Here is an 88919-nt window from a genome sequence, read left to right as displayed (position 1 = left end):
TGCTGCCCGCCTCAGCCGTGCCGGACACGGTCAGGCCACCGTCGGCATTCGCCGTGACGTTGACGCTTGGTGCATCCGGCGCGGTGGTATCGGCGTAGTTCTCGGTCACCGAGGCACCGGTRTTRCCGGCTTCGTCGGTGGCGTTGACGCTGACTTCGCCGGTGGGTTGATCTTCCGGCGAGGTGATCGACCAGGAACCGTCTTCACCGACRACTACGCTGCCGGTGGAGCCATCCGGATAGGTCACGGTGACGGTGCTGCCCGGCTCGGCGCTGCCGCCGACGGTGATGCTGCCGTCCTCGTTGGTGACGATGGGATCGAGTACCGGTGCTTSCGGCGCGGTGCYRTCGRTGTAGCCCTGGGTGGTGGCATCGCCGGTATTGCCGGCGGCGTCGGTCGCGCTGGCGCTCACCTCACCCGTGGTTTGCGGGACCGTGGTGGTGATGCTGTAGCTGCCATCGCCACCCGCCGTAGCGGAGCCGGTGGTGCCATCCGGGAAGGTGACGGTTACGGTGCTACCGGCTTCCGCCGTGCCAGTCACGGTCAGGCCGCCATCGGCATTGGCGGTAACGTTGACGCTCGGCGCACCCGGCGCGGTGGTGTCGGCAAACTCGCCAGTAGCAGACGGGCCAGTATTGCCGGCCTCGTCAGTAGCCTTGGCGCTCACGTCACCGCTGGGCTGGTTGCCCGGCGAAGTGATGCTGAAGCTGCCGTCCTCGCCCGCTACCACAGAGCCAGTGCTGCCATCCGGATAAGTGACGGTGACAGTGCTGCCCGGCTCGGCGCTGCCGCCGACGGTGACGCTGCCATCGTCGTTGGTAACGATCGGGTCGAGGGCCGGTGCTTGCGGCGCGGTGCTGTCGGTATAGGTGACCGTGCTCGAGTCGCCGGTATTGCCGGCAGCATCGCTCGCACTGGCACTGACCTCGCCACTGGTTTGCGGGACGTGAGTGGTGATTTCGTAGCTGCCGTCGCCGCCGGCTGTTGCGGTGGCGGTACTACCGTCAGGGAAGGTGACGGTGACAGTCGTGCCCGGCTCGGCGCTGCCAGCCACGGTCAGGCCGCCATCGGGATTGGCCGTGACGGTGACGCTTGGCGCATCCGGCGCGGTGGTGTCGGCGTAGTTCTCGGTCACCGAGGCGCCAGTATTGCCGGCTTCGTCGGTGGCGTTGACGCTGATTTCGCCAGTGGGCTGGTTTTCCGGCGAGGTGAGGCTGAAGCTGCCGTCTTCGCCAACCACCACGGAGCCAGTGCTGCCATCCGGGTAAGTGACGGTGACGGTGCTGCCCGGCTCCGCGCTGCCGCCGACGGTGATACTGCCGTCTTCGTTGGTGACGACCGGATCGAGGACAGGCGCCTCAGGACCGGTCGTATCGGCATAGGACTGGGTGGTGGCGTCGCCCGTGTTGCCGGCCGCGTCGGTCGCCGTCGCGCTGACGTCGCCGCTGGTCTGCGGCACGTTCGTGGTGACGCTGTAGCTGCCGTCGGAACCGGCGGTTGCGGTGCCGGTGCTGCCATCCGGGTAGGTCACGGTGACGGTGCTGCCCGCCTCTGCCGTGCCGCTGACGGTCAGGCCGCCGTCCGCATTGGCCGTGACGGTAATGCTCGGTGCCTCCGGGGCGGTGGTGTCGGTGTAGTTCTCGGTCACCGAGGCACCGGTATTACCCGCTTCATCGGTGGCGTTGACGCTGATTTCACCGGTGGGCTGGTTCTCCGGCGAGGTGACGCTGAAGCTGCCGTCTTCGCCCACGACCACGTTGCCGGTGCTGCCATCCGGGTAGGTGACTGTCACGGTGCTACCCGGCTCAGCCGAACCGCCAATGGTGATGCTGCCGTCGTCATTGGTAACGACCGGGTCAAGCACGGGCGCTTGCGGCGCAGTGCTGTCGGTGTAGCTGAAGGTGGTCGAATCGCCGGTGTTGCCCGCCGCGTCCGTCGCGCTCGCGCTGACGTCGCCGCTGGTCTGCGGCACGTTCGTGGTGACGCTGTAGCTGCCATCGGAGCCAGCAGTCGCCGTGCCGGTGCTGCCATCCGGGTAGGTCACGGTCACGCTGGTGCCCGGCTCGGCATTACCGGTCACAGTCAGGCCACCATCGGCATTGGCCGTGACGCTCACGCTCGGCGCCTCCGGCGCGGTAGTGTCGGTGTAGCTTTCGCTGGCCGACGGACCGGTGTTGCCGGCTTCGTCGGTGGCGTTGACGCTGATCTCACCGGTGGGCTGGTTCTCTGGCGAGGTCATGCTGAAGCTGCCGTCGTCACCGACGACCACGCTGCCAGTACTGCCATCCGGGTAGGTGACCGTCACGGTGCTGCCCGGCTCTGCCGAGCCGCCGACGGTGACACTGCCATCATCGTTGGTGACGATGGGGTCGAGTACCGGCGCTTGCGGGGCGGTGCTGTCGGCATAGCTGAAGGTGGTCGAATCGCCGGTATTGCCAGCGGCGTCGGTCGCGCTCGCGCTGACGTCACCGCTGGTCTGCGGAACACTCGAGGTGATGCTGTAGCTACCATCGCTAGCCGCGGTCGCTGTGCCGGTGCTGCCATCGGGGAAGGTCACGGTGACTGTACTGCCCGCCTCCGCCGAGCCGGTCACGGTCAGGCCGCCGTCGGCATTGGCCGTGACGTTCACGCTCGGTGCATCCGGCGCGGTGGTGTCGGCGTAGTTCTCGGTCACCGAGGCGCCGGTATTGCCCGCTTCATCGGTGGCGTTGACGCTGACTTCGCCGGTGGGCTGATCTTCCGGCGAGGTAATCGACCAGGAGCCATCCTCCCCCACCACCACGGAACCGGTGCTGCCATCCGGATAGGTGACAGTGACGGTGCTGCCCGGTTCGGCACTACCGCCAACGGTGATGCTGCCATCGTCGTTGGTGACGATCGGGTCGAGCACCGGCGCCTCCGGCGCGGTGCTGTCGGTGTAGCTCTGAGTCGTGGCATCGCCGGTGTTGCCGGCGGCGTCGGTCGCGCTGGCGCTGACGTCACCGCTGGTCTGCGGCACATGGGTCGTGACGCTGTATTCGCCGTTATCGCCGGCGGTGACGGTCGCAGTGGTGCCATCCGGGAAAGTCACGGTGACGGTGCTGCCCGCTTCCGCGCTGCCGCTGACGGTGAGACCGCCGTCGGCATTCGCGCTGACGGTGACACCCGGCGCGTCGGGCGCGGTGGTATCGGCGAACTCGCCGGTGGCTGCCGGGCCGGTGTTACCGGCTTCGTCGGTAGCCTTGGCGCTTACGTCGCCACTCGGCTGGTTGGCGGGCGAGGTGATGCTGAAGCTGCCGTCCTCACCTGCCACCACGCTGCCGGTGGTGCCATCCGGGTAGGTGACGGTCACGGTGCTACCCGGCTCAGCCGAGCCGCCGACAGTGACACTGCCATCACCGTTGGTGACGATGGGATCGAGGGCCGGCGCTTGCGGCGCGGTGCTGTCGATGTAGCCCTGGGTGGTGCTGTCGCCAGTATTACCGGCGGCGTCGGTCGCGCTCGCGCTGACGTCGCCATTGGTTTGCGGGACGTGGGTGGTGATGTCGTAACTGCCGTCGCTGCCCGCCGTGGCGCTGCCGGTGGAGCCGTCCGGGAAGGTGACGGTCACAGTGGTGCCCGGCTCGGCGCTGCCGGTCACGGTCAGGCCACCGTCGGCATTGGCCGTGACGTTGACACTCGGTGCCTCCGGTGCGGTGGTGTCCACGTAGTTCTCGGTCACCGAAGCGCCGGTATTGCCCGCTTCGTCGGTGGCATTGACGCTGATTTCGCCGGTGGGTTGGTTCTCCGGCGAGGTGATGCTGAAGTTGCCATCCTCACCCACGACCACAAAATCGGTGCTGCCATCGGGATAGGTGACCGTCACGGTGCTGCCCGGCTCTGCCGAACCGCCAATGGTGATGCTACCGTCGTCGTTGGTGACGATCGGACCGAGGACCGGCGCTTCCGGTGCGGTGCTGTCGGTGTAGCCCTGAGTCGTGGCGTCGCCGGTATTGCCAGCAGCGTCGGTCGCACTCGCGCTGACCTCGCCATTGGTTTGCGGGACGTGAGTGGTGACGCTGTAGCTGCCATCGGAGCCGGCAGTCGCCGTACCGGTGCTGCCATCCGGATAGATCACGGTGACGGTACTGCCCGCCTCTGCCATACCGGTCACGGTCAGGCCGCCATCGGCGTTGGCCGTGACGTTCACGCTCGGTGCTTCCGGCGCAGTGGTATCAATGAAGCTTTCACTGGCCGACGGGCCGGTGTTGCCGGCTTCGTCAGTGGCGTTGACGCTGATCTCTCCGGTGGGTTGGTTCACCGGCGACGTCATGGTGAAGCTGCCGTCTTCACCAACGACCACGGAGTTGGTGCTGCCGTCCGGATAGGTGACGGTCACGGTGCTGCCCGGCTCAGCCGAACCACCAATGGTGATGCTGCCGTCGTCGTTGGTGACGATCGGGCCAAGTACCGGCGCTTCCGGTGCGGTGCTATCGGTGTAGCTCTGGGTGGTGGAGTCACCGGAGTTGCCAGCGGCGTCCGTTGCCGTTGCAGTCACGTCGCCGCTGGTCTGCGGAACATGGGTCGTGATGTCGTARCTGCCGTCGCYGCCCGCCGTGGCGCTGCCGGTGGAACCGTCCGGGAAGGTGACGGTSACAGTSGTGCCGGGCTCGGCGCTACCGGTCACAGTCAGGCCGCCATCGGCATTGGCCGTGACGGTGACGCTCGGTGCATCCGGTGCGGTAGTGTCGCTGTAGCTCTCGGTCACCGAAGCACCGGTATTGCCCGCTTCGTCAGTGGCGTTGACGCTGATTTCGCCAGTGGGCTGATTCTCCGGCGAGGTGATGCTGAAGTTGCCATCCTCACCGACGACCACCGAGCCGGTGCTGCCATCCGGGTAGGTGACGGTCACGGTGCTGCCTGGTTCGGCCGAACCGCCAATGGTGATGCTGCCGTCGTCGTTGGTGACGATGGGGTCGAGGACTGGCGCCTCCGGCGCGGTGCTGTCGGTGTAGACCTGAGTAGTGCTGTCGCCGGTATTGCCAGCGGTGTCGGTCGCGCTCGCACTGACGTTGCCGCTGGTTTGTGGCACGTTCGTGGTGACGCTGTAGCTGCCATCGGAGCCGGCAGTCGCCGTGCCGATGGTGCCATCCGGGTAAGTCACGGTCACGGTCGTACCCGGCTCAGCGCTACCGGTCACGGTCAGGCCACCGTCGGCATTGGCCGTGACGGTGACGCTCGGTGCCTSCGGGGCGGTGGTGTCGGTGTAGTTYTCGGTCACCGAGGCGCCGGTATTGCCCGCTTCGTCGGTGGCGTTGACGCTGATTTCGCCRGTGGGTTGGTTCTCCGGCGAAGTCATGCTGAAGCTGCCGTCTTCACCGACGACCACCGAGCCGGTGCTGCCATCGGGATAGGTGACCGTCACGGTGCTACCCGGCTCGGCACTACCGCCTACGGTGATGCTGCCATCGTCGTTGGTGACGATCGGGTCGAGTACCGGCGCCTCCGGCGCGGTGCTGTCCGTGTAGCTGAAGCTGGTCTCCCCCCCGGTATTGCCAGCCGCGTCGGTCGCACTCGCGCTGACCTCCCCGCTGGTCTGCGGAACATGGGTGGTGATGCCATAGCTGCCATCGCTGCCAGCGGTGGCAGTACCGGTGGAGCCGTCCGGGAAGGTGACGGTGATGGTCGAGCCCGGTTCGGCGCTGCCGGTCACGGTCAGGCCGCCGTCGGCATTCGCCGTAACATTCACGCTCGGTGCACCCGGCGCGGTGGTGTCGGTGAAGTTTTCGCTGGTCGATGGACCGGTGTTGCCGGCTTCGTCAGTGGCGTTGACGCTGATCTCACCGCTGGGCTGATTCTCCGGCGAGGTGAGGCTGAAGCTGCCGTCTTCGCCCACCACCACGGAGCCGGTGGAGCCATCCGGATAGGTCACTGTGACGGTGCTGCCCGCCTCGGCGGTGCCGCCGACGGTAACGCTACCATCTTCGTTGGTAATGATCGGGCCCAGCACGGGAGCATCGGGCGCGGTGCTGTCGGCGAAATTATCAGTGGCGGCCGGGCCGGTGTTGCCGTCCAGGTCGGTAGCCGTTGCGCTGACTTCACCATTGGGCTGCGGACCAGCGGAGGTCACCGAGAAGGCGCCGTTCGCATCGGCGACCGTGGTGCCAGTGGATCCGTCCGGGAAAGTCACGGTGACGGTGCAGCCCGGTTCGGCGCTACCGCAGACGGTGACCGAGCCACCAAAGAGGGTAACCAGCGGATCGAGCAGCGGCGCATCCGGCGGGGTGCTATCGACGTAGGCCAGGTTGCCGGGCTCGCCGGTGTTGCCAAACACATCAGTGGCGGTGGCGCTGATGTCGCCACTGGCCTGGGGCACATGGGTGGTGATGCTGTACTGGCCGTTGCCATCCGCCATGACGTTACCCACCGAGCCATCCGGGAAGGTAACGGTGACGATGCTGCCGGCTTCGGCGCTGCCACTGATGGTGAGGCCGCCATCGGCGTTTTCAGTGACGCTGATGCTCGGCGCTGCCGGCGGCGTGGTATCGACGTAGGGCAGTTGGGTCCCAGGGCTGGTGTTGCCGGCATTGTCGGTGGCGCTTGCCGTCAGGTCGCCCGAAGGCTGGTCGGGCGGCGACGTCATGCTATAGCCGCCGTCCTCGCCGACGACGACGCTGCCGGTACTGCCATCGGGATAGGTGACGGTGACGGTGCTACCCGGTTCCGCACTACCACTGACCGTCACGCTGCCGTCGGCGTTGGTGGTCACCTCGATGCTGGGTGCATTCGGTGCAGTGGTATCGGTGTAGTCGACATGGGCGTTGCTGCTGTTGCCCTTGCCATCCTCGACGTGAACATCCACGCCACCGCTGCTCTGCGGCGTGGACGTGGACGCCTGGTAGTGACCGTTGGCATCCGCCACCACGGTCGTGCTGGAGCCATCCGGGAAGGTCACGGTCACGCTGGCGCCAGGGCTGGTTGTGCCGCTGACGATCAGCCCGCCCGCTTCACCAGCCTGCAGATCGGCGGTGGGAGCCTTGAGCCCGCTGCCACCATGATGCCCGCCGCCACCGCCGCCGCTGTTGGAAGCGGCAACGCCACCGGCAACCAGCGCCAGGCCACCCAGTACCCAGGGCAGCGCGCCCTGATCGCCGCTCTCCGCCACCAGCAGCGACTCGACCGAGTCGACATCGCTGTAACCGGCAAAGACGGAACCTGAATCGTTGACGTCGGCAACCCAGTAATGGCCGTCGCCGCTGTCGAGTACCAGATCGCTGTTCGGGTCGCCGGGCGCCCCGAAGAACCCGTGGATGACAATGGTCTCGCCGTCCAGGGTCTTGATCACCAGCGCATTGCCTTCGCGGGTCATGCTGACGACCTGCTCCTTGCTCAAGGCCAGCTTCACGACCGAGGGCGCGCGAAGGGTCAGGTCAGCCTGGTTGATCTGGGTGGTCGCGTGGGTCGCCTTGTCGATTACAACGATTGTTTTAGCCATGATGGGCCTCGGAACTCGGCAGTCATGGGAACAATGGCGGCAGGGCCGTCGTCATCCCCTCTCGGAAAGGTCGGCCGCAAGCCAGAGGGCCTGCGGAACTACTTCAACCACGGGGTTCGAGGACTCGCCTCTGCGACAGGCAGGCGGAAACCGGCTGATCGGGGGAGGCAGTGGAATTATTGGAATTGAGTATCGAAAGGCCGATGGAGCTGTCCGCTGAGCCGTGCTCATGAGCAGGCACGTGACGAAGGCTCCCCGTGGATAATGTCGGCAGTATCCGTAGGGCCATTTCCCACTGACATCAGATGATTCCTAATCCCGCGCCCACAGAGTGTGTTCGCCGACAAAGCACTCTGCTGTGTCTGGCTCGCCCCTTGCCGGTGACGAGCGGGACTGGCAGGGAGAGGGCAGGGTTAGAGCGGAGCCTTTCAGGATCGCGAAGCTGGCATCGTGCCTCTCCGCGATCGGGAGCGCATGGCCGATCACCAACGGGCGCCTCCAGGCCTATAAAAAGAAAAACCCCGCAGCCAGGCGGGGTTTCTTCAGAGCGGCAAGTCAGTCCTTGCGCTGGGGGCTCAGCAACTCGATCTTGTAGCCGTCCGGGTCTTCGACGAAGGCCAGGATGCTGGTGCCGTGCTTCATCGGGCCCGGCTCGCGGGTGATCTTGCCACCGCGGGAGCGGATGTCCTCGCAGGCCTTGTAGACGTCGGCCACTTCCAGGGCGATATGGCCGTAGCCGGTGCCCAGTTCGTACTTGTCCACACCCCAGTTGTAGGTCAGCTCGATGACGCTGTTGTCGTCTTCGTTGCCGTAGCCGACAAAGGCCAAGGTGAACTGGCCGTCCGGGTAATCCTTGCGGCGCAGCAGGGTCATGCCCAGGACTTCGGTGTAGAAGGCGATGGATTTGTCCATGTCGCCGACGCGCAGCATGGTGTGCAGCAGTCTCATCGGTTCTTTCCTCATCAGGTGCCCGGATAGCGGGCTTATAAACACAAACCCCGGCTCGTGGCCGGGGATTGTTGTTTTTCTGTAGGAGCGAGCTTGCTCGCGAACCGCGCAAAAAGCAAAAGCTTCGCGAGCTGGCGCTCCTACATAGGTCGCTTAGAACAGCTTGCGGCCCTTGTTCGCGGCGATACGCATGCGCAGCGCGTTGAGCTTGATGAAGCCAGCAGCATCGGCCTGGTTGTAGGCGCCGCCGTCTTCCTCGAAGGTCGCGATGTTGGCATCGAACAGCGAGTCGTCGGACTTGCGGCCAACCACGATGACGTTGCCCTTGTACAGCTTCAGGCGCACGACGCCGTTCACGTGTTCCTGGGAGGCATCGATCATCTGCTGGAGCATCTCGCGCTCCGGGCTCCACCAGTAGCCGGTGTAGATCAGCTTGGCGTAGCGCGGCATCAGCTCGTCCTTCAGGTGAGCGACTTCGCGGTCCAGGGTGATCGACTCGATGGCACGGTGCGCCTTGAGCATGATGGTGCCGCCGGGGGTCTCGTAGCAGCCGCGGGACTTCATGCCGACGTAGCGGTTCTCGACGATGTCCAGACGGCCGATGCCGTTGGCGCCGCCGATGCGGTTCAGCTCGGTGAGTACCTGCGCCGGGCTCATGTCCTTGCCGTCGATGGCAACGATGTCACCCTTGCGGTAGGTCAGCTCGATGTAGGTGGCGGTGTCGGGGGCCTTCTCCGGGGAGACGGTCCACTTCCACATGTCCTCTTCGTGCTCGGTCCAGGTGTCTTCCAGCACGCCGCCTTCATAGGAGATGTGCAGCAGGTTGGCATCCATGGAGTACGGCGATTTCTTCTTGCCGTGGCGCTCGATCGGGATGTTGTGGGTTTCGGCGTAGTCCATCAGCTTCTCGCGGGACAGCAGGTCCCACTCGCGCCAGGGAGCGATGACCTTGACGCCCGGCTTCAGCGCGTAGGCGCCCAGCTCGAAGCGAACCTGGTCGTTGCCCTTGCCGGTGGCGCCATGGGAGATGGCGTCAGCGCCGGTGGCGTTGGCGATCTCGATCAGGCGCTTGGCGATCAGCGGACGAGCGATGGAAGTACCCAGCAGGTACTCGCCTTCGTAGACGGTGTTGGCACGGAACATCGGGAAGACGAAGTCGCGGACGAACTCTTCTCGCAGGTCCTCGATGAAGATCTCTTTCACGCCCATCTGCTTGGCCTTGGCGCGGGCCGGCTCGACCTCCTCGCCCTGACCCAGGTCAGCGGTAAAGGTCACTACTTCGCAGTTATAGGTATCCTGCAGCCACTTCAGAATCACGGAGGTGTCCAGGCCACCGGAATACGCCAGGACTACCTTCTTCACGTCCGCCATGCCACTCAACTCCACGGGGGTTGTCACGAAAGGGACCGATTCTACTGCCCGCCCAGGATAATTTACAGAGGGGCGACAGCTTTTGACGACAAAGCGACAAATACTATCGTCGGTGCGACCCGCCGCCGCAGGTTCAACCCTTGGGTGCAGCGGGTGGCGTGGCGGCGTTCGCGGCCGGCGTCGTGGGTGCGCCTTGGGACGGGGCGCTGGTGGCCGACGCAGGCGCGGCGGGAGCGGATGCAGCAGGCGCCACGGGTGCTTCAGCGGGCGCGGGCGGAGCTTCTTCGGTCACTGCTTCGCGGGACAGATTGACCGTCACCCGGCGGTTCTTCGCCCGGTTGGCGGCGGAGTTGTTCTTCACCAGCGGGTAGCGCTCGCCATAGAAGCGCACGGTGATCTGCGATTCGGCTACGCCGTTGGCCTTGAGGTACTCCATCACCGCGATGGCGCGGCGGCGCGAGGCTTCGCGGTTCGCCAGGCGGTTGCCACTGTTGTCGGAGTGACCATCCAGCTCGATGCGGTTCACCGTCGGGTCGGCCTTCATGTACTGCAGGATGAGATCCAGCTTGGCGCGCCCCAGCGGGTCGACCTCGGTGCCGCCGTCAGGGAAGCCGACCTGGCTCTGGCGCACCTGGTCGAAGTTCACCGGGAGCATCTTCGTCGAACAGTCCTGGAACTTCGCGTATCCATCGGCGAAACGCGTGGGCATCAGCCGCACCTGCAGGTTCTCGCCGGTGCGCGTGCGGTGGCGCACTTCCGGCGCGCGGCCCTCCAGCAGGCCGCCGAGCAAGCGCCCGGCCTGCTGCTGGGTGCTGTTGAACGGAACGTCGCCCGAACCCACCTGTACCGACCCCAGATTCAGATCACCCTGCCCCGGCCGCCATGGCGGCGCGGCGGCCAGCAGGGTTGCCGAGCCACTGCCCAGCCAGCCCGTCAGCGGCTTGAGACGGAATGTCGGCTGCTCGCCAGCGCGCCAGACGAATTCGCCCAGGCCGAAACCGGCCACGCTCTGCGACAACCGGCACTCGAACTGGTCACCCTCCACCGTCCATTGCGCACTTTCCAGGCGAGTCTGGAAGGTCAGCCCCCAGGCCGGAAGGCTCGCGCAAAGAGTGAGGAGAAGTAGAGATGGCTGGCGCACGGTGGCATCCACACAGATAAAAAGGCGTCCCACAATCTATCGGTCGGCCCTGGTAAAACTTGATAGCGAGTGCCGGCGGCGGCCTTTTCCGGTAGCATTTCACCCTCTTCCCGCTGCAACCGCACCCCTGGAATCCGCATGTCCGACCGCCTGACACTCCTGCGCCCCGACGACTGGCACATCCACCTGCGCGACGGCGCCGCACTCGCGCAAACCGTCGGCGACGCCGCCCGCACCTTCGGCCGCGCCATCATCATGCCGAACCTGGTCCCGCCGGTACGCAACGCCGCCGAAGCCGATGCCTATCGCCAGCGCATCCTGGCCGCCCGGCCGGCCGGCAGCCGCTTCGAGCCGCTGATGGTGCTCTACCTCACCGACCGCACCAGCGCCGAGGAAGTCCGCGCCGCCAAGGCCTCGGGCTTCGTGCACGCCGCCAAGCTCTATCCGGCCGGCGCCACCACCAACTCCGATTCCGGTGTGACCAGCGTCGACAACATCTTCCACGTCCTCGAAGCCATGGCCGAAGTCGGCCTGCCGCTGCTGGTACACGGTGAAGTGACCCGCGCGGAAGTCGACGTATTCGACCGCGAAAAGCGCTTTATCGATGAACACCTGACCCGCGTGGTCGAGCGCTTCCCGACTCTCAAGGTGGTCTTCGAGCACATCACCACCGGCGATGCCGCCGCCTTCGTCAAGGCCGCCCCGGCCAACGTTGGCGCCACCATCACCGCGCACCACCTGCTGTACAACCGCAACCACATGCTGGTTGGCGGCATCCGCCCGCACTTCTATTGCCTGCCGATCCTCAAGCGCAACACCCACCAGGAAGCCCTGCTGGATGCGGCCACCAGTGGCAGCCCGAAGTTCTTCCTCGGCACCGACTCGGCACCGCACGCGCGCCACGCCAAGGAAGCCGCCTGCGGTTGCGCCGGCTGCTACACCGCCTACGCCGCCATCGAGCTGTACGCGGAAGCCTTCGAGCAACGCAATGCGCTGGACAAGCTGGAGGGCTTCGCCAGCCTGCACGGCCCGGACTTCTACGGCCTGCCGCGCAACAGCGACCGCATCACCCTGGTGCGTGAAGAATGGGAAGCGCCGGCGGCCCTGCCGTTCGGCGACTTCGATGTAGTCCCGCTGCGTGCCGGCGAGAAACTGCGCTGGCGCCTGCTGGAGACCGTGGCATGAGTGACGAGAACGAAATCTTCGAAGAAGAACTCGACGGCTCCTTCCCGCCAGGCCCGCGCCACCCGATGGCACGTCGCTTCCGCGGCTACCTGCCGGTCGTGGTGGACGTCGAGACCGGCGGCTTTAACGCCGGCACCGACGCCCTGCTGGAAATCGCCGCCGTCACCATCGGCATGGACGAAAGCGGCTACCTGTTCCCCGAGCACACCTACTTCTTCCGTGTGGAGCCCTTCGAAGGCGCCAACATCGAGCAGGCCGCGCTGGAGTTCACCGGCATCAAGCTGGACCACCCGCTGCGCATGGCCGTGCCGGAAGAACAGGCACTCACCGAGATCTTCCGCGGCATCCGCAAGTCGCTGAAGTCCAATGGCTGCAAGCGGGCGATCCTGGTCGGCCACAACAGCAGCTTCGACCTGGGCTTCCTCAACGCGGCGGTCAACCGCAGCGGCGTGAAGCGCAACCCGTTCCACCCCTTCTCCAGCTTCGACACCGCGACCCTCGCCGGCCTCGCCTACGGCCAGACTGTCCTGGCGAAAGCCTGCCAGACCGCCGGTATCGAGTTCGACAACCGCGAAGCGCACTCGGCCCGTTACGACACCGAGAAGACCGCCGAGCTGTTCTGCGGCATCGTCAACCGCTGGAAGGAGTTCGGCGGCTGGATGGAAGACGATCACTGATCGGCTTCAACGCTCCATGAAAAAGCCCCGCACTTGCGGGGCTTTTTCATGGAGCCGGCATCAACACCCCGCCTTACCTGCAGGAGCGAGCTTGCTCTCGCGAACCCCAGCGTCTTCGGATGCCTGACAGGTGGGATTGGCGCCATAGCCCCCCAGTTCGCGAGCAAGCTCGCTCCTGCAAAAAACATATCGCTCCCGATGCCTATGCGCGCAGCCCGCAATCCACGCGGGTTAGACGCTAAGTCATTGAACCCAATGACCATTTGTCAGACAGCCTGGATGCGTACTCGGGAACTTTTGACAATCATTCTCATTATTATTAGTATCGCTTCCAACAACCCCACAGCGACTGTAGTGCAACCATGTACGTCTGCCTCTGCAACGGTGTTACCGATACCCAGATCCGCGATGCGATCTACGACGGCGCCTGCAATTACCGCGAAGTGCGCGAGTGCACCGGCGTCGGTACCCAGTGCGGCAAGTGCGCTTGCCTCGCCAAGCAGGTGGTTCGCGATACGCTCGGCGACCTGCAAAGCGCCCAGAGCATGAACTACAACCTGGCCTACGCGGCGAGTTGAAAAAATACCGCTGATCAGTTCAGCAAGAATTGCGAAGAAACCGGGCACTGGCCCGGTTTTTTTATGCCTGAAATTCAGGGATTTAGCGCCGGGATGCGGAATGAAAACATTCGCATTCATATTCCTTTTTATAACAAATTCAAGTACTTATGTTTGACATATGGTTATAAGGGGGCGAGAATTTCAATCTCTCCCACTCCACACGGCAGGACCCCGGCATGAAAGGCGACAAGAAAGTCATCCAGCATCTGAACAAGATCCTCGGCAACGAGCTGATCGCCATCAACCAGTACTTCCTGCACTCGCGCATGTGGAACGACTGGGGCCTGAAGCGCCTCGGCGCGCACGAGTACCACGAGTCCATCGATGAGATGAAGCACGCCGACAAGCTCATCGAACGCATACTGTTCCTCGAAGGCCTGCCCAACCTGCAGGACCTGGGCAAGCTGCTGATCGGCGAGAACACCCAGGAAATGCTGCAGTGCGACCTGAACCTGGAACTCAAGGCCGCCAAGGACCTGCGCGACGCCATCGTGCATTGCGAAAGCGTGCATGACTACGTCAGCCGCGACCTGCTCAAGGACATCCTCGAGTCCGAGGAAGAGCACATCGACTACCTGGAAACCCAGCTGGGCCTGATCCAGAAAGTCGGTCTGGAAAACTACCTGCAGTCGCACATGCACGAAGACGACTGATCAGGAACAAGGCACCGGCGCGGTTGTGGACGCCGGTGCCCTTCCCTTCTAGCCGTTCGTCTTCGGCGGACGCCGCACCAGTCCGGCCTTGAACACCAGGCCAGCGCACAGCCCGATCACCACCAGCAGCGACAGGCGCAGCCCCACATGCTCGGCGAGGAAGCCGATCAGCGGCGGGCCCAGCAACAAGCCGCCATAGCCGAACGACGCCACTGCGGCCACGCCGCGCGAAGGCTCGACGCCCGGCCGGTTGCCTGCCGCGCCGATCAGGATCGGCACCACCACCGACAACCCGGCGCCCACCAGGGCGAAACCGGCAATCGCGCCGGAAATCCATGGGCTGAACAGCGCCAGCAGCATGCCCGCGATGGCCAGCAGCGCCAGGTTGCGCACCAGCGCCTCGTCGGCGAAGCGCACGCGCAGACGGTCACCGAACAGACGCCCCAGCACCATGGTCGCGGAGAACGCCGCGAAGCCCAGTGCTGCCACTCGCTCCGACGCACCCATAACCTGGTGCAGCAACAGGGCGCCCCAGTCGGCGACCGCGCCTTCGGAAACGAACGCGCACAGCGTCAGCACCCCAAGACCTATCAGCGCCGGTGGCGGCAGGCGCCAGCCACGTTGGGCTGGCGCCTCCTCCTCCGTGGGCTCCGGGCGCCCTTCGAACAGATGACGGGCGAAGAACGGCAGGATCGCCACCGCGATGACGGCCAGCAGGGTGAAGTGCCAGACAGGCGCCATGCCGGCAAAAATCGCCGCGCCGATGGCGCCGGTGAGCCCGCCCAGGCTGTACATGCCATGCAGGCTGGAGATGCACGGCCGGCCGAGGCGCCGCTCCACTTCCACCGCCTGGGTGTTCATGGCCACGTCCATGGTCGCGAAGGTCAGGCCAACCAGTAGCAGCCCCGCCGCCAGGTACCAGACGTTAGGCGCCAGCCCGAGCAATGGGAAGCAAGCCATCAGCGCCAACCCGGAAACCACTGTGATCGCCCGGCTGCCATGGCGCCGTACCAATGCCCCGGCGAAAACGAATGCCAGCAGCGCGCCCACTCCGGCGCCCAGCAATGCCTGGCCCAGTTGCTGCTCGTCCACGCCGGTCATGTTCTTCAGCGCCGGCACCCGGCCCATCAGGCTGCCATGCACCATGCCGCCCATGGCGAAGCAATAGCCACACGCCCAGCGTGCGGCGTTGGCCCGTGATTGTTCACTCATCCTTTATTTCTTCCCAAAAACAAAGCCCCGCCAAGGCGGGGCTTTGTGCGACAGCACGAAAGACTCAGGCGTTGGCCTTGCCTACGGCGTCCTTGATCAGCGGTTGCAGCTCACCCTTTTCGAACATCTCGGCCAGGATGTCGCTGCCGCCGACCAGCTCGCCACCGACCCACAGTTGCGGGAAGGTCGGCCAGTTGGCGTACTTGGGCAGGTTGGCGCGAATTTCCGGATTCTGCAGGATGTCGACGTAGGCGAACTTCTCGCCACAAGCCATCAGGACCTGGGCGGCGCGGGACGAGAAACCGCACTGCGGAGCATTCGGCGAACCCTTCATGTACAGCAGGACAGGGTTATTGGCGATCTGCTCTTTGATGGTATCGATGATATCCATGAACTTCCTCGGCTGAACTATCAGATACTGATCCGGCAGCCGCCTCCTCGGATGGCGCTGGCCGGCACGGTACCGCGCATTGTACTGCAAAGCCGAGCGCTACGCTCGGCTTTGCAGATGCCTTGCGACAGCCTGTCAGGCGGCTTCGACCTCCACTGGCACACCGTTCAGCGCGGTGTTTCCGGAGAGCGCATCAAGATGTCGCTCGTCGGTGAGGTCGTTGGCACTGGCGCCGCCCTGCTCGCGGGCAATCGACAGCTGCACGCCCGGCCGTGCGTGCCCCCAGCCGTGGGGCAGGCTGACGACCCCGGCCATGACTTCGTCGCTGGCCGCAACCTCGATCTCGATGCTGCCGACCCGCGAGCGCACGCGTACCTTCTGCCCGTCCACCAGCCCGCGCGAGGCGAGGTCCTGCGGGTGCATGAGCAGTTGATGGCGCGGCTTGCCCTTCACCAAGCGGTGATAGTTGTGCATCCAGGAGTTGTTGCTGCGCACATGGCGGCGACCGATCAGCAGCAGCTGGTCAATGGCCGGCGACTGGGTATCGGCGAAGCGACGCAGGTCATTGAGGAAGATTTCCGGCGCCGCCTCGATGCTGCGGCTGGCGGTTTTCAACCGAGGTGCAAGGTTCGGCTGTAGTGGGCCCAGGTCCATACCGTGGGGATGCTCGCGCAACCGCGCCAAGTTCAGCTTGTGCTCGCTGGCGTCGCCGTAGGGCCCAAAACGCAGGCCCATCTCGATCATCTGCTCCGGCAACAGGGTCGGCTTCAGCTCGGCACCGCTGCGCGCCGCATAGGCCTTGGCCAGACCGACGAAGATTTCCCAGTCGTGCAGTGCGCCCTCGGGTTTCGGCAGGATCGCCTCGTTGAAGCGGGTGACGTTGCGTACGGCAAAGACGTTGAAAGTGGTGTCGTAGTGATCGTGCTCCAGCGGCGCGGTGGGCGGCAGGATCAGGTCGGCGTAGCGCGTGGTTTCGTTGATATAGAGGTCCACGCTGAGCATGAACTCCAGGCTATCCAGCGCCTGCTCCAGGCGGCGGCCATTGGGCGTGGACAGCACCGGATTACCCGCCACTGTCACCAGCGCACGCACCTGCCCTTCGCCTTCGGTAAGCATCTCTTCGGCCAGCGCTGCCACCGGCAGTTCGCCGCCATACTCCGGCAAGCCTGACACACGGCTCTGCCAGCGGTTGAACGCGCCACCCGCCGTGGTCGCCACCAGGTCAACCGCCGGTGTAGTGCACAGGGTGCCGCCGACACGGTCGAGGTTGCCGGTGACCAGGTTGATCAATTGCACCAACCACTGACAGAGGCTTCCGAAAACCTGGGTGGAAACGCCCATGCGCCCGTAGCAGACGGCCTTGTCGGCGGCGGCGAATTCCCGCGCCAACTGGCGGATATTGTCGGCCGGCACGCCGCAGCGCGTGGCCATGGCTTCGACCTTGAATGGCGCCAGCGCCTCGCGCACCGCGTCCAGGCCGTTGACCGGCAACGAAGCGTCGCGGGTCAGTCCTTCGCTGAGCAGCGTGTCGAGGATGCCCAGCAGCAGCGCGGCGTCCTCACCGGGGCGGACGAACAGGTGCTGGTCCGCAATCGCCGCGGTCTCGGTGCGACGCGGGTCGACTACCACCAGTTTGCCGCCGCGCGCCTTCACGGCCTTCAGACGTTTCTCCACGTCCGGCACGGTCATGATGCTGCCGTTGGACGCCAGCGGGTTGCCGCCCAGGATCAGCATGAAGTCGGTGTGGTCGATGTCCGGAATCGGGATCAGCAGGCCATGGCCGAACATCTGCTGGCTGACCAGATGATGCGGCAACTGGTCCACCGAGGTCGCGGAGTAGCGGTTGCGGGTCTTCAACTGGCCGAGGAAGTAGTTGCTATGGGTCATCAACCCGTAGTTGTGCACGCTGGGATTACCCTGGTAAACCGCCACCGCATCGTTGCCGTGACGCTCGCGGATGTCCGCCAGGCGCGTGGCCACCAGTTCGAAGGCCTCGTCCCAGCCGATCGGCTGCCACTCGTTGCCGACACGGCGCACCGGCTGGCGCAGGCGGTCCGGGTCGTTCTGGATATCCTGCAGCGCCACCGCCTTGGGGCAGATATGGCCACGGCTGAAGCTGTCCTGGGCGTCGCCCTTGATGGACAGGATGCGCTCGTCCTCGGTCTCGATGGTCAGGCCGCAGATGGCCTCGCACAGATGGCACGCACGGTGGTGGAGGGTCTTGCTCATGGCTCGCCTCGGTATTGTCGTTGCCAGCCATTCGACGGGCCGGTCATAGGGTCGCAAGCACTATGAATCCTGGCCTTGCGAAGCACCACCAGCTTCCGTCGGGTGAATTGCGCGGCATCAGGAACGACCATGGTGAAGCCCCGCCCGACGGGCCTTCCGGGCGAAACTTGCGTAGATCCGTCATTTCCTTATAGGATCGCGCCTTCCCCCATTTTCCGCTCCATGCGGTCCCGCCGCAGGTTCAGCCCGTTTTTTCTCACGAAAGCCGGTCGGTACCTCGGCCTGATTCTGAGAATAAGTAGTAGGTACGAACCATGAGCGCACGTCACTTCCTCTCGATGCTGGATTACACGACCGAAGAACTGCTCGGTCTGATCCGCCGTGCCACCGAGCTGAAGGACCTGCGCGACCGAGGTGTGCTCTACGAACCGCTGAAGAACCGCGTGCTGGGCATGATCTTCGAGAAGGCCTCGACCCGGACGCGGATCTCCTTCGAAGCCGGGATGATCCAGCTCGGCGGCCAGGCCATCTTCCTCTCCCCGCGCGATACCCAGCTGGGCCGTGGCGAGCCGATCGCCGACGCCGCGCGGGTGATGTCGCGGATGGTCGATGCGGTGATGATCCGCACCTTCGCCCACAGCAACCTGATCGAGTTCGCCGAGAACTCCCGCGTGCCGGTGATCAACGGCCTGTCGGACGACCTGCATCCGTGCCAGCTGCTGGCCGACATGCAGACCTTCCATGAGCACCGCGGCAGCATCGCCGGCAAGACCGTGGCCTGGATCGGCGACGGCAACAACATGTGCAACAGCTACATCGAGGCGGCGATCCGCTTCGACTTCCAGCTGAACGTGGCCTGCCCGGAAGGCTACGAGCCGAACTCCGCTCTGATGGAGCAAGCCGGCGAGCGCGTGAAGATCTTCCGTGACCCGCGCGAAGCGGTCGCCGGCGCACACCTGGTGAGCACCGACGTCTGGGCATCCATGGGCCAGGAAGACGAAGCGGCCGCGCGCCTGCGCCTGTTCCAGCCATATCAGGTAACACGTGCGCTGCTCGATGGCGCGGCGGCGGATGTACTATTCATGCACTGCCTGCCGGCCCACCGTGGCGAAGAGATCAGCGAAGACCTGCTGGACGACGCGCGCTCCGTGGCCTGGGACCAGGCGGAAAACCGTCTCCACGCCCAGAAAGCCCTGCTCGAACTGCTGGTCGAGCACGCGCATTACGCCTGAGCCCTCCTGTTTCGAGCCCGATGACCAAACCGCTGCTGCTCACCCTCGACGACCTTTCCTGTGGCTATGAACAGCAGCGTGTGGTGCAAGGCGTCAGCCTGCACCTGAATGCCGGCGACATCGGCTGCCTGCTCGGCCCCTCGGGCTGCGGCAAGACCACCACCCTGCGCGCCATTGCCGGTTTCGAGCCGGTGCAGGGCGGGCGTATCGAACTGGGTGGCGAAGTGATTTCCCGCCCCGGCTTCACCCTGTCACCGGAGAAGCGCCGGATCGGCATGGTGTTCCAGGACTACGCGCTGTTCCCGCACCTGTCGGTGGCCGACAACATCGCCTTCGGCATCCGCAGGAACCCCGAGCACGAGCGCATCGTCGGTGAGCTGCTGGAGCTGGTGAAGCTCGATGGCCTCGGCCAGCGCTTCCCCCACGAGCTCTCCGGCGGGCAGCAGCAACGCGTGGCCCTGGCCCGCGCGCTTGCGCCGCAGCCGCAACTGCTGCTGCTGGACGAACCCTTCTCCAACCTCGATGTGGAATTGCGCCGCCAGCTCAGCCACGAGGTGCGCGACATTCTCAAGGCCCGCGGCACCAGCGCGATTCTGGTGACCCACGACCAGGAAGAAGCCTTCGCCGTCAGTGACCACGTCGGCGTATTCCGCAACGGCCTGCTGGAGCAGTGGGATACCCCGTTCAACCTCTACCACGAGCCTCAGACGCCCTTCGTCGCCAGCTTCGTCGGCCAGGGCTATTTCATTCGCGGACAGATGTGCGGGACCGATGCGGTGCAGACCGAGCTGGGCCTGCTGCGCGGCAACCGCGCCTATAGCCTGCCCGACGGCTGCGCAGTGGATGTATTGCTGCGCCCGGATGACCTGGTGCCGGCCGCCGATGGCGCACTGAAGGCGCGCATCGTCGGCAAGTCGTTCCTCGGTGCGGCTACCCTGTATCGCCTGCAATTGCCCACCGGCACCCAGCTGGAATCGCTGTTCCCCAGCCATGCCGACCACCAACCGGGCGATGAAGTGGGCATCGGCGTCGCCGCCGAACATCTCGTGCTGTTCCCCGCCCAAGGCAGTGTGGCGCTCTAGGCGAGCGCCTTCTCAAGCTTGGGCAGCAACTCGAACAGGTCGCCCTGCAAGCCATAGTCGGCGATCTCGAAGATCGGCGCGTCCGGATCGAGATTGATCGCCGCGATGACCTTGGCGTCCTTCATGCCCGCCACGTGCTGCACGGCCCCTGAAATTCCCACGGCAAGATAAAGCTCTGGCGCGACGATGCGTCCTGACTGGCCAATCTGCAGCTCCGCGGGCGCAAACCCCGCATCCACTGCCGCCAGCGAAGCGCCAACGGCGCCGTGCAGGCGATCCGCCAACGGATAGAGCGCGGCAAAGCCTTCTTCGGTTTGCAGGCCACGCCCACCGGCGACTATGACCTTCGCCGACTCCAGCGCGGGGCGCTCGAAGCCTGGGTGTTCTTCGCCCTGCCAGTGCGACAGACCGAGATCGCCCGGCCCGCCGATACGCTCCAGTTCGGCATTGCCATCGGCCAGTGGCAGCGGATCGAAAGCGGTTGGGCGAATGCCCAGCACGATCGACGGCCCCTCGCAGCGCACCGTGGCGATGGCATTGCCGGCGTAGATCGGGCGCTGGAAGGTCTGCTCGTCGATGACGGCGATGACGTCGGAGACCGCGTCCACATCCAGCAAGGCTGCGATGCGCGGCAGGCAATCGCGGCCCACGGCGGTGGCCGGCGCGAGGATGTGGCGGTATCGCGGAGCCAGTTGCACCACCAGTGCCGAGAGGTTTTCCGCCAGCAGGTGGTCGTAGGCGGGATCGCCTGCCAGCAGAACGCGATCAACACCCTCGAGACCACAAGCCTGTTTCGCCAGCTCCTCGAGGCCACTGCCCGCAAACAGCAGATGAACTTCGCCGCCGATCTGCCGGGCGGCGGCCAGGGCGTTCAGGGTAGCGGGCGCCAGGACGGCGGAGTCGTCGGTAACGTGATAGTCAGCGATAAGCAGAAGGGCCATGGGCCTGCCTCCGAAGCTGCGAACCGCGCCAGTGGGGCGCGGTTTTCAGTGAAGGCCAGCCTACGCCGGGGAGCCGAAAGCACCCCGGTCACAGATCAAACAACCAGCAGACGGCCGCTGGCAACCAGACGGGCGTAGCCGGCGATGCTGACGCGCTCGCCTTCCAGACGGCACCACAGCTCGCCGCCGCGCGCGGAAGCCTGGAAGGCGCGCATCTGCAGCTTGTTCAGGCGGCGCGACCAGTACGGGATCAGCACGCAGTGGGCGGCGCCGGTCACCGGGTCTTCGTTGAGACCTATGGCCGGAGCGAAGAAGCGCGAAACGAAGTCGTAGTCGTCGCTGCGCGCGGTAACGATCACGCCCAGGTACGGCAGGCGCGCGAGAGCAGCGAAATCGGGCTGGCAGTCACGCACCGCCTGCTCCGACTCCAGCAGTACCAGCAGGTGGTTGGCGGTGTTCAGTGCATCCACCACGTCCACGCCCAGAGCGTTCTGCAACTCCACCGTAGAGCCGGATTCGCTCGGCGGCTGCGCCGGGAAGTTCAGTGCCAGCCGGCCTTCCTCACGGGTCACACGAAGAGGCCCGGACAGGGAGTTCAGCTCCAGCACTTCGCCCGGCTCGTCGAACACTTCGAACAGCACGTGGGCGCTGGCCAGGGTAGCGTGGCCGCAGAGCGGCACCTCGGCGGTCGGGGTAAACCAGCGGATGCGCCAACCGGCGGGCTCCTTCACCAGGAAGGCGGTCTCCGAGAGGTTGTGCTCGGCGGCGATCTGCTGCATCAGTTCGTCGCTCAACCAGGCATCGAGGCGGTACACCATGGCCGGGTTGCCGGCGAACGGGCGATCAGTGAAAGCGTCTACCTGGTGAAAATCGAGCAGCATGGCAGTCTCCTGAAAAGTGATGTCCGAGCATGACAGAAGCCGATGAACGACGAACCGTACAGAAGCGAGCAGACAGTCGTTCGCTCAACCCCGACCAATGGGGGCGAAGGTCGCCGATGTCAGGCCGGCCAGCGTCTCGGCGCTCAACTCCACTTCCAGCCCACGGCGGCCGGCGCTGACGTGGATGGTGGGGAAACTCTGTGCGGATTCATCGATGAAGGTACGCAGGCGCTTCTTCTGCCCCAGCGGGCTGATGCCGCCCACCAGATAGCCTGTAGCGCGCTGCGCGGCATGGGGGTCGGCCATGTCGGCTTTCTTCACACCCGCCGCGTGGGCCAGCGCTTTCAGGTCCAGGGTGCCCACGACCGGTACCACAGCGACCAGCAACTCGCCCTTTTCGCTGGAGGCGAGCAGGGTCTTGAAGACGCGCGCCGGATCGAGGTTGAGCTTCTCGGCGGCTTCCAGGCCATAGGACGGCGCCTTCGGGTCGTGCTCATAACTCAGCACATGGTGTTCGGCGCGGTTCTTCTTCAGCAGGTCGATGGCGGGGGTCATGATCGGCGGGCTTCTCGCAAGCGGCTTTCCAGCGCATAACAGTAAGCCAAGGCGTGCTGCACTGCACGGTGTTCGCTTCACCGGCGCGGACGAATCCCGTATGGTCTGCGCCAATCCCCTTACGGGTCCTGTTGCAGGGAATGCTGCAGGGACTGCTGAACGACAAGGCCACTGCCATGACCGACCCGAAGAACAAGAAATACGTCGTCGCCCTCGACCAGGGCACCACCAGCTCGCGCGCCATCATCTTCGACCACGACGCCAACGTGGTCAGCGTGGCCCAGCGCGAGTTCGCGCAGATCTACCCGCAGCCGGGCTGGGTCGAGCACGACCCGATGGAAATCTGGGCGACCCAGAGCTCGACCCTGGTCGAGGCGCTCGCCCAGGCCAACCTCAGCGTTGCCGAGGTGGCGGCCATCGGCATCACCAACCAGCGCGAAACCACCCTGGTGTGGGACAAGGCCAGCGGCCGGCCGATCCACAATGCCATCGTCTGGCAATGCCGGCGCAGCGCGGCCATCTGCGAGCAGCTCAAGCGCGATGGCCTGGAACAGCACATCCGCGATACCACGGGGCTGGTCATCGACCCCTACTTCTCCGGCACCAAGCTCAAGTGGATCCTCGACAACGTCGAAGGCGCCCGCGAACGTGCGCAGCGCGGCGAGCTGCTATTCGGCACGGTCGACAGCTGGCTGATCTGGAAGCTTACCGAAGGCGAAGTGCACGTCACCGACTACACCAACGCCTCGCGCACCCTGATGTTCGATATCCACACGCTTGACTGGGACGAGCGCCTGCTCGCCGCGCTGGATGTGCCGCGCGCCATGCTGCCGCAGGTTCGCGCATCCTCCGAAGTCTATGGCCACGCCAAGGTCGGCGGCCTGGGTGTGCACCGCACGCCGATTGCCGGGATCGCCGGCGATCAGCAGGCCGCGCTGTTCGGCCAGATGTGCGTGGAACCGGGCCAGGCCAAGAACACCTACGGCACCGGCTGCTTCCTGTTGATGAACACCGGCGACAAGGCGGTGAAGTCCACCCACGGCCTGCTCACGACCATCGCCTGCGGCCCGCGTGGCGAAGTCGCCTATGCGCTGGAGGGCGCGGTGTTCAACGGCGGCTCTACCGTGCAGTGGCTACGCGACGAGCTGAAAGTGATCAACGATGCCCACGACTCGGAGTACTTCGCCACCAAGGTGAAGGACAGCAACGGCGTCTACCTGGTCCCCGCCTTCACCGGCCTCGGCGCGCCCTACTGGGACCCGTATGCCCGCGGCGCCCTGTTCGGCCTGACCCGCGGTGTGAAGGCTGATCACCTGATCCGTGCCACCCTGGAATCCATCGCCTACCAGACCCGCGACGTGCTCGACGCCATGCAGCAGGACGCCGGCGAACCGCTGCGCGCGCTGCGCGTGGACGGTGGCGCGGTGGCCAACAATTTCCTCATGCAGTTCCAGGCCGACATCCTCGGCACTCCGGTGGAGCGCCCACAGATGCGCGAGACCACCGCCCTCGGCGCCGCCGTGCTGGCGGGCCTGGCCAGTGGTTTCTGGAGCGACCTCGCGGAGCTGAAGAACAAGGCAGTGATCGAGCGGGTATTCCAGCCGGCCTGCGACGAAGCCGAGCGCGCGCGGCTATACAAGGGCTGGCAAAAAGCAGTCGAACGCACCCGTGGCTGGGCAGCGGAAGACTGACTGCTCTGCTGTAGGACCGAGGGGGACGCCCAGTCCTTGCTCGCGAACCGCTTGACTCCACAGAACCCGGCGGGGTCCGCGAGCAATAACGATGGCGTCCCCCTCGCTCCTACAAGTCCATGACAGCGTCGGCTCCGTGCGGCATCCTTGCCCTCCCGGCCCGTCCGCACGAGCGAACCGCATGAACCTGCCACCCCGCCAGCAGAACATCCTCGATCTGGTCCGCGAACGCGGCTACCTGAGCATCGAAGAGCTCGCCCAGCAGTTCGCCGTCACGCCGCAGACCATCCGCCGCGACATCAACCAACTGGCCGAGCAGAACCTGCTGCGCCGCTACCACGGCGGCGCGGCCTGGGATTCGAGCATCGAGAACACCGCCTACAACACCCGCGCCGACCAGATGCGCGACGAGAAGCAGCGCATCGCCGAAGCCATTGCCGCGCAGATTCCGGACAATGCCTCGCTGTTCATCAATATCGGCACCACCACCGAAGCCATCGCCCGCGCCCTGCTCGGCCACCGGAACCTGAAGGTCATCAGCAACAACCTGCACGTCGCCAGCATCCTCGCCGGCAAGGACGATTTCGAAGTACTGATCGCCGGCGGCACGGTGCGCAGCGACGGCGGCGTGGTCGGGCAGGCGGCAGTGGATTTCATCGAGCAATTTCGCGTCGACTTCGCCGTGGTGGGCATCAGCGGCATCGACGAAGATGGCAGCCTGCTGGACTTCGACTACCAGGAAGTGCGCGTCTCCCGCGCCATCATCGATAACGCGCGGCAGGTATTCCTCGCCGCCGACTCCAGCAAGTTCGGCCGCAACGCCATGGTGCGCCTGGGCCCGATCTCCCTGGTCAACCGAGTCTTCACCGACAGCCCGCCACCCGCCGCCGTAGCGCGCCTGATGAGCCAGTACAAGGTTCAGCTCGAGCTGGTCTGAGACTTCCCAGTTATTTCACTTTCGAACATTCAGACGAATGCCTGCGCGAATTCGCGCCAAAGGCTGGTCATGTTTCGTTCACTGAACTAGGATATTTTCGAAAACGAACATAAAAGATTCACTTTCAACACCCAGGCGGCCCCATGAATTCCACCAGCAAGCGCCACGCGCCCCTTGCCGAAGTCTATGACCTGGCCGTCGTCGGCGGCGGCATCAATGGTGCGGGGATCGCGGCGGACGCCGCCGGGCGCGGGCTGTCAGTGTTCCTTTGCGAACAGCACGACCTCGCCGCCCACACCTCCTCCGCCAGCAGCAAGCTGATCCACGGCGGCCTGCGCTACCTCGAACACCACGAATTCCGCCTGGTCCGCGAAGCCCTCGCCGAGCGCGAGGTACTGCTGGCCAAGGCTCCGCACATCGTCCATCCGATGCGCTTCGTGCTACCGCACCGCCCGCACCTGCGCCCGGCCTGGATGATCCGCGCCGGCCTGTTCCTCTATGACCACCTGGGCAAGCGCGAGAAGCTGCCGGCATCCCGTGGCGTACGCTTCGGCATCGACAGCCCGCTCAAGGCCGAGATCACCCGTGGATTCGAATATTCCGACTGTTCGGTGGACGACGCCCGCCTGGTGGTACTCAACGCCATGGCCGCCCGCGAGAACGGCGCGCATATCCACCCGCACACCCGCTGCGTCAGCGCGCGGCGCAGCAAGGGTTTGTGGCACCTGCACCTGGAACGCCGCGACGGCAGCCTCTACTCGATCCGCGCCCGCGCGCTGGTCAACGCCGCCGGCCCCTGGGTCGACCGCTTCCTGCGTGAGGAACTGCGCCAGAAACCGCCCTACGGCATCCGTCTGATCCAGGGCAGCCACCTGATCGTGCCGCGCCTTTACGACGGCGAGCACGCGTACATCCTGCAGAACGAGGATCGGCGCATCGTCTTCGCGATTCCCTACCTGCGCCAGTTCACCCTGATCGGCACCACCGACCGCGAATACCAGGGCGACCCGGCGCAGATCAGCATCAGCGAAGCCGAGACCGACTACCTGCTCAACGTGGTCAACGCGCATTTCAAGCGCCAGTTGAGTCGGCAGGACATCCTGCGCAGCTTCTCCGGCGTGCGCCCGCTGTGCGACGACGAGTCCGACGATCCGTCCGCAGTCACTCGCGACTACACCCTGGCGCTGGACAACACCCCCGGCGAAGCGCCGTTGCTCTCGGTGTTCGGCGGCAAGCTGACCACCTACCGCAAGCTCGCCGAGGCCGCGCTGGAACAGCTCAAGCCACACTTCGCCGGCGTGATGAAGGCGAGCTGGACCGCCAGCGCCCCGCTGCCCGGCGGCGAAGCCATGACCACAGTGGAAGACCTGGCCATCCAGCTCATGGAACGCCTGCGCCAGCTCGACCCGGCCCTTGCCCGCCGCTGGGCCAGCACCTACGGCAGCCGCATCTGGCGACTGCTCGACGGCGCGCACAACCTCAGCGAACTGGGCGAACACCTGGGTGCCGGGCTCTATGCGCGGGAAGTGGAATACCTGGTCCGCGAGGAATGGGCCCGCGACGCCGACGACATCCTCTGGCGCCGCACCAAGCTCGGGCTGTTCCTCAATGCGCGGCAGAAGGAGCGGCTGGAGCAACTCCTCAGCAGCGAAAGCCCGCTGGAGCCCAGCACGCAGGTTGCCTGAACGTCGAATTGGAGCGAGCAGCCACTCTCGCGGATAATCCCCGACGCCACCGCCCCGGTGGCGTCGCCGCATAGAGAAAGACGTGGACCTGATCCTCAAGGCAGCCCTTGGCGCCGGCGTGGTGCTGATCCTCGCCGCGCTGTCGAAGACGCGCAATTACTACATCGCCGGCCTGGTGCCGCTGTTCCCCACCTTCGCCCTGATCGCCCACTACATCGTCGGCAAGAGCCGTTCGCTGGACGACCTGAAGACCACCATCCTGTTCGGCATGTGGTCGATCATTCCCTACTTCGTCTACCTGGCCGCGCTCTACCTGATGGTGGATCGCATGCGCCTGGAGCTGTCGCTGGCGATGGCTGCGCTGGCCTGGCTGGTAGCAGCTTCGCTGCTGGTGTTCGTCTGGGTACGCCTGCACTGAGTCAGGCGCGTGCCGCCAGCTGCGCTTCCAATTCGCTGATTTGCGCCTGCAGGCGGTCACGCTCGGCACGTTCGGCGCGGATGTCCTCGAACACGCTGATCAGGTGATCGGGCACCCCGTCCTGTGCGCGACGCTGCAGCGAGGTGCGCACGCGCACCCAGACATAGTCTCCGTCGCGGCGGCGCAAGCGTTTCTCGACCACGTAGCGATCGAAATGACCGGCCAGCAATTGGCGCAGAAGATCCAGGTTGGTCGCCAGGTCGTCGGGGTGGGTGATGTCCTGGAAGGTGATGGCGTAGAGCTCCTCGGGGCGATAACCGAGCAACTCGCAGAGGCTGCCGTTCACCCGCTGCCAGCTGCCGTCCAGCCCAATGTAGGCCAGTGCGCCCCAGGTCAGCTCGAAGATCGCCCGGAAACGCTCCTCGCTGTTGCGCAGTCGTTCCTCGGTGGCCATGCGTTCGGTGTTGTCCATGCTGATGCCGACCATCTTCAGTGGTCGGCCGACAGCATCGTTGACCACCGTGGCGCGCGAGGCAATCCAGCGCAGGCTGCCGTCGGGCTGGAGGATACGGAAATCGCACTCGCAGCCCTTGCCCTCGGTAGCAGCACGCTCATACATCGCTTGCATGGTGGCCACGTCCTCCGCCGGGAGGTGGCTCCAGAACGTCTGGTTGGAGCTGACATGCCAGCCGTAGACCGCTTCGACGTTCGGCGAGTAGGTCACTTCGTCGCTGATCAGGTTCCATTCCCAGGTGACGATCCGCGCGCCCTCCTGGGCCAGCTTCATCCGCGTCTCGCTCTCCATGATCTCGGCGGTGTAGCGACGGCGCAGGTCAGTCATCGGCAGCTCGATCGGCTCGGCATCCTGCACGCTGCGCAGGGCCTCCTCGCCGTAGCGCAGCCAGAGCCAATTGACCTTGAGAAAGTCTGCCAGCCGACGCAGGTTGTCGTAGTCGATCTCGCCGCCCTTGGTCCACTTATGCACCGCCGTGCGTGAAATACCCAAGGCCGAACCCACTGCCTGCAACGTCAGCTTGTGGTGTTCGAGCAGTTCCTTGAGACGGAAGGCGAAGCTGTTTTCCATCATGGGTGGCGCGGTCCCTGGAGGTATTCGAGGGCCGCAGTATACACAGCTGTAAACCGGTGGATGACAGCACTGGACCTGCAGGAACGAGCCTGATCGCGAACAACCCCCGCCGCGCAGTGGGTTCGCGAGCAAGCTCGCTCCTACATGAAGGCCAGGAAGTTACAGGTCGATCACCAGCCGCTCCCCGCGAGCGCGGGAGACGCAGAGCATCAGGGTCTGTTGCGACGCCTTTTCCTCGTCCGACAGGTACTGGTCGAAATGCTCCACCTCGCCTTCGAGGATGCGCGTCTCGCAGGTTCCACAGACACCCTCGCGGCACAGGCAATCCACCTGGGCGGCCTTTACGTTCTCGATGGCCTGGATGATGGTCATGCCCTCTTCCACTCGCAGTTCACGGCCGGAGCGACCCAGTACCAGGGTGAAGGCGCCGCCGCTGGCAGGAGCGGCCGCAAACTGTTCGAAGTGTACGCGCGCCTCTGCGATTCCGGCTTTCTTCGCGCCGTCGATGACTGCATCGATCAGCGGCTTGGGCCCGCAGACATAGACGTGGTCGTTCGCCGCCAGGGAGGCGAACAAAGCGGCCAGATCGAGGCGGCGATGCTCACTATCCACATAGAAACGCACATTCCCGGCATGCGGACCGTCTGCCAGCTCGCCCTGGAAGGCGCCATGCTCCGGGCTGCGGAAGGCGTAATGCAACTCGTACGGGACGGCGCCGCCTTCCAGCTCATGCAACTGGGAAAGGAATGGCGTGATGCCGATGCCACCCGCAATCAATACGTGGCGCCCGGCCTTGGGATCGAGGGCGAAAAGGTTGTTCGGGGTGGAGATCGTCAACTGGGTGCCGACCTCGACCTGCTGGTGCATGAAAGCCGATCCGCCCTTGGATTGCTCTTCCAGTCGAACGCCGATCTGGTAGTGGCTGAGGTCGCGCGGATCGCTCATCAGCGAATAGGCGTTGCTCAGGCCGTCGGCCATTTTCACGATCACGTGGCTGCCGCCGCTGAAGGCCGGCATTGGCTGGCCGTCGGCTCGCGCCAGAGTGAAGCGCTTGATCTGCGGGGTTGCCTGCTCCACGGCAGTCACGCGCACGCTGAACATCTCGTAGGTATTGGCCATGGTTCACCTCAACTGACCGGGTGGCCGCGCCACCCGCCTCCCTTCCGGCTCCCCGAGCGGCGGTGGAAGAGAGCTGTTTTCTAGGGAATGCCGCCCCGCTGTTTGCGGGGCGGGTGCCCTGCACCGACATCGCCGATGCAAGGCCTCACGCAATTACTGTTCGCCGCCCACAGGCGGCGCGCCGGGTCAATCCAGGTGCGACACGGCGATCAGGTTGTGGAAGTGGGCAATGCCGTGCTCGCTGATACCGGTGCGCTCCTTATCCACCATGATCCGACCCTGGCCGCGGTAACCGCGGGACTTCAGGCCCTTCTGCACGCTTTCCACCAGGCGCAGGTCTTCCGGGCGGAACACTTCGCGGTACCAGTCGATGAGCTTCTGCTGCTCCTCGGTGATGTCCTTGTTGAGGAAGTAGATGTCGTAGTGCTGCAGTGTGGTTTCGGCGTCGACCGGGAACTCGTAGATCACGGTCATGAAGTTGGCGCCCGGCGGCACGTTGAACATGGTGCACGGCCAGGCCCAGAAGCCGGAGAAGGACGGATCGCTCACCGACTCGTCGACCTTGAACGACTGCTCCGAGGACTTGGCGATGCCGTACTGCAGGGTCCAGTTGCCGTGCAGGGTGTGACCGTACTGGCCGACGTCCACGGAGTCGGCGAAGCTCGGGTGCGCCGGGCCGCAGTGGTAGCACTCCATGTAGTTGTCGACGATGGATTTCCAGTTCGCCGGAGTGGCGCTGACGAAACGAGCGGCCAGGTGCAGGTCATCGATCACCGCGCAGGCGCCGCGCATCTTGGCTTCCAGGCCGGGCAGCTGCTCTTCCACGCTGCCGGCATTGGCATCCATGTTGATGAAGATGAAACCGGCGTATTCCTCGACGCGCAGCTGCACCAGGCTGTAGTCACCCTTGTCGAAGGCCTCGACCTGGTCGCAGTTGCGAACGTGGGTCAGCTCGCCGTCGAGCTTGAAAGTCCAGGCGTGGTAGGGGCACGCGATGACGTTCTTGGCAATGCCGCCAGTGCCTTCGAGCAGTTGGTGACCACGGTGCGGGCAGACGTTGTAGAAGGCGCGCAGCACGTCATCGCGGCCCCGCACGACGATGATGCTCTCGCCGATCACCTCGCGGACGATATAGGCATTCTTCTCGGCCACTTCACTGCGATGGCCCAGGCAGATCCAGCTGTGGGCAAAGATCTTTTCCTTCTCGTGCTCGAATACGGCATCGCTGGTGTAGAAGTTCGCCGGAATGGTGTAGGCGCGCTCGTGGTCGCTGCAAAAATCGGCGGGCAGGCGTTCGAAGTCGGTCATCGGATATCTCCAGGCTTTCATCGACTCGCGCAAGGCGCGGTCCATTTGATTTTTGGTTTACTGCAACCCGTTGGTTAACAGCGCAGGCAAAAAAAAGCCTGCGGGTGGCGTCGCCCGGGCTGGCGACGCCACGCAGGAAATCACTGGGCCAGGGCCACTTCCCGTACGGGTTCTACGACAGCCGAGGGTTCGGCTACCGCCTCGCCCGCCAGCACCATCGCCGCGGCCTCTTCCTCGATGCGGTAGGCCGGTATCGAGCCATAGTCCGCCAGCATCCACTTGAAGAAGCCATAGACCTTGACCAGCAGGATCAGCGTGAACGGAATCGCGGTGAGCACCACGGCGGTCTTCATCGTCGACAGCGAGGCCTTGGCGAACAGCATCGCCAACGGCACCAGGGTCAGGGTGATGGCCCAGAACAGGCGGTGGGTCGGCGTCGGATCATCGCCTTCCTGCAGGTTGCGGGTGCTGGTGGCAGCCACGGCGTAAGCGGCGGCATCCATATGCGAGGCGCAGAACACAGCCATGATGAACAGGTACACGGCGAGGAACAGCTTGCCCCACGGCAGCGCCAGCAGCAGCGCCTCTACGGCGCTTTCGCCCCCCTGCTCGGTGAGGATCTTCGGCACGTCGACGGCACCCGTGATGAACTGGTGCATGCTGTAACTTTCCAGCGCACCGAAGAAGAACCAGCAACCGAAGCTGCCGCCCAGCAGCAGGGCGAATACCACTTCGCGCATCTGCCGGCCGCGCGATACGCGGGTCACGAACATGGCCACGCCAGGGGCGTAGGACACCCACCAGAGCCAGTAGAACACCGTCCAGTTGCGGGTGAAGGCGCCATCGCCGGCCGGGTCGGTGAACAGGCTCATGTGCACGTAGTTCTGGATCATCAGGCCGATGCCGTTGGCGGTGTTATTGATGGTGAACTGGGTCGGACCGACCAGCAGCACCACCGCGGCGAACACCAGCGCGCCGTAGCAGACGATCTTGCTCAGTTTCTGCAGGCCGCCATCGATGCCGATGTAGGAGCTCAGGGAGAACAGCACGGCGATCACACCGATCACCAGTACCTGTACGGTGAAGGTATCCGGCGTGCCCACCAGCCCGGACAGGCCACGGGTCAAGGTCGAGGCGGTCAGCGCCAGGGACACGGTGAGTGCGCCCATCATGGTCAGCAGGAAGATCAGGTCCACCAGGCGCCCCACCGGACCGGTGGCCTTGAAGCCGGTGACGGCCTCGACGATGGAAGCCAGGTTCAGGCCGCTCTTCTTGCGCACGTGGAAGTGGTAGGCCATGGCCAGCGAGGCCAGGGCGTAGATCGACCAGGCGCTGATGCCCCAGTGGAAGAAGGAGTAGCCGACGCTGTACTCCAGCGCCTCGCGGGATTGCGGAACGATGTTCAGGCCGGGGGTCTGGTAGTAGTAGGCCCACTCCATCACGCCCCAGTAGAGCGTGGAGGAACCCATGCCAGCGCAGATGAACATGAATACCCAGGTGGCCGTGGAATATTCCGGTTTGCCGCTACCGAAGCGGATGTGGCCGTACTTGCTGCAGGCGATGTAGAGCACGGCCAGCGAGCTGCCGAAGATCAGCAGTTGCACGGCGGTGCCGAAGGTACGGGTAGCAACCTCGAACAGTTGATTCGCGGCTTGCTCGGCCTGGGCCGGAAACGCAGCGAGCCCGATCACGGTCAGGAGCACCGCGACCAGGCTCATGGATATCAGGAATACATCGACCTTCTGGGTCTTGCGGGGCATCAAGGGGGACATCAGGCGTCTCCTGGGACGTTTTTTGTTGTTGTTGCGCATCCGCCGCAGGCTGCGGATGAAGCATCGTCGGACCAGTTGACTCAAACACGAATAAACCACTGGTTAACAACGATCTAATGGTTAACAGTCTGCGATGAATCGCCGCAGGGTGCAAGAGCTACCCATCGACTCATGCTGCCCTGCCACGACACCCGTAACCGCTCAGCTACGGGCTTTTCATGGGCAATCCCCGCAGATGTAGGATTTATCTGCTAACGATCTCAGCAATTGCCGCACCCACCGCCTGGGTCGACAACTGCCCGCCCATGTCTCGTGTCACCGATCCATTGGCGATGACCTGTTCGATGGCCGCGAGAATATCGTCGTGGGCCGCGCGGTAGCGCGTATCGCCCTGGCCGACGAAGTCCAGCATCAGCGCTCCGGACCAGATCATGGCGATGGGGTTGGCGATGTTCTGGCCGAAGATGTCCGGCGCCGAACCGTGCACGGGCTCGAACAGCGAGGGGAATCTGCGCTCGGGGTTGAGGTTGGCCGAGGGTGCGATGCCGATGGTGCCGGCACAGGCCGGGCCGAGGTCGGAGAGGATGTCGCCGAACAGGTTGGAGGCCACTACCACGTCGAAGCGCTCGGGCTGCAGGACAAAACGGGCGCAGAGGATATCGATGTGCTGCTTGTCCCAGGTGATCTCCGGATAGCCGGCGGCCATCGCCGCGGTGCGCTCGTCCCAGTAGGGCATGCTCACCGCCATGCCGTTGGACTTGGTAGCCGAGGTCAGGCGCTTGCGTTCGCGGGTCTGTGCCAGGTCGAAGGCGTATTTCAGGATGCGGTCGACGCCGCGACGGGTGAACACCGATTCCTGCAGCACGAACTCGTTCTCGGTGCCTTCGAACATGCGCCCGCCCAGGGACGAATACTCACCCTCGGTGTTCTCGCGGATCACCACGAAGTCGATGTCGCCGGGCTTCTTCCCGGCCAGCGGGCAAGGCACGCCGGGGAACAGGCGCACCGGGCGGATGTTCACGTACTGGTCGAAGTCGCGGCGGAACTTCAGTAGCGAGCCCCACAGGGAGATATGGTCCGGTACCTTGTCCGGCCAGCCGACTGCGCCGAAGAACAGCGCGTCGAAATCCTTCAGCTGTTCGAACCAGTCGTCCGGCATCATCTTGCCGTGCTCCAGGTAGTAGTCGCAGCTGGCCCACTCGAAATGTTCGAATTCCAGCGCCAGGCCGTGTTTCCGCGCGGCCGCCTGGACGACTCGCAGGCCTTCGGGAAGGACTTCCTGGCCGATGCCGTCTCCGGGGATCGCGGCGATTCTGAATGGCTTGCTCATGGGGCACCCTCGCTGGTGTGAAGTGGAAAGCAGTGCCGGCCATGCTAAAAGCAGCAAAAACAAACATAATCAGCGATAACGTTGATTCTTTAAGCACGAACTGTGAATAAACTCCCCAATCTTGACGACCTCCGCGTCTTCATCCAGGTGGTTCGGCGCTCCAGCTTCGCTGCCGCCGCCAGCGAACTGGGCATGTCCGCCGCCTTCGTCAGCAAGCGTATCCGCCTGCTGGAGGATGACCTCGGCGTGCGCCTGCTGCACCGCACCACGCGGCGGGTCTCGGTGAGCGAAGACGGTGAGCGTATCTATCAATGGGCGCTGCGCATCCTCGATGCCGTGCAGCGCATGGGCGATGACGTCAGCGCCCTGCATCGCGAGCCCAGCGGGCTGCTGCGTATCGCCAGCAGCCTCGGTCTGGGCCGGCGCTTCGTCGCCCCGGCCTTGTCGGAACTCGCCACGCGGCACCCGCAGTTGGATATCCGGCTGGATGTACAGGACCGCCTGGTGGACCTGATAGGCGAAGGTTTCGATCTGGACGTGCGGGTGGGCAACGACATCGACCCCAACCTCATCGCCCGCCCATTGGCCAGGAACCGTCGGGTTCTCTGTGCCGCACCCAGCTACCTGGAGCGCAGCGGGACGCCGCGCACGCTCGCGGAACTGGCCGGGCACGATTGCCTGGTGATCAAGGAGCGCGACCATCCCTTCGGCGTCTGGCACCTGCAGGGGCCGGAAGGCGAGGAAAGCGTGAAAGTCACCGGGCCGCTGTCGTCCAACCACGGCGAGGTGGTGCACCAGTGGTGCATCGACGGGCGCGGCATCCTGCTGCGCTCCTGGTGGGACGTGCACGACAGCCTGGAGGATGGCCGACTGGTGCAGGTGCTGCCTGAATACCAGCAGCCGGCGGACATCTGGGCCGTTTATGCCGCCCCACTGGTCAGTTCGGCCAAGGTGCGGGTGGCGGTGGAGTTCCTGCGGCAGTATTTCGCCGAGCGCTACAGCTTGCCCGCCCCCTGAAACTCACAGCGAGCGTGGGAACGGTTTCCGGCCGCGATGTGCAAACGGCCGGCTCAGCGTGGTCGGAAATCGATCGCGGACTACGTCCGCTCCTGCGAAAGCCTCAGAGCTGGGCGACGTGCCCGCCACCCTGGTGCTCGCGCAGGTAAGGCAGCACTGCGCCAAGCAGCGGCTCCTTGAAGTCTTCCTGGAAACGGTGCGCCATTCCCGGAATCAACTTCAGCACCGAGCCGCGAATGTGCGCGGCCACATGCACACCGTGCATCACCGGCAGCAGCGGATCGGCCGTACCGTGGACCACCAGGGTCGGCACGTTCAGCCGGTTGAGCAGTTCCACACGGCTGGGTTCGGCGAGGATCGCCAGCATCTGCCGTTGCACGCCTTCGGGGTTGAAGGCGCGATCGTAGGAGCGCGCCGCCTGCTGCAGCAATTGCTGGCGGTCGTCGTGAACCTGCGGACTGCCGAGGGCGGCCAGCAGGTCGGCCTGCTGTTCGATGGCCTGTTCGCGGCTGGCGGCCTCGCGCCGGGCGAGCAGGCGCAGCAGCGACTCGCTGGGCGCCGGCAGGCCTTCGGCGCCGGAACTGGTCATCACCAGGGTCAGGCTGATCACGCGATCCGGCGCGAGGTCGGCGACATGCTGCGCGATCATCCCGCCCATGCTCGCACCCAGCACATGGGCGCGTTCTACGTGCAGGGCGTCCAGCAGGTGCAGTGCATCGCCGGCCATGTCGGTCAGGCTGTAGGGCGCACTCACGGGCAGGCCGAGGCGATAGCGAATCACTTCGTAGGTCAGGTTGCCGCTGGGCGTGGGAACACGCCAGGAAGACAGGCCGACATCGCGGTTGTCGTAACGGATCACCCGGAAGCCCTGCTGGCAGAGCGCCTCGACCACTTCATCCGGCCAATGGATCAGCTGCCCACCCAGGCCCATGACCAGCAGCAACGTCGGGTCCTGCGGACGCCCGATGCTCTGGTAGGCCAGGCGCACGTCACCCAGGTCGACCAGCTCGGTCGGCACCCGCGCATCGCAGCGATCGGCGGCAATAGCAAAGGAGGGCAAGCCGCAGAAAAGTGCGACTGCCAGTAGAAAAGCACGCATGAATGAAAATCCGGAACGCAAAACCCCAGTTGATAGCGATTCTGATGAATTTCCGTCGCTCGCTCTGCCACAGGTCCGTGACAGTTTGATGAAAGGCGCTGAGCGGTCGCCGACGGCCCTTACCATGATGCGGATCAAGGGAGGCCGCCCCCAACAGTCGCGAAGATAGAAGCCCCCGCTCGGAAGCTCTGCCATGGCCTACCCCATCCTGCTGGTGCTGCACCTGTTCGCTGCGATCCTGTTCGTCGGCACGGTGTTCTTCGAAGTGCTGATCCTGGAGAGCATCCACGCCCATGTGCCGGCGCGGGCGATGAAAATGGTCGAGGGCGCGCTCGGCCGCCGCCTGCGCCGGGTGATGCCCTGGGTCATCCTGACCCTGTTCGGCAGCGGCCTGGGCATGCTGCACCTGCGTTACGTGCCGCTGCTGGCCGAGCCGCTGGCGTCGCCCTTCGCCACCCTGCTCAGCCTCAAGCTGCTGCTGGCCACCAGCGTACTGGGCCACTTCATCTTCGCCATGTATTCATTCCGTGTCGGGCGCATGACCGGCCAGCGTTCCCGGCGCATCCACTACAGCGTATTCGCCCACGTGGTGCTGATCGTCCTGCTGGCCAAGGGCATGTTCTATCTGAGCTGGTGAATTAAACCTGGCGGGCAGGCCGGCGAACCCTGCTGGTGAAGCGCCAGCAGCCGGCTTATCATGAGGGCAGCTCAATTGATCCGCCTTTTCATCAAGATTTCCTCATACTGAGGCGAGGCCGCGCCATGCTTGAACTCCGTCACCTGAAAACCCTGCATGCCCTGCGCGAAGCCGACAGCCTGGTGGAGGCCGCCGAGCGCCTGCACCTCACGCAATCCGCCCTGTCCCACCAGTTCAAGGAACTGGAGGAGCGCCTGGGTCTGTCGCTGTTCATCCGCAAGACCAAGCCGGTCCGCTTCACCAGCGCCGGCCTGCGCCTGCTGCAACTGGCCGACGCGGTGCTGCCGCAACTGCGCGGCGCCGAACGCGACCTGGCGCGCCTGGCCGGCGGCACTGCTGGCCGCCTGCACATGGCCATCGAGTGCCACAGCTGCTTCCAGTGGCTGATGCCGACCATCGACCAATTCCGCGACGCCTGGCCGGAAGTGGAGCTGGACCTCGCCTCCGGCTTCTCCTTCGCCCCGCTGCCGGCACTGGCCCGCGGCGACCTGGACCTGGTGGTGACCTCCGACCCCGTGGAGATCGCCGGCATCACCTACGTGCCGCTGTTCACCTACGAAGCGCTGCTGGCGGTGGACAACCACCACGCGCTGGCCGGCAAGTCCTTCATCGTTCCGGAAGACCTGGCCAACCTGACACTGATCACCTACCCCATCGAGCGCGATCGCCTGGACATCTTCACCCGCTTCCTCGAACCGGCCGATGTCGAGCCAGCGCAGGTCCGCACCTCCGAGCTGACGGTGATGATGATGCAACTGGTGGCCTCCGGCCGTGGCGTCTGCAGCCTGCCCAACTGGGCGCTGCACGAGTACAGCTCGCGGGGCTACGTGACCGCCAAGCGCCTGGGGGAAAAAGGCCTGTATTGCACCCTGTTCGCCGCCATCCGCGCCGACATGCTGGACGCACCCTTCATGCGCGATTTCCTGCTGACCGCGAAGGACACTTCCTTCGCTACCCTCGAAGGCGTCAGCGCCGCCAAGGGCTGAGCACGGCCGAAACCCGCGCATAAAAAAGGCCCTCCTTGCGGAGGGCCTTGGGGACATGAATCAAGGAGCGGCTTGTAATAGCTTTAGTTGCCGACGCCACGCGATGGGGGGCGCGGCGTTGGGGTAATCATTGATCAATCGAGGAGGCGAGAAAATATTCCGACACGTGAAAAGGAATACTCCCACCTCACTTGAGACCAACTCCTCAAATCGCGCCTCACCTTTCCAGCGCGCGCGATTTCCAGCCAACGCTCACGACGGCTTCGCCTCCGCCGCCCTGGCATGCTCCTCCGCCCACTGTGCATCCCGCTCCCAAACCCGCTTGAAGGCCGGGCGCGAGGTCACCAGTTCCACGTAACGCTCGAACACCGGCAGCTTGGGCACGACGCCGAAGCCGATGGTCCAGCGCAGGGCTGCGCCCCACAGCACATCGGCAGCGGTCATGCGGTTCCCCAGCAGGTAAGGGCCGGTTTCCAGCTGTTCGGCGAGGGCGCGCATCACGCTGTCGTAGTCGCCGTAAGGGCTCATGGCCTGCGGTGCGGCATCGCGCTTGAGGGCGCGGTCGACGATGGCCGGCTCGAAACTGGAGCCGTAGAACACCAGCCAGCGCAGGTAGGGGCCGCGCAACGGATCGTCGAGGGCGGGAGCGAGGTTCGCGCGGGGGAAGAGGTCGGCGAGGTAGATGAAGATAGCGCCCTGCTCGGTAACCAGCGACTCGCCGATGCGGATCGCCGGCACCTTGCCCAGCGGGTTGACGGCCAGGAAGGCCGGTTTGCGCTGTTCGCCGGCCTTCATGTTGATCAGTTCGAGGTCGTACTCGGCGCCCAGCTCTTCCAGCAGCACCAGGGTGCCGCTGGAGCGTGTCTGAGGCGAATGGTAGAGAGTGAGGCGGGGCATGGCGGGATCTCCTCGGGCTTCACGGCTCGGAGTCCCCAGCATAGCCCCGCGTGGGCCTCACGCCTCCTCGAAATGCATCTCCGGCGGTTGCTGGCGGAAGCCGCTGGTGATCACCGCGAGGTAGATCACACCGAGCACCAGCCAGGTGGCGCCGAGCCAGATCGCCAGGTGGTCGAGGCTGACCATCAGCCACAGGTCGGCGAGCAGGCCGATCAGCGGGAACAGCAGGAACAGCACCAGCTCGCGCAGGCCGCGGCGTTCAGCATTCAGGTAGTAGTGGAAGATCACCGAGAGGTTCACCAGGCTGAAGGCCAGGAAGGCGCCGAAGTTGATGAACGAGGTGGACGTGGTGACGTCCATGTGCAGCGCCAGCAGGGCCACCACGCCGCACAACACGATGCTGTTCACCGGGGTTTCGAAACGCTTGCTGATGCGCCCGAAGAACGGCCGCGGCAGCACGCCGTCGCGGCCCATGGCGAACAGCAGGCGCGAGGCGCTGGCCTGGGCCGACAGGCCGGAGGTGAACTGGCCGACGATCAGGCCGATCAGGAAGAAGCTGACGAACAGGTCGCCACCGATGTTGCGGGCAATTTCGTAGGCGGCGGAATCGGCGTTCTGGAACTCCACCGACGGGTGCGCCAGCTGTACGAAATAGCTGGCGGCGATGAAGATGCCGCCGCCGATCAGGGTGATCAGCAGGATGGCACGCGGAATGGTCTTGCGCGGTTCGTGGGTTTCTTCGGTCAGGGTACTGACCGCGTCAAAGCCCAGGAACGAATAACAGGCGATAGCCGCGCCACCCATGATCAGCGGCAGCTGGGTGCCTTCCTTGAGGAAGGGTTCCAGGGTCCACAGCGGACGGCTGCCGTCCCCGGTGATGTAGTGGATGGCCAGGCCAACGAAGGCAATCAGCACGAGGAACTGCACCAGCATCAACACGCCGTTGATGTTCTTCGCCAGGCGCAGGCCGACCACGTTGATCGCGGTGGTTACGCCGATGAAGGCCAGTACCCACAAGGCTTGCGGAACGGCCGGGAAGGCGGAATGCAGATAGGCCGCGCCGATCAGCCAGATGGCCATGGGCAGGAACAGGTAGTCCAGCAGTACCGCCCAGCCGGCCAGGAAGCCCAGTTTCGGGCTGATCGACTTGCGCACGTAGGTGTATGCCGAGCCGGCAACCGGGAAGGCGGCGGCCATGCGTCCGTAGCTGAGCGCGGTAAAGAGCATGGCGACAGAGGCGACGAGGTAGGCCGAAGGCACTACGCCGCGGGTGACGTCGGCGAGGATGCCGAAGGTGCCAAGGACGATGATCGGGGTCATGTAGGCGATGCCGAACAGCACCACCGAACCCAGCGACAGGGTTCGTTTGAGTCGAGCCATTACTGCTTACTCCGCGTTGTGTTTGTTATGGCAGTACTTGGGTTGCCGGCCTGCACTCACCCGCAGGCCTCGCGGGTGCTCGTGGCACCCGTCGTTCTTGATGATTCGCTTGACTGGCGCGGCCCTGCGCCCCGGCCCCCTTGCAGCGGAGCCGGAAGGAAACTCAGGTGGGAATGATCAGCTCGCGCAAGCCGTCTGCGTGCTCACGCATCTCGCCGGGCAGCATGAAACGGCGCTCGCCCAGGTAGCTGTAGTCGCGGCGCGATTGCGCCAGGCGTTCGAAGTCCAGCTCGACGATCTGCCGACACTCTTCGCGACCGGCCTCGACGATCAGCTGGCCGTACGGGTCGACCACGGCGCTGCCGCCGGCGAAGACCAGGCCGTCATCACCTGCACCGACGCGGTTGACCATCACGGCGTAGGCCTGGTTTTCCATGGCGCGGCCCATGATCGCGGTGCGGTGGGTCGGGCCGTAGGGGTCCATGTTGCCGTTGGTCACGATGATCAGCTCGGCGCCCAGCTGGCCAAGGGCGCGGGCAGACTCGGGGAACTCGATGTCGAAGCAGATCACGATGCCGACGCGGATGCCGTTCCACAGGCAGGTGGCGTAGCGGTCGCCGGGGGTGAAGATGCCGCGGTCCGACGCCCACAGGTGCGTCTTGCGGTACTTCATGGCGATGCCTTCGGGGGTGATCAGCAGCGTGGTGTTGTAGAAGCGGCCATCGTCAGCGGCTTCGGCGAAGCCCACGGCGACGGAGATGTTCTTCTCCCGCGCGGCGCGTTGCACGGCCTGCACGCTGGGGCCGTCGATCGGCTCGGCGATGGCGGCAATGTTCTGCTCGGTGGGGAAGCCGGTCAGCTGGGTCTCGGGGAACACCACCAATTGGGTGTCGTCGGCGCAGGCATGGATGGCCTCCAGGGTGCGGGCCAGGTTCCAGGCCACATCGCCATCACGGCCGGCGAGTTGGACGAGCTCTACTTTCATGGGGCTTCCTCGGATTCTTGTCTTTGCGGTGACCGGGCGCTGTCGGTCAAAATGCGCACCGCGCCGGCTCAAGGCATCCACCGAGTATGCCGGGCGTGCCATCACCGGGTAATTACGCCCGCGTGGTAACCCATCGGGGGTAGAGTCATGAGCCTTTCCCTTCAGGATATCGCCTGGCACCGCTCGGTCGGGCAGCTGATCGAAGCGCTGGACAAGCCGAACTTCTGGACCTCGCTGGTGCGCCTGCTGGGCCAGTATGTGCCCTTCGACAGCTGGGTCGTGCTGCTTTTCAGCAATGGCAGGCCCCAGGTGTTCGCCGAATGCCCCGGCGAGGACGGCGGCCCCGACTCGCTGTTCCAGGACTACCTCAAGGGCCTCTACCTGCTCGACCCCTTCTACATCGCCAGCCGCGAGGCGCCCGGCAGCGGGCTGTTCCGCCTGGACGACGTGGCGCCGGAAATGTTCGAGCAGACCGATTACTACCAGCGCTACTTCAGCCTCAACGTGGTGGCCGATGAAGTGCAGATCAACGTGCAACTCGACGGCGAGCGCACCCTGTGCTGTTCGGTGGGCAGCAAGGGCCGCTTCACCCCGGAGCAGATCGCCCTGCTCGCCCTGGTGCAACCCTGGGTCGCCGGGCTGATGCGCCAGCGCATGGCCTTCGAGCGCGAAGTCCAGGAAGCGCCCCCGCCGCCACGCTGGCAGAACCGCCTGGAATCCACCGCCCAGCAGATGGAAACACCGCTCACCGCGCGCGAGCTGGAAGTGGGCCGATTGATGCTCAGCGGCTGCTCCAGCAAGGAAATCGCCCGCAAGCTGGCGATCTCCGCCGAGACGGTGAAGGTCCACCGCAAGCACATGTACGCCAAGCTGGGGATCAAGTCGCAGTCCGAGCTGTTCTCGCTGTTCCTGCAGGCGCAGGGCTGAGGCAGCTTGCGTAGGATGGCGTGGAGCGCAGCGATAGCCTTCAATCGCTGCCGGGACAGCATGGATATCGCCTAGGCTCCACCCATCCTACGATGCTCTCCCTGCAGGAGCGGCCCATGCCCGCGAATGGTGTCCAACGGACGCCAGCCGTCGAGCGGTCGGTGAGCATTCAAGGCCACACGGGTCCATGCTGGAAGACAGGAGGAATCCCCATGACCCTCAGCGTCTTCGACATGTTCAAGCCCGGTGTCGGCCCGTCCAGTTCGCACACCGTTGGGCCGATGCGCGCCACCCGCGAGTTCGTCGACCGCCTGCGCAACGACGGCCTGCTGGCCCGAACCACGGCCATCGAGGTGCATCTCTTCGGCTCCCTCAGCGCCACCGGCAAGGGCCACGCCACCGACCGCGCCTGCCTGATCGGCCTGCTCGGCATCGACCCGGCGGAAGCCGACCCCGCTGCCCTCGCCCCTCAGGTGGACGACATCCTGCTGCGTCATCGCTTGCGTCTTGGCGGCCTGCACGAAATCGACTTCGATCCAGCGCGGCAACTGGTCTTCCACGACGACAGCCTGCCCGCCCATCCCAACGGCCTGCACCTGCGGGCGCTGGACGAAAACGGCGAGCTGCTGGCCGAACGCATCTGCTACTCGGTCGGCGGCGGCTTCGTGGTGGATGCGGCGGACTTCAACACCGACCGCGCCCTCCCGGACAATCCGATGCCCTACCCCTTCCACAGCGCCGAAGAACTGCTGCGCCTGTGCCATGAGCACGGTTTCCGGCGCATCAGCGACCTGATGTGGGCCAATGAGCGCGCGCTGCGCAGCGACGAGGAAATCCATGCCGGCCTTGCGCATATCTGGGAGGAAATGCAGGCCTGCGTGAACCGCGGCCTGGAAACCGAAGGCACACTGCCCGGCGGCCTCAAGGTGCGCCGCCGCGCGCCCATGCTCTATCGCCGGCTGAATGAAGCAGACAGCGGCAACCTGATTGCTACCACCCTGGGCGCCCTGGACTGGGTGGACCTCTGGGCGCTGGCAGTGAACGAGGAGAATGCCGCCGGCGGGCGCGTCGTGACGGCCCCCACCAACGGCGCGGCCGGCATAGTCCCGGCGGTGCTGCACTACTACGCGCGCTATGACGCCAACGCCAGTGCCGAAGGCATCGAGCGCTATCTGCTCACCGCCGCCGCCATCGGCATCCTGTGCAAGCTCAACGCCTCGATTTCCGGCGCCGAAGTCGGTTGCCAGGGTGAAGTGGGTTCGGCCTGCGCCATGGCCGCTGGCGGTCTCGCGGAAGTCCTCGGCGGCAGCCTGGAGCAGGTGGAAAACGCCGCCGAGATCGGCCTGGAGCACAACCTCGGGCTGACCTGCGACCCGGTCGCCGGACTGGTCCAGGTGCCCTGCATCGAGCGCAACGCCATGGCCTCGCTCAAGGCCATCAACGCCGCCCAACTCGCCCTGCGCGGCGACGGCCAGCACCTGGTCAGCCTCGACAAGGCCATCGACACCCTGCGCGATACCGGGCGCGACATGATGGACAAGTACAAGGAAACCTCGAAGGGCGGCCTGGCGGTGAATGTGATCGCCTGTTAGTCCGACGGGATGCGGTTCGCGAGCAAGCTCGCTCCTGCAGGCCTGACGCCGGCGCGCTCTTCGTAGGAGCGAGCTTGCTCGCGAATGGCCCAGGGACGAATGCCACCGTTCTTGCACCGCCCGAAACAAGCTTTCTCAGCGCCGGAGAAAATCGTTAGCTAGCTTTCTTTTTCTCTCGCTTCGGGCTACCGTCGGTGCCCGCCAGAACTAGAAATACCTCCGAAAGCCCGTCGCATTGACCTTCGCCCAGGCACGTTCGCGCGATGCCTGCCATGCTCTGTGGCGGCCCTTTCGGCCAACCTGACCGTGATCAAAGCCTGACGACTGGAGATTCCATGAACCTGTCGCTCCTAAGCCGCTATGCCTTTTTTGCCGCCTGCGTCCTGTTCACCGTGCTCAGCCTGCCCTTCCTCGGGCATGACTGGGTCTGGCCCTTTACCCTGACCACCTTAGCCCTGAGCGTGCTCGGGGTCTTCGACCTGCTGCAGGAACGCCACGCGGTGCGCCGCAACTACCCGATCCTCGGCAACATCCGCTACCTGGTGGAAGCCATCCGCCCGGAAATCCGCCAATACCTGCTCGAAGGCGACCAGGAGGCACTGCCCTTCTCCCGCGCCCAGCGCGCCCTGGTGTACTCGCGGGCGAAGAACGAGACCGCCGACAAGCCCTTCGGCACGCTGATCGACGTCTACCAGTCGGGTTTCGAATTCATCGCCCACTCCATTCGCCCGGCGCCGGTGGCCGACCCCTGCACCTTCCGCGTCAGCGTCGGCGGCCCGGCGTGCAAGCAGCCCTACTCCATCTCGGTGTTCAACATCTCCGCGATGAGCTTCGGCTCGCTCAGCGCCAACGCCATCCGCGCGCTGAACAAGGGCGCCAAGCTCGGTGGTTTCATCCATGACACCGGCGAAGGCAGCATCAGCCCCTACCACCGCGAGTACGGCGGCGACCTGACCTGGGAGCTGGGCAGCGGCTACTTCGGCTGCCGCAACGATGACGGCACGTTCAGCCCCGAGCGCTTCGCCAAGCAGGCGGTCGATCCGCAGGTGAAGATGATCGAGATCAAGCTCAGCCAAGGCGCCAAACCAGGTCACGGCGGCATCCTGCCCAAGCACAAGGTCACCGAGGAGATCGCTTCCACCCGCGGCGTGCCCATGGGCAAGGACTGCATCTCGCCCTCCTCCCACAGCGCCTTCAGCACGCCCAAGGGTTTGCTCGATTTCATCGTCCAGCTGCGCGAACTCTCTGGCGGCAAACCAGTGGGCTTCAAGCTGTGCATCGGCCATCCGTGGGAATTCATGGGCATCGCCAAGGCCATGCACGAAACCGGCATCCTCCCCGACTTCATCGTCGTCGACGGCAAGGAAGGCGGCACCGGCGCCGCGCCCCTGGAGTTCACCGACCACATGGGCCTGCCGATGCGCGAGGGCCTGCTGTTCGTGCACAACACGCTGGTCGGCCTGGACCTGCGCGACAAGATCCGCATCGGCGCCAGCGGCAAGATCGTCAGCGCCTTCGATATCGCCAGCGTGCTGGCCATGGGCGCCGACTGGGCCAACTCGGCGCGCGGCTTCATGTTCGCCATCGGCTGCATCCAGAGCCAGAGCTGCCACACCAACAAGTGCCCCACCGGCGTCGCCACCCAGGACCCGCTGCGCCAGCGCGCCCTGGTGGTGCCGGACAAGGCCGAGCGCGTCTACAGCTTCCACCGCAACACGCTCAAGGGCCTGGCCGAGATGATCGCCGCCGCCGGCATCCGCCACCCCTCGGAGCTGGAAGCGCGGCATCTGGTACGCCGCGTCTCGGCCACCGAAATCCGCCTGTTCTCGCACCTGCATTACTTCCTGAAGCCGGGTGAACTGCTCTCCGGCAACATCGAGGGCGAGTTCTACGAGCGCATCTGGCGCATGGCGCGCAGCGACAGTTTTGACGCCATGCCTGGCTGACAGGCAGAAGACGGGCGCCCGCAACGGGCGCCCCGATCCGCAACAAAAAAAGCGTCGCTATCCCAGCCGACTCCACACCTGCACCAGCCCCACCAGGTGCACGAGCGCGAAGCCCAGGCAGATCGCCGAGCTGACGTAGATGAATCGCTGGCTACGCCCGGTGTTCCCGAGGATGAGCGGGCCGGCCAGGCCACGCAGCAGATAGACCAGCGCGATCGCCATCAGCGCTGGGCGCAGCAGCGGCAACGGCGCCAGCACTCCCGCCCCGGAAAGTGCGTAGGCGGCCCACGTGAACAACACGAAAGCGATGGCGAACGTGATGAGTGCCGGATAGACCCGCCCGGCTTCGGCGGCACGGGCGAGCTTTTCCCCGGCGCCGAACAGCCGGTACCAACGCGGCCCGACCACCACTACCCCAACATGCAGCGCGGCGGCGGTGGCACTGAGTGCTGCCGCGACCACCAGTGCCAGGTTGTATTCCTGCCCCATGAACGGTTCCCTCCTGGCGTTCGCCTTTTCTTCCGGGCGCATCTTATCGTCGGTACAGAGGCTTCACGACACTCGACCACCGGCTGCACGAATCTTCCAGAAATTTCCTCGCCGCGCGCTATGCTGGCCGACCGGGCAGGCAATAGCGATGCGGAGGCGGCCCTTGCACAAAGACAACTGGATCGACCTGCTGCAGGACGCCGACACCGGCATCCAGAGCCTGCGCGCGCACTTCAAGGGCCACGCCTATGATCCGCACTGGCACGACAGCTACCTGATCGGTTTCACCGAGTCCGGCGTGCAGCAGTTCAACAGCCGCAACCAGCGCCACATCAGCACTGCCGGCAAGGTGTTCTTCCTCGAACCCGGCGACATCCACGACGGCGACGCGCCCACCGACGGCGGCTTCACCTACCGCATGCTCTACCTCGACGCCCCCTGGCTGGAGCGCGAGATCGGCACACTGTTCGAGGAAGCGCCGGGCAACTGCCAGTTGGCCGTGCCCGAGCTGCTGATCGACGACCCGCGACTGGCTCGGCGCATCGACAACGCCTTCCAGGCGGTACACGGCAACGACCTGAAGATCGTCCGCCAGAGCGCCGTCGACGAATTGCTCGACGGCATGACTCAACACCTGCACTGGCGCCAACGCGGTACCACGACGGCGCAGCTGCCGCTGGTGGCGCAACGCGCACGGGACTTCCTGCACGCCAACCTGACCGCCGACATCGGCCTCGACGACTTGGCCCGCGCCACTGGCTGCGACCGCTTCCGCCTGACCCGCGCCTTCAAGCAGGCCTTCGGCCTGCCGCCCCACGCCTACCTGATCCAGCTGCGCCTGGCCCGCGCACGGCAACTGCTCGGCCGCGGCCTGGCGCCGGCGGACATCGCCGCCGACCTCGGCTTCGCCGACCAAAGCCACCTCGGCCGCTGGTTCCGCCGCGCCTACGGGGTAACGCCGGCCTACTACCGCAAGCGCTGCTCAAAGCTTCCAGACTGAGCCCGCCGCGCTGGCGAAGATGAACTCCCACGGATTCACTGGAGTTCCCACCATGCACCTCTCGCAGCTCGGCCAATGGCTGCCTTTCGTCCTCTTCGCGTTCGTCGCCTCGATCACACCGGGGCCGACCAACCTGCTGATCTTCAGCAACAGTGCGCGCTTCGGCTGGAGCTCCGCGCTGCCTATCATGTTCGGCGGCTGCGCGGCCGCCGCGGCGCTGGTGCTGGCGGTGGGCAGCGGCCTGGGCGAAGTGCTGGCCAGCGCGCCGCTCGTGCAGCAGGCGATGAGCGTGGCCGGCGTACTCTGGCTGAGCTGGCTGGCCTGGCAGATTTTCCGCAGCCCGCCGGCGGACCTGGCGCGCGATACCGACACCGCGCGCCTGGGAGCGCTCGGCGCTGCCGCGCTGCAACTGGTCAACCCCAAGACCTGGATGATGGCACTGGCAGTGATCAGCGTGTACGCCGGCCATGGAGTCGATCGACTGGACCGCGTGCAACTGCTGTCGCTGCTGTTCTTCCTCGTGTCGATTCCCTGCACCGCGGTCTGGGCCGGCCTGGGCATCGGCAGCCAGCGCCTGCTCTCACCCCGGCAGATGCAGCGGCTCAACCAGCTGATGGCGATCCTGCTGCTGGTCTCCGCCTGGGCCGGCGCCCTGCTCTGACCGGCCACTGACAAGACGCCTGCGGCGCTGGCAGAATCCACGACCACCACACAAGGAGGTTGGGGCCGTGGACTCCCTGTATTTTTCGCCGATGTTGCTCGGCCTCAACCTGATGCTCGCCAGCGCCATCGCCTGCACCGGTCTCTGGTATTTCGCCCGGCCCTACCGCGGGCCCGGCCTGTGGATGGGGGGCGCCTGGACACTGATTGTCGGCATCCTGTTGTTCATGGGCTTCATGGCCAGCGGCAGCAAGCTGCTGAACATCCTGGGCAATGCCACCCAACTGGCCGGCGAAGCACTCCTGATGCTGGGCGTGTACCGCTTCCTCGGCCTGCCGCCGCCCTGGTGGACCGTCCCTGCCAGCGCCGGCGCGATGACAGCCGCACTGTGTTGGCACTGGTGGGTCGCGCCGATCAACTCCGAGTACCTCATCGCTATCTACGCGGGGATTGGCGGCCTGCTGCCGATCCAGGCCTGCCGCGTGCTGCTGCGGGCCCAGGGAGAGGCCGAGCTGCGCGGTGTGCGCCGCTTCGTCGCGATTGCCCTGGGCGGCTATGCCCTGGTTACCCTGACGCGAGCCGCCATCGGCCTGCACGACGGTCTGCAAGGCGTCGAGCACGCCGACGTCACGCGTTCCTTCAGCTACCTGTTGCCCTACAACTTCGGTGTTCCGTTGTGGGTGATCGCCCTAGTCGGCATGGCCTTGATGACCATGCGCCGGATCCTCGCCGACAGCCAGCGCCACGCCCGCGATGCAGCGGCCAGCGCCGAACGCTTCGAGCGCCTGATGCAGGTCGCCCATGCCGGCATGCTGGTGCTGCGCGACGGCCGCGTGGTGGACGCCAACCCCATGCTGGAACGCATGCTGCTCTGGCCTCGCGAGCGCCTGATCGGCCAACCCTTCCGCGAACTGTTCGCCAGCGAGGCCGCCGACGACGTCGAGCAATGCCTGCACCTCGCCGACGGCAAGCCCCATGACATCCTCGCCATGCGTGACGACGGCAGCACCTTCGCCGCCGAACTGAGCGTCGAACGCCTGGCCGACGGGCAACAGCGCGTCGCGGAAATCCGCGACGTCAGCCACCACAAGGCGCTGGAAAACCAGTTGCGCCAACTGGCCACCCTCGACCCGCTGACCAATGCGCTCAACCGCAGGGCCTTCCAGGCCCAGGCGGAGCGGGAGCTGGCGCGCAGTGCGCGTTACGGCACGCCCTTGAGCCTGGCAGTGCTCGACCTCGACCACTTCAAGCGCATCAACGACCAGCACGGCCATGCGGCCGGCGATCAGGTCCTCAGCCGCTTCAGCGAGCTGTGTCGTCAGCAGGCACGCAGTACCGACCTGTTCGCACGCTTCGGTGGGGAGGAGTTCGTCTTCCTGCTACCCAACACCGACGCCACCGCCGCCCGGCATTTTTTCGAGCGGCTTCGGGAAATCCTTCAGCACTTCAGCCTTGAGGTCGAGGGCGAGGTACTACGAGTCACAGCCAGCATCGGGCTGGTCAGCGCAGATAGCGCCAGCGACCTGGCGGAACTGCTCGAACAGGCCGATCGCGCGCTTTACCGAGCCAAGGCCAACGGCCGCAATCGACTGGAGCTGAGCGTGCTCTGAAACGGGACTAGCGGATGCCATCGCGCCGCAGGTACTCGCGCAGGTGCTCGATGAATGCGTGGATCTTGCGCGTCGCCCGGCGGTTGCTCGGGTACACCGCAAGAATCTGCGCGCCGAAGGTGTCGGGCTCGAAGAAGTAGTCATCCAGCACCGTCACCAGGCGCCCGCTGCGCAGGTGTTCGAGCACGCTCCAGCGCGGGCACGGCAGCAGCCCATGCCCGGCCAGGCACGCGGTCAGCAGCGTGGCCTGGTTGTCGCTGCTCAGCCGGCCATTGCGCGGCGTGGAAAAGCGCGTGCCACCCACGTCGAACCACCAGCGGTCATCCAGCGCCGGGTGGCGATAGACCAGGCAATCGTGGTCGATGATTTCGCTCGGATGCCTTGGCGCGCCGCGCCGCGAAAGGTACGCCGGGCTGGCACACATGGCCAGCCGGCTTTCGGCCAGCGGCTGGGCGATCAGCCCCGGCAGGTCACTGTTGCCCATCCGCAGGGCGAGGTCGTAGCGGCCGTCGAGCAGGTCGACGTAGCTGTCGGAAAGGTCCACCTGCAGGCGCACGTCCGGGTGCAGATCGAGGAACTCGGCGCAGGCCTGGTCGAGGAATACCGGGCCGACGATCAGCGGGCCGGTGATGCGCAGTACGCCGCGCAGGCTGTGCTGCAATTGGGCGATTTCCTCGGTGGTCTCGCGCATCCGCGCCAGCACTTCGCGCGCACCATCCAGGTAGAGCTGCCCCGCCTCGGTCAGGGACATGCTGCGCGTGGTGCGCTCGAACAGGCGCGCGCCGACTTCGATTTCCAGCTGGCCGACTGCCTTGGTCACCGCCGAGGGCGTCTTGCCCAGTTGCTCGGCGGCACGGCTGAAACTGCCGGTCTCGGCACTGGCGACGAACATTGCCAGGCTGCTGAATCTGTCCATCGTCATTCGTGCCAATCCTTCACAAGTGTTATGCCCGTTAGCGACTTCCGCGGCACACGCCACGCCATTAGCCTGCGCTGCAGACCAACAATAATCCATCGAAAAGCAGAGGGAAGTCATGCACGGCATGCTCAAGGGAGCGCTGGCGCTCGCCATCGCACTCGGTACTTTTGAAGCACAGGCACAGAACGCGGACCTGATCCTGTACAACGCCAAGGTCTTCACCGCCGAACCCGGCCAGCCGCTGCAGCAGGCCGTCGCGATCGCCGACGGCAAGGTGCTGCAGGTGGGCTCCAACGAGGACATCCGCAAGCTCGCCGGCACCGGCAGCAAGCAGGTCGACCTGGGCGGCAAGGTGCTGATGCCCGGCTTCATCGACAGCCACTCGCACTCCATCTTCGGCGGCCTTGAGCTGATCTCCGCCAGCCTGCTGGATGAGCAGATGGACCTCGACGCCTTCGAGAAGCGCCTCAAGCAGGACCGCGACAACGGCAAGGCCAAGGTGCACGACACCGTGGTCATGAACGGCATGAACTCCACCTACTGGTCCCAGGCCGACGGCCTGGCCAAGCGCTTCAACCAGGGCGAGTGGAAGGACACCCCGGTGGTGCTGATCGGCAGCGACCACCACACCGCCTGGGCCAACGCCGCCATGCTCAAGCGCGCCGGGCTGGACGCCAAGCGCCTGCGCGGCCTGAGCCCGCTGGAACAGCAGAACGTCGCCCACGACAAGGACTTCAACCCCACCGGTTTCCTGGTCGACTCCGGTTTCGACCTGGTGGCCGCCGCCATGCCGGTTCCGGACACCGCCACCATGGACCGCGCCGGCGTGGCCGCGGTGAAGTACAACAACAGCCTGGGCATCACCGCCTGGATGGACCCGGCCGCCAACGGCACGCCCGGCGAAGCGCTGTTCGCCATCAAGCCCACCGAGAAGACCGTCGGCGTGCTGCCGGTCTACCGCGACCTGGCCCGTGACGGCCAGCTCACCGCCCACGTCGCTGCGCTGCAGGTGGTTAACCCGAAAAGCACGCCGGCCGATCTGGAAGTGATCGAGAAGGTCCGCCAGCAGTTCCAGGGCATCCCGAACCTGACGCTGCCGGGCATCAAGGTCTTCGCCGATGGCGTGATCGAATTCCCCGCGCAGTCCGCCGCACTGCTGGAGGATTACAAGAACAGCCACAAGCCGGGCGAACTGCTGATCGATCCCAAGCACTTCGGCGAACTGGTCAGCGCCGCCGATGCGCGCGGCTGGCTGGTGCACGTGCACGCCATCGGCGACCGCGCGGTGCGCGAATCCCTCAACGGCTTCGCCCAGGCGCGCAAGGACCGGCAGAGCGGCGTGACCCACTCGATCACCCACCTGCAACTGGTCAACCCCAAGGACTTCCCGCGCTTCAAGGAGCTCGGCGTCATTGCCTCGATGCAGCTCGACTGGGCCACCGCCGAGCCCTACACCGTGGAGCTGGTGAAGCCCTACATCGCCGACGAGGCCTACCGCTACATGTACCCGGCCAAATCCCTGCTGGACAACGGCGCCATCATCGCCGGCGCCAGCGACTGGCCGGTGTCCACGCCTGATCCGCTCAAGGCCATCTACCAGGCCGTCACCCGCCAGGGCGAGGAAGGCGTGCTCAACGCCGCCGAGCGCGTGGACCGCCAGACCATGTTCTACGCCTACACCCGCAACGCCGCACAGACGATCGGCCTGCTCGACAAGATCGGCACCCTGGCCCCCGGCAAACAGGCCGACATGGTGGTGATCGACCGCGACGTGTTCACCGTGCCCGACCAGCAACTGGACGAGGCCCGCGTGCTCCACACCCTGTTCGAAGGCCGCGAAATCTATCGCGCCGAGGATCAACCGGCTCTCTGAGCCGGGCTCCTGCGCCAGGGTCTGAACAACCCTGGCGCCCTGCCCGCCAGCCCAGCCCTAAGCCAAGCCCTCCGGCCTGTCGGAAGGGCCGGCGCTGTGCGGGATTTTTCTTCTGCCCACAGACAATCACAACAAAGGGACTCCCCGCATGAATCGCCCCCATTGGCTGGCCGGCGCGCTGCTCGCCTGCGCGCCGCTCACCTCCGCCCTGGCCGTTGACCTGGGCCACGACTTCAACCTGCAGATCGACACCGCGCTGGTCAGCGACTACCGCACCCGCGGCATCTCGCAGACCCAGGGCGACCCCGCCCTGCAGGTCGGCGCCACCCTGCAGCACGCCTCCGGCGCCTACCTGGGCGTGTGGAGCTCCAACGTCGACTTCGGCGGCGGCCTGAAAACCCGTCAGGAGATCGACTACTACGGCGGCTGGTACTGGCAGGCCAACGAGGACATCGCCCTGGACCTGGGCTACATCAAGTACACCTACCCCAAGGAAAGCCAGTTCAACCAGAGCGACACCTACGCCATCCTCCACGCCTACGGCTTCGAGGTCGGGACGTACTACGGCAACGACTACCCGACCTACTTCGGCGAGGACCAGGCCAACCTCTACACCTACCTGGCCTACAACGCCGAGCTGCCGGCCGAGTTCAAGCTTCGCGTGCGCTACGGCCGCAATGACGCCAAGGACCCGCTCTACCTGTCCGGCGACGGCAGCACCCGCGACACCTACCACGAGTGGGAGGCGAAGCTGAGCCATGAATGGGTGGGCTTCGACTGGGCGGTGAGCTACATCGACACCGATCTGTCGCAGAACGAATGCCGGACCCAGTTCGGCTTCGGCGACGCCTGCACCGCAACGGTAGTGGCCAGCGTTTCCCGAAGCTTCTAACGCAGCGGTGGCGGACGGGGCGGCGTGGCGTCCCGTTCGCCCAGCAGGGCGATGGCGCACAAGGCCAGCGCGGCGACGTTGGTAGAGACCGGATTGAAGGCGCCCAGCAGCAGTTCCGGGGCGAACAGCGCCACATCCACCAGCAGGCCCACCAGCGCAGCCGCCGCCAGCCATAGCGGCCAGCGGCTGCGACGCAGCAGCAGGATGGCCAGGGCCAGGACGATCTCGGCGGCGCCCGCGACCTCGGCAATGCGCTGGGTGGACAGCGGCCAGCCGTGGGCCTCGATCATCCGCACTTCGTCCGGGCTGAGGAACAGCAGCTTGGGCACCAGGCCGTGGTAGAGGAACACCAGGCCCAGCGCCAGGCGCGCGATGGCCGCGCTAGTCATTGCCGAGGAATCGCCCGCGGTACTGCGGCGAGGGCACCAGGCACTGCTCTTCGCGGCCAAACAGGCGATAGCGGTTGAGGGCGATACGGTCGTAGCACCAGTCGCGCAGTGGCCGTGGAATCAGCCAGAGCACCCGCAACCAGTTCCACGGCGCCGGCAGTTGGCCGATCACCCGCAGGAAGGCATCGCTGCGCTCGAAGCCTTCGCGGCCATCGACGTAGAGCATGGTGTCGAAGTACTCGGTGGGCAGGCCGAACCAGTCGAGGATCGCCTGCCCCTCGGCGGACTGCACGCTGCACAGCTTTACCCGGCGCTCGCGGTCGTGCTGCAGGAGGAAGCGGCTCCAGCCATTGCACAGGCGGCAGGTACCGTCGAACAGCACCACTTTATCGTCGGGCTGCATGTTGGGAGGCAGAGCCATGGGGTCGTCTCCAGATCCCTGATGCCTCAACTGTGCCCGCCGCGTGTGACAAGTCCTGCTCTTCATCGCTCATCCATTGGCGAGGGAGTACAAACGGTATTCGACCCAGCCCGGCCCCAGCCGGCCCTCCCCCACCGCCAACTGGTGGTTGAGCCAGCGGTAGCGGTCGTCGCCGACCTCGAAACGCGGCTGGATCATGAAATAGGTGTCGCCGAACTCGGTGCTGTCGCCCCGCGAGACTGCGTGGATGATCTTCGGATTGGCCACCAGCAGTCCGTTGTGCTGCATCAGGATACGCGCGCCGTCGTCGGTGCGCAGCACCAGGCGAACTTCCAGGTGCCAGCCGCCGTCGCCGTCCACCAGGATCCAGTCGCCGCCACCGGGCAGCACCTCGCCGCTCAGGCGCTGGCCCTTGAAAATGCCGCCGCCGGCCGCCGAGATCAGCCGCTGGCCCTGGGGCACGCGGCCGATTTCCAGCGGCACGCTGGCCTTCACGTTCATCTCCATCAACGGCTCGAGCTTCATCGCAGCGCTCCTGCGCAAGGTCGTCGTAGACGCATCAGTAAAGCAGCCGCAAGCCCGCGCGGCCATCCGCCTAGGACGGCGTGGCGAAGCGATAGCGCAGCAGCCGGCCCATGCGACGCATCGCCGGAATGGCCAGGGTGATCTCGTAGAGCAGGCGCATCGCCAGGGACAGCCGCGCGATCTGCTCGCGGTCGTAGGCGGCGATCGCTTCGACGAACTGCAGGGCCGGCACCTGCTGCTCCAGTTCCTGTGGTTCGTCGATCCCCCAGTGCAGCACGGCGCCGGTACGGCGGATCATCGGGTTCCACTGCAGCAGGCGAATGCCCAGGCGGCTGTAGCCATCGAGTAGCAGTTCGCCCTGGCGGAAGTGCGCCACCAGGGCGCGCAGCAGCCAGGGAACCTTGTCCGCCTCCACGTAGGGCAGCGCGCCTTCGGAAAGCACCAGCACCGGCCGCCCTGTCGGAATCGCGCGCCACCAGTCCGGTGTGGTCAGCGCGCTGGCCAGCAGGTGGCAGTTCTCCCGCGCGGGGTACAGGCGCTCGCGCAGCGCGATCACTTCCGGGAAGTCCACCTCGAACCATTGCACGGTGGACGGCGGGTCGATGCGGAAGATCCGACTGTCCAGCCCGCACCCCAACTGCAGCACCACGCAGGCCGGATGCCGCGCCAGGAAGTCGCGTACCCAGTCGTCGAACAGCTTGGCCCGCAGGGCGATGCCCACCTGCTCGGCGCGGCCGATGCGCAGGCGGGCGAAGTCATAGTCGATCTGCTCCACGGCGCGGCGCGAGAAGTGGTCGCGCAGCAGGCTGTCGGGCAGCTCGCTCTCCTTCGCCTTGGCGTAGAGGGTGATCAGCAGGGTTTCCGGCGTACCGCGCAGGCCGATGCGTTCCACGTCATTCGTGCAGGTAGTAGAGCTTGTTGACGATCTGCCAGCCGTTGCCGACCTGCAGCAGCGACAGGTAGTCGGTGAAGTGCATGCCCATGAACTCGTCGGTGACCTTGGCCACCGCACTGTCGCCGGTGATGTCCAGGGACTTCAGCTCCCACGCTGGCGGCGCACCTTCCGAAGGCGGCGATTCGGCCTTTATGGCGCCGATGAACTCGTCCAGCGAGGCCCACTCCAGCGCGCCGTGGTAGTTGCCGATGATCTTGCAGGATGGATGGAAGGCCTGCCGCAGCCGGGCCTCGTCACCGAAAGTCATGCCCTCGACGTAATCGGTCAGGACCCGATTGATGGCGGCGCCGTCCGCCGTGTAGTTGCTCATCGCTGTTGCCCTCCCAGGCCATCTTGGCCATGGAGGAAGGCTAGCACCCTGCCCCGGCCGCGCCCTGGGGGGCGACGATCGGGGCCGGTGCGTGGTGCGGGGTCAGACCACCGCGAGGTGCTGCTTGCGGCTCGGCGGCGGGAAGGCGGCGTCGAGGGCGTCGAGGTCTTCGGGCGTCAGCCGCAATTGCAGCGCGGCGGCGTTGTCGCGCACGTGCAGCGGCTCGACCGCCTTGGGAATGGCGATCACTCCCGGCTGGTGGATCAGCCAGGCCAGGGCGACGCGGGCCGGGGTGGCGTCGTGGCGGCCGGCGATATCCGCCAGTACCCGATCGCGCAGCAGGCGACCGCCCTGGCCAACCGGGCAGTAAGCCATCAGCGGCATGCGTTCTTCCTGGCACCAGGGCAGCAGGTCCCACTCGATACCGCGCTCCTCCAGGCTGAATTGCACCTGGTTGGTGGCGCAGGCCGGCTCGTTCAGCTCCTGCATATCGTCGAGATCGAAATTGGAGACGCCCCAGCGCTTGATCTTGCCCGCCTCGCGCAACCGCTCGAAGGCATCCACGGTTTCATCCAGCGGGTACTGGCCGCGCCAATGCAGCAGGTAGAGGTCCAGGCAATCGGTACCCAGGCGCCGCAGGCTGCGTTCGCAGGCCTCGGGAATGCCACGCCGGCTGGCGTTATGCGGGTAGACCTTGCTGACCAGGAAGACCTGCTCGCGCAGCCCGGCGATGGCCTCGCCGACCACCTCCTCCGAACCGCCCTCGGCGTACATCTCGGCGGTGTCGATCAGGGTCAGACCCCGCTCGATACCTTCGCGCAGGGCGGCGACCTCGCGCTTGCGCTGGAAGCTGTCCTCGCCCATGCGCCAGGTGCCCTGGCCGATGGCGGGTACGGCGGTGCCGTCGGCGAATACCACAGTGTTCATCTCGTGCTCCTTCTGACAGTTCGTTACGGGACACGGGGCCGGCCGCCCGAAACCGGGCGACGGGCACTCAGGGTAGCGCAGAAGCAGCTGGCGGGGCGTGGATCAGCGATTGGTCTGCAGGTTGCGCCGGGCGGCGTGGCGCTCGATGGCCAGGTCGATCAGGCGGCTGACCAGCTCGCTGTAGGTCATCCCGGCGGCCTGCCAGAGCTTGGGATACATGCTGATGCGGGTGAAACCGGGCAGCGAGTTGAGCTCGTTGACCAGCACCTCGCCACTGTCGGTGAGGAACACGTCGACCCGCGCCAGCCCGGAGCATTCCAGGGCGATAAAGGCGTCTACCGCGAGCTGGCGGATACGCTCGCCGGCCTCGGCCGGAATATCCGCCGGCACCACGACCTTGGCCGCATCCTCGTCGATGTACTTGCTGTCGTAGGAGTAGAAGCCGCTGCCGACGACGATTTCGCCGCAGCCGCTGGCGATCGGCTGATCGTTGCCCAGCACCGCGCACTCGATCTCGCGGCCCTTGACGGCGGACTCCACCAGCACCTTGTCATCGAAGGCCAGCGCCAGGCGCACGGCTTCGTCGTACGCGGCCTCGTCCTCGACCTTGCTGACGCCCACCGACGAGCCCATGTTCGCCGGCTTGATGAACAGCGGCAGGCCGAGCTTGCGCTGCGCCTCGGCGAACGGCGTGCGGGCGGCATTGGCGCGGGTCAGGGTGATGAAGGGCGTGATGGCGATGCCGGCGTCGCGCAGCAGGCGCTTGCTCACGTCCTTGTCCATGCAGATGGCCGAGCCCAGCACGTCGGAGCCGACGAAGGGAATATCGGCCATGCGCAGCAGGCCCTGCAGGCAGCCGTCCTCACCCTGGGTGCCGTGGACGATGGGGAAGATCACGTCGACGTGATCGAGCAGTTGGCGGCTGCCGGTTTCCACCAGTTGCTGCTCGGCCTTGCCCGGCACCACGGCCAGCTCGCGATTGGAACGGTTCAGCGCAATGAGGGCCGGATTCTCCTGGTTGAGCAGGTAGTCGGAAGCATCGTTGAGGTGCCAGCGGCCTTCCTTGTCGATACCGATCAGCACCGGTTCGAAGCGCTCGCGGTCCAGCGCATCGACGATGTTCTTCGCCGATTGCAACGACACCTCGTGCTCCGCCGAACGCCCACCGAAAATCACTCCAACGCGCAACTTGCCCATGACAACCTCCCAAGGATCGATGGGCGCTTTCTAACACGGGCTCCAGCGCTTGGGTAGGAACAGTGACCGGCGAACAGACAGGACGCTTGCGTTAAAACCGGCGCAGCGCCTGCGCCAGTTCGCGAGCCGCCTGGCCGCTGTGCACGCCAGGGAACAGATGAGTGAACGGCAAGGCCACGAAGCGCCCTTCGCGCACGGCGCGCAGACGCGACAGCACCGGGTCGGCACGCAGCGTTTTCTTTTTCTGCTCGGCCGTGGACCACAGCGCATCGGCCAGCAGGATCACGTCCGGGTCGCGCGCCAGCAGTTGTTCGGTGTTGGCGATGAAGCCCCGCAGTTCGACATCCTCGAAGACATTGCGAGCGCCGGCGGCGTGCAGTAACTGAGTGACCATGCCCAGCCGCCCCTGGCTGACGAGATCATGGTCAGCACTGTCGAGGTAGAACACATTCAGCGCTGGTTTGCCGTCCACCAGCCGGCGCGCTTCCGCCAACTCGTCACGTTGCTGCTGAATGAGTGAGCGCGCCCTCTCCTGCTCACCAAGCAGGTTACCCAGCACGCCCAGGTCGGTTTCCACACTGGCAAAAAGATCGAGCGACCGCGCCGCACAACCGGCTTCGAGCAGGTAGCTGGCGACGCCCCTTCCGGCCAGTTCGCCGCGGCTCAGATTTCCCAGGCCGAACGCCGAGGCGAAGCCTGCCACCACCAGGTCCGGGCGCTGCGCGTAGACCGCCTCCGCCGACGGGTACTGACGGGCCAGCAGCGGCACGCCGCGATAGCGGCCGCCAGTCAGGTTGAGGTCGTCATCGATGTAGGCCACGCCGATCAATCGCGGCCCGGCGCCCAGCGCCAGCAGCAGGTCGGCAGCGTGCTGGTTGAGGGCGAGGATGCGTTGCGGAGGGTGATCGATGTGCCAGTCCTGCGCGCAGTTGCGGTAGTCCTGGACAGTGGCCGTCGCCATGCCCAGCATCGCCGCCAGCCCGAACGCCAATGCCAATGTGTAGGAGCGAGCTTGCTCGCGAACCCTCCCGGGCGCCCAAGGCATCAAGCGGTTCGCGAGCAAGCTCGCTCCTACGAAAAGCAGTCGGCGCATCATGGCTCTCCATCCACGCGCAACTCGGCCACCGGCACGCCATCAAGCAGATGTTCCTGCACCACCCGACAAACCTGCTCATCACTGCGCAGGCCGTACCAGACGCGCTCGGGGTAGACCGTCAGCACCGGCCCGCGATTGCAGGGAAACTGGCAACCGGTGCGGGTCAGCAAGGCGCCCTTGGCGTTCTCGTAGAGGTCGTGGCGAATCAGTTCGCGACGCAGGGTCTTCCACAACGGCAACGCGCCCCGGCGCACGCAGCGCGGCCCCGCGCAGAGGAACAGGTGATGACGATGCGGCGGCGGCGCGGACCAGTCGGGCTGCGACGGCACCGCACCGACTCCCCGGCATTCCAGCTGCTGCGCCGGATCGTCGATCGCCGCCAGCACCGCGCCGACGTCGAGCCCGCGCCGGCCCAGCGCCGATGCCGTGATGCTCGGCACCGGCGCCTGCGGAAACTCATCCGCCAGTACCGCCAGTTCGGCGCGCAGCCAGTCGAGGTAGGCGCCGTCGGTGGCGGGCTCCAGATCAACCAGCAACAACGACGCGGCATTGGCAAGCTGCGCACGCGCTTGAGCCCAGAGCAGGTCGAATCCCTCGCTGGTGTCGATGCTCTCGACACCCGCCAGACGCGCCGACACCTCGCGGTGCAGGCGCTCGCCCTGGGCCCCGGCCAATGGGCCGACCAGCAGGATGGCCCTCATCAGAAGCTGAAGGTGTAGCGCAGCTCGGCAGTGCGCGGCCGGCCGAGGTTGTCTACCTGGCGGATGCCATTGCTGGTACGGCCGGTGGCGTAGTCGCGGTCCAGCAGGTTCTCCAGCAGCAGGCTCAGACGATGCGCGCGGGCCGCGTCGAGGTAGCGATAGGCATCGCCGTCGAGCACGGTGTAGTGGCCGTAGTCGTCGTCCTGGGCGCTGACGATGGAGCCCACGTAGCGAGTGGCGAGGCCAGCGCCCCAGAGGTTGTCGTCATAGCCGGCACGCACGCGGGCGAAGAAGTGCGGGATGTTGTTCACCGTCACGCCCTCGCGGCTGTCCACCAGGTTGCGCGTGGCGTCGGCGGAGAGCTGCCAATGGCGGCCGAACTGCCACTGGCCGTTGGCTTCCACGCCGCGCACTTCGATCTCGCCGCTGCCGTTCACCCATTGATCGCCCGCGCGGGTGATCAGGTCGGTGATCTCGCGGCGGAACAGGGTGACGCTGCCGCTCCACGGCTGTTCGAACAGCTCGCCGGTGTAATCCAGGCCCAGTTCGGCGTTGCGACTGCGCTCGGGCTTGAGGTCACGATTGCCGACTTCGTCGCCCGGCTCGTTGACGAAAAGCTGCTCGGCGGTGGGCAACTTGAAGGCCGTGCCGAACTGGCCGCGCAGCTTGAGTTGCTGCGTGAAGTCATAGAGCGAGGTCAGCATCCACACCGTGGCGCCCTCGCCGCCGGAGATTTCCTCGCGGCGCACGCCCAAGCTCGGGTGCCAGTCGGGCAGCGCGTCGATGCGCGGGCGCAGCTGGGCGTACAGCGCATGGGACTCGGCCTTGTCGTTGTCGATGATCAGCACATCGTCCTGGCCCTTGTACCACTGGTTGTCGCTCCCGAAGACCAGCTCGTGACCGCCACCGAACCTGGCCTTGCCTTCGAGCTGCGCCCCCCAGTCGGTAAAGCCCCAGTAGTCATTGTGATTGAGCACCTGGGTGCCGCCGCCCTGCAGGTTGTAGACGCGATCGTAGCGGGTATCCCAGTCGTTGATGTGGGTCTTGGCGAACCAGCTGAAGTCGTCGTTGACGCTCTGCTGGAAGGTCGCCGTGGCGATCTGTTGCACGCGGTTGTTGCTGGTGTGGTGGTTCGATGTCGGCCGGGCGAAGTCCAGCTCGGCGTCGGCGTACTGGTAGAACAGCTCCAGCCGCGAGGCATCCCCGATGGCCTGGATGGCCTTGGCGCCGAACACGTTGACGTCATAGGAGCGGCGCTTGTCGCTGACGGTGTCGGTCATGTCGCGGTCGCGGTACGGCTGGTAGCCGTCGGAGCGGTTGTGGCTGACATAGGCCATCAGGCCGAGGTCGCCCAGGCCGTTCTGCACGATCTTCTCGGCGCGGGCATCGCCGCTGCGGCCCTTGAAGGTATCCAGGCCCAGGTTGACCTCGCCGGACGCCTCGCGCGAACGCGCGCTGCGGGTGACGATATTGATCACCCCGGACACCGCCTGGGTGCCGAACAGCAGGCCCTGGCCGCCCTTGAGCACCTCGATGCGCTCCACCGCAGTGGTCGGCAGGGTATCGATGTAGATGCCGCCGTAGAGGCGATTGTTCAGGCGCACGCCGTCCAGCAGGATCAGCGTGTCGTCGTTGCGCCCGCCCAGCAGCGAGTAGGTGCCGTAGTCGAATGGGCCATTCTTCGGCGCGACGAACAGGCCGGGCACGTACATCTGCAGCACGCGGGTGATGTCGGCACTGGGGCCGGCGCGCTCGATCTGCTCGCGGTCGATGACCTCCAGCTTGCTGCCGTAGCGAGCCATGTCGGCCACTGTGGTGGACTCCACGGAAGGCGCGCTGACGATTTCATCGGCCAGGTCGAGGGGAGCCGCCACAAGCTGCGAACTCAGGGCACAGAGGGAGAGAACGGGAGTCCAGCGCAAGGCGCGCCGGGAGTTGGAAGCAGGAGAATACAAGGTGATCGCCTCGAAATCGGGATTTCGCAGGCGGCGCAGCGACACCCGGAACGAGCGCGCCCCGGGAACCGGCTCACGCCCGCCCACCGCGGGTTTGCCAAACAGGTTCCAGGCCGGTCTCCGGGCTTGCGAGGGTCCTGGGGCATCCGCCTTCCCATGCTGGTGCACAGTGGCCTAGTGGATGCTCCGCTCGCTTACCGTTGCGGGGGCAGCGCCGGACTGATCGCACGAAGGCGACGCACCGGCTTCCCGTTTCACCCCACGCACGGCGGCGGGGGGCACCTGAAACGGGGCGCATATCAACACTTGCGATGGGAAAGCGTCAAGCTCGGGGCTTGCGCAGGATGTTGCAGGGCGGCGTCAGTGCCAGGGATCGTAGGTGCCGAAGCTCCAGATATGCCCTTCCGGATCACGACAGGTGAAGCCCTGGCCGCCGTAGTCTTCGTCCTTGATGTCGATGACGATCTGCGCGCCGCCATCCACCGCTGCGCGGTACAGCGCTTCGGCATCCTTCACCACCACGTAGATGCTCTGGGTGCAGCCGCCGATCTCGTCGGGCTGGCGCATCAGGCGGCCGTACTCGTTGTCGTGCAGCGAGCCGAGCATCACCAGGCCGCTGCCGTCAGCCAGCGCCAGCTGCGCGTGGGCGATTCCGCCGTGGTCATCGGCAACGACCAGTTGCCGCTGGAAGCCGAAGGTGGCGCACAGCCAGTCGATGGCCTGGGGCGCATCGCGGTAGCGCAGGCAGGGAATGACGCTGGGGCGGACGACGGAGGCGGGCTGGGACATGGCGATCTCCGGGGCAGGACGGGCGCAATGCTCTGAGCATAGTCGCCCGTTTTTCGCTCTTCAGCGCTGCGCGGCGACCAGCAGCAACATCGGCCGCTCGCGTTCTTCGGCCAGTGCCGGATTGGCCTGCACCTGCCCGGCGCTCGGGCCCCAATCCTCGACGTGGCGCAACGTCAGGCCCGCGCCAATGACCGCATTCAGGATGCTGCCCAGGGTGCGGTGCTGCTTGATCACGCCCTTGGCGAGCCAGTCGGTGCGGCGCTCGCCTTCGTCCTGGTAGTGATCCACCGGCCAGCAGCGGCGGCCATCGCCATCGACGACCCAGCCCGGCTTGAGCGAGGCCATGTAGATCGGGTGTTCGATGGAGAACACCAGGCTGCCGCCGGGGCGCAGCGCATCGTGTACGTTACGGAAGAAATGCGGCAGGTCTGCGAGGTAATGCAGGGTCAGCGAGCTGTAGGCGAGGTCGAAGGCCGCGGTGGGCAGTTCGAGTTGGTCGAGGTCGGCATGGAAGTAGCTCACCTGCGCGGCGTCGGTGTTCGCCCGTGCGTGGTCAAGCATCTTCTGCGACACGTCCAGCCCACTCACCGTGCGCGCGCCCTGTTCCGCGGCGTAACGGCTGAACCAGCCGTAACCGCACCCGAGGTCGACCACGTCCAAGCCTTCCAGCGGCGGCAACAGCGAGCGCAGCGAAGCCCACTCCGGCGCGCCGTCCAGGCCGTGCTGCGAACGTGGCAGCTGGGCGTAGCCCGCGAAGAATTCGGGATTGTCGTAGATGTTCTGCGCCATGGATCGGCACTCCTTTCTGACGGACCAAGGATCGATTGTCTGCGCAAGGAACGGGGCCGGCAACCCGATGAGGTCAATGCAGGGGCGATCGAAGCGCAATTTCCTGCAAGACCGCCCGCCGGGCCCGCCGTAGTTTCGGGAGAAAGATCCCCAGGAGGAAACACCGTGACCCAACGCCAACCGATCAACCTGCAGGACAAGCTCGGCCGCATTACCGAAACCTGGCAACCACGGGTGATCGCCGAGATGAACGACTACCAGTTCAAGGTGGTGAAGCTGCACGGCGACTTCGTCTGGCACAGCCACGCAGACACCGACGAAACCTTCATCGTGCTCGACGGCGAACTGCGCATCGACTTCCGCGACGGCCCGCTGACCCTGCGCGCCGGCGAGCTTTACGTGGTACCGCGCGGCGTGGAGCACAAGCCGTATGCCGAGCAGGAAGTGCAGGTGATGCTGATCGAACCGCGCGGCGTGCTGAATACCGGGGATCAGGGCGGCGAGCGGACGGCGGAGAATGATCGGTGGATTTGATCAGCTCTTGACGGGCACTTCCGCCGCTTTTGCCCCAAAGCGCTTGCGGTAATCACTCGGCGCCATCCCGGTGATCTTGCGGAAGGTGCTGCGGAACGAGCCCGGATCGAGGTAGCCGACCGTATAGGCGATGTGGTCCACCGTGCCGTTGGTGAACTCCAGCAACTCCCGCGCCTTGCCCACGCGCAGGTGCTGGCAGTACTCGGTGGGCTTGAGCCCGGTGGCGGCGCGGAAGCGGCGCAGGAAGGTGCGCTCCTCCAGCCCGGCCTGGGCGGCCATGGCGGCGAGGCTGACGTCCACCGCCCCATTGCCCTGCAGCCAGTGCTGGACCTTGAGGATCGCGGCGTCGCCATGCCCCAGCAGCGGCGCGAAGTTGCTGCCGCACTGCTGGGCGCTGTCGCTGTGCTCCACCACCATGAAGCGTGCGGTGCGGCTGGCGATGCTCGGGCCGAGCAGGCGGTCGACGATACGCAGGCCCAGCTCCGACCAGGCCATCAGGCCGGCAGAGGTGATCAGGTCGCCATCGTCGACCATGGGCTTGTGCGGCTCCAGGCGTACGCGCGGGAAACGCTTGGCAAAGGCTTCGGCACCGCTCCAGTGAGCGGTGGCGCTACGGCCGTCGAGCAGCCCGGCTTCGGCTACCAGCAGCCCGCCGATGCAAACCGAGCCGACGATGGCGCCCTCGCCGTGGCGCGCAGCAAGCCAGTCGGTGAGGTTGCGCAGCGGCGCGGCGTCGGGCAGGCCGAACAGTGACGGCGGCACCAGCACCGCGACCAGGCGGCTGTCAGCGCCGGGATGCGTATCGAAGACACGATGCGGTTCGCTGCCGGCATCCCCGGACCAATGGCTGACGCGCAGTGCCGGCAACTGAGCGCCGGCCTCTTCGCCGGCGATGCGCTCCGCCACCGCGAAGAGATCGGTCAACCCGTGCAGCGCCGCCGTCTGCACACCGGGATAGAGCAGCAACCCGATCTCGACGACGCTCCGTTCCACAGCCATTGTCAGTTTTCCCCTCGTTATTGTCGTTCCACCTGATCCCCGCTCGGCGAGCGGCGAACCATACTGGTCCCACTTCCTCACCACTCAAAAGGAATTCGGAAATGGCCAAGCAAGCGCTCATCCTAGTGGATATCCAGAACGACTACTTCCCCTCCGGCAAGTGGCCGCTGGTCGGCATCGAGCCGGCCGCCGACCAGGCCGCCAAGGTGCTCGCCGCCTTCCGCGAGCGCGGTGACCTGGTGGTGCACGTACGCCACGAGTTCGAAAGCGCCGACGCCCCGTTCTTCGCCCCCGGCAGCGACGGCGCGAAAATCCACGGCAAGGTCGCCAACCTGCCCGGCGAGCCGGTGGTCCTGAAGCACTTCGTCAACTCGTTCCGCGACACCGACCTCAAGGCCATCCTCGACCAGCACGGCGTCGACTCCGTGGTCGTTGTCGGTCACATGAGCCACATGTGCGTGGACGGCGTGGTGCGTGCCGCCGCCGACTTCGGCTACACGGTAACCGTGCTGCACGACGCCTGCGCCACGCTGGACCTGGAATTTAACGGCGTGAAGGTGCCGGCCGCGCAGGTCCATGCCGCCTACATGGCCTCGTTCGCCTTCGCCTACGCCGAAGTGGTGTCCACTTCGGAGTACCTGAACCGCTGATTCGGAGCGATCCCACAAGGAAATCTTAAGCTGGGCGTTACCTTTAGGAGCGAGCTTGCTCGCGAACCGCTTGATGCCGAAGGTGCCAGGCAGGTTCGCGAGCAAGCTCGCTCCTACAGCTGCGGCCAGTCGCCCGCATCCGGGAATGAGGCGACCCGTTTCACTGGCTTTCCGCTATTATCGACGCTCGATCGCCTGCCGATAAGGACATCCCATGAGCGTTTCCTCGATCGTTACCCTCGCCATCATCGCTGGCGTGATCTTCCTGCTGATCAGTGTGTTCAACCGCCTGGTGGCGCTGCGCAACCGCTACCAGAACGCCTTCGCGCAGATCGAGGTGCAACTCAAGCGCCGCTACGACCTGATCCCCAACCTGGTGGAAACCGCCAAGGCCTACCTCAAGCACGAGCGCGAAACCCTCGAAGCGGTGATCGCTGCGCGCAACGCTGCCGTGGCCGGCCTGAAGGCCGCGTCCGAGCAACCGGGCGACGCCGGCCGCATGGCGCAACTGGCCGCCGCCGAGAATGCCCTGGGTGGCGCGATGGGTCGCCTGAACGTGACCCTGGAAGCCTACCCGGACCTCAAGGCCTCGCAGAACCTGCAGCAGGTCAGCGAGGAGCTGTCGAGCACCGAGAACAAGGTCGCCTTCGCCCGCCAGGCCTACAACGACTCGGTGATGGAGTACAACACCTACCGCCAGTCCTTCCCCGCCAACGTCCTGGCCGCCACCTACGGCCACAGCAAGGACGCCAGCCTGCTCGAGTTCGAGGACAGCAAGGCAATCCAGGCCGCGCCGAAAGTCGCCTTCTAAAACCTCGGCGCAGGACGCGCGATGAACTTCTTCGAACACCAGGACCGCGCCCGCAAGCAGACCGGGCGCCTGGTCCTACTGCTGACTATCGCCGTGGTGTGCCTGGTGACCATCACCAGCCTGGCGCTGGGCTGGCTCTGGCGTCACCTCGGCGAGCCTGCTCTGCACCTGACCTCGCGCGCCTCCCTGCCCGATCCGGAGCTGTACCTGTCGGTGGCCGCCGTGATCGTCGGCGTGGTCGTCCTCGGCGCGCTGTACAAGCAGGTGCAGTTGAGTGCGGGCGGCAAGGTCGTGGCCGAGAGCCTGGGCGGCCGCCTGCTCAACCTCAGCGCCAGCAACGCTGACGAGCGTCGGTTGCTGAACGTGGTCGAGGAAATGGCCCTGGCCTCCGGCTCGCCGGTGCCGCCGGTGTATGTGCTGGAAGACGGCTCGATCAACGCCTTCGCCGCCGGCCTGACACCCCGCGACGCGGTGATCGGCATTACCCGCGGCGCCATCGAGCAGCTCGACCGCAATGAACTGCAGGGCGTGATCGCCCACGAGTTCAGCCACATCCACCACGGCGACATGCTGCTCAACACCCGGCTGACCGCCCTGCTCCACGGCATGCTCCTGCTTGGCCTGATCGGCGGCATGCTGCTGCGCGGCTGGAGCGAGACCAGCACTGGCGTGCGCATCAGCAGCCGGAGCAGCAGCAACGACAAGAACAATGGCGGCAGCGTGGTGCTGCTGGTGATCGGCGCCGGCGTGGTGCTTTACGTACTCGGCTATGTCGGCACCTTCTTCGGGCAGTTGATCAAGGCCTCGGTCAGCCGCCAGCGCGAATACCTGGCCGACGCCTCGGCCGTGCAGTTCACCCGCGATCCCTCGACTATCGCCGGTGCGCTCAAGAAGATCGGTGGCAACCCGCTGGGCGCCCTGCTCAGCGCCCCGCGCGCGGCAGAATTCAGCCATATGTACTTCGGCGATGGCGTGGGCAGCAGCTGGTTCGACACCCACCCGCCGCTGAAGGACCGTATTCGCCGCGTCGATCCGGGCTGGGACGGAAACTACCCGAAATTCGAACCACGCCTGGACGTGGCGCTGATGAACAAGCAAGCCTGGACCGCCGCCGTCACCGGCCAGCCGTACCAGCCCAGCGCCGTGGACGTGGCAGTGGCCGCCGTCGGCGCGCCCACCATCGCGCACCTGCAGGAAGCCCGCAGCACCCTGCAACGCCTGGACGAGCGCCTGCAGCGCGCCGCCCATGACAGCGAAGGCGCCGAAGCGCTGGTCTACGGCCTGCTGCTGGACAGCGAACCCGGCCTGCGGGCCCGCCAGCTGGAAGCGATCAAGCAGCGCCTCAACCTGAGCCTGGCGCTGCAACTGGACCTGCTGGAGGAGTCGCTGCTGCAACTCGATCCGGGCCAGCGCCTGCCCTTGCTCGACCTGGCCATGCCGGCGCTCAAGCAACTGGACGCCAAGGCCGTCCTCGCCCTGCGCGAGAACATGGCGCTACTGATCAAGCTGGACGGCAAGGTCAAGCTGCTGGAATGGACGCTGCTGCGCATCATCGAGCGCAACCTGCGGCCGGGCAGCGGCAAGATCGGCAACGTGGCACTGGCGGACCTGTCCGAAGCCTGCGCAACGCTGCTGGCCTTCCTCGCCCGCGTTGGCGAGACCAGCGACCTGCAGACCGAGCAGGCGTTCGCCGATGCCTGGAGCGGCCTGCCCTTCGCCCCCCGGCCGCTGCCGGGCGCCGCCAGCCTGCGCGAGCTGGAGGCCGCACTGAAGCAGCTGGAACAACTGCGCCCACTGCAGAAGCCGCAACTGCTCAAGGCATTGGCGCGCTGCATCGAGCACGACGGGCGCATCACCGCTGGTGAAGCGGAGCTGATGCGCGCGGTGGCGGATATCCTGGATTGCCCGATGCCGCCGTTGCTGGCGACCTGAAGCGCCCTCAATCCAATCTGTAGGAACGAGCTTGCTCGCGAAACCGATTCCGCAGCGGAGTCCGTTCGCGAGCAAGCTCGCTCCTACAAAAGCCCCCATGCTCTGGCCTTAAAGGATTTCCAGAGAAACATCCGCACGCTCCGGAATGCACCTTTCAGGAGGCCTCGTTGAAGCGGAGTTTCAGGGGTTGAGCGRCATGGATGYCGCGAGAGCGCTGTCGGGCCAGGGATGGCCCGTCAGCGCGKGCCCCTGAAACTTCGCTTCAACGAGGGTATTTTTCGCCCCAAGCGAAAAACCGGATGGAGGGGCAAGCCTTCTTGGTTACTTCTTCGGCGTTTGGAAGAAGTAACTCGCCCGAGGGGGCGAAACAGAATCTCTCAGCGCACACCAAAGCGGCGAAATAACACCCAATCCCAACTAAGTAATCACCCGTATGTCCCGCACAGGAGTGCCGTCCTAGGATGGCCAAAACCATGCCCTGGACAGACAACTCAATGCCCCACATCGCCATCGACTACACCGCCAACCTCACCAACGACCTACTGCCTCTGGAACTGCCTGAAAAACTCCATGAAGCAGCAAAAGGCCTGGGCGTGTTCCCCAGCAACGGCCTGCGCACCTTCGCCCGCGCCATCGACCAGTTCCATGTCGGCGCCAACACCCAGGACGAAGCCTTCATCAACATCCAGATCCGCATCGCCCCCGGCCGCCCCGAGGAGTTGCGCCAGCGCATCGTCGACACCCTGTTCGCCACCGCTAAACAGACCCTCGCCGAACTCATCGAAAAACGCCCCATCGGCCTGCAACTGGAAATCACCGAACTCGACCGCAGCCTGACGCGCATGGCCGGCAGCCTGCCCACGGCGTAATCACCCAGCAAAAGAAAAGGGCCTCCGAAGAGGCCCTTTTTTCAATCGCTCAACCGCACATCAGGCGCGACTGGCGACGCTGCCCTGCTCCTTCGGAGCAAGGTTGAGCGCAAAGTACAGCACCGTCAGCAGCACCAGGAACGCCGGGCCGATGTACAGCGCGATGCGCGTATCTTCGAAGAACGCCATCAGCACCACCACCAGCACCAGGAAGGCCATGGCCAGGTACGAGCTGATCGGGTACAGCCACATCCGGAACTGCAGCTTGCCGGCTTCGGCAGCGCTCAGCCCACGGCGGAATTTCAGCTGCGCCAGCAGGATCATCGCCCAGGTCCAGATTGCACCGAAAGTGGCGATGGAGGTCACCCAGGTGAACACCTTCTCGGGCACCAGATAGTTCAGCAGCACGCCCAGCAGCAGCGCGAAGATCGACAGCAGCAGCGCATTGCGCGGCACGCCGCCGCTGGAGGTCCTGGCGAACACAGCCGGGGCCTGGCCATGCTGGGCGAGGCTGTAGAGCATGCGGCCGGTGCTGAAGATGCCACCGTTGCAGGACGACAGCGCGGCGGTGATCACCACGAAGTTGATGATGCCGGCGGCGGTCTTGATGCCCATGCGCTCGAAGGTCATGACGAAGGGGCTGCCCTGGGTGCCGATCTCGTTCCACGGGTAGATCGACATGATCACGAACAGCGCGCCCACGTAGAACAGCAGGATGCGCCAGAACACCGAGTTGATCGCGCCAGGGATGGTCTTCTGCGGGTTCTTCGCTTCGCCGGCGGTGAGGCCGATCATCTCCACACCCAGGTAGGCGAACATCACCATCTGCAACGACATCAGCACGCCGGTGATGCCGTGGGGCATGAAGCCACCGTTGCTCCACAGGTTGGAAATGCCGGTGGCGATACCGCCGTTGCCCAGGCCGAAGAAGATCATGCCGGCGCCGGCCAGGATCATGGCGACGATGGTGACGATCTTGATCAGGGCGAACCAGAACTCGAACTCACCGAAGGCGCGCACGGCGATGAGGTTGATGGTGCCCATGCTCGCCAGCGCGGCCAGCGCCCAGATCCAGCGCGGCACGTCGGGGAACCAGATGCCCATGTAGATGGCCACCGCGGTGATCTCCGCGACGCAGGTCACCAGCCAGAGGAACCAGTAGTTCCAGCCGGTCAGGTAACCGGCCAGCGGGCCGAGGTAGTCCTGGGCGTAGCGGGCGAACGAGCCGGCCACGGGATTGTGCACGGCCATCTCGCCGAGGGCGCGCATGATCACGAGGATGGCGAGACCGCCGATGATGTAGGAAAGCATGATGGCCGGGCCGGCCATCTGGATGGCCTTGGCGGAGCCGAGGAACAGACCGACGCCGATGCAGGCGCCCAGGGCCATGAGACGGATGTGCCGCTCGTTGAGATCCCTTTGGAGATCGTGGGACGACATGGTGATGCAACCTCATTTTGTTCTTGGGAAATATCAGCTGAGGACTCTAAGTGCAGTCGGGATGCGGAACCGCCGAAAAGGCTTCGCCACCGCGCCGGGCGGCACGGAGGGAGAAGTGTCTGGCAGTTCCAGGACGGCACACCGGAAGAGGCTGCCCGCTCTTGTGAAGCGGACGTGGGCATTGCGGGAGGACCACGGCTGAGGTCGCGGGCGAGTGTTACACAAGTCCGTGGGAATCGTCTGCACCACCAAGGTGCAATGTGACCAAAGGGATAGCGGCGTATCGCCACATCTTCCCGCGCCACCAGGGCCGCTGCAGAGCGCTTCAGCCTCCCAGCGCCTGCACCTCCAGCAGCAGCGAGCAGGGCTTGCCGGTGTCCGGATGACGAGGCTCGCGCAGTTGCCGCAGGCGCCAGCCGCTGGCGGCCAGCAGCGCCAGCCAGGACTCCAGGGTGCGGAAGAACCAGGGCATCGGTGCGCTGAACTCACCGCCGAAGGCAGCGAAGTCTTCCAGGCGCCAGCCGTCCACATAGGGCGCGTCACCGCAGGCGGCCCACGGATGCACGGTCTGAATCAGCAACCGCCCGCCGGGATTGAGCCGCTCGCGAAGTACGCCGAGCAATGGCGCGATGTACTCGTCGAGCAAGGCGAAATTGCACACCAGGGCGTCGAACTGGCCGAGTGAATCTCCGGCTTCGATGAGTCCCGCGTAATCCATCACTTCATAGCGCCCACCGCCCGCCATCTGCGCGGCTTCAATGAGCGGTGCGGAAGCATCCACGCCGACACACTCGCTGCCCTTCTCGGCCAGCGCCCGACACAACCAGCCTTCGCCGCAACCGATATCCAGCACACGGCGTGCCGGTCCCTCGGCGAGGGCAGCGAGAATCGCCGCATCGGTCACCAGCCGCCGGCTCTCGATGCGTTGCTCGCGCACCGCGCGGGTCCAGGCATCGGCGTTGGCTTGCCAGCTCTGGCGGATTCGGGCGTCGTGGTCGGTCATGGCGATATCCGTGAGTGGGGCGAAACGATCGCGGATGAATCCGCTCCTGCGCCGGTGTCGGGCTACGGCGTCCTCAACGACTTGGGCACCGCCAGCCCCTTGGGCGGCGGCGTCTGCGGCAACGCCTTGCGGCACCCGGCATCACTGAACGGTCCGCCGATCTTCTGCCAGCCACTGCCCGGTGATGTCTGCTGGCAGGTATAGGCGCCATCGAGCCTGCTCTGCCATTTATAGAAGGGCATCGGCGCGGCGGCGAGGTTCAACGAAACGCCCAGCAGCGCGGCCAGGGGCAAAAAGTACGAACGCATCGGCAGCCATTCCTGTCCAAATAATCACATTCCACCTGCTGGCCGTCGGCAAATCAATCCGGCGAGCCACGAACGGTACCTGGCGGCGCGCAGATTTTTCGCCGCCGACTACGCTGGAACTTAGGAAAGCCGCAGGTTAGGGGCTTTCGCGGCGCCGGGAGGGGCGTCGGCCATCACGTGGGCGGAGTTCGCTACCTGGGCTGTCGTACAAGCATGGGCGGGGCGTGAATATGGGCAACTCGAAGCATTCCGGTACGCAAGTGGCAGGTCAACCGGGAAGTCTGGGGCCCGGCCTTTCCCCACAGAAAGTGCATCACCACCGCTTCCTGATCCTCTTCCTGTTTCTCCTGCCCTTGCTTGCCGCCATGGGGGCGGCGCTGCTGTATGAGGCGCGGACCTCCAAGCTGCAGGCGCGCGAGCTGGCACGCTACGCCACTGGCCTGACCTGGAGCCTGGAACAGGGCAGCACCGACGATGTGGTTTATCCACAAGGCGGCCCCTTCGATCGGCGCCTGGGCTATCAGCAGTTGCCGACCTTCCTGGGCCGCCTGCACGAGCGCAACTTCGTCACCCTGAGCCAGGCGCGCTTCTCCGACCCGCTGATGCAGTACACCGGCCACGGGATGTTCCCGCCCTACCCGGAGAAGGCCCAGGCCGGCGTCGATATCGCCGACTGCCGCGGCCTGCCAATCTACAACTTCCGCTACCCGCAGCGGCTCTACGCCAACTTCGAGAGCATCTCGCCGGCCATCGTCAACAGCCTGCTGTACATCGAGAACCGCGACCTGCTCGATCCCGACCGCCCCTACCTGAACCCCGCCATCGACTGGAGCCGCTTCACCCAGGCTTCCGTGGCACAGGTGGGCAAGCTGGTCGGGTTGGGCAACCACGCCCCCGGCGGCAGTACCCTGGCCACACAGATCGAGAAGTACCGCCACTCAGAGGATGGCCGCACCAACTCCATCACCGACAAGCTCCGGCAGATGGCTTCGGCCAGCGTGCGCACCTACCAGAACGGCGCGGAGAACATGGCCGCACGGCGCAACGTCGCCCTCACCTACCTCAACTCCGTACCGCTCTCGGCGCAGCCGGGTTACGGCGAAGTGAGCGGCCTGCCCGATGGCCTGTGGATCTGGTACGGCGCCGACTACCAGCAGGTCAACAAGCTGCTCAACGCCCCGCCCGGCTCCGGTGCGGAGCTTGCCGCGCAGGGCAAGGCGCTGCGCCAGGTCGTTTCGCTGATGATTGCCCACCGCCGGCCTTCCTGGTACCTCGCCCGTGGCCGCGACCAACTGGCCGTGCTGACCGACAGCTACCTGCGCCTGCTCGCGCAGAACAACGTGATCACCGCGGAACTGCGCGACGCGGCGCTCAAGCAGAAGCTGGTGTTCCGCGATCCGCGCAGCGAGCCCAGCTTCACCCCGCTGGAAAACAACAAGGGCATCGGCCTTGCGCGCACCCGCCTGGCCGGCATGCTCGACGTGCCGCTGTACGACCTCGACCGTTTCGACATGAGCTTCACCACGACCCTGCAGCATGAACTGCAGGAGCAGGTCACCGGCTACCTGCGGCACCTGTCCGACCCGGACTTCGCCGAGCAGATCGGCCTGTTCGGCGAGCACCTGCTGTCCAAGGACAAGACCAGGGACGTGCGCTACAGCTTCACCCTGTTCGAGCGCACCCCCAGCGGCAACCGCGTGCGCGTGCAGACCGACAGCACCGAGCAACCCTTCGACATCAACGAAGGCAGCAAGCTGGAGCTGGGCTCGACCGCCAAGCTGCGCGTGCTCGCCACCTACCTGGAAACCATCGCCGACCTGCACCAGCAGTACGCGCCGATGACGGTCGCCGAACTGAAGAAGGTGGACATCGAACCGCTGGACATCCTCAGTCGCTGGTCCATCGATTACCTGATCGCCGCCAAGGACCGCAACCTGCCGGACATGCTCGCCGCCGCGCTGCAACGCAAGTACTCCGCCAGCCCCTATGAAAGCTTCTTCACCGGCGGCGGCGTGCACACCTTCAGCAACTTCCGCAAGGAGGACAACGGCCGCATCCCGACCCTGCAGGACGCGCTGCGCGAATCGATCAACCTGCCCTTCGTACGCCTGCTGCGCGATCTGGTGCGCCACGACATCTACGCCAACGAGGGCAGCAAGGTAGCGGTGCTGGCCGACGACAAGGACCCGCGCCGGCAGGACTACCTCGACCGCTTCGTCGACAAGGAGAGCCAGGTCTACCTGTTGCGCTTCTGGCAGAAATACAAGGGCAAGGACAACGACGACCGCCTGAATACCTTCCTCGATGGCCTGCGTGCCTGGCCGGTGCGGCTGGCAGCCATCCATCGCTACCTGCAGCCCCAGGCCGATCTACCGACCTTCACCGCCTTCCTGCAGGACCGCCTGAAGCAGGGCAAATACGCTGGCGACAAGCTCACCGACAAGCGCATCGAGGACCTCTACACCCGCTATGGGCCGGGCGCCTTCGACCTCAATGACCAGGGCTACGTCGCCCGTGTGCACCCGCTGGAACTGTGGCTGCTGGGCTACCTGCAACGCCAGCCGGCGGCGACCTTCGCCGATGCGGTGGCCGCCAGCGACGCCGAGCGCAAGCAGGTCTACGGCTGGCTGTTCAAGTCGCGGCACAAGTACGCCCGCGACAAGCGCATCCGCATCATGCTGGAGGTGGAAGCCTTCCTCGACCTGCATGAACAGTGGAAGCGCCTGGGCTACCCGTTCGACCACCTGGTGCCGTCGCTGGCCACCGCGCTGGGCAGCTCCGGGGACCGCCCTGCCGCGCTGGCGGAGCTGATGGGGATCATCCTCAACGATGGTGTGCGCCAGCCGACCCTGCGCATCGACAGCCTGCACTTCGCCGCCGCTACGCCCTATGAAGTGACCCTCGGCCCGGAATCGGGCAGCGGTCGCCAGGTGATGCGTTCGGAGGTCGCCCAGGCTCTGCGCACTGCGCTGTCGCAGGTGGTGGACGCGGGTACCGCGCGGCGCTTGTCAGGCACCTTCAGGCTGGCCAATGGCAACGCACTGGTGATGGGCGGCAAGACCGGCACCGGCGACAACCGCATCGAGAGCGTGACGCGCAGCGGCTGGGTGAAAAGCTCCAAGGCGATGAACCGCACGGCGACCTTCGTCTTCTACATCGGCCCACGCCACTTCGGCACGCTGACCGCCTACGTCGCCGGCAGCGAGTCGGACAACTTCAAGTTCACCTCGGCGCTGCCGGTGCAGGTGCTCAAGGGCATGGCGCCCATGTTGTCGAGCTACCTGGAGCCCGGGATCAGCACCGGCTGCCAGGAGCGGCTGGATAACCTGCGGGTGAGCTGGCGGTAGGCGCTGCTGCATAGATCGGTTTCGCCCCTTCACCCCAGCCCTCTCCCTGGGGAGAGGGCTGGGGTGAAGGGATAGCCCAGACGCCTGAACCTGTAGGAGCGAGCTTGCTCGCGAACCGCTTCATGCCATGGGTAACCGGCCAGATTCGCGAGCAAGCTCGCTCCTACGAAGAGCCGCTCTGTTACTTGCCCTGCACGCTCTTCACGTACAACGCCTCAACCTGCTCCCGCGCCCATGGGGTGCGACGCAGGAAGGTCAGGCTGGACTTGATGCTCGGGTCGTTCTTGAAGCAGCGGATATCGATGCGCTTGGCCAGCCCGTCCCAGCCGTACTGCGCTACCAGCTGGGTAAGGATCGCTTCCAGGGTAACGCCGTGCGGCGGGTTCTTCGGTTTGTCGGTCATGTCAGTGTCGTCGTGCGGAGAATGCGCGGCACCTTAGCATCAGGCCCGCAGCCCGGCCACGCCGGCGATGATCAGGGCGACCGACGCCAGCTTGGTCAGGGTCAGCGCCTCGCCCAGCAGCAGGAAGCCGAAGAACACCGTGCCCAGGGTGCCGATGGCCGTCCAGATCGGGTAGGCGATGCTCACCGGCAACTGGCGCATCGCCAGGGTGAGGAAGAAAATTCCGCCGATCACCGCGAGCACCGTCACCACGGTCGGCAACGGCCGGGTGAAGCCCTCGGCGTACTTCATCGACACCGCGAACATCACCTCGAACACCGCCGCCACCATCAGCATCGCCCAGGCCATCACGCACGCGCCCAATCGCTCTCGGCGAGGTCGGCCAGGGCTTGTTCAGCCTGTTGATAGGAAGCGCGGAAGGCCTCGGGATTGCCCTCCTCACCCTCGGCGGCGATCACCTGCACATCCTCGATGCCGAGGAACCCCAGCGCCACGCGCAGCCACGCGTCGGCATGGTTCATCCACTCCAGCTCACCGCCCGGCCCCATGCCGGCGCCACCGCGGCTGGTGATGATCAGCGCCTTGCGGCCCTTGAGCAGCGGCTCGTATTCGGCCTCGCCGTCCTTGATGTGCAGGTCGAAGGTGCGGCCGATACGGACGATCTGGTCGACCCAGGCCTTCAGGCCGCTGGGCACGCTGAAGTTGTACATGGGCGTGGAAATCACCAGCAGGTCGTGGGCAAGCAGCTCGTCCACCAACTCATCGCTCAACGTCAGCTCCGCCTGAAGTTCGGCCGGACGATGCTCGCGCTGCGGATGGAAGGCAGCGGCGATGAAGCCTTCGCTGACGTGGGGCAGATTGGCTCGGCCCACTTCGCGGTGAGCAATGTCCGCGGACGGCAGCGCAGCGAGGAAGCCCTCGGCCAGGCGACGGGAATGGGAACGCTCGGCACGCGGGCTGGCGTGAATGGCAAGAATACGGCTCATCTATTGCTCCTTCTGTTCGACTTGTTCCAGGTGATTCATCCGTTACACTGGATTGCCACCCTGCTTGCCATCCAAGGTATTTTCAGGCGGTCTCCCGGACAACTGAGGGAAACTGCACTCAGATGAGTTCAACTCATCCATGGAGTTTTCGATGTTCGCCAACCTGCCCCTGCCCGCCCTGCGTACCTTCGAATCCGCTGCGCGCCAGCTGAGCTTCAAGGCAGCCGCCGAGGAGCTGGCGGTGACGCCCACGGCGGTATCCCACCAGGTCCGCGCGCTGGAGGAATGGCTGGGCCTGCCGCTGTTCGAGCGACTGCCACGCCAGGTGCGCCTGACCGAGGCCGGCGAGCGGTTGTTCCGCAGCCTGCACGGCGCGCTGCTGGAGGTCTCGCAGTCAGTGGACAGCCTGCGTCCGCAGCGCAACGCCAGCAGCCTGACGATTTCCACCACCCCAGCGTTCGCGGCGCTCTGGCTGGTGCCGCGCCTGGGGCGCTTCTATGCGCGCCATCCGCACATCCGCCTGCGCCTGGATAGCCAGTGCGAACTGCTCGACCTGCAGCAGGACGCCAGCGTCGATCTCGCGATCCGCTACGGTTTCGGCGAGTACCCGCGCATGCACAGCCAGTTCCTCCTGGCCGAACGCTTCGCCGTGTATGGCGCGCCAGCACTGGTGGCGACCGCCGACGTGGACGTGCCGGAGATGATCAGCGTGCGCTGGTACAACTCCGAGCTCTACGAGCGCGGCTGGAAGGCCTGGTGCGCAGCAGCCGGTGAGGAGTGCCTGCTGACCCAGGCGGTACAGCGCGAGTACGAGGAGGAGTTCTACGCCCTGCAGGCGGCCATCGCCGGCCAGGGGCTGGTGCTGGCCAGTTCGCTGCTGGTGTCGGAGAGCGTGGAGAAGGGGCTGCTGGTGCCCTATCGGCCGGAGATCAACGTCCCCGGCGCCAGCTACACCGCGCTCTGCGTGCCCGGCCGCGAGCGCCATCCACCAGTGCGCGCGTTCCTCGACTGGCTGGCCGAGGAAGTGGCGCAGGCGGCCGATCCGCTGATCGACAATGCCGCCTGAGCCTGCCGCTGCACCCGCGCAAGCGTCCCTTTGCCGTGCGCGGGCCGGGATGCGTGGTTAGAATTGCACTCCGCCGCAACAACAATTCTTCTTTGCCAGGGACACGCTACAAGCGTGATCCCAAGGCACGGCCTGAGCCCCCTCTCACCTCAGGATTCCCATGACAACCGCGCAAGACACCCGTACCGGCAGCTGGCTGAACGTCATCGCCCTGGCCATCGCCGCCTTCATTTTCAACACCACCGAGTTCGTCCCGGTGGGCCTGCTCAGCGACATCGGGCGCAGTTTCGACATGCGTCCGGAACAGACCGGCCTGATGCTCACGCTCTACGCCTGGGTGGTGTCGCTGGCCTCGCTGCCGCTGATGCAGCTGACCCGCAACATGGAACGCCGGCGCCTGCTGGTGGTGATCTTCTGCCTGTTCATCGTCAGCCATGTGCTCTCCGGCTTTGCCTGGAACTTCACGGTGCTGATGATCAGCCGCTTCGGCATCGCCTTCGCCCACGCGGTGTTCTGGTCGATCACCGCCTCGCTCGCGGTACGGGTGGCGCCACCGGGCCAGCAGGCGAAAGCCCTCGGCCTGCTGGCCACCGGGACCATCCTGGCGATGGTGCTGGGCATTCCGCTGGGCCGCGTGCTGGGTGAAGCGATGGGCTGGCGCACCACTTTCCTGGCGATTGCCGGCGTCTCGGTGGTCGTGGTGCTCTGGCTGGCCCGCGCGCTGCCGCTGCTGCCGAGCCAGAACTCCGGTTCGCTGCGCAGCCTGCCGCTGCTGCTGCGCCGCCCGGCGCTGGTGTCGATGTATGTGCTGACCGTGCTGGTGATCACCGCGCAATTCACCGCCTACAGCTACATCGAACCGTTCGCGCGGGAGATCGTCGCGCTGGACAGCCAGAAGACCACGCTGCTCCTGCTGCTGTTCGGCGGCGCCGGGATGTTCGGTTCGATCCTCTTCAGCCGCTACAGCGAGCGCTTCCCGCGCGCCTTTCCGTGCATGGCCATCGCCGTGCTCGGCAGCTCGCTCCTGCTGCTGATGCCGCTTTCCCATTCGCCCACGGCGCTGCTGGGCCTGAGCCTGTTCTGGGGCGCGGCGATCCTCTGCTTCGGCCTGGCGCTGCAGGCCAAGGTCCTGCAACTGGCCCACGACGCCACCGACGTGGCCATGGCGATGTTCTCCGGCCTGTACAACGTCGGTATCGGCGGCGGTGCGCTGCTGGGCAGCCGCGTGGCGGTGGGCATGGGGCTGGAGTGGATCGGCTACGTTGGCGGCGCGCTGGCGGTGGTCGGCCTGGCGCTGTGCCTGTTCGCCTGCTGGCGGTATGCGGCGGCGATGAGTGGCAACACCTCGCGCTGATCGCCCCAGGCCGGATTTGCCAACCAGCGTAGAAGCGGACTCCGTCCGCGATAGGTTCGCATCGCGCCGGGAGCATCGCGGACAAAGTCCGCTCCTACGCACAGGTCAGCACGGAGCCATGACCTGTAGGAGCGAGCTTGCTCGCGAACCTGCCCGACACCCACGGCATCAAGGGGGTTCGCGAGCAAGCTCGCTCCTACAGAAAAGCCAATCCTGACGCCACAAAAAAGGCCGCGCCCCTTGCGGGAGCGCGGCCTTTTTCATTTAGCCAGGGATCAGCGGCTGGTCACCGCAGTGCCTGCCGGCTGAGTGGCCTCGGCGTATTCCGCCTCGGCTTCCTCGAAGCGCTGGATCATCGCCTTCGACGGAGCCGAGCCGATCAGGCTGAACACCACGATGGAAATGCTGGAGAGGATGAAGCCCGGGATGATCTCGTACAGGCCGAGCCAGCCGAACTGCTTCCAGACGATCACGGTAACCGCACCGACGATGATGCCGGCCAGCGCGCCGTTGCGGGTCATGCCCTTCCACAGCACGGAGAACAGCACCAGCGGACCGAAGGCGGCGCCGAAGCCGGCCCAGGCGTAGGACACCAGGCCCAGCACGCGGTTTTCCGGATTGGCGGCCAGGGCGATGGCAATCAGCGCCACCAGCAGCACCATGGCGCGACCGACCCACACCAGCTCAAGCTGGCTGGCGTTCTTGCGCAGGAAGGCCTTGTAGAAGTCTTCGGTCAGGGCGGAGGAGCACACCAGCAGCTGGCAGCTCAGGGTGCTCATTACCGCGGCGAGGATAGCGGACAGCAGCACGCCGGCGATCCACGGGTTGAACAGGATCTTCGCCAGTTCGATGAAGATGCGCTCGTGGTTCTCGCCCACGGCGCCGGCCTGTTCCGGATGCGCCTGGAAGTAGGCGATGCCGAAGAAGCCCACGGCCACGGCGCCGCCCAGGCAGAGGATCATCCAGGTCATGGAGATACGGCGGGCAGCCGGGATCGATTTCACCGAATCAGCCGCCATGAAGCGCGCCAGGATATGCGGCTGGCCGAAGTAGCCCAGGCCCCAGGCCATCAGCGACAGCACGCCGACGAAGGAAGCGCCCTTGAACATGTCGAAGTTGGCGGCGTCCTTCAGCTCGATGGCAGCGAAGGCCGGATCGATGCCGCCGGTGGCGAGCAGCACGAAGATCGGCGTGAGGATCAGCGCGAAGATCATCAGCGAGGCCTGCACGGTGTCGGTCCAGCTCACCGCCAGGAAGCCACCGACGAAGGTGTAGGCGATGGTCGCAGCGGCACCGGCCCACAGCGCGGTCTCGTAGGACATGCCGAAGGTGCTTTCGAACAGGCGGGCGCCGGCGACGATGCCGGAGGCGCAGTAGATGGTGAAGAACACCAGGATCACCAGCGCGGAGATCACGCGCAGGATGCGGCTGTTGTCTTCGAAGCGGGTGCTGAAGTAGTCCGGGAGCGTCAGGGCGTTGCCATTGTGCTCGGTGTGCACGCGCAGGCGACCGGCGACGAACAGCCAGTTCAGGTAGGCGCCGCAGATCAGGCCGATGGCGATCCAGCTTTCCGAGATGCCCGACAGGTAGATGGCGCCCGGCAGGCCCATCAGCAGCCAGCCGCTCATGTCCGAAGCACCGGCCGACAGCGCGGTGACGAAGCTGCCGAGGCTGCGGCCACCGAGGATGTAATCGGAGAAGTTGTTGGTCGAACGATAGGCGGCCAAGCCGATCAGAACCATGGCCGCGATGTAGATCACGAAGGTGATCAGTGTTGGCGTGTTGACGCTCATGGGGGCTCCCCTACAGCTTGTTTTTATCCAGGTACGCGGGGTATCGCGAACCCTTGACTGGCAGTCGGCGTGGTTGACGCCGACCGGTTAGCGCTTGCTCACAGGCAAACCGGGTTGCGCGTGATGCCAAACAGGCACCGAACCGCTACGCATCCCGACGCAGGCACGCCCCCATCCTTGCTGGCGTCATCCTGCAGCCACCGTCTCACCACGGCGACTTCCGCCCCGCTTTCGCCGGTGGGCGAGGTGCGGGGCGTTTTCCGGGCGTTGCCCGGTCATCCTTCAGGCGCCGGAGTCGGCGTCCTGCTCCCGTCGAGTTATCCCCAGCCGCACAATACGGGGCTGGCGACGAAACTCGTCGGCAGTGACTGAAATTGAGCACACGCACGCATGAAGAAGCGGCAGGGAGTGGCCGGCGCGCGAGGGCGCGGATTGTACAGAAAGCAGGCGATGCGGTTGCACCGGTCCGACCGGTGACGGCGCGAGGCCACGGGCAGGCGCTGCAGGCCGGGCCGTGAAGGAAGTGGCGCGGCCAGGTGCAGGCGCGCGACAGGCAAAGACAGAACCGGTGATGGGCATGGCGCCCCTCCCGCGTATCGAGCTGGCTGTTGTTCTTGGTCTGACCGGGTTGCGCCTTGGAACACCAGCAACGCGGTGGGCGGACTCTATGGGTTGCACCCAAAGGAATTCTTGCTGAAAGCTCTGGAGTTCTTGCAAAAGACTCCGGCGCCCGAAGGGCAATACCTGTCCACTCGATCAGCAATTCACGGCGCGCAGGCCCGCAATTCAGCAGCGGCGCAGGTTGCCGGGGGTCAAACCCAGGTAGCGACGCATCGCGGTGGTCAATGCGCTCTGGCTGGAGAAACCGCACTCCCCGGCTACGCCGACCAATGGCAGCTCGGTTTCCCGCAGCAGGCGCGCGGCGCGGTCGAGGCGCTGGCGCAGCAGGTACTGGTGCGGCGTGAGGCCGACACGGTCCTTGAACTGCGCATGGAAATGGCTCGGACTCAGGCAGGCGACCTGCGCCAGCTCCGCCACGGTAATGCGCCGGGAAAGGTGATCGGCGATGTAGCCGTCCAGCCGCTCCAGGTCCAGCGGCCCGTTGCGCGGCGCGCGGTCTTCGCCGAACAGCCGCAGGTGCAATGCTCGCAGCAACACGCCACCCAGGGCACGGGCGAGCAGCGGGTCATCGCCGTAGCGGGCGATTTCCGCCCCGGCGTAGCTGAGCAGGTTCTGGAAGTCCGCATCCAGTGTCGGGTAGCGCGGCATTTCGAACAGCCTCGCCAGCAGTTCGCGGTCCTGCTCGCCGGTACCTGCCTCGGTCAGATCGACGATCAGCATCCGGTTGTCGCCCAGCCCGGCGAACTGGTGCCCGACATCTCCTGGCACCAGGCATGCGCGCATACGGCAGACCTCGCCGGCGGTACCGCCTATCTCGAACTCCGCACGGCCGCTCAGGGACATCACCAACTGGTGATGGTCATGGGCGTGCTGGTCAGCCTGGTCGGGCAACGTGGCGAGACGGGTATCGAACATGGCGCGATCTGATCAAATTTTGAGCATGGTACGAAAATTCCATCGACCTGCCCAGCCAGCAGGTGCAACCCGGCGCAACTCGGCACCGGACTCCGCACGAAATCATCTAAGCAGGAAAGTCTTGCTAACCGATGGATATGTTATGTTATAACAAATAACACTTCCCCATTTTCCCCTTCCCGCCGCCTGGCACATCCCTGACCACGAGGGAGGGGTTCGCTTTGCCAGAAGAAAAACCAGGAGTTCGTCATGCCCCCATCCCTTCCCCGTCCACGCTGGCGTTTCGCACCGCTGGGCATCGCCCTCTGCGCCGGTGCGCCTTCGCTGGCCGATGCCGCCCCCACCGAACTGGAGCCACAGGTGATTACCGCCAACCCGCTGGGCGATTCCTCCCCCGCGGCGCCCAGCAGCGTGCTGCAGGGCGACGAACTGACCCTGCGCCAGAAAGGCAGCCTGGGCGAAACGCTCAATGGCACGCCGGGTGTGTCCTCCACCTGGTTCGGCCCCGGCGCCAGCCGCCCGGTGATCCGCGGCATGGACGGCGATCGCATCCGCATCCTGCGTAATGGCGTGGGCGCGCTGGACGCCTCGTCACTGTCCTACGACCACGCCGTGCCGGAAGACCCCAACGTGGTCGAGCGCATCGAGGTCGTGCGCGGCCCGGCCGCCCTGCTCTACGGCGGCAACGCCATCGGCGGCGTGGTCAACAGTTTCGACAACCGCATTCCCAGCGAACCGGTGGACGGCATCCACGGCCAGGGCGAGCTGCGCTACGGCGGCTCGGACACCACCCGCAGTGCTGCCGGCGCGCTCGAAGCCGGCGACGGTAACTTCGCCCTGCACCTCGACGCCGGCTCCCGCGAGTTCAACGACCTGCGTATCCCCGGTTACGCTCACTCCGCGCGCCAGCGCCAAACCGATGGTGACGACTCCAAGCACCGCGTGAACAACAGCGACGGCCGCCAGGACAGCGGCGCCATCGGTGGCAGCTACCACTGGGATCACGGCTATGCGGGCCTATCCTACAGCGGCTACGACAGCAACTACGGCTCGCCCGCCGAGGACGACGTACGCCTGAAGATGCAGCAGGACCGCTACGCCTTCGCCTCGGAAATCCGCGACCTCGACGGCCCCTTCAGCTCGGTCAAGCTGGACGCGGCCTACACCGAGTACCAGCACAAGGAAATCGAGGACGGCGAGACTGGCACCACCTTCAAGAACGACGGCTACGAGGCGCGTATCGAAGCCCGGCATAAACCGATCGGGCCAGTGGAAGGCATCGTCGGCGCGCAGGTCGCCAACAGCCGCTTCTCCGCACTGGGCGAAGAAGCCTTCGTGCCGCATACCGAGACCGACAGCGCGGCGCTGTTCTTCCTGGAGAACTGGCAGGCCACCGAGCGCCTGGCGCTGAACCTGGGCGGTCGCGCCGAGCACACGCGCATCGACCCCAATGCCAAGGACAACGAGCGCTTCGCCGAAAACGACGGCTCACGCAGCTTCACCGCTGGCAGCCTGTCCAGCGGCGCGGTGTACAAGCTGACGCCGATCTGGTCGCTGGCCGCCACCCTCGCCTACACCGAACGCGCACCGACTTTCTACGAGCTCTACGCCAACGGCGCTCACGCGGCCACCGGCACCTATGAAGTGGGCGACGCCGACGCGAGCAAGGAAAAGGCCGTTTCCACCGACCTCGCCCTGCGCTTCGACAACGGCCGGCACAAGGGCAGCGTCGGCGTGTTCTACAGCCGCTTCTCCAACTACATCGGCCTGCTGGCCAGCGGGCGCTATCGCGATGAGGAAGGTGCGGTGGTGGATGCCGGTGACGACGAAGCGCTGCCCGAATACCTCTACAGCGGCGTCAAGGCCGACTTCTACGGCGTCGAGGCGCAGGACCGCATCCACCTGCTGGACAGCCCCTACGGCCGCTTCGATCTGGAGCTCTCCGGCGACTACACCCGCGCGAAGAACAAGGACACCGGCGAAGCGCTACCGCGCATCGCCCCGCTGCGCCTGAACAGCGCGCTGCTGTGGGAACTGCAGCAATGGCAGGCGCGGGTCGACATGGAATACGCCGCCGACCAGAACCGCGTGCCGGAGAACGAACTGCGCACCGACGGCTACACCACCCTCGGCGCCAGCCTCGGCTACCGCTTCGACCTGGGCGACAGCCGCTGGCTGGCCTTCGTCAAGGGCGAGAACCTGACCAACCAGACCGTGCGCTACGCCAGCTCGATCCTGCGCGACAGCGTGCCGGCTGGCGGGCGTGGCATCCAGGCGGGGGTAAAAGTGGCGTTCTAAAGGCTAAGGCCGACGCCCGGCGAAATCCCGGGCGAACTGCGCGGCGATCCGCCCGGACCGCGACCCGCGATGGGTCGCCCAGCGGATCGCCGCCTGTTCCCACTCCTCCTGCGCGACGCCGCCCAGGCCGTGGTATTCCAGCCAGCGCGCGACCGCCTCCAGGTACTGCTCCTGGCTGAAGGCATAGAAAGATATCCACAGGCCGAAACGCTCGGAGAGCGAGATTTTCTCCTCCACCGCCTCGCCCGGGTGCAACTCGCCGCTCTCGCTGCGCTGGAAGGCCAGGTTGTCCTCGGCACGCTCGGCCAGCAGGTGGCGGCGGTTGGAGGTCGCGTAGATCAGCACGTTGCCGGACTGCCCGGCCACCGAGCCGTCGAGCACGGTCTTCAGGGCCTTGTAGCCGGTCTCGCCATCCTCGAAGGAAAGGTCATCGCAGAACAGGATGAAGCGCTCCTGGCGATGGCGCAGCAGGTCGATGATCTGCGGCAGGTCGGCCAGGTGTTCCTTGTCCACCTCGATCAGGCGCAGGCCTTCGGCATGAAAGGCGTGCAGGCAGGCCTTCACCAGCGAACTCTTGCCGGTGCCGCGCGCGCCGGTCAGCAGCACATTGTTGGCCGGGCGACCGGAGACGAACTGGCGGGTGTTCTGCTCGATCAGCGCCTTCTGCCGGTCGACATTGCGCAGGTCGTCAAAGGCGATCAGCGCCGGCTCGATCACCGGCGTCAGGCGAGGCAGGCCCTGGCGGTATTCCCAGAGATGGGCGATAGCGCCCTCTTCCAGCGCCAGTTCGGCGCGCGCGGGAAGGGATTGTTCGAGCAGACTGGCGATACGAGCCAGTTGCTCGGCGATTACGGACATGTCGGTCATGGCGGGATCATCGAAGCAGATGGGGACTGTTCATCAGCCTAACGATGGAGGAAAGTGGTCGTCTAACGACAAACAGGCATCCAGATGCTTAAAAAGGACATTCGACCTCAAACACTGGAAAACCATGGCGACGAACGGGCCGCCAGTCCGGTGGCCGCTGTCGCCCTGGATTTCCCCGACGGCCATCAGGTGCCCGCGCACAGCCATCACCGCGCGCAGCTGCTCTACGCCGTGCGCGGCGTGCTGGTAGTGGGTAGCGCCAGCGGCCAGTGGGTAGTGCCGGATAATCGTGGCCTGTGGATACCCGCCGGCGTGGAGCACTGGACGCGCATGGTTGGCGACGTACAGGTACGTACGCTCTACGTGGAGCCGGGCAGCGCCCCGCACCTGCCGCCGGACTGTTGCGTGCTGGCGGTCTCGCCGTTGCTGCGCGAGCTGATCCTGGCGGCGCTGTCGATCAGTGGCGAGGTGCTCCCCGACTCCCGCGACGGTCGCGTCCTCGGCCTGATGCTGGACGAACTGCGCGAAGACCCCATGCTGCCGCTGCACCTGCCCCTGCCCGCCCATCCGCGCCTGCGCGCACTGTGCCAGGCCATCCAGGCCCGGCCCGGCGACAACGCCGGCCTGGACGAGTGGGCGGCGAAACTGAACGTGGACAGCAAGACGGTTCAGCGCTGGTTCTCCCGCGAAACCGGGCTGACCTTCGGCCAATGGCGCCAGCAGGCGCGCCTGTTGGCCGCGCTGGAGCGCCTGGCCCTGGGCGAGAGCGTGCTGAACGTGGCGCTGGAAGTCGGCTACAGCACGCCCAGCGCCTTCAGCGCCATGTTCAGCCGCCACTTCGGCCGGCCTCCCAGTGATTTCCTGCGCCCGCGCCCGCTAATCCGTTCGTAAGCTCAAATCGGACACAATCGGCCGCAACATCCTTCAGACACATCCTGCAGCAGCATGGGATTGAAACCCCGAGCCGGTTTCCCCATCTAGACTGTCATGTTCAATCAGTCAGGTGCCTCATGAGCGACCACGACGAGATTCACGATATCCATAGCGCCGAAGAGGTCAGCAACACCGGGCTGGTGTTGCCGGGGCAGAACCTGCCGACCACGGTGTACGTCATCCCGATCCACAACCGCCCATTCTTCCCGGCGCAGGTGCTGCCGGTGATCGTCAACGAGGAGCCGTGGGCGGAGACGCTGGAACTGGTCGCCAAGACCGAGCACCACAGCCTGGCGCTGTTCTTCATGGAGAACCCGCCGGAAGACCCGCGCCATTTCGACCCGGACAGCCTGCCCGAGCATGGCACCCTGGTGCGCGTGCACCATGCCAGCCGCGAAGGCGGCAAGCTGCAGTTCGTCGCCCAGGGCCTGTCGCGCGTGCGCATCCGCGGCTGGATCAAGCGTCATCGCCCGCCTTTCCTGGTGGAGGTGGAGTATCCGCACACCCCCAGCGACCCCAGTGACGAGGTGAAGGCATACGGCATGGCCCTGATCAACGCGATCAAGGAACTGCTGCCGCTCAACCCGCTGTACAGCGAGGAGCTGAAGAACTACCTCAACCGCTTCAACCCCAACGACCCGTCGCCGCTGACCGACTTCGCCGCCGCGCTGACCACCGCGCCGGGGTCGGAGCTGCAAGGCGTGCTGGACACCGTGCCGATCCTCAAGCGCATGGAGAAGGTGCTGCCGCTGCTGCGCAAGGAAGTGGAAGTCGCGCGCCTGCAGAAAGAACTGTCCGCCGAGGTCAACCGCAAGATCGGCGAGCGCCAGCGCGAGTTCTTCCTGCAGGAACAGCTGAAGATCATCCAGCAGGAACTGGGTATCACCAAGGACGACAAGAGCGCCGACTCCGATGAATTCCGCGCCCGTCTGGAAGGCAAGACCCTGCCCGACCAGGCGAAGAAGCGCATCGACGAAGAGCTGAACAAGCTGTCGATCCTGGAGACCGGCTCGCCGGAATATGCTGTCACGCGCAACTACCTCGACTGGGCGACCTCCGTGCCGTGGGGCCTGATGGGCGTCGACAAGCTCGACCTCAAGCACGCGCGCAAGGTCCTCGACCGGCACCACTCGGGGCTGGAAGACGTGAAGGACCGTATCCTCGAATTCCTCGCGGTAGGTACCTTCAAGGGCGAGATCGCCGGCTCCATCGTGTTGCTGGTGGGCCCACCCGGCGTCGGCAAGACCAGCATCGGCAAATCCATCGCCGAGAGTCTGGGGCGGCCGTTTTATCGCTTCAGCGTCGGCGGCATGCGCGACGAGGCCGAGATCAAGGGCCACCGCCGCACCTACATCGGCGCCCTGCCCGGCAAGCTGGTGCAGGCGCTCAAGGACGTCGAGGTGATGAACCCGGTGATCATGCTCGACGAGATCGACAAGCTCGGCAGCAGCTACCAGGGCGACCCCGCCTCAGCGCTGCTGGAGACGCTCGATCCGGAGCAGAACGTGGAGTTCCTCGACCACTACCTGGACCTGCGCCTGGACCTGTCCAAGGTGCTGTTCGTCTGCACCGCCAACACCCTGGACTCCATCCCCGGCCCGCTGCTGGACCGCATGGAAGTCATTCGCCTGTCCGGCTACATCGCCGAGGAGAAGCTGGCCATCGCCAAGCGTCACCTGTGGCCCAAGCAGCTGGAAAAGGCCGGCGTGCCAAAGAATCGCCTGTCGATCAACGACGCCGCCCTGCGCTCGGTGATCGAGGGCTACGCCCGCGAGGCCGGCGTGCGCCAGCTGGAGAAGGTCCTCGGCAAGCTGGTACGCAAGTCGGTGATGAAGCTGCTGGAAGACCCGGACTCGGTGGTGAAGATCGGCGCAAAGGACTTGGAGGAGTACCTGGGCACCCCGGTGTTCCGCACCGAACAGGTCCTCTCCGGCGTCGGCGTGATCACCGGCCTGGCCTGGACCAGCATGGGCGGCGCGACCCTGCCCATCGAGGCGACGCGCATCCATACGCTGAACCGCGGCTTCAAGCTCACCGGGCAACTGGGCGACGTGATGAAGGAGTCGGCAGAAATCGCCTACAGCTACATCAGCTCGAACCTGAAGAAATACGGCGGCGAGTCGACCTTCTTCGACCAAGCCTTCGTCCACGTGCACGTGCCGGAAGGCGCGACGCCCAAGGATGGCCCCAGCGCTGGTGTCACCATGGCCAGCGCCCTGCTGTCCCTGGCGCGCAACCAGGCGCCGAAGAAAGGCGTGGCCATGACGGGCGAGCTGACCCTCACCGGCCAGGTGCTGCCGATTGGCGGCGTCCGCGAGAAAGTCATCGCGGCGCGCCGGCAGAAGATCTTCGAGCTGATCCTGCCCGAGCCCAACCGCGGGGACTTCGAGGAGCTGCCGGAGTATCTGAAGGAAGGGCTGACGGTGCATTTCGCCAAGCGCTACGGGGACGTGGCGAAGGTGTTGTTCCCGGGCTGACTGGCTGCGCCCAGCTGATCGCGGGCATGCCACGCTCCTGCAGCGGATTCGAGCTGTAAGAGCGAGGGGACGCCTAGTTCTTGCTCGCGAACCCGGCTTCGCTGCGATGCGGTTCGCGAGCAAGCTCGCTCCTACACGAAAACCATGCGCGCGCTCTGGCTCTGGCTCTGGCTCTGGCTTTTAGAAGACTTCCAGAGAAACGCCCAATCACTCCGAACAGCCCCTTTCAGGAGGCCTCGTTGAAGCGGAGTTTCAGGGGTTGAGCGACATGGATGTCGCGAGAGCCACGATGGGCCAGGGATGGTCCGTCGTGGCGTGCCCCTGAAACTTCGGTTCAACGAGGGTATTTTTCGCCCCAATGTAAGCCGGCGC

Annotated in this window: 75 protein-coding genes and 1 riboswitch; of the genes, 32 read left to right on the top strand and 43 right to left on the bottom strand. The window is 65.6% G+C overall.

Going from position 1 to position 88919, the window contains the following annotated elements; genetic code table 11:
- The 4 genes from A6723_RS12920 to A6723_RS12905 all read right to left on the bottom strand — a co-directional run.
- A partial coding sequence (locus tag A6723_RS12920) for an Ig-like domain-containing protein (protein WP_139092971.1) occupies positions 1–7453 on the bottom strand: 7453 nt, incomplete at its 3' end.
- A gap of 555 nt (positions 7454–8008) precedes the next feature.
- A complete protein-coding gene (gloA, locus tag A6723_RS12915) occupies positions 8009–8401 on the bottom strand; it encodes a lactoylglutathione lyase (RefSeq protein WP_017521018.1) in 393 nt (130 codons plus the stop codon).
- 153 nt (positions 8402–8554) lie between these two features.
- A complete protein-coding gene (locus tag A6723_RS12910; RefSeq protein ID WP_054908855.1) occupies positions 8555–9772 on the bottom strand; it encodes an argininosuccinate synthase in 1218 nt (405 codons plus the stop codon).
- Positions 9773–9905: 133 nt separating this feature from the next.
- Positions 9906–10913 carry an OmpA family protein gene (locus tag A6723_RS12905; RefSeq protein ID WP_054908871.1) on the bottom strand — a complete coding sequence of 336 codons (1008 nt, stop codon included), beginning with the start codon at positions 10911–10913 and terminating at the stop codon, positions 9906–9908.
- A 138-nt stretch (positions 10914–11051) separates the two neighbouring features.
- Here A6723_RS12905 and pyrC point away from each other — a divergent pair, with 138 nt between their 5' ends.
- From pyrC to bfrB, 4 genes are all read left to right on the top strand, one after another.
- Positions 11052–12098, top strand: coding sequence for a dihydroorotase (gene pyrC, locus A6723_RS12900; protein WP_054908856.1), 1047 nt, complete (start codon positions 11052–11054; stop codon positions 12096–12098).
- The gene (rnt, locus tag A6723_RS12895) at positions 12095–12775 is read left to right on the top strand and encodes a ribonuclease T (protein WP_037011317.1); all 681 of its coding nucleotides are present in this window, start codon (positions 12095–12097) and stop codon (positions 12773–12775) included. Before pyrC ends, rnt begins: the two co-directional genes overlap by 4 nt.
- Positions 12776–13137: 362 nt before the next feature.
- Positions 13138–13353 carry a bacterioferritin-associated ferredoxin gene (locus A6723_RS12890; RefSeq protein WP_054908857.1) on the top strand — a complete coding sequence of 72 codons (216 nt, stop codon included), beginning with the start codon at positions 13138–13140 and terminating at the stop codon, positions 13351–13353.
- Between the two features lie 218 nt (positions 13354–13571).
- Positions 13572–14048: a bacterioferritin BfrB gene (bfrB, locus tag A6723_RS12885; RefSeq protein WP_054908858.1), complete on the top strand. Its 477-nt coding sequence runs from the start codon at positions 13572–13574 to the stop codon at positions 14046–14048.
- A 48-nt stretch (positions 14049–14096) separates the two neighbouring features.
- On the opposite strand, the gene A6723_RS12880 is transcribed toward bfrB, so the two are convergent.
- The 3 genes from A6723_RS12880 to A6723_RS12870 all read right to left on the bottom strand — a co-directional run bounded on the left by A6723_RS12880 (position 14097) and on the right by A6723_RS12870 (position 17880).
- Positions 14097–15260, bottom strand: coding sequence for an MFS transporter (locus tag A6723_RS12880; RefSeq protein WP_054908859.1), 1164 nt, complete (start codon positions 15258–15260; stop codon positions 14097–14099).
- A gap of 64 nt (positions 15261–15324) precedes the next feature.
- Positions 15325–15651 carry a Grx4 family monothiol glutaredoxin gene (gene grxD / locus A6723_RS12875; RefSeq protein WP_024765398.1) on the bottom strand — a complete coding sequence of 109 codons (327 nt, stop codon included), beginning with the start codon at positions 15649–15651 and terminating at the stop codon, positions 15325–15327.
- 135 nt (positions 15652–15786) lie between these two features.
- Entirely contained in the window at positions 15787–17880 is a 2094-nt protein-coding gene (locus A6723_RS12870; protein WP_054908860.1) for a molybdopterin oxidoreductase family protein, read from the bottom strand.
- Between the two features lie 314 nt (positions 17881–18194).
- On the opposite strand from A6723_RS12870, the gene argF reads away from it, so the two are divergent.
- Both argF and A6723_RS12860 read left to right on the top strand, forming a co-directional pair.
- On the top strand, positions 18195–19112 hold the full coding sequence (gene argF / locus A6723_RS12865; RefSeq protein ID WP_054908861.1) for an ornithine carbamoyltransferase: 918 nt from the start codon (positions 18195–18197) through the stop codon (positions 19110–19112).
- Between the two features lie 20 nt (positions 19113–19132).
- Positions 19133–20194, top strand: coding sequence for an ABC transporter ATP-binding protein (locus tag A6723_RS12860; RefSeq protein WP_054908862.1), 1062 nt, complete (start codon positions 19133–19135; stop codon positions 20192–20194).
- Here the strand turns inward: A6723_RS12860 and A6723_RS12855 are convergent.
- From A6723_RS12855 to ybaK, 3 genes are all read right to left on the bottom strand, one after another.
- Entirely contained in the window at positions 20191–21135 is a 945-nt protein-coding gene (locus tag A6723_RS12855; protein WP_054908863.1) for an electron transfer flavoprotein subunit alpha/FixB family protein, read from the bottom strand. The two genes, A6723_RS12860 and A6723_RS12855, sit on opposite strands and share 4 nt — an antisense overlap.
- 95 nt (positions 21136–21230) lie before the next feature.
- Complete coding sequence (locus A6723_RS12850; protein ID WP_054908864.1) at positions 21231–22016, bottom strand: PhzF family phenazine biosynthesis protein; 786 nt, start codon at positions 22014–22016, stop codon at positions 21231–21233.
- 84 nt (positions 22017–22100) lie between these two features.
- Positions 22101–22571: a Cys-tRNA(Pro) deacylase gene (gene ybaK, locus A6723_RS12845; protein WP_054908865.1), complete on the bottom strand. Its 471-nt coding sequence runs from the start codon at positions 22569–22571 to the stop codon at positions 22101–22103.
- A 176-nt stretch (positions 22572–22747) separates the two neighbouring features.
- Here ybaK and glpK point away from each other — a divergent pair, with 176 nt between their 5' ends.
- The 4 genes from glpK (at position 22748) to A6723_RS12825 (ending at position 27302) form a co-directional block, all read left to right on the top strand.
- Positions 22748–24262: a glycerol kinase GlpK gene (gene glpK, locus A6723_RS12840; protein WP_054908872.1), complete on the top strand. Its 1515-nt coding sequence runs from the start codon at positions 22748–22750 to the stop codon at positions 24260–24262.
- Between the two features lie 181 nt (positions 24263–24443).
- Positions 24444–25199, top strand: a complete 756-nt coding sequence (locus tag A6723_RS12835) for a DeoR/GlpR family transcriptional regulator (RefSeq protein ID WP_054908866.1) — start codon at positions 24444–24446, stop codon at positions 25197–25199.
- Between the two features lie 143 nt (positions 25200–25342).
- Entirely contained in the window at positions 25343–26884 is a 1542-nt protein-coding gene (glpD, locus tag A6723_RS12830; protein WP_054908867.1) for a glycerol-3-phosphate dehydrogenase, read from the top strand.
- A 91-nt stretch (positions 26885–26975) separates the two neighbouring features.
- Positions 26976–27302 (top strand): GlpM family protein, encoded by a 327-nt coding sequence (locus A6723_RS12825; protein WP_169942803.1) that lies wholly within the window; start codon positions 26976–26978, stop codon positions 27300–27302.
- A 1-nt stretch (position 27303) separates the two neighbouring features.
- On the opposite strand, the gene A6723_RS12820 is transcribed toward A6723_RS12825, so the two are convergent.
- From A6723_RS12820 to A6723_RS12800, 5 genes are all read right to left on the bottom strand, one after another.
- Positions 27304–28389, bottom strand: coding sequence for a helix-turn-helix transcriptional regulator (locus A6723_RS12820; RefSeq protein ID WP_054911254.1), 1086 nt, complete (start codon positions 28387–28389; stop codon positions 27304–27306).
- 159 nt (positions 28390–28548) lie between these two features.
- Positions 28549–29508, bottom strand: coding sequence for a PDR/VanB family oxidoreductase (locus A6723_RS12815; protein ID WP_054911253.1), 960 nt, complete (start codon positions 29506–29508; stop codon positions 28549–28551).
- Between the two features lie 186 nt (positions 29509–29694).
- Positions 29695–30816, bottom strand: a complete 1122-nt coding sequence (locus A6723_RS12810; protein WP_054911252.1) for an aromatic ring-hydroxylating dioxygenase subunit alpha — start codon at positions 30814–30816, stop codon at positions 29695–29697.
- 140 nt (positions 30817–30956) lie between these two features.
- Positions 30957–32588: a BCCT family transporter gene (locus A6723_RS12805; protein WP_305729061.1), complete on the bottom strand. Its 1632-nt coding sequence runs from the start codon at positions 32586–32588 to the stop codon at positions 30957–30959.
- A 244-nt stretch (positions 32589–32832) separates the two neighbouring features.
- Entirely contained in the window at positions 32833–33918 is a 1086-nt protein-coding gene (locus tag A6723_RS12800; protein ID WP_054911251.1) for a tartrate dehydrogenase, read from the bottom strand.
- 102 nt (positions 33919–34020) lie between these two features.
- Between A6723_RS12800 and A6723_RS12795 the strand changes: the two genes are divergently transcribed.
- Positions 34021–34935, top strand: coding sequence for a LysR substrate-binding domain-containing protein (locus tag A6723_RS12795; protein ID WP_054911250.1), 915 nt, complete (start codon positions 34021–34023; stop codon positions 34933–34935).
- Between the two features lie 103 nt (positions 34936–35038).
- Here the strand turns inward: A6723_RS12795 and A6723_RS12790 are convergent, their stop codons facing one another.
- Positions 35039–36034: an alpha/beta fold hydrolase gene (locus A6723_RS12790; protein ID WP_054911249.1), complete on the bottom strand. Its 996-nt coding sequence runs from the start codon at positions 36032–36034 to the stop codon at positions 35039–35041.
- Between the two features lie 193 nt (positions 36035–36227).
- On the opposite strand from A6723_RS12790, the gene A6723_RS12785 reads away from it, so the two are divergent.
- Complete coding sequence (locus A6723_RS12785; RefSeq protein ID WP_054911248.1) at positions 36228–36671, top strand: CopD family copper resistance protein; 444 nt, start codon at positions 36228–36230, stop codon at positions 36669–36671.
- Between the two features lie 125 nt (positions 36672–36796).
- The gene (gene metR, locus A6723_RS12780) at positions 36797–37717 is read left to right on the top strand and encodes a transcriptional regulator MetR (RefSeq protein WP_054911247.1); all 921 of its coding nucleotides are present in this window, start codon (positions 36797–36799) and stop codon (positions 37715–37717) included.
- Between the two features lie 252 nt (positions 37718–37969).
- Here metR and A6723_RS12775 read toward each other — a convergent pair whose 3' ends face one another.
- The 3 genes from A6723_RS12775 to A6723_RS12765 form a co-directional block, all read right to left on the bottom strand.
- Positions 37970–38614, bottom strand: a complete 645-nt coding sequence (locus A6723_RS12775) for a glutathione S-transferase family protein (RefSeq protein ID WP_054911246.1) — start codon at positions 38612–38614, stop codon at positions 37970–37972.
- A 57-nt stretch (positions 38615–38671) separates the two neighbouring features.
- Positions 38672–39994 (bottom strand): APC family permease, encoded by a 1323-nt coding sequence (locus A6723_RS12770; RefSeq protein ID WP_054911245.1) that lies wholly within the window; start codon positions 39992–39994, stop codon positions 38672–38674.
- A gap of 163 nt (positions 39995–40157) precedes the next feature.
- On the bottom strand, positions 40158–40979 hold the full coding sequence (locus A6723_RS12765; RefSeq protein ID WP_054911244.1) for a carbon-nitrogen hydrolase family protein: 822 nt from the start codon (positions 40977–40979) through the stop codon (positions 40158–40160).
- 147 nt (positions 40980–41126) lie between these two features.
- Here A6723_RS12765 and A6723_RS12760 point away from each other — a divergent pair, with 147 nt between their 5' ends.
- From A6723_RS12760 to A6723_RS12750, 3 genes are all read left to right on the top strand, one after another.
- Positions 41127–41906 (top strand): helix-turn-helix transcriptional regulator, encoded by a 780-nt coding sequence (locus A6723_RS12760; protein WP_054908952.1) that lies wholly within the window; start codon positions 41127–41129, stop codon positions 41904–41906.
- Between the two features lie 212 nt (positions 41907–42118).
- Positions 42119–43498, top strand: a complete 1380-nt coding sequence (locus A6723_RS12755) for an L-serine ammonia-lyase (protein ID WP_054908953.1) — start codon at positions 42119–42121, stop codon at positions 43496–43498.
- A 335-nt stretch (positions 43499–43833) separates the two neighbouring features.
- Positions 43834–45444 (top strand): FMN-binding glutamate synthase family protein, encoded by a 1611-nt coding sequence (locus tag A6723_RS12750; protein WP_054908954.1) that lies wholly within the window; start codon positions 43834–43836, stop codon positions 45442–45444.
- 57 nt (positions 45445–45501) lie between these two features.
- Here the strand turns inward: A6723_RS12750 and A6723_RS12745 are convergent, their stop codons facing one another.
- Complete coding sequence (locus A6723_RS12745; RefSeq protein ID WP_054908955.1) at positions 45502–45933, bottom strand: hypothetical protein; 432 nt, start codon at positions 45931–45933, stop codon at positions 45502–45504.
- Positions 45934–46096: 163 nt separating this feature from the next.
- Here A6723_RS12745 and A6723_RS12740 point away from each other — a divergent pair, with 163 nt between their 5' ends.
- The 3 genes from A6723_RS12740 (at position 46097) to A6723_RS12730 (ending at position 49203) form a co-directional block, all read left to right on the top strand.
- Entirely contained in the window at positions 46097–46933 is an 837-nt protein-coding gene (locus A6723_RS12740; RefSeq protein WP_139092970.1) for an AraC family transcriptional regulator, read from the top strand.
- A 52-nt stretch (positions 46934–46985) separates the two neighbouring features.
- Positions 46986–47594 (top strand): LysE family translocator, encoded by a 609-nt coding sequence (locus A6723_RS12735; protein ID WP_054908957.1) that lies wholly within the window; start codon positions 46986–46988, stop codon positions 47592–47594.
- 67 nt (positions 47595–47661) lie between these two features.
- The gene (locus A6723_RS12730) at positions 47662–49203 is read left to right on the top strand and encodes a sensor domain-containing diguanylate cyclase (protein ID WP_139092969.1); all 1542 of its coding nucleotides are present in this window, start codon (positions 47662–47664) and stop codon (positions 49201–49203) included.
- A 7-nt stretch (positions 49204–49210) separates the two neighbouring features.
- Here the strand turns inward: A6723_RS12730 and A6723_RS12725 are convergent, their stop codons facing one another.
- Positions 49211–50119, bottom strand: a complete 909-nt coding sequence (locus A6723_RS12725) for a LysR substrate-binding domain-containing protein (RefSeq protein WP_054909018.1) — start codon at positions 50117–50119, stop codon at positions 49211–49213.
- 118 nt (positions 50120–50237) lie between these two features.
- Here A6723_RS12725 and A6723_RS12720 point away from each other — a divergent pair, with 118 nt between their 5' ends.
- Together A6723_RS12720 and A6723_RS12715 are read left to right on the top strand one after the other, a co-directional pair.
- Positions 50238–51995: an amidohydrolase gene (locus A6723_RS12720; RefSeq protein WP_054908959.1), complete on the top strand. Its 1758-nt coding sequence runs from the start codon at positions 50238–50240 to the stop codon at positions 51993–51995.
- A gap of 148 nt (positions 51996–52143) precedes the next feature.
- Positions 52144–52887, top strand: a complete 744-nt coding sequence (locus A6723_RS12715) for a TorF family putative porin (protein WP_054908960.1) — start codon at positions 52144–52146, stop codon at positions 52885–52887.
- Here A6723_RS12715 and A6723_RS12710 read toward each other — a convergent pair.
- The 12 genes from A6723_RS12710 to A6723_RS12655 form a co-directional block, all read right to left on the bottom strand.
- A complete protein-coding gene (locus A6723_RS12710) occupies positions 52884–53276 on the bottom strand; it encodes a DoxX-like family protein (RefSeq protein WP_054908961.1) in 393 nt (130 codons plus the stop codon). The two genes, A6723_RS12715 and A6723_RS12710, sit on opposite strands and share 4 nt — an antisense overlap.
- On the bottom strand, positions 53269–53697 hold the full coding sequence (locus A6723_RS12705) for a thiol-disulfide oxidoreductase DCC family protein (RefSeq protein WP_054908962.1): 429 nt from the start codon (positions 53695–53697) through the stop codon (positions 53269–53271). The genes A6723_RS12710 and A6723_RS12705 overlap by 8 nt, the downstream gene beginning before the upstream one ends.
- Positions 53698–53766: 69 nt before the next feature.
- The gene (locus A6723_RS12700; RefSeq protein ID WP_054908963.1) at positions 53767–54222 is read right to left on the bottom strand and encodes a DUF3237 domain-containing protein; all 456 of its coding nucleotides are present in this window, start codon (positions 54220–54222) and stop codon (positions 53767–53769) included.
- 70 nt (positions 54223–54292) lie between these two features.
- Positions 54293–55114, bottom strand: a complete 822-nt coding sequence (locus A6723_RS12695; RefSeq protein ID WP_054908964.1) for a class I SAM-dependent methyltransferase — start codon at positions 55112–55114, stop codon at positions 54293–54295.
- Between the two features lies 1 nt (position 55115).
- A complete protein-coding gene (locus tag A6723_RS12690) occupies positions 55116–55487 on the bottom strand; it encodes a nuclear transport factor 2 family protein (RefSeq protein WP_054908965.1) in 372 nt (123 codons plus the stop codon).
- A gap of 102 nt (positions 55488–55589) precedes the next feature.
- A complete protein-coding gene (locus tag A6723_RS12685; RefSeq protein WP_054908966.1) occupies positions 55590–56414 on the bottom strand; it encodes an aldo/keto reductase in 825 nt (274 codons plus the stop codon).
- A 102-nt stretch (positions 56415–56516) separates the two neighbouring features.
- The gene (gene ddlA, locus A6723_RS12680) at positions 56517–57611 is read right to left on the bottom strand and encodes a D-alanine--D-alanine ligase (protein WP_054908967.1); all 1095 of its coding nucleotides are present in this window, start codon (positions 57609–57611) and stop codon (positions 56517–56519) included.
- Positions 57612–57702: 91 nt separating this feature from the next.
- Positions 57703–58572: an ABC transporter substrate-binding protein gene (locus A6723_RS12675; RefSeq protein WP_256233813.1), complete on the bottom strand. Its 870-nt coding sequence runs from the start codon at positions 58570–58572 to the stop codon at positions 57703–57705.
- A gap of 131 nt (positions 58573–58703) precedes the next feature.
- Positions 58704–59408: a ferredoxin gene (locus tag A6723_RS12670; RefSeq protein WP_054908968.1), complete on the bottom strand. Its 705-nt coding sequence runs from the start codon at positions 59406–59408 to the stop codon at positions 58704–58706.
- Positions 59408–61330 carry a TonB-dependent siderophore receptor gene (locus A6723_RS12665; protein ID WP_054909020.1) on the bottom strand — a complete coding sequence of 641 codons (1923 nt, stop codon included), beginning with the start codon at positions 61328–61330 and terminating at the stop codon, positions 59408–59410. The genes A6723_RS12670 and A6723_RS12665 overlap by 1 nt, the downstream gene beginning before the upstream one ends.
- A 126-nt stretch (positions 61331–61456) precedes the next feature.
- Positions 61457–61664: riboswitch (cobalamin riboswitch) on the bottom strand.
- Between the two features lie 59 nt (positions 61665–61723).
- On the bottom strand, positions 61724–62152 hold the full coding sequence (locus tag A6723_RS12660; protein ID WP_024765359.1) for a VOC family protein: 429 nt from the start codon (positions 62150–62152) through the stop codon (positions 61724–61726).
- A gap of 60 nt (positions 62153–62212) precedes the next feature.
- Entirely contained in the window at positions 62213–62941 is a 729-nt protein-coding gene (locus tag A6723_RS12655; protein WP_024765358.1) for a bifunctional 2-polyprenyl-6-hydroxyphenol methylase/3-demethylubiquinol 3-O-methyltransferase UbiG, read from the bottom strand.
- Between the two features lie 165 nt (positions 62942–63106).
- Here A6723_RS12655 and A6723_RS12650 point away from each other — a divergent pair, with 165 nt between their 5' ends.
- A complete protein-coding gene (locus A6723_RS12650) occupies positions 63107–63475 on the top strand; it encodes a cupin domain-containing protein (RefSeq protein WP_054908969.1) in 369 nt (122 codons plus the stop codon).
- Here the strand turns inward: A6723_RS12650 and A6723_RS12645 are convergent, their stop codons facing one another.
- Positions 63476–64474 (bottom strand): GlxA family transcriptional regulator, encoded by a 999-nt coding sequence (locus A6723_RS12645; protein WP_054908970.1) that lies wholly within the window; start codon positions 64472–64474, stop codon positions 63476–63478. It lies immediately after the preceding gene.
- Positions 64475–64575: 101 nt separating this feature from the next.
- Here A6723_RS12645 and A6723_RS12640 point away from each other — a divergent pair, with 101 nt between their 5' ends.
- The 4 genes from A6723_RS12640 (at position 64576) to A6723_RS12625 (ending at position 68736) form a co-directional block, all read left to right on the top strand.
- A complete protein-coding gene (locus tag A6723_RS12640) occupies positions 64576–65124 on the top strand; it encodes a cysteine hydrolase family protein (protein WP_054908971.1) in 549 nt (182 codons plus the stop codon).
- A 214-nt stretch (positions 65125–65338) separates the two neighbouring features.
- The gene (locus A6723_RS12635; protein ID WP_054908972.1) at positions 65339–65935 is read left to right on the top strand and encodes a LemA family protein; all 597 of its coding nucleotides are present in this window, start codon (positions 65339–65341) and stop codon (positions 65933–65935) included.
- 21 nt (positions 65936–65956) lie between these two features.
- Complete coding sequence (locus A6723_RS12630; RefSeq protein ID WP_054908973.1) at positions 65957–67867, top strand: M48 family metallopeptidase; 1911 nt, start codon at positions 65957–65959, stop codon at positions 67865–67867.
- Between the two features lie 494 nt (positions 67868–68361).
- Positions 68362–68736, top strand: coding sequence for a 5-carboxymethyl-2-hydroxymuconate Delta-isomerase (locus A6723_RS12625; protein WP_175405545.1), 375 nt, complete (start codon positions 68362–68364; stop codon positions 68734–68736).
- A gap of 60 nt (positions 68737–68796) precedes the next feature.
- On the opposite strand, the gene A6723_RS12620 is transcribed toward A6723_RS12625, so the two are convergent.
- From A6723_RS12620 to A6723_RS12610, 3 genes are all read right to left on the bottom strand, one after another.
- Positions 68797–70176: an amino acid permease gene (locus A6723_RS12620; protein ID WP_051445677.1), complete on the bottom strand. Its 1380-nt coding sequence runs from the start codon at positions 70174–70176 to the stop codon at positions 68797–68799.
- A gap of 325 nt (positions 70177–70501) precedes the next feature.
- Positions 70502–71179, bottom strand: a complete 678-nt coding sequence (locus A6723_RS12615; RefSeq protein WP_054908975.1) for a bifunctional 2-polyprenyl-6-hydroxyphenol methylase/3-demethylubiquinol 3-O-methyltransferase UbiG — start codon at positions 71177–71179, stop codon at positions 70502–70504.
- A 62-nt stretch (positions 71180–71241) separates the two neighbouring features.
- Positions 71242–71487: a hypothetical protein gene (locus A6723_RS12610; RefSeq protein WP_054908976.1), complete on the bottom strand. Its 246-nt coding sequence runs from the start codon at positions 71485–71487 to the stop codon at positions 71242–71244.
- 230 nt (positions 71488–71717) lie between these two features.
- Here A6723_RS12610 and A6723_RS12605 point away from each other — a divergent pair, with 230 nt between their 5' ends.
- Positions 71718–74834 (top strand): transglycosylase domain-containing protein, encoded by a 3117-nt coding sequence (locus A6723_RS12605; protein ID WP_082450697.1) that lies wholly within the window; start codon positions 71718–71720, stop codon positions 74832–74834.
- 181 nt (positions 74835–75015) lie between these two features.
- Here A6723_RS12605 and A6723_RS12600 read toward each other — a convergent pair whose 3' ends face one another.
- From A6723_RS12600 to A6723_RS12590, 3 genes are read right to left on the bottom strand one after another with little or no spacing between them, the layout of a single operon-like run.
- Positions 75016–75237, bottom strand: a complete 222-nt coding sequence (locus A6723_RS12600) for a VF530 family DNA-binding protein (RefSeq protein WP_054908977.1) — start codon at positions 75235–75237, stop codon at positions 75016–75018.
- Between the two features lie 39 nt (positions 75238–75276).
- Positions 75277–75585 (bottom strand): multidrug efflux SMR transporter, encoded by a 309-nt coding sequence (locus tag A6723_RS12595; RefSeq protein ID WP_024765558.1) that lies wholly within the window; start codon positions 75583–75585, stop codon positions 75277–75279.
- The gene (locus tag A6723_RS12590) at positions 75585–76223 is read right to left on the bottom strand and encodes an FMN-dependent NADH-azoreductase (protein ID WP_054908978.1); all 639 of its coding nucleotides are present in this window, start codon (positions 76221–76223) and stop codon (positions 75585–75587) included. The genes A6723_RS12595 and A6723_RS12590 overlap by 1 nt, the downstream gene beginning before the upstream one ends.
- A 151-nt stretch (positions 76224–76374) precedes the next feature.
- Between A6723_RS12590 and A6723_RS12585 the strand changes: the two genes are divergently transcribed.
- Positions 76375–77289, top strand: coding sequence for a LysR substrate-binding domain-containing protein (locus tag A6723_RS12585; RefSeq protein ID WP_054908979.1), 915 nt, complete (start codon positions 76375–76377; stop codon positions 77287–77289).
- A 160-nt stretch (positions 77290–77449) separates the two neighbouring features.
- Complete coding sequence (locus tag A6723_RS12580) at positions 77450–78643, top strand: sugar transporter (RefSeq protein WP_054908980.1); 1194 nt, start codon at positions 77450–77452, stop codon at positions 78641–78643.
- Positions 78644–78918: 275 nt separating this feature from the next.
- Here the strand turns inward: A6723_RS12580 and putP are convergent, their stop codons facing one another.
- Together putP and A6723_RS12570 are read right to left on the bottom strand one after the other, a co-directional pair.
- A complete protein-coding gene (gene putP, locus A6723_RS12575; protein WP_054908981.1) occupies positions 78919–80436 on the bottom strand; it encodes a sodium/proline symporter PutP in 1518 nt (505 codons plus the stop codon).
- A gap of 786 nt (positions 80437–81222) precedes the next feature.
- On the bottom strand, positions 81223–81972 hold the full coding sequence (locus A6723_RS12570; protein ID WP_054908982.1) for an AraC family transcriptional regulator: 750 nt from the start codon (positions 81970–81972) through the stop codon (positions 81223–81225).
- 249 nt (positions 81973–82221) lie between these two features.
- Here A6723_RS12570 and A6723_RS12565 point away from each other — a divergent pair, with 249 nt between their 5' ends.
- Positions 82222–84270 (top strand): TonB-dependent receptor, encoded by a 2049-nt coding sequence (locus A6723_RS12565; RefSeq protein ID WP_054908983.1) that lies wholly within the window; start codon positions 82222–82224, stop codon positions 84268–84270.
- Between the two features lie 3 nt (positions 84271–84273).
- Here the strand turns inward: A6723_RS12565 and A6723_RS12560 are convergent, their stop codons facing one another.
- The gene (locus A6723_RS12560) at positions 84274–85137 is read right to left on the bottom strand and encodes an ATP-binding protein (RefSeq protein ID WP_054908984.1); all 864 of its coding nucleotides are present in this window, start codon (positions 85135–85137) and stop codon (positions 84274–84276) included.
- An 84-nt stretch (positions 85138–85221) separates the two neighbouring features.
- Between A6723_RS12560 and A6723_RS12555 the strand changes: the two genes are divergently transcribed.
- Together A6723_RS12555 and lon are read left to right on the top strand one after the other, a co-directional pair.
- Entirely contained in the window at positions 85222–86028 is an 807-nt protein-coding gene (locus A6723_RS12555; RefSeq protein ID WP_054908985.1) for a helix-turn-helix domain-containing protein, read from the top strand.
- Between the two features lie 119 nt (positions 86029–86147).
- On the top strand, positions 86148–88547 hold the full coding sequence (gene lon / locus A6723_RS12550; protein ID WP_054908986.1) for an endopeptidase La: 2400 nt from the start codon (positions 86148–86150) through the stop codon (positions 88545–88547).
- Positions 88548–88919 lie beyond the last annotated feature (372 nt).

This window comes from Pseudomonas sp. AU11447 (assembly GCF_001672555.2).
Classification (GTDB): Bacteria; Pseudomonadota; Gammaproteobacteria; order Pseudomonadales; family Pseudomonadaceae; genus Pseudomonas; species Pseudomonas nitroreducens.
This window is presented reverse-complemented; position numbering and strand designations above follow the sequence as displayed.

What these genes read in the sequence shown, in the direction of transcription:
- gloA (WP_017521018.1), bottom strand. Translation starts at nt 8,401, where the DNA reads ATGAGACTGCTGCACACCATGCTGCGCGTCGGCGACATGGACAAATCC.
- A6723_RS12910 (WP_054908855.1), bottom strand. Translation starts at nt 9,772, where the DNA reads ATGGCGGACGTGAAGAAGGTAGTCCTGGCGTATTCCGGTGGCCTGGAC.
- pyrC (WP_054908856.1), top strand. Translation starts at nt 11,052, where the DNA reads ATGTCCGACCGCCTGACACTCCTGCGCCCCGACGACTGGCACATCCAC.
- rnt (WP_037011317.1), top strand. Translation starts at nt 12,095, where the DNA reads ATGAGTGACGAGAACGAAATCTTCGAAGAAGAACTCGACGGCTCCTTC.
- A6723_RS12890 (WP_054908857.1), top strand. Translation starts at nt 13,138, where the DNA reads ATGTACGTCTGCCTCTGCAACGGTGTTACCGATACCCAGATCCGCGAT.
- bfrB (WP_054908858.1), top strand. Translation starts at nt 13,572, where the DNA reads ATGAAAGGCGACAAGAAAGTCATCCAGCATCTGAACAAGATCCTCGGC.
- A6723_RS12880 (WP_054908859.1), bottom strand. Translation starts at nt 15,260, where the DNA reads ATGAGTGAACAATCACGGGCCAACGCCGCACGCTGGGCGTGTGGCTAT.
- grxD (WP_024765398.1), bottom strand. Translation starts at nt 15,651, where the DNA reads ATGGATATCATCGATACCATCAAAGAGCAGATCGCCAATAACCCTGTC.
- A6723_RS12870 (WP_054908860.1), bottom strand. Translation starts at nt 17,880, where the DNA reads ATGAGCAAGACCCTCCACCACCGTGCGTGCCATCTGTGCGAGGCCATC.
- argF (WP_054908861.1), top strand. Translation starts at nt 18,195, where the DNA reads ATGAGCGCACGTCACTTCCTCTCGATGCTGGATTACACGACCGAAGAA.
- A6723_RS12860 (WP_054908862.1), top strand. Translation starts at nt 19,133, where the DNA reads ATGACCAAACCGCTGCTGCTCACCCTCGACGACCTTTCCTGTGGCTAT.
- A6723_RS12855 (WP_054908863.1), bottom strand. Translation starts at nt 21,135, where the DNA reads ATGGCCCTTCTGCTTATCGCTGACTATCACGTTACCGACGACTCCGCC.
- A6723_RS12850 (WP_054908864.1), bottom strand. Translation starts at nt 22,016, where the DNA reads ATGCTGCTCGATTTTCACCAGGTAGACGCTTTCACTGATCGCCCGTTC.
- ybaK (WP_054908865.1), bottom strand. Translation starts at nt 22,571, where the DNA reads ATGACCCCCGCCATCGACCTGCTGAAGAAGAACCGCGCCGAACACCAT.
- glpK (WP_054908872.1), top strand. Translation starts at nt 22,748, where the DNA reads ATGACCGACCCGAAGAACAAGAAATACGTCGTCGCCCTCGACCAGGGC.
- A6723_RS12835 (WP_054908866.1), top strand. Translation starts at nt 24,444, where the DNA reads ATGAACCTGCCACCCCGCCAGCAGAACATCCTCGATCTGGTCCGCGAA.
- glpD (WP_054908867.1), top strand. Translation starts at nt 25,343, where the DNA reads ATGAATTCCACCAGCAAGCGCCACGCGCCCCTTGCCGAAGTCTATGAC.
- A6723_RS12820 (WP_054911254.1), bottom strand. Translation starts at nt 28,389, where the DNA reads ATGATGGAAAACAGCTTCGCCTTCCGTCTCAAGGAACTGCTCGAACAC.
- A6723_RS12815 (WP_054911253.1), bottom strand. Translation starts at nt 29,508, where the DNA reads ATGGCCAATACCTACGAGATGTTCAGCGTGCGCGTGACTGCCGTGGAG.
- A6723_RS12810 (WP_054911252.1), bottom strand. Translation starts at nt 30,816, where the DNA reads ATGACCGACTTCGAACGCCTGCCCGCCGATTTTTGCAGCGACCACGAG.
- A6723_RS12805 (WP_305729061.1), bottom strand. Translation starts at nt 32,588, where the DNA reads ATGTCCCCCTTGATGCCCCGCAAGACCCAGAAGGTCGATGTATTCCTG.
- A6723_RS12800 (WP_054911251.1), bottom strand. Translation starts at nt 33,918, where the DNA reads ATGAGCAAGCCATTCAGAATCGCCGCGATCCCCGGAGACGGCATCGGC.
- A6723_RS12790 (WP_054911249.1), bottom strand. Translation starts at nt 36,034, where the DNA reads ATGCGTGCTTTTCTACTGGCAGTCGCACTTTTCTGCGGCTTGCCCTCC.
- A6723_RS12785 (WP_054911248.1), top strand. Translation starts at nt 36,228, where the DNA reads ATGGCCTACCCCATCCTGCTGGTGCTGCACCTGTTCGCTGCGATCCTG.
- metR (WP_054911247.1), top strand. Translation starts at nt 36,797, where the DNA reads ATGCTTGAACTCCGTCACCTGAAAACCCTGCATGCCCTGCGCGAAGCC.
- A6723_RS12775 (WP_054911246.1), bottom strand. Translation starts at nt 38,614, where the DNA reads ATGCCCCGCCTCACTCTCTACCATTCGCCTCAGACACGCTCCAGCGGC.
- A6723_RS12770 (WP_054911245.1), bottom strand. Translation starts at nt 39,994, where the DNA reads ATGGCTCGACTCAAACGAACCCTGTCGCTGGGTTCGGTGGTGCTGTTC.
- A6723_RS12765 (WP_054911244.1), bottom strand. Translation starts at nt 40,979, where the DNA reads ATGAAAGTAGAGCTCGTCCAACTCGCCGGCCGTGATGGCGATGTGGCC.
- A6723_RS12760 (WP_054908952.1), top strand. Translation starts at nt 41,127, where the DNA reads ATGAGCCTTTCCCTTCAGGATATCGCCTGGCACCGCTCGGTCGGGCAG.
- A6723_RS12755 (WP_054908953.1), top strand. Translation starts at nt 42,119, where the DNA reads ATGACCCTCAGCGTCTTCGACATGTTCAAGCCCGGTGTCGGCCCGTCC.
- A6723_RS12750 (WP_054908954.1), top strand. Translation starts at nt 43,834, where the DNA reads ATGAACCTGTCGCTCCTAAGCCGCTATGCCTTTTTTGCCGCCTGCGTC.
- A6723_RS12745 (WP_054908955.1), bottom strand. Translation starts at nt 45,933, where the DNA reads ATGGGGCAGGAATACAACCTGGCACTGGTGGTCGCGGCAGCACTCAGT.
- A6723_RS12735 (WP_054908957.1), top strand. Translation starts at nt 46,986, where the DNA reads ATGCACCTCTCGCAGCTCGGCCAATGGCTGCCTTTCGTCCTCTTCGCG.
- A6723_RS12725 (WP_054909018.1), bottom strand. Translation starts at nt 50,119, where the DNA reads ATGGACAGATTCAGCAGCCTGGCAATGTTCGTCGCCAGTGCCGAGACC.
- A6723_RS12720 (WP_054908959.1), top strand. Translation starts at nt 50,238, where the DNA reads ATGCACGGCATGCTCAAGGGAGCGCTGGCGCTCGCCATCGCACTCGGT.
- A6723_RS12715 (WP_054908960.1), top strand. Translation starts at nt 52,144, where the DNA reads ATGAATCGCCCCCATTGGCTGGCCGGCGCGCTGCTCGCCTGCGCGCCG.
- A6723_RS12710 (WP_054908961.1), bottom strand. Translation starts at nt 53,276, where the DNA reads ATGACTAGCGCGGCCATCGCGCGCCTGGCGCTGGGCCTGGTGTTCCTC.
- A6723_RS12705 (WP_054908962.1), bottom strand. Translation starts at nt 53,697, where the DNA reads ATGGCTCTGCCTCCCAACATGCAGCCCGACGATAAAGTGGTGCTGTTC.
- A6723_RS12700 (WP_054908963.1), bottom strand. Translation starts at nt 54,222, where the DNA reads ATGAAGCTCGAGCCGTTGATGGAGATGAACGTGAAGGCCAGCGTGCCG.
- A6723_RS12690 (WP_054908965.1), bottom strand. Translation starts at nt 55,487, where the DNA reads ATGAGCAACTACACGGCGGACGGCGCCGCCATCAATCGGGTCCTGACC.
- A6723_RS12685 (WP_054908966.1), bottom strand. Translation starts at nt 56,414, where the DNA reads ATGAACACTGTGGTATTCGCCGACGGCACCGCCGTACCCGCCATCGGC.
- ddlA (WP_054908967.1), bottom strand. Translation starts at nt 57,611, where the DNA reads ATGGGCAAGTTGCGCGTTGGAGTGATTTTCGGTGGGCGTTCGGCGGAG.
- A6723_RS12675 (WP_256233813.1), bottom strand. Translation starts at nt 58,572, where the DNA reads ATGGCGACGGCCACTGTCCAGGACTACCGCAACTGCGCGCAGGACTGG.
- A6723_RS12670 (WP_054908968.1), bottom strand. Translation starts at nt 59,408, where the DNA reads ATGAGGGCCATCCTGCTGGTCGGCCCATTGGCCGGGGCCCAGGGCGAG.
- A6723_RS12660 (WP_024765359.1), bottom strand. Translation starts at nt 62,152, where the DNA reads ATGTCCCAGCCCGCCTCCGTCGTCCGCCCCAGCGTCATTCCCTGCCTG.
- A6723_RS12655 (WP_024765358.1), bottom strand. Translation starts at nt 62,941, where the DNA reads ATGGCGCAGAACATCTACGACAATCCCGAATTCTTCGCGGGCTACGCC.
- A6723_RS12645 (WP_054908970.1), bottom strand. Translation starts at nt 64,474, where the DNA reads ATGGCTGTGGAACGGAGCGTCGTCGAGATCGGGTTGCTGCTCTATCCC.
- A6723_RS12640 (WP_054908971.1), top strand. Translation starts at nt 64,576, where the DNA reads ATGGCCAAGCAAGCGCTCATCCTAGTGGATATCCAGAACGACTACTTC.
- A6723_RS12635 (WP_054908972.1), top strand. Translation starts at nt 65,339, where the DNA reads ATGAGCGTTTCCTCGATCGTTACCCTCGCCATCATCGCTGGCGTGATC.
- A6723_RS12630 (WP_054908973.1), top strand. Translation starts at nt 65,957, where the DNA reads ATGAACTTCTTCGAACACCAGGACCGCGCCCGCAAGCAGACCGGGCGC.
- A6723_RS12625 (WP_175405545.1), top strand. Translation starts at nt 68,362, where the DNA reads ATGCCCCACATCGCCATCGACTACACCGCCAACCTCACCAACGACCTA.
- A6723_RS12620 (WP_051445677.1), bottom strand. Translation starts at nt 70,176, where the DNA reads ATGTCGTCCCACGATCTCCAAAGGGATCTCAACGAGCGGCACATCCGT.
- A6723_RS12615 (WP_054908975.1), bottom strand. Translation starts at nt 71,179, where the DNA reads ATGACCGACCACGACGCCCGAATCCGCCAGAGCTGGCAAGCCAACGCC.
- A6723_RS12610 (WP_054908976.1), bottom strand. Translation starts at nt 71,487, where the DNA reads ATGCGTTCGTACTTTTTGCCCCTGGCCGCGCTGCTGGGCGTTTCGTTG.
- A6723_RS12605 (WP_082450697.1), top strand. Translation starts at nt 71,718, where the DNA reads ATGGGCAACTCGAAGCATTCCGGTACGCAAGTGGCAGGTCAACCGGGA.
- A6723_RS12600 (WP_054908977.1), bottom strand. Translation starts at nt 75,237, where the DNA reads ATGACCGACAAACCGAAGAACCCGCCGCACGGCGTTACCCTGGAAGCG.
- A6723_RS12595 (WP_024765558.1), bottom strand. Translation starts at nt 75,585, where the DNA reads ATGGCCTGGGCGATGCTGATGGTGGCGGCGGTGTTCGAGGTGATGTTC.
- A6723_RS12590 (WP_054908978.1), bottom strand. Translation starts at nt 76,223, where the DNA reads ATGAGCCGTATTCTTGCCATTCACGCCAGCCCGCGTGCCGAGCGTTCC.
- A6723_RS12585 (WP_054908979.1), top strand. Translation starts at nt 76,375, where the DNA reads ATGTTCGCCAACCTGCCCCTGCCCGCCCTGCGTACCTTCGAATCCGCT.
- A6723_RS12580 (WP_054908980.1), top strand. Translation starts at nt 77,450, where the DNA reads ATGACAACCGCGCAAGACACCCGTACCGGCAGCTGGCTGAACGTCATC.
- putP (WP_054908981.1), bottom strand. Translation starts at nt 80,436, where the DNA reads ATGAGCGTCAACACGCCAACACTGATCACCTTCGTGATCTACATCGCG.
- A6723_RS12570 (WP_054908982.1), bottom strand. Translation starts at nt 81,972, where the DNA reads ATGTTCGATACCCGTCTCGCCACGTTGCCCGACCAGGCTGACCAGCAC.
- A6723_RS12565 (WP_054908983.1), top strand. Translation starts at nt 82,222, where the DNA reads ATGCCCCCATCCCTTCCCCGTCCACGCTGGCGTTTCGCACCGCTGGGC.
- A6723_RS12560 (WP_054908984.1), bottom strand. Translation starts at nt 85,137, where the DNA reads ATGACCGACATGTCCGTAATCGCCGAGCAACTGGCTCGTATCGCCAGT.
- A6723_RS12555 (WP_054908985.1), top strand. Translation starts at nt 85,222, where the DNA reads ATGCTTAAAAAGGACATTCGACCTCAAACACTGGAAAACCATGGCGAC.
- lon (WP_054908986.1), top strand. Translation starts at nt 86,148, where the DNA reads ATGAGCGACCACGACGAGATTCACGATATCCATAGCGCCGAAGAGGTC.